Raw genomic sequence first — 111,870 nt, forward strand, 5'->3', positions numbered from 1 at the left:
AGCCGTTCGACCATGGCAATTCTCCCGTTTGGCACCGACCTTAGCCTAACTGCCGGCCTCAGGGTGGGATCCACGCCGAAATTAAGGCCGAAATCGCGTCCTATCGCCGCTGGTAACCATGACGCAGATGTAACATCTGTCCATTCAGTAATTTGCTACACATAGGGGGTGTATGCGCGTTGGTAGTTTTCCGAGATTGAGCCCCGACGATTGTTTGCGAGATCGATGACAGACGGCTCCGCCAGCATATCGCCCAAGCCGCTGCGTTCGGCCAAGCGGCGGCTGATGTTCGTTTTGATCGCAGGCGCGCTCGCCATCATCGGCGCGACGGCCGCCGGCTACTACTTCGCGGTGCGTCCGGTGACGCTGCGGATCGCAGTCGGCCCCGCCAACAGCGATGACCTCAAGGTCGTGCAGGCGCTGGCGCAGGCCTTCAACAACCAGCAGCATACCCAGGTCAAGCTGAGACCGGTGCAGACCGACGGCGCCACCGCCAGCGCGCAGACGCTGGCCGACGGCAAGGCCGATCTCGCCATCATCCGCGGCGACCTCGAGGTGCCGAAGAATGCGCAAGCGGTCGCGACCCTGCGCAAGAACGTCGTGGTGATGTGGGTGCCGCCGGCGAAGGGCAAGGTGAAGAAGTCCGCCAGGATCACCAAGATCGCGCAACTGTCCGGCCGCAAGATCGGCGTCGTCGGACGCACGCCGGCCAATGTCAATTTGCTGAAGCTGATCCTGACGCAATACGGCGTCGACCCGATGAAGGTCGAGATCGTGCAATTCCCGGCCAATGAGGCGGCCGACGCCATCAAGAACCTGAAGGCCGACGCCTATCTCGCCGTGGGACCTGCCAACAGCAAGATCACGATCGATGCGATCACGGCGTCGGTCAAGGACGGTGGCGAACCGACCTTCCTGCCGATCGACGCCTCCGAGGCGATCGCGCAGAACCATCCGGCCTATGAGGCCGCGGAGATCCCGGCCGGCTCGCTCGGCTCCGCCGACCGGCCCGACGACGAGGTCAAGACGATCAGCTTCTCGCACCACATCGTTGCGCGAAAAGGCCTGTCGGACGCCACGGTCGCGGCCTTCACGCGGCAATTGTTCGCGATCCGGCAGTCGCTCAAGAACGACTTCCCGCTCGCCGCCAAGATCGAGACCCCCGACACCGACAAGGACGCCACCATTCCGGTGCATCCGGGCGCGGCCGCCTTCGTCGACGGTGAGGAAAAGACCTTCCTCGACCGCTACAGCGATTACATCTGGTGGAGCCTGATGGCGTTCTCGGCGATGGGCTCGGCCGGTGCGTGGTTCGCCGGCTATCTCAAGCAGGACGAGCGCAACACCAACACCTCGCAGCGCGAACGCCTGCTGGAGATGCTGAAGGCCGCGCGGCAAAGCGATTCGACCGAAGAGCTCGACCAGTTGCAGGCCGAAGCCGACGACATCCTGCGCCACACGCTGGACTGCTTCGAGCACGGCGCGATCGAGGAAGGCACGCTGACCGCGTTCAACATCGCCCTCGAGCAATTCCACAACGCCGTCGCCGACCGCAAGGCGCTGCTGCTGAGCATGCCGCAGAATCTGCAGCGCACCGCGACGCAGTTCAGGGCGGCGGGCACGGCGTAGAAGCGCCATCACTCCTCTATCCGCCAACGCCTGTGAGGGACTCCCCGGCGGCAGGGTTCCCTCCCCCCTTGCGGGGGAGGGAGCCTGGCATGCGTGCTCATCTCACGAAGCGTGCCGATACGATTTGCAGCTCACCTCCCCCTGTAATCTCACCGTCATGGAATTTTTCTAGGTCTGTTCCCGCCCGCGGCGCATTGTCGCTGTGACCTGAGGAGGCCCCCCATGACGATCCGGTTCTCGCGAAATCTCACCCGCCGACGCTTTCTTTCGACTGCGGCCACGGCCGGCGCCGGCGTGATCGCGATGCCTTATCTGTCGCGCGCGGCCGATCGTCCGGTGATTACGCATGGCGTGCAGTCCGGCGACGTCGGCGTCGACGGCGGCGTGGTGTGGGCGCGGGCCGACCGGCCGTCGCAGATGATGGTCGAGGTCGCGACCACGGAATCGTTCAAGGATGCCCGCGCGCTGCCGCCGATCACGGCGCTGCCGGAGAGCGACTTCACAGCGAAGATGCTGCTGGAGAACCTGCCGTCCGGCCAGGACATCTTCTACCGCGTCCGATTCCGCGACCTCGCCCATATCGACGTGGTCGGCGAGCCGGTGGTCGGCCGCTTCCGCACCGCGCCGAGCGATCGCCGCGACGTCTCCTTCGTGTGGGGCGGCGACGTCGCCGGCCAGGGCTGGGGCATCAACCCCGACGACGGCGGCATGATCACCTTCGCCGCGATGAAGATGCACAATCCGGACTTCCTGCTGCATTCCGGCGACACCATCTATGCCGACGGCGTGATCCCGGCCGAGGTGAAGCTCCCCGACGGCAAGATCTGGAAGAACATCACCATCCCGGAGAAGGCCAAGGTCGCCGAGACGCTCGACGAATACCGCGCCGCGCACAAATATAACTTCCTCGACAACAACGTCCGTGCCTTCAATGCCGAAGTGCCGATCTTCGTGCAATGGGACGATCACGAGGTAACCAACAACTGGTCGCTGTCGAAGCAGCTGCCGGCTTCCTACAAGGAGCGCGACATCACGGTGCTCGCGGCGCGCGCGGCAAAAGCCTTCCACGAGATGTATCCGATGCGCGAGAGCATCGTCGAACCCGGCCGGGTCTATCGCACGCTGAGCTACGGCCCGCATCTCGACGTGTTCATGCTCGACGAGCGCAGCTACCGTGGCCCGAACGGTCCGAACCTGCAGGAGAGCTACGGCCCCGACGCCTATTTCATCGGACCGGATCAGATGGCCTGGCTGAAGCGCGCGCTGCTCAGCTCGCGCGCCACCTGGAAGGTGATCGCCTCCGACATGCCGCTGTCGCTGATCGTCTATGACGATGCGACCAACAAGAAGGGCTCGGAGGCCTTCGCGCAAGGCGACGGCCCGGCGCGCGGCCGCGAGCTCGAGATCGCCGACATCCTGCGCTTCATCAAGACCGCGGGCATCGTCAACACGGTGTGGCTGACCGCCGACGTGCACTATGCGGCGGCGCACTATTACAATCCGAACAAGGCCCAGTTCCAGGAGTTCGATCCGTTCTGGGAATTCGTCTCCGGCCCGCTGCATGCCGGCACGTTCGGTCCGAACGAGCTCGACAACACGTTTGGGCCCGAGGTGAAGTTCGTCAAGGCGCCGGGCGAAGCCAACCAGAACCTGCCGCCGTCGGCCGGCATGCAGTTCTTCGGCCACGTCAAGATCGACGGCAAGAGCGGGCAGATGACGGTGAGCCTGCGCGACCGCGTCGACGCCGAGCTGTGGGCGATCACGCTCGACCCGAAGCCGGTGTAGTCGCAGCGACGACGGAACCCGACACCCTGTCCTAGACGCCCTTGCCCCGAAGGCAAGGGCGCCGCGATTGACGGGGGATGGACGCGACCTGCCTCTTCCGGTACCGATATCAGAGCCGTTATGCTGGGGGCCCGGAGGGGCGGAGCATGAGGCGCTGCGAGTTCTTTCGCGTGCTCGGTGGCATCGTCGCGAGGTTTCGGCCTCGCCGCTTGATCGTGGTCGCGATCGCGGTGTTCGCGCTGCTGCCGATCGAGGCCGGCAATGCCGGCTGGCTGCCTGATCTCTTCAAGACCTCATCCAAGCAAGCCAAATCGCCAAAGCGCGCGAAGTCGGCGCGGCAGTCGACAAGGTCCGCCAAACTGGCGAAGCACCGCGCGCCGGCAAAGCCCCGCGCCACGCGGCTTGCCGCGCTTGGACCGATCGCCCTGCCGCCCTCCGCGCCCAAGCCGACCGCGGCCGCATGCGATCCCGCAACGTTCCGGATCGTGCTGGATGTGGGACATACCGCGGAATCGGAAGGCGCGATCAGCGCGCGCAATGTCGCCGAGTTCACCTTCAACCGGCGCTTGGCGCGGCTGATCGAGGGAAGGCTCAAGGCTGAAGGCTTTGCCGAGACCAGGCTGCTGCTGACCGAAGGCAAGGCGCGGCCCAGCCTGTTCAGACGGGTCGCGAGCGCCAACAATCTGCGCGCGGATCTCTTGCTGTCGATCCACCATGATTCCGTGCCCAACAAGATGCTCGAGGACTGGGAGTTCGAGGGCAAGAAGAGCCACTACAGCGACCGCTTTAGCGGTTACTCGGTGTTCGTCTCCCGGGAGAATCCGGACTTCAGGACCAGCCTCCGGTTCGCCGAACTGGTCGCCGCGGAAATGAAGGGCCAGGGGCTGCATTATGCCGAGCAATACAGCCAGCCCATCATGGGACGCTACCGGCACCCGCTGCTGAACAAAGACACCGGCATTTACAGTTACGACGAGCTGATCGTGTTGCGAAAGACCGCGATGCCCGCGGTCCTGCTCGAGGCCGGCTCGATCATCAACCGCGACGAAGAGCTCGCAATGGACTCGCCCGAGCGCCGCAACATCATCGCCGGCGGCGTCGCCTCTGCCGTGAAGGAATTCTGCGATCCGCGCTGGGCGATGCTCGGTCCGCTGTGACGTCCCGCTGATCTCATTGCGGCTTGCCGGCCTTGATCTCCGCGAATTTGGCAAGCGCCTGTTCGAACTTGGCGTTGAACAGCCACATCGCATCGAGGATCTCGCGGAAGCTCGCGGATGTTCGTCCCCTGTCGGCCCGGCCGAACGCGAACACGCTGTTGTTGCGCAGATATCCCATGATCCTCGGATCAGAAATTCTGTAACCTGTAAGATTGCCCGATCTGAGCGCGGCCCTGGTGGGCGTCGGAATGATCTGGATCAGCTCGAACAGCTTCATCTGATCGATCGGATTGGGCAGGTCTTTTGCGATCGCCGGGACCTCCGGGAAGATATCCGCGTGTGCGTTCATGAGGGCGTCCCGCACCGCGGTCCAGTGATTGAACCTGTGATCGATATTGCCGGCCCGCGCTTCTTCCTTGTCGTCACGCAGGCTCAGTGCCGGATCGATGGCCGCGATTGATTGCTTGATCGCTGCCCACTTCTTTCGACCGTTGCGATCTTCCGACGGACCGGTCTGCAAACTGCCCTTGTAGGTGTTCGACCGCGCATTTCCGGCATTCTGCTTGCCGTTGGTCTCGGCAAAGAACAGGCCGAGGCTGATACGGCCCGCGACCGCGGCGTCAGCGGCATCCAGACCCCTGGCGCGCGCGACCACCGTCGCCAGATCGACCACGTCCTTGAATGGCGTCTCGGATGTCTGCGCGCTGGCGGGCGGTGCCTCCATGACGTCGAAGAGCTTCCGGTACTCATCGAGCAGCGGCTCATTGTCGGCGTCGAAATAGGCCGGAGGAATTCCGAGTTTGTTGGGCCTTCCAATCCTGGACGGAAGCGCGTCGGTTAGATCCTTGTAGGTGCTCATCATCTCGACACGCGCAAGGTAGAGCGCCTGGCCCGGCAGATTGGGCAGCGGCTGCCTGGCATCGATCTGCGCGCGGCGCTGGCGCAGGATCGACTGGAAATTCTTCAGGGCATTGTCGTAGGTCTCGCGTACAGCCGATTGCTCGCTCGTCAGCGCGGCCGGCGCAGCGATGGCCGGCGACGCGCAACGACCGATGGCCGCTGCGAGCAGCAGCCCGAGAGAGAGCACGGCTGCATGCGCAGCGGCCGATGTCCTGATCGCCATGACGGCTTCCCGAAGCCAGTGCCGAATCCGAGCCGCTAGCATCGTAGACGACGCGCGCGCCGGCGGCGAGGCCGAAGCCCGGCAATCCGTCAGGGTCCGTTGCGCAGCGCGGCTTCGAGCGTCTCACTCGAACACGGCTTGGTCAGCCGCGGCTTGTCGGCAAGCGATGCCGGCAAGCTGATATCGGCGCCATAGCCCGTGATGAACACGAAAGGCACCTGCAACGCATCGAGCCGTTCGGCGACCGCGAACGTGTTCTCGCCTCTGACCAGACTGACGTCGAGCAGCGCAAAATCCGGACGTCGTTCGGCAATCTGCTCGAGTGCACGGGCGACGCTCGCAGCGGTACGTACTGTCTGAACGCCGAAGCCAAGGACGGTGTCCTCGAAATAAAGCGAGATGATCGGATCGTCCTCGACCACGAGGACGTCACAGGGCATGCTGGGTTTCGGAGCGGGTTTCATGCGCACCAGTGTCCATGTCTTGAATGATGGATGATGGACCGGATCAGTTCCGGCCGGATGGCCCGCGACCGGCGCCCGAAAGCACGCCGGCTGTTCCCGAGATGAAACCATCACACCGCGAGCGGCCGCGTCTGTTCACTAGTGAACATAAAAGCGGGAACTTTTTGACTATGGTCCGCGTTAGGTTCTCAGGATTTTCCTATGATTGCAAAACGGACCGATTTGGCCGGGACGAGTGACCGGCCGTTCAACAACCTCTTGCGCCGGCTCAATGCCGTCGACTACGAGCTGATCGCGCCGTATCTCGCGGTGGTCGAGGCTCAAGCCGGCGACCTGCTCTACAATCCCGGCGACGACGTGCAGATCGTGCATTTCCCGTGCGGGCCGAGCCTTGCGTCCTACATGGTGGGCAACGAAGACGGCCGCGATGTCGAGACCATCCTGGTCGGCCGCGAGGGTGCGGTCGGCGGCATCGTCAGCCAGGGCTTCCTGCCGGCCTATACCCGCATCACCGTCAAGTTCGGCGGCCCCTTCGTGCGGCTGCCGATCAGCAAGCTCGACGCCGCCAAGCTGAAGTCGATCTCGGTGCGCAACATCTTTGCGCGCTACGCCGACTGCATGCTGGCGCAGATCTTCCAGTCGACCGCCTGCAACGCGATCCACTCGATCGAGCAGCGCGCCGCGAAATGGATCATCTCGGCGATCGAGCGTACCAACGGCAACGGCATGGTGCCACTGACGCATGAGCAGCTCTCGACCCTGCTCGGCGTCGGCCGCAGCTACACCAGCCGGGTGATCCAGAACTTCAAGGCGGAGGGCGTGCTGGACACCCGGCGCGGCGCGATCGTGATCCGCGACCCCGACAAGCTCAAGCTGCGATCCTGCCTGTGCAACGAGGCGGTGAAGGATCATTTCGAGGAAGTGCTGCGCGGGGTGTATCCGAGCGAGGACAACCCGGCGAACTAGGCGGCTGGAAGTCTACCTCGCCCCGCTTGCGGGGAGCCGAGACGAACGAAGCTCGCTCTTAGGTCGGATTGCATCGCAGATGCAATCCGGGTGAGGGGGAGTCTCCGCGCGGCCACTGATTGCAGAGTGCGCGGACAGAGCCCCTCACTCCACCCTCTCCCCGTGAAGAACGGGGAGAGGGAGAAGAGGAGCGGCTATCGCGGGCCGCGAAAATCACGCTACACTCGCCTGATGAGTGGGGCTGAACTTCACGCCGCTTTCGACGTTGCAGCATGGTGCGCGGCCGCGCTCGCGATGTGGTGGCTGTCGCGGGTGCGCGGGCTGCAATTCCCGCGGCAATCCTTCGAGCTCACCTACATCGCCGCGCTGGTATTCGGCGCCGGCATCGGCGCCTACATCTTCGGCACGTTGAACCTGTGGTTCTCGGGCATGTCGGGCATCGCCCGTTCGGTCGAGGGGGCGCTCGCGGGCGGCATCGTCGCGATCGAGCTCTACAAATGGCAGCACGGAATCTCGCTGCGCACCGGCGCGCGGTTCGCGCTGCCGCTTGGGGTCGGCGTCGCGGTCGGCCGGCTCGGCTGCTATTTCGCCGGGCTCGAGGATTTCACCTATGGCACGCCGACCACGCTGCCCTGGGGCCATGATTTCGGCGACGGCATCCTGCGCCATCCGGTGCAGCTCTATGAGAGCCTGGCGATGGCGGCGTTCGCGGCCTTCTACGTCTGGGCCGTGTTGAACCGCAACGCCGCCATCATCACCAATGGATTCTACCTCGTGCTGTTCTACTACGGCCTGCAGCGCTTCGTCTGGGAATTCATCAAGCCGTATGGCGCGTTGATCGGTCCGTTCTCGCTGTTCCACCTGCTGTCGCTGTTTGTCGTGATTTATGCCGCCGTCATGCTGGCGACGGCGCCGAATGTGAGTGTGAAGCATGAACGCGCCGCTGCGTAAGTCCCGCCCCTACATCTTCTGGGGCCAGACCCAATCATTGTGCGAGACCTGCGTGGCCCTGGTGCCGACCAAGATCCAGATATCAGGCAACGAGGTCTGGTATGAGAAGCGCTGCAAGCAGCACGGCGTGCAATCGACACTGGTCTCGACCGATGCGGCCTATTGGCGGCTGTGCAAGGATTTCATCAAGCCCGGCGACCGGCCGCTCGCCTTCCAGCGTCACACCGAATTCGGCTGTCCCTATGATTGCGGGCTATGCCCGGACCACGAGCAGCACTCCTGCCTGGCGCTGATCGAGATCACCGAGCACTGCAACCTGACCTGCCCGGTGTGCTTTGCGGACTCCTCGCCGGCGCGGACCCGCTTCACCCCGCTGGCCAAGATCGAGACAATGCTCGACGCGCTGGTGGCGAGCGAGGGCGAGCCCGACCTGGTGCAGATCTCCGGCGGCGAGCCGACGCTGCATCCGGACTTCTTCGCCATTCTTGATGCGGTGCGCGCCCGCCCGATCCGCCATGTCATGATCAACACCAATGGGCTGCGAATCGCGCGCGAGCCCGATTTCGTGGCGAAGCTTGCCGAGAACAAGCGCGGGCTGGAAGTCTATCTGCAGTTCGATTCCCTGAAGCGCGACGCGCTGGTCAATCTGCGCGGCGCGGACCTGCGAAAAATCCGCCAGCAGGCGCTGGAGAATCTCGAGCGCGAGGGTGTCTCGACCACGCTGGTCGCCACCATCAAGCGCGGCGTCAACGATGCCGAGATCGGCGATATCGTCCGCCATGCGCTCACCTGGACATGCGTCCGCGGCGTCACCCTGCAGCCGGTGCAGGACGCCGGCCGCAACGAGAATTTTGACAAGAACACCGACCGCATCATGCTGTCGGAGATCCGTCAGCGCGTGATCGAGACCGGGGTGTTCGGCGCCAACGACATGATCCCGCTGCCGTGCAACCCCGAGAGCATCTCGATCGGCTACGGCCTGCGCAACGGCGCCAAGGTGCTGCCGCTGACCTCGCTGATCCCGCAGGAGCAGCTCGTCGCCGTGATGCCCAACACGATCAGCCCGGAGAAACATCCGGTGCTGCGGGAGAAGTTCGTCGACCTGTTCTCGCTGTCCTCGGGGCCGCTCAACACCTCGGAGCGGGTCTGCGAATTGCTGTGCTGCCTGCCGAGCTTCGAGGTGCCCGAGGGTCTCACCTACGCGAACGTGTTCCGCGTCACCATCGTGCAGTTTCTCGATCGCTTCAATTTCTGCGTCGGCAACGTCAAGCGAAGCTGCATCCACTTCGTCACCGAGAGCGGCGCGATCATCCCGTTCGACACCTACAATTTGTTCTATCGCAACGGGCTGATCGACGGCATCCGCGCAAGCCTGGCCGGCCAGACCTATCGCGAGGCGCGCCTGACCCACGAAGAGGTGCCAAGGTGAGCGATCCCGGCGCGCCCCCCTCGCCTCCGTCACGTCCTCCGGAGCAGCGCAGCGGCTGCGTGACGGCGCTGATGATCGTCGCTGGCGTCATTCTGCTGCTGCCCGGCCTCTGCGCGCTGGTCTTCGTATTTGCCGGCGTCGCCAAGATGGCCTCCGATGATCTTCAGTTCGTCGCCGCCTGCCTGCTGGTGGCGTGCTTCGGCGTGGCGCTGATCTGGTGGGCCATCCGCAGACCTGGCTCCTAGAGCGTTTTCGAGCGAAGTGGATACCGGTTGGCGTGAAGAAAACGCGTCAGAACAAGAATCCAGAGCCCCGTTCCGATTCAATCGGAACGGGAAAGGCGCTAGCGACGGCTCGCATCACGAACCCACTGGTGGACCAACAGCCATGAGCGAGACCAATCCCCCTCCCGTGCCGCCTGTGCCAGCGCAGCCCCCTCCGCCGCTCCCGCCGCCACGCAGCGGCTGCGCCACCGCGTTCATGGTGCTGTTCGGGCTGATCCTGCTGCTGCCCGGGCTCTGCGCCCTGCTGTTCGGGTTCGGCGTTTTGAGCGAGTCGAAAAACGATCCCTCCATCCTTTTCCTGATCCTGCTCGGGCTCGCGGTCTGCTTTGCCGGCGTGATGCTGATCCGCGCCGCGATCACAGGGCAGCGTTGAGGAGCGATGGCAAGCCATGAGCGACGCAGGCGACACGCCTCCGGAACGATCGCCAAAGCCCGCTTCGGCGGCGGAAGGCTGCTTGTCGATGCTGATGCTCGTGGCCGGCGTGCTCCTGCTGCTTCCCGCGGCCTGCGCGCTTATGGGCCTCGGGCGCGGTGGGACTTCCAACCTGTCCTTCCTCGGCTTTTGGCTCGTCGTCTTCGCGATTGGCTTCGTTGGCGCATGGCTGATCTGGTTGGCGACGCGCCCGCGAGAGCGCTAGATCGGCAAATCCCATGAGCAGTTCCGACCAGCCCCCGCAGTCCAGGCCCCGGGAACCGCAACAGCGCAGCGGCTGCGCCACCGCCTTCATGCTGATCGCGGGGGTGATCCTGCTGATCCCGGGGGTTCTGTGCGCCATTCTCAACGCCAAGATGGGCGCCGGGGCCGGCGGAGACCCCATCACCACGTTCGTGATGATGATAGCGCTTGGCGGGCTAGGCCTGATCGTGTTCGCGATTACCCGGAAGTAAGCCCGAAAAGCCCCTCAAAACCGGCCTCCGGAGCGAAAATCAGGCCCTCAAACCGCCAATAAACCGTTGTTTTTTGGCGTTTTCTGACTATATTGCGCCGCAACGCGCAAGGTGCCCGGTCCTCTGACCGGGCTTCCTTTTTGGGGTGATGCGTCCCCGTCAAATTTCTTGGGTATGAGCGTGATCCGGGCCCCGATTGGGCCACGTGAGCGAGCGGCCGGCCAAATTGGCCTGGCGAGATCGCGCATCTGACCATTGCACGACCAGAAGAAGAGCCATGAACCTTCGCAACGTCGCCATCATCGCCCACGTCGACCACGGCAAGACCACCCTCGTCGACCGTCTGCTGCAGCAATCCGGCACCTTCCGTGAGAACCAGAAGGTCACCGAACGCGCCATGGACTCCAACGATCTGGAGCGTGAGCGCGGCATCACCATCCTGGCGAAAGCCGCCTCGGTGCAGTGGAAGGACATCCGCGTCAACATCGTCGACACCCCCGGCCACGCCGATTTCGGCGGTGAGGTCGAGCGCATCCTCAACATGGTGGACGGCGCGCTGGTGCTGGTCGACGCCGCCGAGGGTCCGCTGCCGCAGACCAAGTTCGTGGTGTCGAAGGCGCTCAAGATCGGCCTGAAGCCGATCGTCGTGATCAACAAGGTCGACCGCCCCGACGCGCGTCCGACCGAAGTCATCAACGAGGTGTTCGACCTGTTCGCGGCGCTCGACGCCAGCGAGGAGCAACTCGACTTCCCGATCCTGTACGGGTCGGCCAAGCAGGGCTGGATGGCGGAGAGCCCGGAGGGTCCGAAGGACCTCGGCATGCAGCCGCTGTTCGACCTGATCGTGCGCCACGTCGAGCCGCCGAAGGTCGAGGAAGGCCCGTTCCGCATGATCGGCACCATTCTCGAGGCCAATCCCTATCTCGGCCGCATCATCACCGGCCGCATCTCCTCCGGCTCGATCAAGCCGAACCAGCAGGTCAAGGTGCTGTCCGCCGACGGCAAGCAGATCGAGACCGGCCGCCTGACCAAGATCCTCGCCTTCCGCGGCCTGGAGCGCACTCCGCTTGAAGAGGCCGAGGCCGGCGACATCGTTGCGATCGCGGGCCTCACCAAGGGCACCGTCGCCGATACCTTCTGCGACCCTAGCGTCGAGACGCCGCTGCCGGCACAGCCGATCGATCCGCCGACGGTGTCGATGTCGTTCATCGTCAACAACTCGCCGCTCGCCGGCACCGAAGGCGACAAGGTGACCTCGCGCATGATCCGCGACCGCCTGATGCGCGAGGCCGAGGGCAACGTCGCGCTGCGCGTCGTCGAGGCCGCCGACAAGGACTCGATGGAAGTTTCCGGCCGTGGCGAATTGCAGCTCGCGATCCTGATCGAGACCATGCGCCGCGAGGGCTTTGAGCTCTCGGTGTCGCGCCCGCGCGTCGTGCTGCAGAAGGACGAGGCGACCGGCGCCTGGCAGGAGCCGATCGAAGAGGTCGTGATCGACGTCGACGAGGAGCATTCCGGCGTCGTCGTGCAGAAGATGAGCGAGCGCAAGGCCGAGATGATCGAGATGCGCCCGTCCGGCGGCAACCGCCTGCGGCTGGTGTTCTACGCGCCGACCCGCGGCCTGATCGGCTACCAGGGCGAACTGCTGACCGACACCCGCGGCACCGCGATCATGAACCGCATCTTCCACGGCTATGCCGCCTACAAGGGCGAGATCCAGGGCCGCCGCAACGGCGTCCTGATCTCCAACGACCAGGGCGAAGCGGTGGCGTACGCGATGTTCAAGCTGGAAGACCGCGGCCCGATGATGATCGAGCCGGGCTGGAAGGTCTACAAGGGCATGATCGTCGGCGAGCACACCCGCGACAACGACCTCGAGATCAATGTGCTGAAGGGCAAGCAGCTCACCAACATCCGCACCACCTCGAAGGACGAAGCGGTGCGCCTGACGCCGCCGATCCGCATGACGCTGGAAAAGGCGCTCGCCTATATCGAGGACGACGAGCTCGTCGAGGTGACGCCGAAGTCGATCCGGCTGCGCAAGAAGCACCTCGATCCGAACGACCGCAAGCGGGCCGAAAAGGCCAAGGAAGCGGTGGCGTAAGCGGTCCCACATAGAAACTGTCATGCCCCGGCTCGACCGGGGCATCCAGTACGCCGCGGCCTATCGGCTCAATCATCGCTGTCTCTGGAATCCTGGATCACCCGCATGCGCGGGTGATGACAGTTATGCGCGGGGTGACTTTAGACGCCTTTCCAGACGTGCTAGAGCCGGGACATGAGTTCCCTTCCCTCCACGATCGATGTCGCCATCATCGGCGCCGGCGCCGCGGGCCTCGGCGCCGCGCATGCGCTGAAGGGCTCTGGCCTTTCCACCATCGTGCTGGAAGCCCGCGACCGGCTCGGCGGCCGCGCCCACACGATCCAGGCCGCGCCTGACGTGGTATTCGACGTCGGCTGCGGCTGGCTGCACTCGGCCGACCGGAACAGCTTTGTCGGCATCGCCGGACAACTCGGCTTCGCGCTCAACAAGGATTTGCCGCCGTGGCGCGAGCGCGCCTACGGCAAGGCGTTCCCGCAGGCCGACCGCGACGCCTTCGCGCTTGCGCTCGACGAATTCTACGATCGCATCGAGCAGGCCGCGCGCGGCAGCAAGGATGGCCCGGCCGATCGCTATCTCGAGCCCGGCAACCGCTGGAACCCGATGATCGATGCGATCTCGACCTATGTGAACGGCTGCGAGCTCGACCAGCTCTCGATCCTCGACTTCGACGCCTATGAGGACAGCAACGTCAATTGGCGGGTGCGGCGCGGCTACGGCGCACTGGTCGCGGCCTATGGCCAGCAGGTGTCTGTCGCGCTCAACTGCGAGGTCCGGCTGATCGATCACGCAGGCCCGCGTATCCGCATCGAGACATCGCGCGGCACGCTGGAGGCGGCCAAGGTGATCGTCACCGTGCCGACAAATCTGATCGCCGACGAGGCGATCCGCTTCTCGCCCGCGCTGCCCGACAAGCTCGATGCCGCGCGCGGCCTGCCGCTCGGCCTCGCCGACAAGGTGACGTTGGCACTCGCCGAGCCCGACGCGCTACCGAAGGAAGGCAATCTGCGCGGCGCCACCATGCGCACCGAGATGGGCACCTATCACATCCGCCCGTTCGGCCAGCCCTGCATCGAAGGCTTCTTCGGCGGACGTTTTGCGCAACAGCTTGAGGATGCCGGCGACGGCGCCATCGCCGCGCACAGCATCGACGAGATCGTCTCCTTCCTCGGCAATGATTTCCGCCGCAAGCTGACGCCGCTCAGCGAATCCCGCTGGGCCCACGACCCGTTCGCCCGCGGCTCCTACTCGCACGCGCTGCCCGGCCACGCCGGCAAGCGCGCCGTGCTGGCCGCCCCGGTCGACGGCCGACTGTTCTTCGCCGGCGAAGCCACCTCGCCGCATTTCTTCTCGACGGCGCATGGCGCACGGGACTCGGGCGAGCGGGCGGCGAAGGAAGTGGTGGCGGCGCTGCCAAATGCCGAGTGACCCTTTGACTGAACATACCATGAACAACTATACATTCTGGGACGAATCGCTGACAAGTTGTCCATTCCCGTCCCAGCGCAAGAGTTGCTCATGGCTCGCTCCCATCATTCGGTCGAATTCGAGGAACTCCGGCTGAAAACGGGGCTCTCGCGGGCAGAAACGGCAAATCTTCTCGGCGTCACCGAACGAACGGTCATTCGATATGAGGGCGGCGAATCACGTCCGTCCCCGATCGCGATCAAATGGTTGCAGGATTATTTGACCAGACTGCCGGAGAAACGGCAGAAGCCTGCAGCCTTCCGGTTTGTCGACCTGTTCGCAGGTATTGGCGGGCTAAGGCTGGGGTTCGACGCGATTGGAGGACAATGCGTCTTTACGTCTGAGTGGGACAAGTACAGCCAGATCACCTACCGGGAAAACTTCGGAAGCGACCATCCGATTGCGGGAGATATTCGGGAATTTTCCAAGGACCCGTCTCTGATTCCCGCGCACGATGTATTGCTCGCCGGATTTCCCTGTCAGCCATTTTCGATTGCTGGTGTTTCAAAGAAGAACGCCTTGGGAAGACCGCACGGCTTTCTCTGCGATACCCAAGGCACCCTCTTCTTTGACCTTGCACAGATCATTGCGCATCATCGACCGCACGCCTTTCTCCTGGAGAACGTCAAGAATCTTCAGCGACACGATAAGGGGCGCACGTTCGCAACGATCGAAAACGTCCTGCGTAATGAGCTAGGATATGAAGTCCATCACCGAGTGATTAGCTCAACTCCATGGGTGCCACAAAAGCGCGAACGCATCTTCATCGTCGGCTTCAAGCGAGGGAGCCGGTTTGACTTCGATCAACTCATGGTACCGGACCAAGGGCCGAAGCTTGGATCCATTCTGGATCCTAATGAGAGCGTTGATCCAAAGTACACCCTGACTGCACACCTCTGGAACTACCTGCAGTCCTACAAGGACAAGCATCAAGCCAAGGGCAATGGATTCGGGTACAGCCTGTTTGGACCGAATGATGTCGCTCGCACACTCTCGGCCCGATACTTCAAGGACGGATCCGAAGTTTTGATCGCGCAATCGAGAAAGAGACCGCGCCGCCTGACTCCTCGTGAGTGCGCACGCCTTATGGGCTTCCGTCACATTGACGGTTCAGATTATCGGATCCCCGTGTCGGATACGCAGTCCTACAGGCAATTTGGAAATGCGGTCGTTGTACCCGTCGTGGCGGCCGTAGCCGAACTCATGAAGCCGCATATTCTTGCAGCAATCGAACATCGATCAATCAGAGAACCGGCCAAGCAACCCGAACTACCGTTCGTTCGGGAAAGGGACGCGGCTTTCGTCTATGGCTGACGTCGTTTCGTCCGAGGTACGAAGCCGGATGATGGCTGGCATCCGGGGCAAGAACACGAAACCTGAGATGACTATTCGGCGCGGTCTCCATGCTAAAGGCTTTCGCTACCTGCTGCACGATAGGCGCCTGCCAGGCAAGCCGGACCTAATGTTTCCCAAATACCGGGCCGTAATCTTTGTTCATGGATGCTTCTGGCACGGACACAATTGTCACCTCTTCAAATGGCCGACGACTCGCAAGGAATTCTGGCAAAAGAAAATCAACCGCAACCGCGAAATCGACAAGAGTTCAATTGCGGCCCTTCAACAAGCTGGCTGGAGATGCTGCGTGATCTGGGAATGCTCATTGAAAGGGCCCACTCGCCTGCCCATTGCCAAAACCATCACTCATGTCGCCGGCTGGCTAAGGTCAACGAAGCATAGGCTGACCGTTCAAGGTCTGGATCCCGGAAGTTAGCGCGGATAGTGCAATGCACACCATCGGCAACGGTAGGAAGAGATGGACTTGCAATGAATCGGGACAAGAAGACCATCAGCTTATCCAAAGAAAGTGACAGTGATACCTCGGACCTTCTCGTTGCACTGCTGGAGCAGGCATCAAACGTATTTGTGAAGAAGCTCTCGAATAACGATCGCGACTGGGCGAAATTCTCAAACAAGCATCAAGCCGGAGTCTACATTCCGCCGAAACATCGTGATGGAGGCTTTTTCCCTCCGCTGACTGCCAAGGATCGCCCCAGAGGCACTCCAGAGATTCTTGAGACGTTTTTCACTACGGAGTGGCCGCAGGTCGCAGAGTCGCGGAGAACAAGGCTCGTACATTACACCAGCAAAGGCCCCGAAACTCACATGACGGGCCTTCCCAAACCAGCGTTCGCGGAGCTTTCGCCGGCCTCTTTCCTAGTGATGGCGAGGTTTGGCGAGCGTAGAAATGCCTACTATCGCTGCCTCACTGTGGACTCAACCTCCGAGGCAGCCGTGATGTTGGTTGACGCACTCGAATTGGAACCCGACTTCCTAATCGATGAGAGACAGCCGCCACTATATCGCAAGCGTGAGCGCGAGCGAATCCTTACGTTCGCAGAAGAAGTCGTCGAAGCATGGCTCGCAGGTACCATCGCGTCCTTCGCCATTGAAGAGACTGCAATGCCGGAGACGTCGGCGCTGGCTGACGAGGCACGAAAGCTCTATCTGAAGAAATATGCACTGCATCATCTAAACCCGTTTGAAATGGAGGCTCCTGGTGATGCCCTGCGCGAAATTAGTCGCGCAGTGGAATGGGATCTGTTTCGTCGATATCAATTGCGCGAACGAGCCGTGGGGCTAGTAAGAATTGTACTCGGCGACGTTCCTGGCCGCCCGACGGTTACGAGCGTCATTCGCGCGCTCGTTGATCGACTGCCCGAGATAGACCGCTACATGCTATCTGCGGGCCAACAGCGCAAGGCTCGCGCTGGAATGTCATTCGAACATCACATTGAACGCATGCTGCTCGATGGCAAAGTGCCTTTCCGAAAGCAGGTAGTCATCCAAGCACGCAAGCGTCCGGACTTCGTTCTTCCATCTTTCTCCTATCTGACCAATCCGCCAAGGCACAAGGAGAAGGGTTTGATTCTCAGCGCCAAGACAACGCTGCGTGAGCGCTGGAAGCAAGTTGAACGGGAAATGCACGGCAAAGAGCTCTTTCTTGGCACTGTCGACGAAAACATTGCGGCTAACGCAATCGAGGAGATGGCATCCATCGGGATACACCTTGTTGTCCCCGAGCATTTGAAGAAGTCAAAGGAGACCGAATACGACCGTCACCGAAACGTACTCAGTTTCAAGGCATTCTTTGAAGCGGTGGTAGGACGACGGATGAGCTCTTGGTTAGCACGCTAAGTTGCCGGAACTCGCTCTCGGTGGCGTGAGGGCACCGCGAGTCCAACACCTCCCTACTCCAGCACCCGTGCCCGCATATCTGCATCCGGCACGAAGCACGTCTCGTACTTCCCGAAGATGCGATAGCGGTTGCGGGCGATGAGGCTGTAGACAGCGTCGCGCAGCGGCTTCGGGACCGCGAACAGCGCGCTTGTCCAACGCCATCCGGGGAGATGGCTGAGCACCGTCAGCGCCGCGTCCGATTTCATGTGGATGGTGCCGGCATGGGTGACGGCGTTGGTGTCGGGATCATTGGGGTCGATGCCGAAGGTTTTGGCCAGCCGCGTGCCATAACCGGACTGGATCGGCGTGAAGCTGAAGCGCTGTTCGGGGTCGCGGTCAATGACGAAGCGGACCCAGCGCGAGCAGAAGATGCAGACGCCATCGTAGAGGATCACGTGGTCATCGGGCCAGTCTGCCATCTCGATTCCCTCAGACGCGTTTCTTCACGCGAACCGGCTCCACCGCGCTCGACAACGCTATCGATTATCCAATGTCAGCAGCGCCACCAGCATCAGCACGATCGCGGGGCCGGTCTTCACCAGCGCACCGAGCGGCTCGATCCAGAGATCCGGCGTCAGAATCGCCGATCCCGCCATGTAGCCGAGCGAAGCGACGATGCCTGCGACAAGACCGAACGCCGCGGTGCGGCGGATCGCGATCAGCACGCCGATGCTCATGTCCATCAGGCTGGTCAGCACCGTCACCGGGGCGACCAGAGCGGGCGGGAAATGATGCGCAGTCAGCATGCCGGTGGCGGCGTCATAGGAGATCACCAGCGCGATGAAGCCGGACATAACCCAGAACAGCACGAGGCTTGCGAAGATCAGCGCCTTGATCAGGAACAGCCGCGCGAACCATTTGTCCTGGATGGTCGCGGGGTGCGCTCCGACCGCTTGCGCGATCGTCTTCGGCACGATCCCGGTCGCCTGCATCCAGGCCGCGGGATCGCCGGTGACACCGCGGCGCAATTCGGCGATCGCGTTGGAGCGCAGCGGCGGCATCCAGCCGAGCCGGCTTGCGAGATCGCCGAGACGGGCGCCGAGATCAATCAGGAACGGCGGCGTCGGAATGCGGAAATCTTTCGACGTGCCGAACGACCAGCGGAACTGGGCGATGACGCCGCCGAGCGAGATCGGCTGGGGCTGCATCAAATCCCATGTCACCGATCGCACCGCTGCATCGCCGGGATCGCGCGCCGCGAGCCAGGCGATGGTGGCGGCGATATCCTCGACCGCAACCGGCTGGAACGGCGTCGCCGCCTCATCGGCCGGCAAATCGACCGGCAGCGCCGCCAGCGCGCGCAGCATGGCGCTGCCGCCATAGGCCGCCGGCGCGATGACAAAGCCGGGGCGCAGGATCGCATACGCGATGCCTGACGCCGCGATCAGCCGCTCGGCCTCGCGCTTGGTGGTGCTAAACGCGGTGCGATCCTCATCGGCGGCGCCCGGAATCGAGATGTGGACGAGACGGACGGCGCGGTGGCTGTCGCCGATCGCCTGCAGCAAGCGCGCGACGAAGTCGCGATGCACCGCGCGTGTGTCGCTGCCCGGACCGTCCTGCAGCACCCCGAGGCAATTGACGACGACGTCCACCTCGTGGCTGCGAAGCAGCTGCGCCAGCGCCGCGGCATCCGTCGCCATCACGGGCAGTTCGAGGTCGGCGGCGCCCATCTTTTGCGCAGCCGTGAAATGCCGTGCGATCCCGATCACGCGAAAACCGCGCGCGCGCAGATCGTCGGTGAGGTAGCGCCCGATCAGGCCCGATGCGCCGAGCACGAGGATGTTATGTGATGCGTCGTCACTCATGGGGGCGGGATCATGCTTCAAAATGGTTTCGCGATCATCAGCCACAGGATGATCATCACCGATCCGAAGCCGGGAATCCCGAACAGGAACCAGCGGCGAAACAGCGCAAAGTAGCGCGGCGGCAGCGGGAGACCTTTGTCAGTGGCCGCCTGCGCGAGGTTGCGCATCTCGATCTGCATGAAGATGACGGGAACCCAGAACATGCCGGCCAGCGCATAGAGCGCCAGCGACGCGAGCAGCCAGCGCTCGGTCAGGCTGGTGGCTGACAGCATCATCAGCAGGGCGCCGCTCACCGGCTGCAGCAAGACGGCGCTCAGCGTGAAGATCATGTCCGCGATCACGACGGTCGCCGCTGTGCGGGCAATGAAAGCCGCATCCTGCGTGCGATGCGCCGCCAGCATGAAGAAGGCGATGCCGGTCCCGGTGCCGAGGATCACGACGGCGCCGAGCACATGCAGATATTTGATCAGGAAATAGAGCGTCATCGCGGTCCGCTCGTGATCAGGCCGGTTTCGGTGCGCACTAATCGCGCGACTGCCATAGGCTGGACACGCGCCAAAATCCACTGCGGCGACACGGCCGCAGGGCGTGCGACGACCCCGCGCCGCGTCTGGATTCGCTCGCAGAATCGTCGCGGCGAATCAGCTCCGGAGTGTCTTTTTCCGACCTGCGGCCTTGTCATCAAGCGCTCGCGATCCAGGCTTTGCACAGGGCCGGATCGGCGATTGATGGCCCGGGCCCGGCGAGTGTCCTTTTTCGGTACAAGTTTTCACGTCACTGATGCAAAAAATCCACAGGTTAACCGATAATTAACGATGGACCTTGAAGGCGGCCCGCTGACTTGCTTTGATTAGATGCATGAGCACAACGCTGATCGAGGTCCGGCCGGCCAAAGCTGCAGACGCGGCTGCGGTGGCGTCTACCCATGACGAAGCCTGGCGCTCGGCGTATCAGGGAATCATCCCCGGCGCCGAACTCGAAAAGCTGATCAATCGCCGCGGCCCGCAGTGGTGGGACAGCGCCATCCGCAAGGGCAGCCGCGTCAGCGTGCTGGTGTTCGGCGACCGGATCGCGGGCTATGCCAATTACGGCCGCAACCGCGCCCGCAGCCTGCATTTCGAAGGCGAGATCTACGAGCTCTATCTGCGGCCGGAATTCCAGGGCCTCGGCTTCGGCCGGCGGCTGTTCGCCTCGGCCCGGCGCGACCTCTTGCAGAGCGGCCTCAAGAGCATGGTGATCTGGGCGCTCTCGGACAACGAGCCGGCGACCGAGTTCTACCGCGCCCTGGGCGGCCGGATGGTGGCGCGCTCGTCGGAGCGGTTCGGGCCCAAGTCGCTCGACAAGGTCGCTTTCGCCTGGGCGAACTGAAAATCCTGCTTCTCTCGCAGCTGCAGCAAGGCTAAACCAGCCTCAGTGCTGCGCGCGACGGCCAGCCCGGCCCCCAAGGCCGGGTGAGGTGCTGTTTTGCGGTCCGGCGGCGCCAACCAAAAAATCACATCGTTCTTAACTTCCAAAGGCCACGCGGAGCAATCCATGCGTATCGACGCCATTTCGATCGGAAAAAATCCGCCCCACGACGTCAACGTCATCATCGAGGTCGCCGTCGGCGGCGAGCCCATCAAATACGAGATGGACAAGGAGGCCGGCACGCTGGTGGTGGATCGCTTCCTCTACACGCCGATGCGCTATCCCGGCAATTACGGCTTCATCCCGCACACGCTGTCGGGCGACGGCGATCCCTGCGACGTGCTGATCGTCAACACCCGCGCGATCGTGCCGGGCGCCGTGATGAGCGTCCGCGTGGTCGGCGTGCTCTTGATGGAGGACGAGGCCGGCGGTGACGAGAAGATCATCGCGGTGCCGTCGTCGAAGCTGACCCAGCGCTACGACAAGGTGCACAACTACAGCGACCTGCCCGACATCACGCTGCAGCAGATCCAGCACTTCTTCGAGCACTACAAGGATCTCGAGAAGGGCAAATGGGTGAAGGTGCTGCGCTGGGGCGACGCCGAGGAGGCCCGCAAGCTGATCCTCGAAGGCATCGAGCGCGCGAAGAAGAAATGAGGAAGGACTGAAGTCCTTCCGTCTCCTCCGTCATTGCGAGGAGCGTAGCGACGAAGCAATCCGTGGTTCCGCGAATGCGGCGCGATGGATTGCTTCGCTTCGCTCGCAACGACAGCCTAGAGACTTTCCCGCTATCTCAAACCGCCGGCGCCGGCAGGCCGCGGATCGCGCAGGCCGCGCGCAGCGTGTTGACGAGCAGGCACGCCACCGTCATCTGCCCGACGCCGCCGGGCACCGGCGTGATGGCGCCGGCGACGCCAAGTGCCTCCTGGTATGCGACGTCGCCGACCAGCTTCGGCTTGCCGCCGGGGACCGGAATGCGGTTGATGCCGACATCGATCACGGTCGCACCCGGCTTCAGCCAGTCGCCACGCACCATCTCCGGTCGGCCGACCGCGGCATAGACCAGATCGGCCCGGGCGCAGAGCTTTGGCAGATCGCGCGAGCGCGAATGCGCGATCGTCACCGTCGCGTTCTCGTTCAGCAGCAATTGCACCAGCGGGCGGCCGACCAGATTGGAGCGGCCGATCACGATCGCGTTCATGCCCTCGAGCGAGGGGTGCACGGTCTTGGTCAGGATGATGCAGCCGAGCGGCGTGCAGGGCGACAATGCAGCGAGGCCGCCGGCGAGCCGGCCGGCATTGTTCGGATGCAGGCCATCGACGTCCTTGGCCGGGTCGATCGCGTTGATGATGGTCTCGGTGTGCAGCGCTTTCGGCAGCGGCAGCTGCACCAGGATGCCATGCACCAGCGGATCGCGGTTGAGCCGCGCGATCAGCGCCAGCAGATCGGCCTGCGACACGTCCTCCGGCAGCTTGTGCTCGAACGAGGCCATGCCGGCGGCCTGGGTCTGGGTGTGCTTGCTGCGGACATAGACCTCGCTCGCCGGATCATGGCCGACCAGGACGACGGCGAGCCCCGGCGTGAGCTGATGGTCGCGCTTGACGCGGGCAACCTCGTCGGCCACGCGGGCTCTGAGCTCGGCGGCGATGGCTTTTCCGTCGATGATACGGGCAGTCATGTCAGTCCTTCGTCTCCTGGTTCGGCCCGGTCGCGGTCAACTTCTTCAAGGTGTCGCCAAGCTGCCTCGGATCGCCGTCGACCGCCACCTGCTTCAGCCGCGAGGTGACGCCGGACAACAGCTTCACCCTGGCCTTGGGCACGCCAAGCGCCTTGGCCAACAGCTCGGTCACCGCACGGTTGGCCTCGCCGCCCTCGGCAATGGCGCGGACCCGCACCTTCACCACCGAACGGCCGTTGGCCAGTGTCTCGATCCCGTCGATGTCGTCGCGGCCGCCGCGCGGCGTCACGCGCAAGGCGATGCTGATGCCCTCGGTGGAGTAACGCCAAGGATCCATCGGCCCTCGCGCAGGATCAGATCACGTTGGGATAGATGTAATAGGCGATCACCCGCTGGATGAACATGATGATCAGGATCACGATGATCGGCGAGATATCGAGGCCGCCGAGATTCGGCATCACGTTGCGAATCGGCCGCAGCACCGGCTCGGTGATCCGGTACAGGAACTCGGCCACCGCGGAGACGAACTGGTTGCGCGTGTTGACCACATTGAAGGCCACCAGCCAGGACAGGATGGCGGAGGCGATCAAGAGCCAGACATAGAGGTCGAGGATGATGATGACGATGTCGAGAACAGCGCGCATATGATGGGGGCTCGCGGGGTGGGACGACCGATTGAAGCGCAACGAGACCGGACTGAACCGCCAGCGCGCTTTCTTGTGTGAGCAGGATCTTTTCGGAAAGCCGCCATTTTCGCTGGCGCGGCCCGCCGGGTCCGGATCATGCTCTAAATATCGGTTCATCCCCCCGCAAACAAGGGAAGTTCCCGGCGGGACAGCCCGAAAACCGCTGTTTCAGCGTTCTTGACTTGGCCTTGGGCGGGACTGTAAATGGCGCCCGACTGACGGCCGGGATACTCAGCAACACCCGGCCGCGATGGGGCCATAGCTCAGCTGGGAGAGCGCGTCGTTCGCAATGACGAGGTCGGCGGTTCGATCCCGCCTGGCTCCACCAGCCTTCGCTCGCTTCGCGAGCTTCGGCTGGGCAAGCCCGGATAGTCCCTCGTAGCGAAGTGAGCGAAGGCTGCCTCGCCATAGCCCGAAGGGCGACGGCGGGCTGGTTCGGCAAACTCCGGCCCCCCCCTCACGTCCCCGTAAACCTCGGCGGCCGCTTCTCCACAAAGCTCGCCACACCCTCCCTGAAGTCATTGCCCCTGAGCGCGATCTGCATCTCGCGGTTGGCATCAATCGTGGCCTCCGCCAGCGTCTGGAACGGCACGTCGTAGACCTGGCGCTTGATCACCGCGATCGCGCTCGGCGAGACGAAATCGGCGAGGTCGCGGGCATAGGCATAGGTCTCCTCGCGCAGCTTCTCCGGCGCAGAGAGCCGGTTGACGAGGCCGATGCGCAACGCCTCCGCGGCCGACACGCGCCGCGCCGACATCAACAGATCGAGCGCATTGGCGTGGCCGACGATGCGCGGCAGCATCCAGCTGATGCCATGCTCGGCGATCAGGCCGCGCCGCGCGAAAGCGGTGGTGAACACCGCGCTGTCGGCGGCGAAGCGCAGATCGCAATACAGCGCGTGGACCAGGCCGATGCCGGCAGTCGCGCCATTGAGCATCGCGATCACGGGCTTCTTGATCGCGGGGTAATAGGCGTAGCGGGTCTGCCAATCGGCGCGACGGTTCATGTCGAACGGAATGTTCTCGCCGCGCCTGACCTCGTTGGGATCGATGCCCTGCAACGCTTCCATGTCGGCGCCGGCGCAGAAACCGCGGCCCGCGCCGGTCAGCACGATGACGCGAACATCGTCGTCATTGGCCGCCGTCTCCATCGCGTGGCGCACGTCGCGCTCCATGATCGCGGTCCACGCATTCATGCGGTCGGGTCGATTCAGCGTGATGGTCGCGATCCGGTCGCTGACCTCATAGAGGATGTGCTGGTAGCTCACGGCGATCTCCCTGTGCCTTGTTGTTCTTGATGCGCGTGGCGATACGGCCCGCGCGCGGCAGCCGACAGTAGCACATCCATCACAATGAAAAGGCGGCGCGAAATTCCGCGCGGCGGCTATTCCGCGGCCTGCAACATCGCCGGCTGCGGCACGCGCGCGATCCAGCCGTCGATGAAATGCTTCAGCCAGGCGCGCTCGGCGGCATCGTGCACGGCGCGCTCGGCGAAATGCTGATGACGCGGCTGCGCGCCCGGTAAATCCATCCGCACGCAACCGCGCGCGGTCCAGCGATGCATCATCGCGTAGGTCACGTCGGGATGGAATTGCAGGCCGAAGGCGTTGCCGAACCGGAACGCCTGCACCGGGAAATCATCACCCGCCGCGAGCAGGTCGGCACCTGCCGGCAATTGAAAACCCTCGCCATGCCAGTGATAGACACGCGCCGGCCAGTCCGGACACAGCACGCGACCCGCCTCCGTCGGCCTGACCGGGTAGTAGCCGACCTCGACGCGACCTTGTGGATGCGGCGCGACGTCGGCGCCAAGCTGCCGCGCCAGCATCTGCGCGCCGAGGCAGATGCCCAGGAATGGGCGTTGCTCGCGCAGCGGAACCGAAATCCAGTCGATCTCGCGCCGCACGTAGTCGTCGGGATCGTTCGCGCTCATCGGCCCGCCGAAGATCACCGCGCCGGCGTGCGCGTCGAGCGTTGCGGGCAGCGCGTCGCCGAAGCGCGGGCGGCGGATGTCGAGCGGGTAGCCGAGCGCGCGCAGTGCGTTGCCGATCCGGCCGGGAGTCGATGTCTCCTGATGCAGCACGATCAGCACCGGCCGTAGCGAGGCCTGATCCTTGACTTGATCCTTGGGCGTGACCGCGGCCGGCCTTCGGCTCGCGAAGGGCACCACGACACGGCTCTGGTCAGACCGGAACGACATTGCCTCTGCTTGAAGAATTTCGCCTCTGATTAAAGTTTCGGCACGTAAGGCACGATCATAGCTAAGTGGTCGTTAACATCGTGTGAGCTTGCGCACACCCGTGCGAAGCAAATCGCGGGCCAGAAACAGCCCTAACGGCGATGGATGGGCGCTGGAATGAAGCTAGCGCTTGCGGAGCTGAAACCCGCCGACCGCGCTCAGGATGAAGGAGCGCGGAAACAGCCGGAGCAGGAACGGCACCAGCTTGATGAAGGCGCCGGGCAGCACGGCGCGCTTGTTGGCCATCAGGCCGCGATAGGCCTGGCGGGCGACCTCGGCCGGCGCGACATTGAGAATGGCCGAATCGAATCCCGGGGCAAAGCCGGCGCGATCCTGGAACTCGGACGGCACCGGACCCGGGCAAACCACGGTGACGCGGACGCCCTTCGGCGCCAGCTCACAGCGCAACGCCTCGGAGAACGACAGCACATAGGCCTTGCTGGCGTAGTACACGGCCATGCCGGGGCCCGGCAGGAAGCCGGCGATCGAGCCGAGATTGAGGATGCCGCCGCGGTTGCGGATCAGCTGATCGGCAAAGCGCAGCGTCAGGTCGGTCAGCGCGCGGATATTGACGCTGATCATGTTGAGCTGGTCGACCCGATCGCGCTCGACAGCGAGGCCGAACAGGCCGAAACCGGCATTGTTGACGAGATATTCGACCTCGACACCGGCCTCGGTCAGCGCCTGGGCGATCTTGTCGCCCGCGTCGGTCTGCTGGAGGTCGCAGGGAATCACGATCGGCGCCGCGCCGCCCTTGGCGCCGAGCTCGTCGGCGAGTGCCTTGAGGCGATCGGCGCGCCGCGCCACCAGCGCCACGCGGTGACCATTCGATGCAAACACGCGCGCCAGTTCGGTGCCTATGCCCGCCGATGCCCCGGTTATCAGCGTCACACGCTCGGTCACGTTCAAACTCTTATTGCAAATTCTAGTGAGGTCCCCAACGGGGCGACGAGAGCATAGGCATGCGGTGGGACGCAAGCCGCGTATGGGCTTGTGGACAGTGGCGGATCGCTGATTCGGCGATGAAACGCCAGATTTTCAGTCGGATCGCCCGCAATCGCGGCGGACATTAAAGTTTCTTAAAGTTTCTTCATCCGCGACGACCTCCCGCTTGCGCCGGCGACCGTGTCAGATTGCCGCGTCCGCGGTGCCCCAGGGGCCCTTTGGCAGCGCCGCCTGCTTCTCCGCGACCCGGTGCTTGAGATCGATGCGGTCGCGCGAGGAGATGCCGAGCAGATCGGCGGCGCGCCAGACCACATTGTCCTCGAACTCGCTGACCTGGCCGTCGGCATAGACCAGCTCCCACATCATCTCGACGATGCGCAGCCGTCCCTCCTCATTCACCGAGCGCATGATCACGCTGGTAAAGTGATAGAGATCCACGGCTTCGCCCTCGACGCGCATGGCGGAGGCGATCAGCTTGTCGGCCGTGCCGGGATCGAGCTGGAAACGGCTCTCGATCAGGCTGTGCAGCTTGCGCGTCTCGGCAGGCGTCGGCTCGCCGTCCAGCGAGACGACGTGCACCAGCAGCGCGGTCGCTGCGAGGCGATAGTCGCCGTCGTCGAACGCGCGGTCGGCCTGGGCATCGGGGGAGACGATATCGGCAATGAATTGGCGGAGTCCGTCGAGCATCGCTTTCTCTGTCAATGAAGCCTGTTTGATCCGAGCATGATCTGCTCTGCTGAAATCTATATGGCGTGGAAACAGAACCGGCGCAATCCGCGCGGGTTCCCGCTGCGGCATTACGTTTCGGCAAGCATTACGTTTCAGCAATATGACTACGGTATCTCATACACCACGAGCTTGTCGGCAATGCCGCGCAGCGCCGCTTCCTTCTGGATCGGCTTGATCGCGGCGCGATCGAGAATGCCGGCGACCTCGGCCGACTCCATCACCGGCTGGGTCAGATGGATTTCCTGCGACGTCGACAGGCTCTGCACCCTGGCTGCGATATTCACGGTCTGCCCGAAATAATCCTGCCGCTCGTTGAGCGTCACCGCGAGGCATGGCCCTTCGTGGATGCCGATCTTGACGACCAGATCCTCCTTGCCGCGCTCGGTGTTGAGCTGCTGCATCGCGGCCCGCATGCGCAGGCCCGCCGACAATGCGTGCTCCGGCCGGATGAAGGTCGCCATCACGGCATCGCCGATCGTCTTCACCACAGCGCCGCGCTCGGAGGCGATGATCTCGAGCAGCGCGTGGAAATGCGCACGCACCAGATCGAATGCGGCGAGATCGCCGACCCGCTCATAGAGCGCGGTCGAGCCCTTGAGATCGGTGAACAGGAAGGTCAGCGCAGTGATCTTCAGCCGCTGGTCGACGGTGAGATTGTCGGCCTTGAACACGTCACGGAAGGTCTGGTTCGACAGCATCCGCTTCGCGGTGAGGATCGGCTTGCGCTTGCCGAGCAATTTGTGCAGCGGATCGCCCGCGACCCACACCGACGGCAGCACGCGGACGTCGGCGTGATTCTCCAGCGAGAGCCGCAGCGGCCCCGGCCGCATCGTCGAGGTGCCGGTCGGCGCATGCGACTTGTTGAACGCGATCGAGAACGTCTGACGCTCGGTGGTCGGCTCGCCCTCGACGGCGAAGAAGTGCGCCGAGTGCGTCACCGGCTCGAACACGATGACGAACTGATTGGGCAGATTGAGCGACAGGATGGCCTTTTCGCCGGGCGGCAGCTCGAGCCCCTCCAGCGTCACCTCGTTGATCAGGGTCGACACCGCGCTTTCGTCGAACTCGATCCCGGAGCTCCAGAATATCTGCCGGAAATATTCCCAGATCGGCAGCGAGTGGGGATCGTGCGCGGCGATGTGGCGGACCCGCGGACTGACGGTGAAGGCGACCTCGACCAGTTCATCGACCGAGGCCTCGTAGCCGGCGGCGCACAGCGCGCAATTATAGTCGTCATGGCGCAGCGACTTCAGCGTGGTGTGGGCGTCGAGCACGCCGCCACAGCCCGGACACAGCACGTTCCAGCTCATATCGAACAGGCCGAGCCGGGAGGCATGCAGGAAACCGGAGATCACCTTCTCCTGGTCGAGCCCGGTCCGGTTGGAGAAATCCAGGACGTTGATGCGGTTGAGCTCGCGATCATGTCCATCGACGATCAGCTGCTGCATGGCATCGACGACGGCCGGATCGGTCGTCTGTCTGAGAACTGCGAAATGGGCCTGCGTATCGCTCATGGTCAGCCCTCAAGTGAGCATTGGGACACCGCCGCGCAAGGTCAGCGCGGCTTGATCGTAAACACCGGGGAACGGTTCGGCTGGGTCGTCACCACGCCGATCGGCAGCACCGGATCCTTGTCCGCCAGTGCGACGCGGAACGCGCCGACGATCTTGGCAAGCGCGAGCGTCGCCTCGACCAGCGCAAAATGCGCACCGATGCAAACCCGCGCGCCGACCCCGAACGGCAGATAGGCGAAGCGATCGGGCGGCGTCTCGGTCATGAAGCGCTGTGGTACGAACGCATTCGGATCGCGCCACAGCTTTTCATGCCGGTGCAACAGCCACGGCGCGATCAGGATCACGTCATGCTTCCTGACCGGACGGCCCGCAATGGTGTCGGGACCGCCCGCCGCCCGCGCGATCAAGAACGCCGGCGGATAGAGCCGCATGGTTTCGTCGATCACCGCGCGGGTGAATTTCAGCCGCTCGATGTCGAGCGCGCCTGATGTCGCGACGCTCCTGACTTCTGCTGCCAGCAGTTCCTGGGTGTCGGGATCGAGCGCCAGCAGATAGAGCGCCCAGAACAGCGCGGTCGCGGTCGTCTCATGACCGGCCAGGATCATGGTCGCGACCTGGTCGCCGAGCTGGGCATCGCTGAACGCCGCGCCGGTTTCGGGATCGCGCGCATCGCCCATCAGGTCGAACAGGTCGCGCGCCGGCGCGTTGTCATCCTTGCCGGCGGCGCGGCGCTCGGCCATCAGCTGGCCGACAAACGCGGTCCAGCGCTTGCGGAAGCGGGCGCGCCGGAAATCCTGCGGCGTCGGCCAGTTCAACGGCAGCACCAAATCCAGCATGTGCGGCCGCGCCAGCGTGTCGCCATACTCCATCACGAAGTCGCGCAGCGCGGCGCCATGGCGATCCATGCCGAACGAGAACATGGTGCGGCCGGCGATCTCCAGCGTCATGCGCTGCATCACCTCGCGCAGGTCGACCGCGCCGCCGCTCGCGGACTTCAGCCTGGCGATGGTCTCGTCGACCGCTGCGATCATGTAAGGCACCAGCGTCGTCACCGCGCGCGGCGTGAACGCCGGCGCCAGGGTGCGGCGCTGATGCTTCCAGGCGCGGCCTTCGGCGATCAGCAGGCCCTCGCCCAGCATCGGGCGCAGCACGCGGAGACCGGCCGGCGTGCGGTGGTAGTTCTCGTAATTGTCGACCAGCACATGGCGGATCGCATCGGGCGTGTTGAGGATGAAGCTCGAGTGGTTGAGGAAGCGGCCCTGGACGATGTCGTCCTCATAGGCGCGCTGGCCCCAGGTCTCGATCGGCGAGTTGCGCATCACCCGCATCCGCTGGAAGGCAGTCATATCTTCGGGCGCGCGTGGCGGCGCCGGCGGGACCAGGGGACGCCGCGTGACCGTGATGTCGTAGACTTCGGCTATGCTCATGGTCCTCGCTTCCTGCCTCACGCAACGGCCGATCCGGCGATGCGATCCCGGCGCCATGAAGGGGCGCGGACCCCTCTACCAGACCTAGTAAGTCAGCTCGGCGACCGCAATCCGGTTCTCCGACGCCGGCCAGGGCCGCATCACGATGCGTTCCCCGTTGAAGATCGCGGCGACCGGGCGGCCGATCTCGGCCGCAGCGAACCGCAAAGTCGTCACGGCATCGGTCGGCACGCCGGATTTGACGTCGGCCGGCTCCTTGCCGTCGAACAGCACGATGTCGCGCGGCAGGCCGAAATAGCCACGCGGCCGCGACATCAGCACGATGGCGCCCGCCCCGGAATCGGCTGGGCCGGGCGGCCGCGCCGCACGCAGATGCACGATCTCGGAGGAGCGCGGAAACGGCGAGCGGTAGATATGCGTCGTCACCGCGCCGGGCGAGGTCAGCACGAACTCGAGCGGCCAGGACGGGTCGACCTGCGCCGGCCCCCAGCGGCCGTCAGCGCCGGTCTGTGAGCTGAGCAGCGGGCCGCCTATACGCTCCCCGGTTTCCGCCGACACATGATAGATGTCGACCGTGGCGCCCGGCACCGGCCGGTTGGTCGGCACGCCGCCGGGCGTGCCCGTGACGAGGCCGCTCAGCCGCACAGCCGTCTCCGGCGCGATCTCGATCCGCGACGGCTCATGCCCTGCGATGAACTTGTAGATCTCGCGAAAGGCGCGCGGGTGATACGCGGTCTCCCGATGATCGACCGCGCCGAGCACCAGATTGGTCGCGCCTTTCAGCGCTGGACCCTCAGCGGTGACGTTGGTCGGCGTGCCGGGCTTGCCGACGAAGCGGCCGTCGGCTTGCGCATATTTATCGAGGCCGTCGCTGCGCAAGGTCAGGAACGCGGTGCCGACAGTCACCTCGCTGTCGCCGTCGTTCAGCCCGCGCAGGAACGGACCACGGCCGTTGAACTCGTTGCCGAGCCCGTCGTCCGACGCATAGACGCCGTGATTGGGCGTGCCGCACAGCACCGCGTGGCTGATGTCAGCGCTGCCACCGTTCTTCACGTAGTTGCGGATCGCATTGCCACCGCGCGAATTCCCGACCAGCGCGATCCGCGCGGCGCCGGTCTTCTGCTTCAGTTCCTTGACCGCATCGTTGAGTTCGCGGCGCTGGTCCTCGGTCGAGGAGCGGCCGGCCTGCTCGACCTTGTCGTCGGCGCGGGCCAGCGGATCGGTGAAATTGATCGCGGCCATCCGCTCGCGCGGCACGCCATTGGATTCCATCCGCCACAGCGTCGTCAGCCAGAGCGCGGCGTGATCGCCATTACCGTGCACGAACAGGATCGGCGGGATGTCGGCGGAGCCGGCGGCGGGAGGGCGCGCGGTTGCTTGCGCCAGAGCCGGCACGGACAAATTGCGCCCGAGCAGAAAGAGGGCTCCCGCGCCCGTCAGCACCGTCCGCCGCGCCACGCCCATCTTGCGATCTCCGATCGATGTAACGGATTGGAGGGTCGCGGGCGGGCTGTCAAGCGCCAACCCGGAGGCGACAGCGGCGCCGCATCGGCGCTGGAATCAAGCCGCGGTCGAGGAAAGGTCGCCTGGAACGGCCGAAATCTCCGCCGAGAGGGCCCGACGCGGCGCAAAATTGTCACGACCGCCGGCAGATGCGCCTATTGGTCCTCGCGATCCCACTCAATGGATTGAAGGACGACATAGGCAACATCCGCATCGGACTTCAATGTCAGGGATTTCGGTTGGCGCGCCAAGAACTGATATTGATGCTGATCGCTCGAAAAATTGCGGCAAGAACCGTCCAGGCATATGCGGATCGGCTGATCGCCTTCTTGCCCTGTGCCGGCGACGTTGACCGTCACCTTGTAGTTTCCGATCGGCCCCTTGAACTTGTACGAAACGCCGATCGAGTTTCCATCGCGAACGTTATCTCCCAGAAAGTTAGGGATGGCCTGGAAGGTCTCTGTGCCGCGCTTGCTTGTTAGCGACAGGGTAATTGTTCCTTCGCCGCCGCGGATGATTGCTGCGTCGGCGTGAAGATAGCTGAAGGGATCGAACTGCCTCGTCTTTTCGTAAAAGGCGTAGGGCAGGAGTGCGCGGTTGCGCATCAGTTTGGTCCCGGAAATCGATTTGTCCAGAACCTCTTCCAATGTTCGCAACGCGAATGGCACGCCGGGAGTGCTATCGATCCAGTAGCCGCCATAGGTCGTATCGATCGGACGCCAGCCTCCATCGATCAGCACCTCTGGAATGACGTGGTTCAGTCTTTGACCCTCGTCGTTGTAATAGAATTCGACGGGGCGTGCCTTCAGGTCGGCGAGCTTCAGCAATTCGATACCGACCCACGTTTGATTGCCGCAAATTCCATGCCTTGCCTCGATGCAAAGGTCAGGATTGGTGCCGGGCTCCGCAAACGCACCATTCAGATTGAGAAACTCCCGGTCAGCAGAACTGATCAGGACAGGCACGGCCGCCGCCACCTGCGTTGCATACAGATAGGAAAAACAGGCAACCTTTGGTGCCCGCAACGCATCTTCGCGCGTCACCTTCTTGATGGCTGATTGGTCGGAGACGGGATTATTTGAAATGTTCGGGCAAACGTCGGGATAGCCGACCGTCTGCCATGTGGACAAGGCGCCCTGATAAAGCAGGCAGGCTTCGTACATCACCGGTCTTGATCGCGGGCAACTAAAATCTCCGCTTGCGATCTGATCCGCCACCAGCTCTGCGACTCGCTCCGGTTCGGACGACACCGATTGCGCGGGCTCGATGTCCCCGCTCTGTGTTGCGGAGACCCAGTGAAGTCCGATCGCAGCGATCAAAACCAAAAGTATTGAACGAAGATTGTTTAGATCCATCTCATGATCTTTTGTCGCACACGCTCCATCGGCGAAGACTCTCGTCGGCACATCTAGCGGCCTCGCTCTCGCAGCGGCAATGACCCATTTGGTCTAGGCGTGAGACACAAGATGAAACACAATGAAACGAGATGCTGGAATTGCGTTCGGATTTGCGTCGCGTGGTTTGCTTGTGATGCCAAACGTGCGTTGTTTCGCGATCGAGATTGCATTGCGCATTGATCTCGACACGGCACCTGCGCGGTCGTGTTGTCGCCGCGAACGGAACAGCTTTCGCCGATCAAACGATGGTTCGCTGCGGCAGGGAGCCGCAATCTCTGCCGGCCATCCACCGGCACTTTGCTGTGCCCTGGCCCCGCAGGAGCGCGCTAACTGCTGGACAGGACACGCGTTTCACGGGCATCAGTTGATGCTGCTGGAATCATTCAACACGCCATAGCAGGCCAACCGGAATCGGATATGACCGAACCGCGTGATCGATCAGACAGTATCGCTGCACCATTGCGGCATTCAATCTTCCGGCGCATCTGGCTCGCCAGCCTGCTCTCCAATCTCGGCATCCTGATCCAGGGCGTCGGTGCCGCCTGGGCGATGACCCAGATGACCACGGAGGCGGACAAGGTCGCGCTGGTGCAGACCGCGCTGATGCTGCCGGTGATGCTGATCGCGATGCCGGCCGGCGCCATCGCCGACATGCATGACCGCCGCATCGTGGCGCTGGTGTCGCTCATGATCGCGCTCTCCGGCGCCACCACGCTGACGGTGCTGGCCTGGCTCAATCTGGTGACGCCGAACATCCTGCTCGCGCTGTGCTTCGTGGTCGGCAGCGGCATGGCGCTGTTCGGCCCGGCCTGGCAATCCTCGGTCAGCGAGCAGGTGCCGTCGGAGACGCTGCCCGCGGCGGTCGCGCTGAACGGCATCAGCTACAACATCGCGCGCAGCTTCGGTCCTGCGATCGGCGGCATCGTGGTGGCGTCGGCGGGCGCGGTGGCGGCGTTCGCCGCCAATGCGGTGCTGTATCTGCCGCTGCTGGTCGTGCTGTTCCTGTGGCGGCGCGTCAGCGAACCGTCGCGATTGCCGCGCGAGCGGCTGAACCGCGCCATCGTCTCCGGCGTGCGCTACATCACCAATTCGCCGTCGATCAGGATCGTGCTGACCCGCACCATGGTGACCGGCATCATCGGCGGTTCGGTCTCGGCGCTGATGCCGCTGGTGGCGCGCGACCTGTTGCATGGCGGCGCGCAGACCTACGGCATCATGCTCGGCGCCTTCGGCATGGGCGCGGTGATCGGTGCCCTCAACATCAGCGAGATCCGCAGCCGGCTCAGCGGCGAGGCCGCGGTGCGAACCTGCGCGATCCTGATGGGCGTTGCGATCGCGATCGTCGCCGTGAGCAAGCAGCCGGTGATCACCGCCGCCGCGCTGGTGGTCGCCGGCGCGGTGTGGATGCTCGCGATCGCGCTGTTCAATATCGGCGTGCAGCTCTCGGCGCCACGCTGGGTCGCCGGCCGCTCGCTGGCGGCCTTTCAGGCCGCGATCGCCGGCGGCATCGCAATCGGCAGCTGGTGCTGGGGCCGCATCACGGACGTGGGCGGCGTCGAGATGGCGCTGCTGATCTCGGCCGGTCTGATGCTGCTGTCGCCGGTGCTCGGCATCTGGCTCCGGATGCCGCCGGTCGGCGCGCGCAACGAGGATGCGACCGATACGCTGGCCGATCCCGAGGTGCGGCTGCAACTGACCGGGCGCAGCGGGCCCTTGGTGGTCGAGATCGAATACCGGGTGGCGCAGGACAATGCGCGCGCCTTCCACAATGTGATGCAGGACGTGCAGCTCAGCCGCCAGCGCAACGGCGCCTATGGCTGGTCGATCGCGCGCGACATCGCCGATCCCGAATTGTGGACCGAGCGCTATCACTGCCCGACCTGGCTCGACTTCCTGCGCCAGCGCAACCGCGCCACCCAGATCGAGCGCGAGCTGCATCAGAAGGCGGCCGACTTCCACATCGGCGCCGAGCCGATCCGCGTGCGCCGGATGCTGGAGCGTCCGTTCGGCTCGGTGCGCTGGAAGGACGAGACCCCGGACCGCGCCGCCAAGGAAGTAATCCCGGTGGTCGCGACCGCGGCGGGGAGTAGTACGTAATTTCTTCCGTCATTCCGGGATGGCCCGAAGGGCCAGGCCCGGAATGACGGTGGTGGGATCTACTGCCCGTTATCGGTGAGCGTCTGCTGGCAGGCCTTGCTGAGGCGGCTGCGATGCTCCTTCAGGCAGGCCAGCACGACCTGATCGCCCTCGCTGAGATGGGCGCGGCAGAACCGCGAGGCATCGCGCGAGCAGGCATCACGCCCCTGCTGCTGCGCGGAGGCGGCCGACGCCAACAGAACCAATGGTACGACGGCGAACAGAAATCGGGTCATCTCAAAGCCTCTAAAGGAATAGGAGGCCGGTTCTATAGCGTTTCCGCGCCGCGCAGAAGCTCGAAACCGCCGACCGAACCGGCCAGTTCCGGCCCGAGGTGACCATCCGCGGACGGGTCTGCGTCTCGTGGCCGCAGGTCCGCCCGATTCACTCGGCGGCGGCCCTGCGCTGGGCGGCGAGATCGCGATCCAGCACGACGCGGCAGCCGCCGCTCAGCTGGGAGCGGTTCTTGACCATGCAGGCGGTGATTTTGGGGATGTTCGGGATCTCCGCGCTGCACAGCCGGAACGCGTCGCCGGAGCACATCTGCTGCGCCTCGGCGCTGAACGCAAGGCTCGCACGCGACGACAGCGCAGACACCGTGGCCGCAACAGCCAATGCGACACCGGCCCGGCGGACTGCGCGTCCAACAACCTCGCTTCTGAAAATGGTGGTCATGATCGGCTCCCATCGGCACCGCACATCGCGGGGCCCGTTGTTTGACGGTCCGATCCTGCACGGCTGCGAGCCTGCGCACTGTGATGGCTATCACGCCGGTATGGGGCCCGCTTTTTCTTGCCGTTCCGGCGCCTTGTTGGGATCGCGTTAAGACCTTGTTGGCATTAATCGCTCGTTACGGCGGTGGCGTATCCTTGGGTTTCGAGAGAGTGTGTAGCGATGCGTAGTGCGTTGGGCCTGATGCTGGCCAGTGTTGTAGCGGCGATCGTGATCGCCGGCGTGTGGTTCTGGACCTCCTCGCCGCGTGCCGACGCGGCTCCTCCGCAGACAATGGCAGCAAGCCAGGCCGATCCGCTTCCCGCGGCGGCCAAGCAGGCCGCCAGGGACGATGTCGAGACGACCGCCGCGCTGTCGAAGCGCGCCGATGCCACCCAGGCGGCAGCCGCGGCGCCGGCGCCGGCGCCGATGCCGGCCCCCGTCGCAGCCGGGCCGAAATGCAACAATCCAGATGGGCTCGGCGTCAGCCGTACCGTCGTGGTCGACACCACAGGCGGCCCGGGCTTCGGCTTCCTGCAGTACAAGCAGTATGACTTCCTGACCGACCATGAGGTCGTGCTGACCTTCGACGACGGTCCGTGGCCGACCACGCCTGCGGTGCTCAAGGCGCTGGCGGACGAGTGCACCAAGGCGGTGTTCTTCCCGATCGGCCTGCACACCACCTATCACCCCGACATCCTGCGCCAGGTCGCCGCCGCCGGCCACACCATCGGCGCCCACACCTGGTCGCACGCGCATCTCGCCGGCAAGAAGATCACCGAGCAGCAGGCCAAGGACGAGATCGAGAAGGGTTTTAGCGCGGTGAAGCTGGCGCTGGGTGCCAACCCCGCTCCGTTCTTCCGCTTCCCGGCGCTGGCGCACACGCCGGCGACGACCGCCTATCTCGGCACTCGCAACATCGCGATGTTCTCGGTCGACGTCGATTCCAACGACTTCAAGTCGAAGAGCGCCGACGAGGTGATCAACAACGTGATGACCAAGCTCGACAAGGAGCACAAGGGCATCATCCTGATGCACGATCTGCAGAAGCACACCGCGCAGGCACTGCCGACGCTGCTGCGCAAGCTGAAGGCCGGCGGCTACAAGGTGGTCTGGATGAAGGCCAAGACCCAGATCGAGACGCTGCCGGAATACGACGCGATGATGGCGAAGACCGAGAAGCCGATCGCAACCGGCCGGCCGATCGGCAACGTCGTGCAGACCGTCGCCGAGTAACAGCCAACGCACCCTCAACGCAAAGCGCCCCTGGATCCGGTCCGGGGGCGCTTTCGCTTTCTGAGTGGCGCCCGGTGCGGCGGCTGCCACCGAAATATCGAAAACAACCCCATGCACAGTAGCCGGCGGGTGCCGTCGCACGACAAGGCAGCTTGACCCGTCGGGCAACTCAGGGGCATTCTTCTAATATTCCGAAATACTGCGCCCTCTCCCGCGCTCAGGAACGCGTGGCTACCAGTAGATCCCGTGGCGATGCAGCGCGCTGATGATGCGGTCCTCGGTCAAGCGCCGCGCATGGCGGTGACGGCTCGACCGGTGCGCAGTCATCCGCTGCTCGCCTGCCGGCCCGGCGTCGGCCGCCGCTGACGGCTGGACGTTGGCCTGTTGCACTGGCGCCTGCTGCACGGCCGGCTGGGCCTGCGGCTGCGGTGCTGGCGCAGCAACGGGCGCGGCGCGCTCGACATATTTCGGTGCCTCCGGCGGCTTCGGTGGCGCTTCGACCGCGGGCGCCGCCGGCGCAGCCGCAGCCTTGTCCGACGCAGCGACCGCATTCGACGCCGCTGCCGGCAGCGACCCGGCCCCGCCCAATGACAGGCTTCGTTCGCCGGCCTGCGCGGATGCGGACACCAAAACCATCGCCGTGATCAGGATGAGTTTGCGCATTGTTGTGCTCCCGTTGGTGGCCGGGAGACTAGCCATGTCGCACCGGAGGCAATGTGAGCTGCTTCACGCAGCCATCGCAGCCGCATTCATCTCCGTGTGATCGCTCGCCGCCCCCTCGGCGGCGTCATCGACGGGAAGTTCTGTCATCCTCGCCTTGCTGCAAATCTTGATCTGGATCAACGGCGGCTTTGCAATGGATCGCTCAATAGGATTGCAATTTCTGTTCGTCGTCCACGTCGCATTTGGGTGCCCGATCAGTCCCAGCACGGCCCGGCCATCATGAAGACCTTCGATATCACCTATCGCTACAGCAGCGACGATGCGGCGATCAGGCCGGCTCCACCGGACAGCGATGCGGCCCTGCTCCGCCTGGAACAGGGCAATAACAGCTTCGCCACGCTGCTCGACCACGACGAGGACGAGAACGTGGTCCAGCAGATCATCCCGGTCGATCTGCGCGACCTCGGCCTGCTCGCCGACAGCGCCGTGCCGAAGCAAAGACCGTTCGCAGCCGTGCTCGGCTGCTCCGACGCCCGTGTGCCCGTCGAGCTCATTTTCAATGAAGGGCCGAATGATCTCTTCGTGGTCCGCGTCGCGGGCAACGGCCTCGGCATAGAGGTGCTGGGAAGCCTCAAATACGCCGTCGAGAACCTTGGCGGCAGCCTCAAGCTCATCGTCGTGCTCGGCCACAGCGGATGCGGCGCGCTCACGACGGCCGTCGATGTGTTCCTGAATCCGCGCGAGTATCTGCCGCTCGCGACCAAGCGTTCGCTCCGCAGCATTCTCGACGGTGCGCTGGTCGTGGTGCAGGCTTCCGAAAGAAAGCTCATCGCCGCGTTCGGGCCAACTGTGGTGCAACGCGCCGGATATCGAAAAGCCCTGATCGAGACGTCTGTTGTCACCAACGCCGCGCTGGCGGCCTACTCGATCCAGGAAGAACTGAGGACCAACGCCTATACCGGGATCGCGGCGGTTTACGGCGTCTATCTGCTGGAGAGCCGCGCGATCTGGGCTCCGCACGCCGGCGACGCCGACGGAATCGGGCTCGCGGCAGCGCCGCTAGATCTTGCAGCGTTCGTCGATCTCGGCGACGCCATCGTGCAGTCGCGGCGCATTGCATCGCTGGTCAACGCGAAGGCCTGACCGGAGGCGTCTTCCGGGTCCGAAAGCCCTTGCAGGGAGACGAGCCACGTCGGGCCCACGATCTCGTGAGATGCATCACGCAAAGGACGGTGGCCGCCGACTGGTCGGCGTGGTCCAGTCGGATTGTTGGAACTCGGTCCTGTGGGTCGTCCCGCATCACTGTAGTTTTGCACCTTGAGATATGGTCTCGGCGCAACGCCGCTTGCCCGTACACGCCAGCACCCGCGGCACAAGCCCGTGTGCCGTGCCTCCGACGATGATGCGGGAATAGATTCGCCGGTCTGGCCTTCTCTTTCACGATGCCAAAACCCTGGAGAGTTCAGTGAGTGCATTCGAACAAAGTCGTGTACGGTCGGGCGACGCCGGCCTGACGAATACGGCTGCCGAAAAGCTCCGCTCGATGATCCCGGCGGCGGGAGCGCTGGCCTATCCGTTCCTGCTCGATGCATTTCATCGCGCGGTCTCTCCCGCCACTGGTGCGATGTCGTTTGGGCGGCTGGTTCTGGCCGCGCTTTGCCTGCTCGCCGCGACCGCCGCGCCGTTGCTGGGTCTTGCCTGCGCTTACTGGATGACCAAGGCCGCGGCTTCGTCATTCGAACTGCGCGCCTGGCGGTTGGCCTATCTCAGCATCGCTGCGCCGCCTTTGTTCGTGCTGACCGGCGTCGGCCTCGGACTGCTGCACATCCCCGTCAGCGACGAGCTCGTCTGGGTCGCAGGCTGGCTCGCCGCGTGTCTTTATGTCCTCTTCAGCACCAAGCAGAGCGAACGCGCGCCAAGCTCAGCCGCGGCTGATCCATCGATTACCAAATGGCGCGTCACGCATGGCGTCGCCGCAGCGGTCATCCTGATCTACGTCGCGTTCCATCTCACCAATCATCTGCTGGGCTGGCTCGGACCCGAGGTTCATGCCGCCGTGATGAAGATGGGGCGCACGGTCTATCGATCGTCCCTGATCGAGCCCCTCTTCGTCGGCCTGATGCTGCTCCAGGTCGCCGTCGGCGTGCGGCTCGCCTGGCGCTGGAGCGCGGCGCCTGCGGATGCCTACCGCGTGTTCCAGATCGGCTCCGGCGTCTACCTCGCGGCGTTCATCGTCACCCATTTGAATTCCGCGCTGGTCTCGGCGCGGGCCGTGCACCACATCGACACCAACTGGGCCTGGGCGTCGGGCGCACCTGTTGGCCTGATCCACGACGCCTGGAGCATCCGCCTGGTGCCGCACTACGCACTCGGCGTGTTCTTCGTGCTTGCGCATCTGGCGTCGGGATTACGCGGCGTCCTGATCGCGCATGGCGTCGCCACCGCGATCGTCAACCGCGTCTGGGCCACCGGGCTTGCGGCGGGCGGGCTGGTCGCGGTTGCGATCATGAGCGGGCTGTGTGGGGCACGGATCTAGGGTTCAGACGGGTGGCAAGCGCGAGCCCGTTGAGAGAAACATCGACGCCGTCAAGCTGACCTCTTCGGAGGGTGCTGTCCTACAGGTCGACGCCGAGACCGACCCGGGTGGCGCCGAAGGGGTGAGGACCTTCGGCGGAAGTCATGCCCATCGCAAAGGCGGCCTCGAAGCTGTCTCGAACGCGCCCGCCGATCGCTTTTCTGAAGAATTTCCAGTATCTTAAGATGATGCCTCGATGATCTGGCGCCAACCCTTCACTTCCATTCGGAACACGGGCTCTCGCCCTGTTGTTCACAAGGGGGCGCCGTTTGTATCAGTGTGGCGATGCAAATATCCGTGTAGGTTGTCCACCATGGCCAAGAGCGATCTTCTCATTTCACTCGTGCGAGCCGGCGCCGCCGGCGACAAGTCGATGTTGCGCTCGACCGTGGAAGCACTGGTGGCCGATGAACGTGCCAAGAGCCATCACGCAGTCGCGGACCGGCTCGAACGGGCTTTGCAGGCGGTCGCCGTTACGCCACCGAGTTTGGCCACATCTCAGCGATCCGCCCACGCGAACGGTCGTGATACGATCTTAGAAGTTACAGCGCGCATTTCGCTTGACGACTTGGTGTTGCCGCTTCCGGCGAGAGCCGAAGGACTTCAATTGATCGAAGAACACGTGCGTGCCGACGTACTTCGAGCGAACGGATACGAGCCGCGGCATCGCATTCTGCTATCTGGCCCCCCTGGAAACGGCAAGACTTCCTTTGCAGAGGCCATTGCTGAAGGTCTCGCCTTACCGTTCTTTGTTGTTCGCTACGACGCATTGGTTGGAAGCTATTTGGGCGAGACGAACGCGCGCCTTCGCGCGCTCTTCGACTACGCGCGCACTCAACCATGCGTCCTGTTTTTCGACGAGTTCGACGCGATTGGCAAGGAACGTGGCGATGATCATGAGACCGGAGAAATCAAGCGCGTTGTTTCATTCTTATTGATGCAAATCGATAAGCTTCCGAGCTACGTCGTTACTATCGCGGCAACTAACCATGCCGAATTGCTCGATAGGGCCGTCTGGCGTCGTTTCCAATTAAAACTGTCATTTCCAGCGCCGCAAATTGCGGAGATCGCTCGCTATATAGAACGCGTCATTGCGAGCTGGCCAGAGCGGCCGACGCTGACACCTAACGAACTCGCGCAAAAAATTGAAGCGACCTCATACGCGGAGATCTTGGATTTCCTCCAGAATGTCAGGCGCCGGCAAATCTTGGGTTTGGGGGAGGTCTCAATAAGCTCTGCGCTTTCTTCCGAGTTCGCCAATTGGTCATCACGAGTAAAGCCAGAGAACATTTATGGTGGGCGATCCAACGATGCCGCTGCTGCGGCTACAGCCGGGCAACCAAGAAGCAAGGCCAACAGGCAGACAACAGGCGATACCTAGGCCCACCCCTTTTTCTCCGGCCACACAGAATGCTGCATTCGGCCCTCGTTTTCGGCGGCTCGAGGAGGCATTGGCCAGAGACCCATCTGGATTGTCGCTACGTACCGATCTCGCCGCGTTAGCGCCGGAACGACTACTGGTGTTTGAAGTTCGAGGCGCCATCGCAAATTTTGCGACCGCAATTCGAAGGATACCCGGCCTCGAACTGATTGACGAAGAGGAGCTTGAGGGCGACGACAAAGACAAGTCTCCGGAAGCCTACCTGCTCGTGCCGGATACTGTGGCGCTACACAACATCCTCTCGCTTTGGAAGCGATGGACCACTGGACAGGAGCTTGGAACCGGATTTGCTCCGTGGCGCGATGTTTTCGCAACTCTCCGAGAAATCAGAGTTTGGGGACCGAGCGATCGTGTCCAAGAGGGCGATCGCGAAATTCTAGCTGAGGAGATCGAATTGATGGGAGAAGATCAATCTCTCATCATCGAAATCGAGTTGGTTTTTCGCGCGTCAGAGGAGCTAGCCTCAGACACGGAACGGGCTGTAATCGGCGAGATTGCTGCGGCTGGCGGTGCGCTTGTTTCAAGGTGCCGCATCCCCGACATCGCTTATCACGCGATCCTTGCCCGTCTACCCGTGGCCGCGATCCGACAGATCGCGGAACGCTCTTCAACTGGCATTAGTGGCTTGGATGCGGTGATGCATATTCGGCCACAGAGTGTGGCGCTGCCAGTCGAAGTAGATGACACGGTCGAACAAGCGGGCCTCATTCCGCCACCACCTGGTAACGGAGAGCCAATCCTCGCTATCTTGGACGGGGTTCCCGTTTCAGCGCATCCTTTGCTTCGTGGCCGACTGAGTGTCGACGACCAGTTCAATCTTGAGCCGCTTGCGGTCGTGGAAGAAAGAACCCATGGCACAGCGATGTCTTCGCTGGTTGTGCATGGCGACCGCAACATCGTTGAACCACCTTTGGGACGCCGAATTCATTGCGTGCCGGTGCTCGGCGAAGCTGATCAGTTCCCTCAAGATCGGCTAGTCGTTGATTTGATCTATCAGGCCGTAACGGCAATGCGTCGAGACGCCGATCCGACTGCTCCGTCCGTCCTGATAGTGAATCTCTCGCTCGGAAACGTGCGAAAGCCATTTCAGGGGCGCCTTTCGCCATGGGCCCGACTTATCGACAGATTGTCACACAGCTACGGAATTTTATTCTGTGTGAGCGCTGGCAATCATACCGAGCGGTTCAATATCGCTTCGATTGCCACGATGGGCCAGTACGAAGCGACGACACAGCCCGATCGCGCAAAGTGCACACTTGAAGCGCTATCTCAATTGGTCGCATCGCGGCGGCTGCTCTCCCCTTCCGAAACAGTCAATGGAATTACGGTTGGCGCAGCGAACATCGATGCCGTCAGCGACGGGCAACGACGCACCGCACGAAACCGCGTCGATCCGTACCACCCGATGGTGACCGCCAATCCATCTAGCAGCTTAGGTCCGGGGTTCGCGAACAGCGTTAAGCCTGACATTCTGATGCCGGGCTCTCGTGAGCATTTGACTATGGTAGCTAGTGGAGCAGGACTGAGTGTCCAGCCGGCGGCACCGGCTCGACCACACGGTCTCAAAGTGGCGGCCCCGCCCCGTGGCGGTGCCGCCAGCATGGAGCATTATACTAGCGGCACAAGTGCTGCCGCAGCGCTGGCATCTCGCACAGCTCACAGAATACATGACGCACTGGAAACAGAGTACGGTGAACAGTTTCTTGCGCTATCTCTCCATCAACGTGCCGTCATCCTTAAGGCCCTGCTCGTTCATACTGCGGCGTGGCCAGCGGATAGCGCAGAGCTCATTAGAGGCGTGCTTGGCCCCGCTGATCCTAAGCAACACGTTCGACAGAGAGACAATATTCGCCGGTTCTTAGGCTATGGCGTAGTGGACGCGAGTGACGCCATTTATTGCGCTTCCGATAGAGCGACATTCTGGGCGGCCGGATCGCTGGCCCCCGAGACCCGGCGCCCCATCGTCGTTCCGCTGCCGGCATGCATGAGCGGACAGGCTCTTCCGCACTCCGTAAGTGCGACCCTTGCTTGGTTTACGCACGTGCAGCCCGGCAGACAATCATATCGGTCGGTAAGGCTGTCACTACTGACGGCTAACGATATCGACCAGTTTCGGGTATCGCTCGCAAAATCACAGCCCAACACCCATCAGGCAAGTCGGGGCACCGTAATTTCTCGACGATGGCAGGGGAGCAAGGCTCCAGCATTAGCGGCAAATTCTTCAATAGAGTTAGTGGTTCAGCGTGAGCCCGACCGGGGCGCACGGATCGACGAGTTGGTTCCATTCGGCCTCGCCGTCACTGTGACCATGCCGAGCGTTGCTGAAGTCTATAGTCAAGCCCGGGCCAGAATTACACCGCCCGTCCGCGTCCGCGCGAGAACGCGCTGATCCTTAATTGCTAATAATTGGACAACGTCCCGAACATCGCGGGGCTCGGCTTTGATGACGCGATTGGCAGCAAATCGCGAGAAAGCATCTACCGAATGCGCGGAAGACATCGGACGCATGCGAACGTCGGCGAAGGAAAACTCGCTCTATTCTGAGGCTTCCGTCATTTTCGCGGAGGTAACGAATCAAGGGGGGTCTGAAAAATGGTGCCGCAAGAGGGACTCGAACCCCCGACCCCGTCATTACGAATGACGTGCTCTACCAACTGAGCTATTGCGGCGAACCGTTCGGCGACGGCCGGATCATTCGCGCCACCTGATATCGGGCATGACCCCGATTGGCAAGAAGATGCGGTTATTTAACCGCACGGCCGTTACCTAACCCCGAATTAGCTTCCCAAACGTGACAGAAATCCGCGCCAGCCGCCGGTCTGGGCCTTGGGCGGGCCGATTTGTTCCGCAAATTCGTCCACGGCGCCGTCCTCGTCGACCCCGGGGTCGTCGGGGGCCCGGACGATCGGGATCACGGCCGGAATCGGCGCCGGCGCGGCCTTGGGCAGGTCGGTCCTCGACCGGAACAGGGGGGCAGGCGCCGGGGCAGCCGGTTCGGCGGCCGGCGGCGGAGCGGGCTCCGGCGGGGCAGGCTCGGGCGACCCAGGGGCGGGCTCGGCCTCGATGGCTGCCGGCGCCGGGGCGTTGTCCTGCACGGGCGGCACGGCCGGCTCCAAGGGTTTCATCTCGACCGGCTTGATCTCGGCCGGCTTTGCCTCGACGGGCTCGGCCGGTTTGGCGTCCACCGGCTCGCCGGCCAGTTCCTTTGCCACCTCCTTGGGCGGCTCGACCCGGCGCGGCGCCAGCATCGCCTCCTCGAACGGCGAGGGCTCGATCGCCTGGCCCTTGTCTGATGGCAGCGCCGCCACCGGGGTCTGCCACTGGAAGGCATCGAGACGGCCGGTGACCGGCGACACCGGCCGCCAGCGGTCCGAGACATAGCCGTCGGCAGTCCACACCGGATCGTGCAGCGCGCGCACCGCGCGCAGGGTCCAGGCCCGCGCCCGGCCGCTGTCGCCATGCTCGGTGCGCTCGATCTCGGCCATCAACAGCGCGACGCGCTGCGTCGGCGCTGCCGTGAACGGCTCCAGCGCCGCACGCGCCCTGGCGAATTCGGCCGCATCGATCGCGGCGCGCGCGATCGCCAGCGCGCCTTCGATATGACCGGGTGTTTTCGCCGCCAGCGTCTCGACCCGCACCAGCCGCTGGCGCGCGGAATCGCCGAGCCGGACATGCGAATAGGCATCGGCGAGATCGGGATGCGGCTGCGCCAGCCACGCGGTCTCGACGATGCGCATCGCACGGCGCACCTGATGCGCCTCGCTCTCGAACTTGGCCGCCAGCACCGCGGCCGGGATCAAGGTCGGCGCCAGCTTGAGCGCCTCCATCGCGCTCGACCGCGACAGATCGCGATCGACGGTCTCGAACTCCAGCGCGCGCGCCGCCAGCAGCACGCCGCGCTGCCGCCGGTAGGTCGCCTTGTCGATCAGTCCGGCGGTCTGGTTGTTGTCGATGATCGACAGCGCGCCGGCCCAATCGCCCTTGGCGCAACAGAAACCGAGCACCGCATGCGAAGCCCATGACGACGACGGCGACATCTTCAGCGCCTCTTCGGCGATCATCACCGCCGCCACCGGATCGTCGGCGCGCTGCGCCTCGATGAACAGGCCGCGCAGGCCGAGCAGCCTTGTGTCGGCGCGCTCGGCCATGGCGCGGAAGGCGCGTTGCGCACCGTCGCGGTCGCCGTCGAGCTGCGCCGATTGCGCGTGCAGCAGCAGCGCCAGCGGATCGCCTCCGGCATGGCGCCGCGCGGTCTCGGCATGGGCGCGCGCCGCGGAGGAATCGCCATGCCCGATCGCGAGCAGGCCTTGCGTGATGGCGTGACGGCCGCGGGCGTGACGCCGCTCGCGCCGGCCGCGGCGGATGTGGCCCGGGATCTTCCATAAGCCGCGCAGGATCACGCCGGCGACCATCGCGACGACGATGACGAGGCCGAGCAGATACATCGGCTGCTTCGACGTGAAGCGCAGACCGCCCCAGTTCAGCACGAGATCGCCGGGCTGATCGGCCAGCCAGGCCGCACCCGCCGCGGCGAGTGCGATCAGCAGCAGGAACAGAATGATCCGGATCATCGAGAACCTACTTGCAAGGACTTACTGGTTGACCGTGGCGAGCGCCGCCATGGCGTTGTCGGCAAATTTCCGCGACGCGTCGAGCGCGGCGCGGCGCGCGTCCACCCTGGCGAGCCAGCCTTGCGCCGCGGTGCGGTCGGCCGGCGGCAGCGACTTCAATTCGCGCTCGGTCAATGCGAGGTCATTATGCACGGCCGCGGATGTCACGCGCGCGACGATGCTGCCGCGATCGGTGCCGGTGCCGTCGGTGCGCTCGATCTGGATCAGCGTGGAGGCACCGGCCTTCAGGCGATCGACCAGCCCGGCGCTGGCCGCCGCGGCTTCCGGCGGCGGCGGCGCGAGCTTCGGCACGATCTCGATCAGCTCGCGGCACAGCACGTTCGGGCTCGGCACGCCTGAGGCCGCAAACGGCTCGAGCGGCTTCAGCACCGCGGCATCGTCGGACAGCGACTTCGCGGTTTCGAGCGCGGAGGAAAAGGGATCGCCGTGCCGGACCGCGCCATCGAGCAGCGATGCCGCGACCACGCGGCGCAGCGGCACATCGTCCGCCTTCGCCTCGGCCTTGGTGTCGGCGATCTTGCCGTCCTGTCTGGCGATCGCAGCACCCTGCGCCTTCACCGCGCCCTCGACCTTGTCGATCCGCGCCGTGATGCCGGAGATGTCGGGCGCAGCCGCGCCATCGCGCGGCGCCGCCTTGGCGTCGTTGACGGCGGCAGCGAGCTTGTCGGATTGCGCCCGTGTTGCGGCGAGCTCGGTGCGCAGCGCGGCGATCGATTTGTCGAGCGCCTCGAGCCGCGCCGTTGCCGCGGGATCCGCGGCCGCAGCGAGAGGCTTGCCGGCTTTGGATTCAAGCGCGCTGACGCGGGTGCCGAGCTCGCCGACGGCATTGGATTGCGGCGCGGCGGCCTGTTGCACCGCGGGCCAGCCGAGCAGCCAGCCGACCCCGATGACCAGGGCCGCCGCGACCGCGCCAGAGATCGGCGCCACCACCCAGGGCGACACCGGCCGCGCCGGCTCGGCGTCCGGCGCCGCTGCTGCGGTCTCGGGCTGCGGCTCGGCTTGAGGTGCGGCATCGACCTGGGGCTCCACCCCGAGGGCTGCGGCGTCCACAGACGGCTTGCCGGCGTCCTTTTCAGCGTTCTTGTCAGCATTCTTGTCAGCATTCTTGCCGGGCTCTTCGGTCCCCTCCGCCTTCGAAGGCTCGCTGGCGATCTCGGTCGCCTGAAGATCGATGGTCGGCGGCGCGCGCTTGGGCCGGGAATCCGGCGAAGGTCCTTGGTCGTCGGGCCTTTCTTCAGCCATCGCGGGGGTCCTCAAAACTACTGGCCGTACATTGTAGCAGAATCGGCCCAAATTCTTAGGCACGAAGTCCTTAGAGCACGATCCTGAAAACCGAGCATTGCCTAACATCATGGTCAGACGAAAGAATTATTCGCCTCACGGCCGCATTGTGCGCACCAGCGCCTCCAGCAGGGCATTTTCGTCTGGCTGTGCCGCCACCACCACCTTGGTCGCGCCGGCGTCATGGAGCACCGCGGCGACGGCGGCCGAGATGCAGCATTGCGGCAAGGCGAGCGCCGAAATCTCCAGGCCGTCGGCCCGGATGGCCTCCAGGAATGCCTGCGCGCTGCGCCGGGAATAATGCAGCACCGCGGTGATCCGGTTGGCCAGGAAGGCGTCGCTGACCTCCCTCGGGAAGGCGGCCACCGGCGCCATCCGGTAGGTAGCGTGGGTGACGACGCTCAAGCCCTTTTCGCTGAGCTCGCCGGCGAGATCGCGCGACAGGTCGGCGCCGGCGAGATAGAGCAGCGCGGCCGAGGGCTCGAGCTCGCCGGCCTTGACCCGCGCCAGCACGAGATCGCGCAGGCTCACCGCATCGCCTTTCGCCACGATCACTCTGTCGAAGCCGGCGGCACGCGCGGCATCGGCGGTATGCGCCCCGACCGCGAACAACGGCAGGCGCAGCAGCCGGCCGGCACTGAACCCCTCCGCGCGCAGCGCATTGGCGCTGGTCAGGATGACCGCGTCATAATCCGCATCGTCGTCGTGGAACGGCAACGGTTCGAAGCGCAGCACCGGCGCCGCCAGCGCATCGAAGCCGCGCCGGCGCAGCGCCGCGAGCGTCGCGTCATTGTCCGGATGCGGTCGTGTGACAAGGACGGTCACGCCTCAGGCCTCCAGCCCGGTAAATTCGACCTTGCAAATTGGGCCTGGCCGACCGATTGCACTTTGCGACCTCGCAATGCTACCCCGGAGGGGACATTTTGATGACCATGATCTTGCCGGAAACCGGTTCCGGCCCGTCCGGATCATGCTGGTAGCACAAGGGCCGAAATTGGGACACGAACCACCGATGCTGGTGCTGGGGATCGAGACCACCTGCGATGAAACCGCAGCCGCCGTGGTCGAGCGCCAGGCTGACGGACAGGCACGGATCCTCTCCAACGTGGTGCGCTCGCAGACCGACGAGCACGCGCGGTTCGGCGGCGTAGTGCCGGAGATCGCGGCGCGCGCGCATGTCGACCTGCTCGACGGGATCGTCGACAGCGCCATGAAAGAGGCCGGCGTCGGCTACGGACAATTGTCGGCGGTCGCGGCAGCCGCCGGCCCCGGGCTGATCGGCGGCGTCATCGTCGGTCTCACCACGGCGAAGGCGATCGCGATGGTGCACGATACGCCGCTGATCGCGGTGAACCATCTCGAGGCGCACGCGCTGACGCCGCGGCTGACCTGCGCGCTGGCATTTCCCTATTGCCTGTTCCTCGCTTCCGGCGGCCACACCCAGATCGTCGCCGTGGTCGGCGTCGGTGAATATGTCCGGCTCGGCACCACGCTCGACGACGCGATGGGCGAGGCGTTCGACAAGGTGGCGAAGATGCTGTCGCTGCCCTACCCCGGCGGGCCGGAGGTCGAGCGCGCGGCCGCCGGCGGCGACCCGACGCGGTTTGCGTTTCCGCGCCCGATGCTTGGCCGCCCCGATGCGAATTTCTCGCTGTCGGGATTGAAGACCGCGGTGCGCAACGAAGCGGGCCGGCTCGAGCCGCTGGAACCGCAGGACATCAGCGATCTCTGCGCGAGCTTTCAGGCCGCAGTGCTGGAAGCGACCGCGGACCGGCTGACCGTGGGCTTGCGGTTGTTCGAGGAGCGGTTCGGTACGCCGCGCGCGCTGGTCGCGGCCGGCGGCGTCGCCGCCAACCATGCGATCCGCAGCGCGCTGCAGGACGTCGCGGCGAAAGCGCAGACCACGCTGATCATCCCGCCGCCGGCGCTCTGCACCGACAATGGCGCGATGATCGCCTGGGCCGGCGCCGAACGGATGGCGCTCGGCCTCACCGACACGATGGAAGCGCCGCCCCGCGCGCGCTGGCTGCTCGATGCAAACGCCAAGGCACCGGCCGGCCACGCCAACAGCCGCGCCGGATATTGAACTGAGGGTTTTGATGCCCGCACATAGCTCAGTCAGCGTGATCGGTGCCGGCGCCTGGGGCACCGCATTGGCCGATGTCGCCGCGCGCGCCGGGCGTGAGGTGACGCTGTATGCGCGCAATGCCGAGCATGCCGCGCAGATCCAGGCGACGCGGAGCAATCCGCGGCTGGCCGGTGTCCAGCTGCATCCCGGTATCGCGGTGACGCCGGATATCGCCGCGGCGGCGCGCGCGGACATCGTCCTCGCGGTCACCCCGGCGCAGCATCTGCGGGCGGCGGTCAGCCATCTTGCCCCCCACCTGAAGCCTGAGACGCCGGTCATCGCCTGCGCCAAGGGCATCGAGCACGGCACCCACAAATTCATGACCGAGGTGATCGCGGAAGCCGCACCGCGCGCGGTGCCGGCGATCCTGTCGGGACCGAGCTTTGCCGACGACGTCGCGCGCGGATTGCCGACCGCCGTGACGCTGGCCACCAGGGACGAGGCGCTAGCGCGCGCGCTCGTGCAGGCACTCGGCTCGGCGACGTTCCGGCCCTATCACAGCACCGACGTGCGCGGCGTCGAGATCGGCGGCGCGGCCAAGAACGTGCTGGCGATCGCCGCCGGCATCGTGGTCGGCAGGAATCTCGGCGCCTCCGCGCTGGCGGCGCTGACCACGCGCGGCTTCAGCGAGCTGGCGCGATTGGGCCGCGCCTGCGGCGCGCGCACCGAGACGCTCGCCGGCCTGTCAGGCCTGGGCGATCTGCTGCTGAGCTGCTCGACCGCGCAATCGCGCAATTTCGCGCTCGGCCTCGCGCTCGGGCGCGGCGAAGCCGCCCCGGTCGGCAAGCTCGCCGAAGGCGCATTCACCGCGCCGGTGCTGTGCGAGCTCGCCGCGGCGCAGAAGGTCGAGATGCCGGTGTCGAACGCGGTTGCGGCGATCCTGAGCGACCGGCTGACCGTCGATGCCGCGATCGAAGGCCTGCTGACGCGGCCGTTCAAGGCCGAGTAACGTCACGAAGCGGAGCTTCACGATTTGCGTGGCCCGTACTAGCGTGGCGGCGAACCGTCGGATCCCGGTCGAACAAATCGAACAACGGATCCCAAGGAAAACCCATGCGTCAACCGCATCGCGCCCTCCTTTCGATCGGCCTTCTCTCGATCAGCCTCGCCGTAGCCCACGCCCAATCCGCAACCTCCTACGACGAGCTCGCCAAGAGCGAGGCGGCCGCCAATGCCAGCGACGGCAAGCGGGTCGCGCCGCTCAAATCGATCGGCAATCCCTCCGCCGACGTCTCGGCGGAGATGCAGGCGATGATCGGCACGCCCTATCCGCCGCATTTCAACGCCGATCCGAAAACGCCTGCGGAATGGAAGGAGCTGATCGATCGCCGCGCCAAGCAGGCCATCGCGAATATCCCGGCGATGAAGGCGAAGCTCGGCGTCAAGGTCGAGGAGACAAAAATTGCCGGCGTGCATTGCTATATCGTGACGCCGAACAAGATCGCGCTGGAGAACCGGCGGCGGCTGCTGATCCATGTGCATGGCGGCGGCTACGTGTTCGGTCCCGGCGAAGCCGCGTTGCCGGAAGCGATCATGATGGCCGGCTTCGGCGGCTACAAGGTGATCTCGGTCGACTACCGGATGCCGCCGGATTTCCCTTATCCGGCCGCGATGGACGACGCGATGGCGGTGTGGAAGGAAGTGTTGAAGTCGCACGAACGCCACCGGCTGGCGATCTTCGGCACCTCGACCGGCGGCGCGATGACGCTTGCGATGGTGCTGCGCGCCAAGGACGAGAAGCTGCCGCTGCCCGCCGCGATCGCGCCGGGCACGCCGTGGTCCGACATCGACAAGATCGGCGACAGCTATGCGAGCAACGAGTGGGTCGACAATGTGCTGGTGACCTGGGACGGCTGGCTCGGCCGCGCCGCCAGGCTCTACGCCAACGGCACCAGCCTGAAGAATCCCTACATCTCGCCGATCTACGGCGACTTCAAGGGCTTTCCGCCGACCATCCTGACCTCGGGCACGCGCGATTTGTTCCTCAGCAACACGGTTCGCACCCATCGCAAACTGCGCCGCGCCGGCGTGATCGCCGATCTCAACGTCTATGAGGGGCAATCGCACGCGCAGTACCAGATGAACATCGATGCGCCCGAGACCAAGGAAGCCTTCACCGACATCGCCAAATTCTTCGATCGATACTTGAAACAGTGATGTGAGACAGATGCCCGCGCTTGTCGCGGGCATCGGCCTGGTTATAGATTGCAGCGCAATCGAACGAGGTGAGTTGCGATGAATTACTGGCTGGTGAAATCCGAGCCGTCGGTCTGGTCGTGGGATCAGCAGGTCGCCAAGGGCGCCAAGGGCGAAGCCTGGACCGGCGTGCGCAACTTCACGGCGCGGCAGAACCTCGTCAACATGAAGAAGGGCGACAAGGCGTTCTTCTATCATTCCAACGAAGGCAAGGAGATCGTCGGCATCGCCGAGATCGTCAAGGAGGCCTATCCCGACCCGACCGACAAGACCGGCAAGTTCGTCTGCGTCGACATCAAGGCCGACAAGCCGCTGAAGATTCCGGTGACGATGGCCGCGATCAAGGCCGACAAGAAGCTCGCCGAGATGGCGCTGGTGAAATATTCCAGGCTTTCGGTGCAGCCGGTGACGGCGGAAGAATGGAAGTACGTCTGCAAGATGGGCGGGCTGTAGCGCTCCCTTTACTGTCGTCCCGGCCTAGTGCGCAATTGCGCACGGGGGGGGCGGGACGACGAGTGTGCGGCGAGCTTACGCCCCCGCCGCCATCACCACCTGCGCCAGCAACTGCTCGCGCTTGGACTGGGTGCGGTAGCCGCCCATCGTCGCGGCGAAGCGTTCGAGGATGCCGTCCTCGAAGGCGGTGACGATGGTGTCGTGGACGTAGCTCTTGCGGCAGATCGCCGGCGTGTTGGAGAGCTGGTCGGCGGCGGCGCGGATCGCATCCAGCACCTGGCGCTTGCGGCCGCGCTGGCTGGCGGCCGGCGTGATCCGCGACAGCGATTCCACGACGACGGCCGAGGCCATCAGGGTGCGGAAATCCTTCAGCGAGATCTTGATGCCGGCGAGCTCGCGCAGGAACGCGTTCACCGCCGTGGTCGAGGCGGCGCGCACGACGCCGGAGCGGTCGTGATACTGGAACATGCGCTTGCCCGGGACATCGCGCAGGATGCCGATCGCGCGCACCAGCTTGGCGGCGTCGCATTCCTTGCGCACCGCCTTGCCGCCCTTGGCCTTGAAGGTCAGCACCAGCGAATCGTCTTCCAGCGTGACGTTGGATTTCAAAAGCGTGGTGGCGCCGCGGGTGCCGTTGAGGCGGGCATAGGATTCGTTGCCGGGCCGGATCGCGGTGCGCGCGATCAGCTCGATCACCGCCGACAGCGCGAACTCGCGGGTCGGCTCGTCGCCGGACAGGAACGCGGAAACCTTGCGCCGGATCTTCGGCAACGCGGCGACCAGCTTGGCCAGCCGATGCGCCTTGCGCTGCTCGCGGACCTTCTCCCAGTCGGCGTGATAACGGTATTGCAAGCGGCCCGCGGCATCGCGGCCGACCGCCTGCAGATGCGAGCTCGGATCGCTGGAGTAGCGCACCTGGCGATAGGCCGGCGGAACCGCCATCGCATGCAGCCGGCGGATCGTCCGTGCATCGCGGACGCGTGAACCGTTGGCGCGAACGAATGAATAGGTCTTGCCGCGCTTGATGCGGCGGATGGTCAGCTCGTTCTGGTCGCCGAGCCGCAGGCCGAGATCGCGCGCCAGATCCTCGACGGAGGTCTTGATGGCGGCGGGGGCGCCGAGCTTGATCTTGGGCTGCGGCTTGGGCCATTGGCCCAGCGCCTTCGCCAGGGCGACAGCGGGATCGGCGGACATGGGCCGCACAGCCGCGATGTTCTGCTGATCCATCATACTTCCAAGACGCCTTGTTCCGCTGTTCTCCCGGGTAATGCCGTTGCTTCGGGCTTCGTTCCGGTGGGCCGTCCGGCCTCGATTTCGCGATTTAGGGCGTCAGGGCCGACATTGCGAGTCGCGAATCAGTCATTGACGGTTCCTAATTACCTTTCATGGGTGCCATTCGCCCGCTAACCTTGATTTTGGCCCCTCCGGGATCGGTCAAAATAGCGGGAGCGCAGCGCCGGAACCGGATTTTGAGGCCGATCCGGGCCGGGTCGGCTTCCCGGATTACGTCAGGCACCGTGTCCTTCCGTGCACAGTTCCGCAACGGCGCATGGCCTGAGGCCGGCAGCGACCGACTGGCCGAAGCCATGGCCGACGCGCGGCGTCACGATGCAGATCTGCTCGACAAATCTGCTCAGCCTGGCCATCAGACCAGGCGGTCGGCGACGGAGCAATTGTCGACGCTGACAACGCGATGGACTCCGACCATTCACTCAACCCTGCCTGAGACCATCCATCGGAAGCCGCCTCATCGTGCTCGACATGGCTGCGGTCGCAAGCGGGACGCGCGCGGAGAGCAATACCACTACGACCAAGAGACCAGTGACCCGGCGCACGCGATGGCGCATAGGTTTCGCTCGTCAACGAGGCGCGGTAAACCGCCGATCAGATGACGAAGCCGGCGGACTATCCGGCGGCTTCGGCGCGACGAAAGTGCAGTTTCTTTTTCCCTGCCTTTTTCCTTGCCGGGCCGGAATGCGGCAACGCATAATCGCGGCAATGATCAAGACGGCTTTGAATTAAAAAGGCTTGGAATTAAAAGGCTTGCCGTCGCGTGGTTTGCGATCGGCAGTGAGTGGAGGAAAGCGATGTCCGAGAAGGTTTATGACGTATCGGCCGACTGGGCCAAGCGCGCTTATGTCAACGACGCCAAATATCGCGAGATGTACGCGCACTCGGTCAAGGACCCGAACGGCTTCTGGGGCGAGCACGGCAAGCGGATCGACTGGATCAAGCCCTTCACCAAGGTCGAGAACGTCTCCTATGCGCCAGGCAACATCTCGATCAAATGGTTCGAGGATGGCGAGCTGAACGTCGCCTGGAATTGCATCGACCGTCATCTGGAGACGCGCGGCGACCAGACCGCGATCATCTGGGAGGGCGACGATCCCTCGGAATCCAAGCACATCACCTACCGCCAGCTGCACGACGAAGTCTGCAAGATGGCCAACATCCTGCGCACGCGGAACGTCGGCAAGGGCGATCGCGTCACGATCTATCTGCCGATGATTCCGGAAGCCGCCTACGCCATGCTGGCCTGCGCGCGGATCGGCGCCATCCACTCGGTGGTGTTCGGCGGCTTCTCGCCGGACAGCCTCGCCCAGCGCATCAAGGACTGCGACTCGAAGGTGGTGATCACCGCCGACGAGGGCCTGCGCGGCGGCAAGAAGGTGCCGCTGAAGGCCAATGTCGATGCCGCGATCGAAAAAGTCGGCGGTGTCGACTGGGTCGTCGTGGTCAAGCGCACCGGCGGCAAGATCGAGATGAACCCGACGCGCGACCTCTGGTATCACGAGGCCGCCGAGATGGTGACGACGGAATGCCCGGCCGAGCACATGAACGCGGAAGACCCGCTGTTCATCCTCTACACCTCGGGCTCGACCGGCACGCCGAAGGGCGTGCTGCACACCTCGGGCGGCTACCTCGTGTTCGCGTCGATGACGCATCAATACGTGTTCGACTACCACGACGGCGACATCTACTGGTGCACCGCCGACGTCGGCTGGGTCACCGGCCACAGCTACATCCTCTACGGGCCGCTCAGTAACGGCGCGACCACGCTGATGTTCGAAGGCGTGCCGAACTATCCGGATAACTCCCGTTTCTGGAATGTCGTCGACAAGCACAAGGTCAACATCTTCTACACCGCGCCGACCGCGATCCGCGCGCTGATGCAGGGTGGCGACGAGCCGGTGAAGAAGACCTCGCGCAAATCGCTGCGGCTGCTCGGCTCGGTCGGCGAGCCGATCAATCCGGAGGCCTGGGAGTGGTACTACCGCGTGGTCGGCGACAGCCGCTGCCCGATCGTCGACACCTGGTGGCAGACCGAGACCGGCGGCATCCTGATCACGCCGCTGCCCGGCGCGACCAAGCTGAAGCCGGGATCGGCGACGCGGCCGTTCTTCGGCGTGGTGCCTGAAATCGTCGATGCCGACGGCAAGACGCTGGACGGCGAGACCTCGGGCAATCTCTGCCTGACGAGCTCATGGCCGGGCCAGATGCGTACGGTCTATGGCGATCACGCGCGGTTCGAGCAGACCTATTTCTCGACCTACAAGAACAAGTACTTCACCGGCGACGGCTGCCGGCGCGATGCCGACGGCTATTACTGGATCACCGGCCGCGTCGACGACGTCATCAACGTCTCCGGCCACCGCATGGGCACCGCCGAGGTCGAGAGCTCGCTGGTCGCGCACGAGGCGGTGTCGGAAGCCGCCGTGGTCGGCTACCCGCACGACATCAAGGGCCAGGGCATCTACGCTTACGTGACCCTGATGAAGGGCACCGAGCCGTCTGAGGCGCTGCGCAAGGAGCTGGTCGCCTGGGTCCGCAAGGACATCGGCCCGATCGCCTCGCCGGACCTGATCCAGTTCGCGCCCGGCCTGCCGAAGACCCGCTCCGGCAAGATCATGCGCCGCATCCTGCGCAAGATCGCCGAGGACGAGCCGTCCAGCCTCGGCGACACCTCGACCTTGGCCGATCCGGCCGTGGTCGACGACCTCGTGCAGAACCGGCAGAACAAGAAGTAATCCGGCAACGGCAATCTCGAGACACGTCGCAAGGGCCGCGCGCGATCCCCGCCGCGGCCCTTCGCTTTTTCTTCATGCGATCGGGCGTCGACGGCCCTTGAAACGCTATGGGGCTGGCATTTCACGGGATTGTCAGAGGCGCGGCGCCATTGCGGCGCGTTTGTGGCCAAGTGTTGTTTTCAGGTCATTTACTTTAATCCGAACTTTTCCTTTTCTGCCGGCCATCAGGACGTGTCTCGCGGCCGGTGTGAAACCACCCGGTTAAGACACGCGGTTAATATTGCGTGCGCGAGACCGGCGGGCCCGGTTTTTTCAGGGCTCTGCACCTTCGTTTTTTGGCTTCCTCATGGGAGCTGTTGGGAAGTGGAGAGGTTGATGTCGATGAAGTTTGCGGTGGCGTTCGCTGCCACCCTCGGTGCCGTTGTTGTGATGTCGCAGACGGCCGAAGCGCGGCCGGAAATGGTCGGAATTCACGCCGACAATTACGAGCCGGGCACCATCGTGGTGAAGACCAACGAACGGCGGCTCTATCTCATTCTCGATTCCGGCCACGCGATGCGTTACCCGGTCGGCGTCGGCAAGTCCGGCAAGCAGTGGGCCGGCACCACGCGGATCGACGGCAAGTACCGCAACCCGGCCTGGTCGCCGCCCGCCGAGGTCAAGCGCGACAAGCCGAGCATCCCGAACGTGATCGCCGGCGGCTCGCCGCATAATCCGATGGGCGTCGCCGCGATGACGCTGGCCGGCGGCGAATACGCGATCCACGGCACCAACGTGCCGGGCTCGGTCGGCGGCTTCGTCTCCTACGGCTGCATCCGCATGCTGAACACCGACATCACCGATCTCTATTCGCGCGTCTCGGTCGGCACGACGGTCGTCGTCACCCGCTGATCGCGCAGAGCACGTCGCCGAAAGAAAGGCCGCGCCACCGCGCGGCTTTTTGTTTAGCGCGCAAAATATCCGCACCAGCCGAAACGGTGGCCGCCATTGTAGGCGCGCGCATGACCGGCCGCGAGCAGCGCGGCCGAGACGTTGTCGGTCTTCTTGGTCGCGACGTCGGCGACGACGCGTCCCTGATATTTGTCGGGACCGATATTGTAGATCGCGACATCGCCCTGGCCGAGCAGATCGCGCAGCGCCACCGTCGCGGCCTGCGCCATCTGCAGCTCGCGCGCGCACGACGCTTTCAGCTCGGGCGCATCGATGCCGCGCAGCCGCACCCGCGTAGTGAAATCGGGACCCGGCGCGAGATGCACCCGCGCCTCGAACGTGTCGCCATCGATCGTCCTGATCACATCAACGCCGTGCCTGATGTCGGGTGCGCCGGCGCGCTGCCAGACCATGTCGCTGTCGCGCGCGCGGTTCAGCGACCAGTGCGACGGCAGGGGCATCCATTGAGGCACATATTGGCGGATCGGCAATGTGCTGCCGACGGCGATGCCGAGCACGAACACCCAGGGCAGCGCCGCCGAGACACGGCGGCCCCAAGGTGAGCGGCGGAAGGGCGGACGTCCCGTCCCACGATAAGGATTTATTCTCTCGTATGGGGACATATTCCCAGACTGGCTTGAGTCGGGCCGACAGGCAAGACTCTCAAAAGTCCGAGGCGATGCCCTTGGTCTCCCAATCGCCGTAGCGCGTCGGTTCCGGCCCCTTCGGGCCCTGGAATTCCTTCGGCCGCGCGGCCGCATCCTTCGCGGCCTGCTCTTCGGCCGCCTTGCGCCGCGCCGCGGCCTCGGCGAGCGCGCGCTGCGCGGCCGGCGTCAGCGGCTTGCGCGGTGCGGGTTCCGGTGGCGATGGCGTTGGCGATTTCTCAGACATAGCGGGCCTTCTTGGCGAACGTTTCTCGGCAAAACTTTCTGCCTGCGAATTTCGTATCTCCGTGCTGGCTCAGTGACGACATCACGATCACGAAATCCCGCAAGGCGATTCTTACATTTGGCATATTCGCATGCCAGAGGTGTTTTCGAGTTGATGGCATGAGCCGAATGTAACTCCAGCACCTTTGAGATATCTCCGCTCCATGCCTCCTTCAAGATTTGCAGTTCCTGCCGAAGTCCCCGGTCTCGCGGCGCGCCGTATCGCGGCCGACATCCTCGACGGCGTGCTGCACAAGCACCGCACGCTCGACGATCAGCTCGACGGTGCCGGCGCGCATCCCGGCCTGAAATCGCTGGCCGATCGCGACCGCGCGCTGATGCGCCGGCTGGTGTCGACGATCCTGCGCAAGCTCGGCACGCTCGGCCAACTGCTGTCGCGCCTGCTCGACCGCGGCGTCCCGACCGATGCGCCGCGCGCGCAGAGCGCGCTGCTGATCGGCGCCGCGCAGATCCTCTGGATGGACGTGCCCGATCACGCCGCGGTGGATCTGTCGGTGCGGCTCGTGCAATCCGATCGCCGCGCGGCGAAATATGCCGGGCTCGTCAACGCGGTGCTGCGGCGCTGCGCGCGCGAGGGCCAGGGCCTGATCGACGAGATCAGCGCGCAGACGCTGGACCTGCCGCCATGGATGCTGGCGCGCTGGAACGCGCATTACGGCGAAGCCACCACGCGCGAGATGGCGCTGGCGCTCGGCCACGAGCCGTCGCTCGACCTCACGGTGAAGTCGGACGCGCCGCAATGGGCGAGCCGCCTGCACGGCGAGACGCTGCCGACCGGAACCGTGCGCACGTTGCTGCAGGGTTCCGTCACCATGCTGCCCGGCTTTGCCGAAGGCCAATGGTGGGTGCAGGACGCCGCCGCAGCACTTCCGGTGCGGCTGTTCGGCGACATCAAGGACAAGCAGGTCGCCGATCTCTGCGCCGCGCCGGGCGGCAAGACCGCCCAGCTCGCGCTGGCCGGCGCCCAGGTCACCGCGGTCGACCGCTCGCCGGCGCGCGTCGCGCGGCTGCGCGATAATCTCACGCGGCTGGCGTTGCCGGCCGAGACCGTCGTCGCCGACGCCGCCGAATGGCCCGCCGAGGCTGGAAGCTTCGACGGTATCCTGGTCGACGCGCCCTGCACCTCGACGGGAACCATCCGCCGCCATCCCGACGTTGCCTGGCTGCGCCAGGAAGGCGACATCGCCGCGCTGTCGACGCTGCAGAAGCGGCTGCTGCAAAAGGCCACCCATCTGCTGAAGCCCGGCGGCACGCTGGTCTATTGCACCTGTTCGCTGGAGCCGGAGGAAGGCGAGCACGCGATTGCCGCACTGCTGGCGAGCGAATCAGGCCTGCGCCGTGCGCCGGTCGAGACCAGCGAGGTCGCCGGCCTCGACGCCATCATTACCGCCGACGGCGATCTGCGCACCTTGCCGAGCCATTTGCCCAACGCCGACCCGCGGCTGGGCGGCCTGGACGGCTTTTACGCCGCCCGGCTGGTTAAATCCTGATTTTAAACTTCAGTCTTCTAAGCTCCAGATGCTTCTTGAAGTGATTCGTGCGGTATCAAGAGGGTGTCTTGAATATCAAGAAGGTGTCTTGGCCGCGTTTCCGGATTAAATAAGGATTCGTTGAAAATTCCCTCCCCGCAAGGTTAGGCGTGTCGGTCGCTCAAAGCAGACGCATCTCGACGCTGATTGCTGGCCGCTTCGCCCGCAGCATGCTCGCACGCGCCAGCGGCAGCACGGTGGCGCTGTCGCGGCTGTGGCCCGGCCGCACCGACCGGCTGATCATCGCCCCGCATGACCTGCGGACCGCCGACGCCACCCGCGCGGCCGAGATCTATGCCGGGCGATTCGTGTTCGCCGGCAAGATCGTCACCTGCCACGGCCGCTCGATCTTCGATCTCGAGCCGCCGTCGGAGGATTGGGAAGCCGCCCTGCTCGGCTTCGGCTGGCTGCGCCATCTGCGCGCCGCCGACACCGCGCTGACCCGCGCCAACGCCCGCTCGCTGGTCGACGACTGGATCTCCAACCAGGCCCGCCGGCGGCCGCTGGAGCGCCGCGCCGACGTGCGCGCGCGGCGGGTGATCTCGCTGCTGTCGCAGGCGCCATTGGTGCTCGGCGACACCGACGGAAAGTTCTACCGCAAATATCTGCGCGGGCTGGCGCGCGAGATCCGCTACTTGCGCCATGCCACGCTCGACAATGACGGCGTGCCGCGCCTGCAGGTGTTGATCGCGCTGTGCTATGCCTCGCTGTGCCTCGCCAACCAGGCGCGCAACATCAAATCGGCGACGCGCAGGTTGTCGGACGAACTCCAGCGTCAGATCCTGCCTGACGGCGGCCACATCTCGCGCAATCCCGGCGCGCTGGTCGAATTGCTCAGCGATCTCTTGCCGCTGCGGCAGACATTCGCCGCAAGGAACATCGCGCCGCCGCCGGCGCTGCTCAACGCGATCGACCGCATGATGCCGATGCTGCGCTTCTTCCGGCACGGCGACGGCAGCTTCGCGCTGTTCAACGGCATGAGCAACGCGCCGTCCGATCTGGTCGCGACGCTGCTCGCCTATGACGACACCCGCGGCGTGCCGATGGCAAGCATGCCGCATACCGGCTTCCAGCGGCTCGATGCCGGCAGCACCGCCGTGATCATCGATACCGGGGCGCCGCCGCCGGCCAGCGTCAGCCAGGATGCGCATGCCAGCTGCCTGTCGTTCGAGCTGTCTTCCGGGGTGAGCCGCATCGTCGTCAATTGCGGCATGCCGAACACCGGGCGCGACAATTGGCGGCCGTTCGCGCGCTCCACCGCGGCGCATTCGACGCTGACCTATCGCGACACCTCGTCGTGCCAGTTCGTCGAGCTGTCGGCGATGAAGCGGCTGCTGCGCGGCGCGCCGATCACCAGCGGCCCGAGCAATGTCGAGAGCTACCGCGAAGCCGTTCCCGGCGGTGACGTGCTGACCGCCTCGCATGACGGCTATCTGTCGCGCTTCGGCGTGATCCACCGCCGCGTGCTGATGGTCTCCGAGGACGGCACCCGGCTCGAGGGCGAGGACCAGCTGTCGCCGGCGCCGGGCGGCCGCATCAAGGGCAGCGAGGCCGATTTCGCGCTGCGCTTCCATCTGCACCCCTCGGTGAAGGCGAGCCGGCTGTCGGATGCCCGCGGCGTGATGCTGGTGCTGCCGAACCGCGACGTCTGGACCTTCGAGGCGATGGACGACAAGGTCGACCTCGAGGACAGCGTGTTCCTGGCCGGCAATGACGGCCCGCGCCGCACCTCCCAGATCGTGATCCGGCAGGACGCGCGGCAGGCCGGCACCATCCGCTGGAGCTTCGTGCGCTCCTCGACCTCGGCCACCGCCACCAACGCCCGCCGCAACGCCCGCCGCGAGCCGGAACTGCCGCTGTAGGACGGGTTGTCCGCAACGCGACCGCCCCTAGACCGTCACCCTGAGGAGCCGCGAAGCGGCGTCTCGAAGGGTCGACGGCCACTAGCCGGGCCGTGCATCCTTCGAGACGCGCTGCGCTCGCACCTCAGGATGACGGGGTTAGAATCCCGGGAATCAGGCGCATGTACCGGTTTCGTACCGCACAAAACCATGCTACCGGGCTGCCTTAACAGCCAGGGATTTTCCGATATGACCGAGCAGCTTCGCCGCGTGACCCGCGCTCTGTTGTCCGTTTCCGACAAGACCGGACTGATCGATTTCGCCAAGGCGTTGTCCGACCATGGCGTCGAGCTGGTCTCGACCGGCGGCACCGCCAAGGCGATTGCGGCAGCCGGGCTCAAGGTCAAGGACGTCTCCGAGCTCACCGGTTTTCCGGAGATGATGGACGGGCGGGTCAAGACCTTGCATCCGAAGGTGCATGGCGGCCTGCTCGCGATCCGCGACAACAAGGAACATGCCTCCGCGATGGCCTCGCACGGCATCGCGCCGATCGATCTCCTGGTCGTCAACCTCTATCCGTTCGAGGCCACCGTCGATAAGGGCGCCGGCTTCGAGGAGTGCATCGAGAATATCGACATCGGCGGTCCCGCGATGATCCGCGCCGCGGCCAAGAACCATGACGACGTCGCCGTGGTGGTCGAGGCGAACGATTATCAGGCCGTGCTCGACGAGCTCGCCGCGCACAAGGGTGCGACCTCGCTTGCCCTGCGCCGGCGGCTCGCCGCCAAGGCCTATGCGCGCACTGGCGCCTATGACGCCGCGATCTCGAACTGGTTCGCGGTGCAGCTCGACACCAAGGCACCGGACTTCCGTGCCTTCGGCGGCAAACTGATCCAGTCGCTGCGCTATGGCGAGAACCCGCACCAGACCGCGGCGTTCTATGCCACGCCGGAGAAGCGGCCGGGCGTTGCGACTGCACGCCAGCTGCAGGGCAAGGAACTGTCCTACAACAACATCAACGACACCGATGCGGCCTATGAATGCGTCGGCGAGTTCGACCCGCAGCGCACCGCGGCCTGCGTGATCGTCAAGCACGCCAACCCTTGCGGCGTCGCCGAAGGTCCCGATCTCGCCACCGCCTATGCCCGTGCGCTCGCCTGCGATTCCACCTCGGCCTATGGCGGCATCATCGCGGTCAACCGCACGCTCGATGCCGACGCGGCGCGCGCCATCATCGGCATCTTCACTGAAGTCATCATCGCGCCCGATGCGACCGAGGAGGCGATTGCGATCATCGCCGGCCGGCGCAATTTGCGCCTCTTGCTCGCCGGCGGCCTGCCGAACGCGCGCGCGGTCGGGCTCACTGCCAAGACCGTGGCCGGCGGCCTCCTGGTGCAGAGCCGCGACAACGCCGTGATCGAGGACATGAACCTGAAGGTCGCGACCAAGCGTGCGCCGACCGACGCCGAGCTGCGCGACCTCAAATTCGCCTTCCGGGTCGCCAAGCACGTCAAGTCGAACACCATCATCTACGCCAAGGATCTCGCCACCGTCGGCATCGGCGCCGGCCAGATGAGCCGGGTGGATTCGGCGCGCATCGCGGCGCGCAAGGCGCTGGATGCGGCGGCCGAGCTGAAGCTCGCCGAGCCCTTGACCAGAGGCTCGGTGGTCGCCTCCGACGCGTTTTTCCCGTTCGCCGACGGCATGCTGGCCTGCATCGAAGCCGGCGCCACCGCGGTGATCCAGCCCGGCGGCTCGATGCGCGACGACGAGGTGATCAAGGCCGCCGACGAACACGGCATCGCCATGGTGTTCACCGGCGTCCGGCATTTCAGGCATTGATCCGACCGTAGCCCGGATGGAGCGGAGCGAAATCCGGGACGATCTCTCCGCGGACCAAAGACCCCGGATTGCGCTTCGCTCCATCCGGGCTACGAAGCTGTAGGCATTGATCTCTCAGCATGGTCGTCCCGGCGATGGATTATTCCCCCACCTTCGCCAGCAACGCCAGCCCCACCACGAAGAACCCCACCAGCACGGCCATGCCGTACTTCTGGCTCGCGGTCGCCGCGGTGATCGCGCCGATCAGGAGCGGGCCGATGAACGACGTCACCTTGCCGGTCAGCGCGAACAGGCCGAAATACTGCGCGATGCGATCCTTCGGCGCGAGCCGGATCAGCAGCGAGCGCGAGGCCGCCTGCAACGGTGCGCCGGTGGCGCCGATCAGGCAGCCCAGCACGATGTAGGCGCGCTCGGCCGCGCCCGCGAACAGGGGGCCACCGGGCACCGGCGGCGCCACCGCAATGAACAGGATGGAATCCTTGTTCACGGTGAGGATCACCACGATCGCAAACAGCAGGATCACGAGACTGCCGGTGATCACGCGCTTCGGCCCGAACCGATCGTCGAGCTTGCCGCCGAGCCAGCCGCCAAACGTCCCGGCGACCGCGAGGATGATGCCGAAGGTGCCGATCCGGATCGTGTCCCAGCCGAACGTGCCGGCGGCATAGATGCCGCCGAACGCGAACAGCGAGACCAGCCCGTCGGTGTAGATCATGTTGGCCAGCAGGAACCGCGCCAGCGATTTCTGCTTCGGCAGGCTCGCCAATGATTCCCTGAGCTCGCGCAGGCCTTCGCCGAGCGCCTCACGCAATGGACGCTTCGCCGGATAATCCGGCGTGAACAGGAACATCGGCGTCACGAAGATGATGAACCACAACCCGGTCAACGGCCCGGTGATGCGGTCGCCCTCATGCATCGCGGGATCAAGCCCGAACATCGGCGTGAAACCGAACAGCGTCTTGCCGGTCTCGGCATTGGCGGCGAGGAAGCCGAGCACGAGAATAAGACTGAGGATGCCGCCGACATAGCCGGTGGCCCAGCCGGTGCCGGACAGCCGCCCGATCCGTTCCGGCGGCACCAGCGTCGGCATCATCGCGTTGTTGAAGACGGTCGCGAACTCGACGCCGACGCTCGCGATCGCGTAGGCCAACAGCAGCATGGGAATGATGTCGGGATTGCCGGGCTTGCCGATCCACATCGCGCTCGATCCGACCACGAGCAGCGCGCCGAAGACCGCGATCCATGGCTTGCGCCGGCCGCTGGCATCGGCGATCGCCCCCAGCACCGGCGACAGCAACGCGATCGCCAGTCCCGCCGCGGCAGTCGCAAAGCCCCACAGCGCCTGCCCGCTTGCCGCATCGGAAGCGACGAAGCTCGCGAAATAGGGCGCGAACACGAAGGTCGTGATCAGCGTGAAGTAAGGCTGCGCGGCCCAGTCGAAGAAGATCCAGCTGATGACGGCGGCGCGGCCAGGATAAACCTTGGTGGCGGCCTTCGCCTCATCGGCGCCCGTCTGCATTGTTGCCGTCATCGCGAAAGATATTCCCCAACTCGAACCACGGGCAGGCTTTTGCCGCTTCAATCCGCTCCCATATAGCATGGGCCGGTTTGGCTGATACGGCGATGGACAGGGCAGGACATTTCGATGGCGCTGACAGCAATGATGTCGCGGCGGCTGTTTGCCGCCCTCCTGATGACCGGCATCGCGACATCAGCCTTCAGTCAGGTGCAGCGCCGCGCCTACGAACCCTCAACCACTGACACTGCTCGCAGCATTCGCGCCGAACACGGCATGGTGGTGGCGCAGGAGAAACTCGCGGCGCGGGCTGGCGCCGACATCCTGCGGCAGGGCGGCAATGCGGTCGATGCCGCGGTCGCCACCGGATTTGCGATGGCCGTGACCTATCCGCGCGCCGGCAATATCGGCGGCGGCGGTTTCATGGTGATCCATCTCGCCGACCGCAATGAAGATGTCGCGATCGACTACCGCGAGACCGCGCCGCAGGCCGCAACCCGCGACATGTTCCTCAACGCCGAGGGCAAGCCCGATCCGGACAAGTCGCGCAACTCCGCGCTCGCGATCGGCGTGCCCGGCACGGTCGCGGGCCTCGCGCTGGCGCTGGAGAAATACGGCTCCGGCAAGTTCACGCTGGCGCAGATCCTCAAGCCGGCGATCGATCTGGCGCGCGACGGCTTCATCGTCACCGACGACACATCGGACACGCTGGCGGACATGTATCGCCGGATGTCGCGCTGGCCCAATTCGGCCAGGACGTTCTCGCATGCCGACGGCACCCCGCTGCACGAGGGCGACCGCCTGATCCAGGGCGATCTCGCCGGCGTATTGTCCGCGATTGCCGAACAAGGTCCGCGCGGCTTCTACGAGGGTGCGGTCGCCGAAAAGCTCGTCAGCGGCATCAGGAATGCCGGCGGCATCTTCACGCTCGCGGACCTGAAGTCCTACCAGGCGGTGATCCGTACGCCGATCCGCGGCCTCTATCGCGGCTACGACCTCGTCTCGATGCCGCAGCCTTCCTCCGGCGGCGTCGTGCTGCTGGAGATCCTCAACATCCTCGAAGGCTTTCAGATGTCGGACATGAAGCAGGGCTCGGCGGCCTCGCTGCATGTCATGATCGAGGCGATGAAGCGCGCCTATGCCGATCGCGCCCGCTATCTCGGCGACCCCGCCTTCGTCGACGCGCCGACGCAATTGCTCATCGACAAGGACTATGCCGCCCGGCAGCGCGCCACCATCGATCTCGCCCGCGCCACGCCCTGGACCGACGTGCGCAACGCCAAGCCGCCGCATGAGGGCGACAACACCACGCATTACTCCGTCGTCGATGCCGCCGGCAACGCCGTCAGCAACACCTACACGCTGAACTTCCCCTATGGCGTCGGCCTCGTCGCCGACGGCACCGGCGTGCTGCTCAACAATGAGCTCGACGATTTCACCGCGGCGCCCGGCGCCTCCAACGCCTTCGGCCTGGTCGGCTTCGAGGCCAATCTGCCCGGCCCCGGCAAGCGCCCGCTGTCGTCGATGTCGCCGACCATCGTTTTGAAGGACGGCAAGCCGGTGCTGGTGACGGGTTCGCCCGGCGGCAGCCGCATCATCTCGGCGGTGACGCAGATCATCGTCGACGTGATCGATTACAGGATGGACATCGCGGCCGCGGTCGCGGCGCCCCGCATGCATCATCAATGGCTGCCCGACGAGGTCCGGATCGAGAAGGGCTTTCCCGACGAGGTGCTGACCGAGCTGAAGGCCAAGGGCCACAGGCTGGTCGAGCCGCTCGGCTACTCCTCCGCGAACTCGATCGTGGTCACGACCAATGGTCTGCTCGGCGCGCCAGATCCCCGCACGCGCGGCTCGGAGGCTGCGGGATACTAAAACCCGGCTTTGCCCGGCCTGCAACATCGCGATAGATTGGCGGTCCGCGCAATTCCGGCCGCGGATCGCAAACAGCCGGTGAACGATTTCTCCGGGGAACGCGCATGAGCACGGCCGAAACCAAATCAATCGAAGTCGCAGAGATCGAGGACACCAGCCTCCTCGCCTTCTATCGCGACATGAACCTGCAGGAGCGGCGCACGTTCTGGGCCTGCGCGTCGGGCTGGACGCTCGACGGCATGGATTTCATGATCTATCCGCTGGTCATCGGCACCATCATCACGCTGTGGAAGGTCGACCCCGGCACCGCCGGCCTCGCCGGCACCGTGACGCTGTTGGCCTCCGCCGTCGGCGGCTGGCTCGGCGGCTATCTCTCCGACCGGATCGGCCGGGTGAAGACGCTGCAGCTCACCATCATCTGGTTCTCGTTGTTCTCGCTGGTCTGCGCCGTGGTGCAGAATTTCGACCAGCTACTGATCGCCCGCGCGCTGCTGGGCTTGGGCTTCGGCGGCGAATGGGCGGCCGGCGCGGTGCTGATCGGCGAAGCGATCCGGCCGCAATATCGCGGCCGCGCGGTCGGCTCGGTGCAGTCGGGCTGGGCGATCGGCTGGGGCCTTGCGGTGCTGGCGCAGGCGATCCTGTTCTCGGTGCTCCCGGCGGAAAACGCCTGGCGCTGGATGTTCGTGATCGGCGCGCTGCCGGCACTGCTGGTGTTCTATCTGCGCCGCTACGTCACCGAGCCGGAAATCTCCGCCGCGACGATGGCGCAGCAGCAGGCCTCCGGCAGCGGCCCCGCCGCGCTGTGGGAGATCTTCCACGGACCGATCCTGAAGACCACGCTGCTGGCGTCGCTGGTCGGGACCGGCATGCAGGGCGGCTACTACGCCATCACCTTCTGGGTGCCGCGCTTCCTCACCACCGAGCGCAAGCTCTCGGTGGTCGGCTCGACCGGCTATCTCGCGACGCTGATCATCGGCTCCTTCATCGGCTATCTGGTCGGCGCCTGGCTCGCCGACCGGATCGGGCGGCGCAACTTGTTCCTAATCTTCTCGATCGGCGCCATCGCGGTGGTGCTGCTCTACACCCAGCTGCCGCTGTCGAACGAGGTGCTGTGGGTGCTGGGCTTCCCGCTCGGCTTCTTTGCCTCGGGCTATTTCTCCGGCATGGGCGCCTTCCTGACCGAGCTGTACCCGACCCGGCTGCGCGGCTCCGGCCAGGGCTTCTGCTACAATTTCGGCCGCGGCATCGGCGCGCTGTTCCCGTTCCTGGTCGGCGCGCTCTCGACCACGACCACGCTCGCAAATGCGATCGCGATCTTCGCGGTGGCGGCCTACGGCGTATTCTTCGTCGCCGCCTACGCGCTGCCGGAAACCCGCGGGCGTGTGCTGCATGCGGATGGGTAGGAGCCAGATGAGGTGATGCGATGACCGCGCCGCTCGCTTCGCCTCTCCCCTTGTGGGAGAGGCCGGGTTGCATCGGCAGATGCAATCCGGGTGAGGGGTCGCGGTCCATCCGCACAGTACGCCGTATGGAGAGATACCCCTCACCCCCAACCCTCTCCCACAGGGGGAGAGGGAGCCGGACATGGTGCGTCCCTAACTTCAGAGGAGTGGTCTCATGACATCGCTCAAAGGCAAGACGCTGTTCATCTCGGGTGCAAGCCGCGGCATCGGGCTTGCGATTGCGCTGCGCGCGGCGCGTGACGGCGCCAATGTCGCGATTGCGGCGAAGACCGCGGAGCCGCATCCGAAGCTGAAGGGCACGATCTACACCGCTGCCGACGAGGTCCGCGCCGCCGGCGGCAAGGCGCTGCCGGTCGTCTGCGACATCAGGGACGAAGCGCAGGTGATGGCGGCGATCGAGCGGACCGTCGCCGCGTTCGGCGGCATCGACGTCTGCGTCAACAATGCCAGCGCCATCAGCCTGACGCCCTCGCAGGCGACCGACATGAAGCGCTACGACCTGATGATGGGAATCAACACCCGCGGCACCTTCATGGTGTCGAAATACTGCATCCCTCATCTGAAGAAGGCGGAGAACCCGCACATCCTGATGCTGTCGCCGCCGCTCGACATGAAGCCGAAATGGTTCGAGCACTCGACCGCCTACACGATGGCGAAATTCGGCATGAGCATGTGCGTGCTCGGGCTGGCCGGCGAGCAGAAATCGGCCGGCATTGCCGTCAACGCGCTGTGGCCGCGCACCACGATCGCGACCGCCGCGGTCGGCAATCTGCTCGGCGGTGACGCCATGATGCGCGCGAGCCGCACGCCGGAGATCATGGGCGATGCGGCCTATGCGATCATCACGCGGCCGTCGCGCGAATTTACCGGGCACTTCTGCATCGACGACAAGGTGCTCTATGCCAATGGCGTACGCGACTTCGAGCGCTATCGCGTCGATCCCTCGGTGCCGCTGATGTCGGATTTCTTCGTGCCCGACGACGACGTGCCGCCGCCCGGCGTCACCGTGCAGGCGCTGCCGGCGCGCTAGGTTAGACCGCGGACGCGTTCAGTTGCGTGCGCCAGTGCTGCACGCGCTCCTTGAGCAGCGTATCGCGCACATAGGCGAGCTCCTCGTCCTCGATCCGCTCCAGCGTCTCGAGCGAGAGGCCGTCGGCGCCATGCGCCGACCACGCGCACTGCAGCTCGGCATTGCGATGACTGCCCATCCGCAGCGTGAACCAGATCCGGTTCTGGATTTTCTCCAGGTCGGGCGCCTGCCCGACCCAGACCTCGCCGGTCGCGCGGCAGCGGATCGCGAACACCCCGGCGACGGCAGCGCGCTTCTTGTAGTCGGCGATGGCGAGCTTGCGATCCTCGGTCTTCATGGCGGCTCCTGTCGTCACGGTGAACTATTTATATCCGGGTATTATTGACAACGCAATTATGCCCGGGTAAAAACGCCCATCAACCTCGATGGGACGACCAACATGGACACCGCCGCCTGCTATCTGGAGCCGACCTGGAACGCCGGCCGCGACTTTGCCCAGCGCGAAATCGCCGGCGAGCTGGTGATGCTGAACCTGCTGCGCTTCCGCGAGATCGCCGACTATTCGCAAAGCCCGGAGCTCGCCCCGCCACAGCCGATCACGGGAGCGGAGGCCTATAACCGCTACGTCGCGCACACGCTGCCGCATCTGCGGAAGAGCGGCGGCGACATCCTGTTCATGGCTGAAGGCGGCGCGTTCCTGGTCGGGCCGGAGGGCGAGCGCTGGGACCGCGCGATGCTGATCCGGCAGAAGAGCCGCGGCGCGTTCCTCGCCTTCGCGGTGGCGGAGGCCTACCTCGCCGGCATCGGACACCGCACCGCGGCGCTGGCGGATTCGCGGCTGCTGCCGCTGCTCGAGCTGCCGCGATGACTGCGACCTTATCGGCCGACCTGGTACGGCCCGCCCTTTTCCAGCGCCCGCGCGTAGGCCGGGCGGGCGTGAATGCGGTCCAGGAACGCCACGCACCGGGGATGGCCGTCCTCGAGCCCGCCGCGCGCGGCGGCCGCCTCGAGCGGAAAGCTCATCTGGATGTCGGCGCCGGAGAATTCGTGGCCTGCGAACCACTCGCTCTTGCCGAGCTCGCCCTCCCAATAGGCCATGTGCTGCTTGATCTGCGGATTGACCAGCGTGGACAGTGCCGTGTTGGACACCTTGCGCACCAGCGGCCGCAGCAGCGCCGGCGCGCGCTTCGGCATCAGCGTGAACAACAGCTTCAAGAGCAGCGGCGTCATCGCCGAGCCCTCGGCATAGTGCAGCCAATAGGTGTAGCGCAGCCGCTCCGGCGTATCGGCCGGCGGGATCAGGCGGCCATTGCCGTAGGTCGCGATGATGTATTCGAGGATCGCGCCGGATTCCGCGATGGTGTTGCCATTGTCGGTAACGACCGGCGACTTGCCGAGCGGATGGATCGCGCGCAGCTCCTTCGGCGCCCGCATATCGGGCTGTCGCTGATAGCGCACGATCTCGTAGGGCACGCCCAATTCCTCGAGCAGCCACAGCACGCGCTGCGAGCGGGAATTGTTGAGATGATGAACCGTCAGCATGGGCGTCCTCTGAAATGTCGGCGCAATCGGGCGGCGTTTGGTGCCAGCCGGGAACACAAAAGTCGAGGTCCAGCCGGCGCGATCGCCAAGAATGATCCGGGCAATTTGCCGTGCAATCGGAGAGGTCTACCATGAATCCTGCCTATGTCGCCTTCGAAGGCGAGCACCGCATCGGCGCAGGTGACCTCCCGGAGGTTGCGCGTGCCGCCAAGCAACACCTCGACCGGGGCAAGGACGCCGCGATCCTGGTGTTCAACGGCCGCACCTCGGCGCTGGTCGACATCGATTTCCGCGGCTCGCTCGACGACGTGCTGGCGCGGCTGCCGAAGCCCGCGTCTTCCCTCGACGGGGAGCCGGCAACACCGGCCGCGCCGCGCGGTCCCGGGCGGCCGAAGCTTGGCGTCGTCGCGCGCGAGATCACGCTGTTGCCGCGCCATTGGGACTGGCTCGCGCAGCAGAAAGGCGGCGCATCGGTTGCGATCCGCAAGCTGATCGACGACGCCCGGCGCTCGAGCGGAGACAAGGACCGCACGCGCAGCGCGCAGGATGCCGCCTATCGCTTCATGACTGTGATGGCCGGCAACCGGCCGAACTACGAGGATGCGATCCGCGCCTTGTTCGCACATGACCGGCGCCGCTTTGCGACGCTGATCGCGGACTGGCCGGCCGATATCCGCGACCACGCGATCAAGCTCGCCTATAGCGATCAAGCGGACTAATTCAGTTTGAGTAGTGTGGACGAATAACCTCGAACGGGATGTCGTCCCTGCGAAGGCAAGGACCCATAACCACTGAAGAGCGTTGCAGCGCGTCGAACTGGCCGCGTGCCCCTGGCAAGGCCGCGGAGTATGGGTCCCTGCCTTCGCAGGGACGACAGCGGTGCAGTGCTGCCTGACCTACTCACCAAGTCGCATAAGCTCGGTACCATTCCTGGAAGTTGAACGTGTCAAAGCCTCCTTCTCTACGCAAAGCCTTCCTGTCGTTCCTGGCGCCGATGCTGCTGAGCAACGTGCTGCAGTCGCTGTTCGGCACCATCAACGGCATTTATCTCGGCCAGATGATCGGCGTCGACGCGCTGGCGGCTGCGTCGGTGTTCTTCCCGGTGATGTTCTTCTTCATCTCCTTCGTGATCGGCCTAAGCGCCGGCGCCTCGGTCATGATCGGCCAGGCCTGGGGCGCCGGCGAGCCTGACCGGGTCAAGGCGGTCGCCGGCACCACCATGACCGTGACGCTGCTGCTGGCGCTGGCGATCGCGGTCCTCGGCGGCCTGTTCGCCCGGCCGCTGTTGATCGCGCTCGCCACGCCGCCTGATGTTCTCGACGCCGCGGTGTCCTATGCGCGGATCATGATGATCACGATGCCGGTGACTTTCGCTTTCCTGCTGCTCGCGGCGATGATGCGCGGCGTCGGCGACACCGTGACGCCGCTGGTGGCGCTGACGGTCTCGACCGTCGTCGGCCTCGTGGTGACGCCCGCATTGATCCGCGGCTGGCTCGGCCTGCCGATGCTCGGCGTCGCCAGTGCCGCAATCGCCTCCGCGGTCTCGGGCGTGGTGACGCTGCTCTGGCTTCACGTTCATATGTTGCGGCACAAGCATCCGCTGGCCTTCGACGCCGCGTTCCTGCGCGCGATGCGGCCGGACGGCGCGCTGCTGCGCATCGTGCTGCGGCTCGGCATTCCGACCGCAATCGGCATGGTGGTGGTCTCGCTCGCCGAACTGGTGCTGCTCGGCCTCGTCAACGGCTTCGGCTCGGACGCCACCGCCGCCTATGGCGCCGTCAACCAGGTGATCAGCTATGTGCAGTTCCCGGCGATCTCGATCGCGATATCGGTGTCGATCTTCGGCGCACAGGCGATCGGCCGCGGCGATTCCGCCCGGGTCGGCGCCATCGTCCGGACCGGAATCGAGATGAACCTCGCGCTGACCGGCGGGCTGGTCGTGCTCGGCTATCTCTTTGCGCGGCCGCTGATGGGCTTCTTCATCGTCGATGGCGCCGTGCTCGCGCTGGCGCAGCAGCTTCTCTACATCGTGCTGTGGAGCATGGTGCTGTTCGGCATGGCGACGGTGTTCTCCGGCGCGATGCGCGCCGGCGGCACGGTGTGGATGCCGCTGTTCATCTCGATCCTGGCCATGGCGCTGGTCGAGGTGCCGGTCGCGGTGGTGCTCAGCCGCGCCATCGGCGTCAGCGGCATCTGGATCGCCTATCCCGCCACCTTCACAACCATGTTCGTGCTGCAGATGGCCTATTACGCCCTGGTATGGCGCAAGCAGACCATCAAGCGGCTGATTTGACATCGCGCGCCGCGGCTCACATGATGAGTATCATATTCTACGCATAGTGCCTGCCGCAGCAGGCCCATGCTAGCGAAACACAAGCAAGCCTAAACCAGACAGGCCGAGGGAGAGACCGCCGTGAGCCCAAATCCGCAATTCCTGTTCGATTTCGGCAGCCCCAACGCGTTCCTCAGCCATGAGGCGATCCCGGCGATCGAACAGCGCACCGGCGTCAAGTTCGAATATGTTCCGGTCCTGCTCGGCGGCATCTTCAAGGCCACCAACAACAAGTCGCCGGCCGAGACGCTGGCCGGCGTCAAGAACAAGCCGGAATTCATGAAGATCGAGACCGAGCGCTTCCTCAAGCGCTTCAACGTCAAGCCCTACACCTGGAACCCGTTCTTCCCCGTCAACACGCTGAATTTGATGCGCGCGGCGGTCGCCGCCCAGCTCGAGGGCGTATACGAGAGATACATCGAGGCGGCCTTCCACCACATGTGGGTCGAGCCGAAGAAGATGGACGACCCGGAGATCGCCGGCAAAGCGCTGGCATCCTCCGGCCTTGACGCCGCAAAGCTGTTCGCCCGCGCGCAGGACGCCGACGTCAAGGGCAAGCTGATCGAATACACCCAATCGGCCGTGGAGCGCGGCGCATTCGGCTCACCGACCTTCTTCGTCGGCAAGGAGATCTTCTTCGGCAAGGAGCAGCTGCGCGAGGTCGAGGAACTGGTGTCGGGAAAGTGAGATGAGCGCGTGGCCAATAGCGGGTAGCGAATAGTCGGACAGCATCCTTATCTATTCGCCACCCTCATTCGCTATTTCGCCCCTGCTCCGGGCGACAACAAAGAAGGACAAATTCCCATGCGGGTTCTCGTGGTCGGCGCCGGTGCGATCGGCGGTTATTTCGGTGGCCGGATGCTTCAGGCCGGTCGCGACGTCACTTTCCTCGTCCGGCCTCGCCGCGCCTCCGAGCTCGCCACGGCCGGGCTCGTGATCAAGAGCCCGAACGGCGACGTCACGCTGAACAACCCGCCGACCGTGCAGGCCGACAAGCTCTCGGACAAATTCGACGTCGTGCTGCTGAGCTGCAAGGCATTCGATCTCGAGGACGCGATCAAGTCGTTTGCGCCCGCGGTCGGCGACAAGACCGCGATCATCCCGCTGCTCAACGGCATGCTGCATCTCGATGCGCTGGACAAGAGGTTCGGCGCCCAGCATGTGCTCGGCGGCCTGTGCGCGATCGCGGCGACGCTGAACGAGAAGCGCGAGGTGGTGCAGCTGCAGCCGATGCAGTCGCTGGGCTTCGGCGAGCGCGCCGGCGGCCTGTCGGACCGGGTGCGCGCGATCGCGGAAACCTTCTCCGCCATCAACGGCGCCAATGCCAGCGAGCATGTGATGCAGGACATGTGGGAGAAGTGGGTGTTCCTGGCCTCGCTCGCAGCCTCCACCAGCCTGATGCGGACCTCGGTCGGCAACATCCTGGCCGCGCCCGGCGGCCAGGATTTCCTGCTCGGCATCCTCGATGAATGCAGCGCGATCGCCGCCGACGCCGGCCATGGGCCGGGTGGACCGTTCTTCCAGCGCACCCGCGGGCTGCTGACCACCGAAGGCTCGCCGATGACCGCATCGATGTTCCGCGACATCAAGGCCGGCTTGCCGGTCGAAGCGGATCACGTGATCGGCGACCTGATCGTGCGCGCCGACGCGGCGAAGATCCCTGTGCCGAAACTGCGCACGGCCTACACGCATCTCAAGGCGTATGAGAAGCAGCGGGGGTAACTTCCACCCTCCCCTGGAGGGGGAGGGTCGGCTCACATGAAGCGAAGCGGAATGTGAGACGGGGTGGGGTGATCTCTCAACACGGGCACTGTTCGAGTGGAGAGACCGTCACCCCACCTCGTCGCTCATTTCATTCGCGCCGATCCTCCCCCTCCAGGGGAGGATAAGAAAGCGCGAGCGACTTCTCACAAATGCGCCAGATAATGCGCGAGCGCGGTGATCTCCTCGTCACTCAACGGATACGCCACATCGGCCATCGCGGCCTGGGCGCCGCCGGAGCGCTGACCCGACTTGTAGTCGTGCAGCGCCTTGACGAGATATTCCTCACGCTGGCCGGCGATGCGGGCGACCGCCTTTGTGCCGGCGAAAGTATCGCCGTGGCATGAGGCGCAGCGGCGGCCGGCGGCGGCCTGCTTGCCCTTCTCGGACAAGTCCGGATTGTCGTCCTTGCCGCCCTTGAACGGCGTCAGCGCGGCGAAATAGGCGCCGAGATTGCGGATGTCCTCGTTGCTGAGCTGCTCGACGATCGGCTGCATCTGCTCGTTCTTGCGCGCGCCGGCGCGGAAGAACACCAGCTGCCATTGGATGTACTGGTCGAGCTGGCCGGCCAGCGAGGGGATGTTCTCGGTCTGCGAGATGCCGTTGTCGCCGTGGCAACCGGCGCAGACCTCGGCCTTCTCCTTGACGGCGGCATTGTCGGCCGCCTGGGCGGACGACGCCAGCAGGATGGCCGCTGACAGAATTCCAAGCGACGCATGACGCATTATCAGTTTCTCCGGCTGTCATTGCCGGGCGCCTGTCCTCGACCCGATCGAGGACGGCCCGGCAATCCATCGCGCTTGTTGAAGGGTTTTTGTTGGGATGGAGCCCGGATCAAGTCCGGGCATGACGAGTGGTTCCGAGGCCGATCACGATTGAGGCTGCGGCCGCCCGATGGCCACCGCAGCCTCACGTCGTTTCAACCGTTACTTCTTGCTGTAGCTGATGCGATAGATCGCACCGGCCCAGTCGTCGGCGACGAGGATGGAGCCATCCTTGTCGAGCAGGATGTCGGCGGGACGGCCGAGATAGCCCTGGTCGCCCTGGATCCAGCCGTCGGCGAAGATCTCCTGCTTGGCGTTCTTGCCGTCGGGGCTCGCGGTGATCTTCACGATGCGGCCGCCCTGGTACTTATGCCGGTTCCAGGAGCCGTGCTCAGCGATCAGGATCGCGTTCTTGTACTCGGCCGGGAATTGGCTGCCGGTATAGAACTTCATGCCGAGCGGAGCGACGTGCGCACCGAGATTGTACACCGGCGGGGTGAACTCCGAGCACTTGTGACCCATCGCGAACTTGGTGTCCGGCAGATTGCCCTGGTGGCAATACGGATAGCCGAAATGCTCGCCGATCTTCGAGATCATGTTGAGCTTGTCGCTCGGCAGATCGTCGCTGATCCAGTCGCGGGCGTTCTCGGTGAACCAGTACTTGCCGGTGCGCGGATCGACGTCGCCGCCGACCGAGTTGCGCACGCCGAGCGCATAGATTTCCGCGTTGCCGGTCTTGGGATCGACGCGGCGGATCTGCGACACCGAGGTCGGCGGGATGCCGATGTTGAAGGGCGGTCCGAACGGAATGAAGAACCAGCCTTCCTTGTCGACGGCGATGTATTTCCAGCCATGCGCCGCGTAGGACGGCATGTCGTCATACACCACCTTGCCGCTGCCGAGATTGTCGAGATTGGCTTCGGCGTTGTCGTACCTGATCAGCTTGTCGACCGCGATCACGTAAAGCGCGCCGTCCTTGAAGGCGAGCCCGGTCGGCATGTTGAGGCCCTTGAGGATGGTCTTGACCTCTTTCTTGCCGTTGTTGTCCTTGATCGCATAGACGTTGCCGAGGCCGAACGAGCCGACGAACAGCGTGCCCTTGTCGCCCCAGGCCATCTGCCGCGCCGCGAGCACGTTCGAGGCATAGACCTCGATCTTGAAGCCCGGCGGCAGCTTGATCTTCTTCATCATGGTGGCGAGTTCGGCGTCGGACGCACCGGTCGGCGGACCGGACGGCGGGGCGAGGCCCTTCTGCGCCTCGGTCTCGTCGCCGAGGAACCAGTCATCCGGCGGATGGGTCCAGAATTCCTTGGTGCCCGATTCGTACTTCTTCAGTGCACGGTTCTTGTCTGTCTGTTGCTGCGCACTGGCGAAGGTCGTCCCCGCCAGCAGCGCGATCGCCGCGAACGCAAGTATTGATCGATTGAAAGCGGATTTCATCGCGTCACTCCCCTACGCAAGCCATTGCAGCTTGCCTGTTATTGATTTTGAACGCCCTGAGAGATGATGGTGGCGGTCTGTGAGGTAGGTCAGACGGCAAAATGGTAGCACATCCATCGACGCTGAAAAGCGCATGCAGCGGTGTGCGCTGCGTCAAAACTAGTTGAGACGAAATTTGAGGCGAAGTTTTCCCGCGCGAGCTGCCTGATAACAAGGCATTCTGCACTGCGGCGTAATATTCGAGCGAAGCTAACGCTCGTGATCGTGTCTATCGCGACCAGAGGCGCGAAAGCCCGATCGCCTGTGCGTTCGGCAGAGCCTGCACAACACACTGCGCTTCTGCCCGCCGAAGATCGCCGCGATCTTGAAACCGTCGTCGGCGGCGATGATGTCGCCGGTCCGCAGCGTCATGGTGTCCGCGTCGCAATCGGCGACAGTCCGATGGCCGCGGCGGCGCCGCACGCGCATGGCGCCACGATCGCGCGCCGGAATTCGGAATGCATCTGCGAGCGCCTTGTAGCTGCCGCCCGCTTCGGTTGTGGCGCTATCGATGTCGGAGCCGGAATGCAGCTTCACCGCGCCGGCGGGACAGACTGACTCGCAGGTCCTGACATCCGCCGCGTCGCTCACGCGCGGCAGCGGCCAGAAGCGGCCATCGCGGGCCGCTTCATCTTGGCCACGAGATCACAACACCGCCCGAACAACAAAAAAGCCCGCGCCAATGGCGGGGCTTCATCAGCGGGCCTTCATCAGATTGTCAGCTCGGTCAGCGAGATATTTTGGAGCGGGCGAAGGGGCTCGAACCCTCGACCCCGACCTTGGCAAGGTCGTGCTCTACCACTGAGCTACACCCGCATCCGAAATGGCGGCGATCGCTCGCCGGCAACGGCAGACCTATGCCAAAAGCTGCCTGTGAATGCAACACAAGAGCGCGGTCCGAACTTCACGAAATCGCATTGTTTCCTTAAAAATTGACCCCGAATCGGCCGAAACCAGCCGCGTCGTGGATTTCTTTTCAGGTTTTTGCCGGAACAGGCCCCAGAGCCATCTCATCCCGCAGCGATTCGAGCCAGGTCTCGAACCAGCCGGTCAGGGTCTGCGCCAGTTCGACGCGGCTGATCGCGTCGCAATCGAACACCGCCCACCATTCGATAAAGGCCCGGTCGCCGTCGACCACCGGGGTCACGCGCAGGGTGGCACGGAAATCCGTCACCGGCAGGGTCGGGCTGTCGACGAATTCGTAGGTCTGGGAGCGCTCCACATCGGACTGAGCGAGCAGCCGCTGCCGGATCCGGCGCTCCCGGTACAGCACGTTGCGCACGGCACCGACGGTGTCGCCGGATTTGCCGTCCTCGATCTCGCTGGTCCCCGCGCCATGGACCCAGACCGGGTAATTGTTGAAATCGCGGATGATTTTCCAGACTTCGCCGGCCGGCTGCTCGAATACGGTGCTGTAATAGGCCTTCGCCATGGGCGATCCCCTGCTGCCATGAAGGATCGCCAGCATCGGCCGGATCGCGGCCCGAGCCCACCCGATCTCCGATGGAACGGGAGCGGGCGGCCAGCGATTGAATTTTGCCGGCTGACTGCCATTTACGGTGCGTGATCCCGGGAAACCGGTTCCCACTTTTCCAGGATTCATGCTCTAGGCTGACAGAACGGCTGAACGCACCGTTCCGGGCGTGCTAGAACGCCACCGGATTTCCGACCTCAGAAGCAGGCGAGGACAACGTGACAATAATGGAGCAGGGCGGCCCCACGCCCCAGGCAGCGCCCGATCTGATCAAGGAGACGACGACCCAGACCTTCGTCAAGGACGTCATCGAGGAATCGCGCCGTCAGCCGGTCCTGATCGACTTCTGGGCGCCCTGGTGCGGCCCCTGCCGCCAGCTCACGCCGCTGCTGGAGAAGGCGGTCAATAACGCCAAGGGCCGGGTCAAGCTGGTCAAGATGAACATCGACGAGCATCCGCAGATCCCCGGCCAGATGGGCATCCAGTCGATCCCGGCCGTGATCGCCTTCGTCAACGGCCAGCCCGCCGATGGCTTCATGGGCGCGGTGCCGGAGAGCCAGATCAACGCCTTCATCGACAAGATCACCAAGGGCGTGCCGGCCCCCGGCGAGCCCAATCTCGCGGAGATCCTGGCCGAGGCCGACGCCGTGCTGGCCGAGGGCGACGCCGCCCAGGCCGCGCAGATCTATGCCGAGGTGCTGGCGCACGACGCCACCAACATCGCAGCGCTCGCCGGCCTCGCCAAATGCTACGTCACCTCGGGTGCGGTCGAGCAGGCCAAGCAGACGCTGGCGATGGTGCCGGAATCCAAGCGCAACGACGCCGCGGTGAAGGCGGTGCAGGCGGCGATCGATCTCGCCGAACAGGCGCAGTCGGTCGGCCCGATCGCCGAGCTGGAACAGAAAGTCGCCGCAAACCCGCTCGATCATCAGGCCCGGTTCGATCTTGCGACCGCGCTCAATGCGATGAACAGGCGCGTCGAGGCGACCGAGCAACTGCTTGCGATCGTCAAGCGTGACCGCAAGTGGAACGACGACGGCGCGCGCAAGCAGCTGGTGCAGTTCTTCGAGGCGTGGGGCGGCACCGATGAGGCAACCGTCGAGGGCCGCAAGCGGTTGTCGACCATCCTGTTCTCGTAACGCACGCCCGTCACAGCAGCGGGACCGCAGATGCCGATCAATGCCGAATATCGCGGGCCCGGCGATCTCCCCGAGATCATCCCGGTGTTCCCGCTGCCGGGCGCGCTGTTGCTGCCGCGCGGCCAGATGCCGCTCAACATCTTCGAGCCGCGCTATCTCGCGATGATCGACGATGCGTTGCGCGACGGTCATCGCCTGATCGGCATGATCCAGCCCGACGTGGCGCATTCGCACAAGGAGGCGAAGCCGGCGCTGTTCCGGATCGGCTGCGTCGGCCGCATCACCCAGCTCGCCGAATCCGGCGACGGCCGCTACATCCTCGAACTCACCGGCGTGGCGCGCTTCAAGGTGGTCGAGGAGCTGATCGTGCAGACGGCGTACCGGCAGTGCAAGGTCGACTTCTTCTCCTTCACCGGCGACTTCACCGCGCGCAAGGGCGAGGACGCCGTCGACCGCAAGGCGCTGCTCGAGGTGCTCGCCGATTTCCTGGAGGCCAACAATCTGAAGGTCGATTGGGAAGGCATCGAGTCCGCGCCCAACGAGGCGCTGGTCAATGCGCTGGCGATGATGTCGCCCTACGGTCCGGCCGAGAAGCAGGCGATGCTCGAAGCGCCCGACCTGAAGACCCGCGCCGAGATCCTGATCGCAGTCACCGAGATGGACCTCGCCAAGAAGCGCACCTCGGGCGATCCGCCGGTGCAGTAGCCTTCAGCTTTCGCGGCCCGTCATATCAGCGATTGCGAAGCTGCTTGCGTCCGGTGAACATCGCACGCACCAGGTTCTGACGCTGCAGCAATCCCACCACGATGACGCCGAGCATGTGCAGGACTATCAGGACGAGGACCGCATTGGACGCATAGACGTGGGTGTCCTCGACCCACCAGATGCCGAAGAAGGTCACGGTGACCTCCATCGCTCCCGTGATCGCCGAGACCGCGAGCAGCAGCAGCAGGACCACCAGCATCACGGTGCCCGCGGGATTGAGCCCGATATAGCGCCCGGTGATGCCGCGGCGGAGATTCCAGATGTAGCGCGGCGCGGCGCGGAGACGGACGCCGAGCCTGCCGAAACGCGCATAGCGCGTGCCGGCAAAGCCCCAGATCAGCCGGAACGCCAGCAGGGCGATCACGGCATAGCCGGCCAGCCGGTGCAGCCGGTCATGGACGTTGGGGGTCACGAAGGCGACCAGGACGAGGATGGCGAGCGCCCAGTGCCAGAGCCGCAACGGCAGGTCCCAGACCTGCACCGTGGTTGCGCCGCGGGCGCCAGGCGCCGCCTTCGTCATCGCGCAGGCTTCACTTCGCGATTCACTTCGCGATTCACCTGGCGATTCACTTGGCGATCGTATGCTTCAGGCTGAGGTCCTCCGGGCTGTAGAACAGCTCGTAGAGCTTGCCTTCCTTGACGCCGTACACCTCGTAGCAGGAGCCCTCGACCTTCGAGCGGCGCACCTCGTAACCGAGCGCCTTGGCCTTGGCTTCGGCTTCGCTTGCCGGCTTCCACGACGCCTTGTCGAGCTTGGTGCAATTCTTGTAGCCGTCGGCGAACGCCGCCGAACCGGCCAGCCCCAGAACGCCCCCAACCACGCACGCTGCAAGCGCAGCGCTCAAAATCACTCTCACGCGCATCTCCCCTCCGTTGACGATCGTGCCCACAACGCGATCGCGCAGGGCACATGCGTGAACAATGCCGAGGGGATTGCCAAGTCAAGGAAGCGCCCGAGCGGCGGGCTTTAGAGAAATTCTAACCGCCGCGAAAACCGCTTTGCGCTCCATGCGCAAACTGGTTTTGAGCGCTTGCTGCGGCCTTACGCCCCATACGCAACCGCGCCGGCCATCGATCAGGACGCGGCACCCGCCATCGCGAGACGAACCGCGGGACGTTCGGCCGCTGGCGCGGCCCGCCCGCCGATCATCTGCGCGACCTTCTCGCTCTGCACCGGCGGGCTGAAGTGGAAGCCCTGCACTTCCACGCAGGCATCCGCGCGCAGGATGTCGAGCTGCTCCCTGGTTTCGACGCCCTCGGCCGTCGTCGTCTTGCCGAGGCTGACCGCGAAGCGAACGATCGCGCGTGCGATCCGGCGCGACTCGTCCGACGCGCCCGACAGTTCGGAGACGAAGCTGCGGTCGATCTTGACCTTGTCGAACGGAAACTTCTGCAGGAAGCTCAGCGACGAATAGCCGGTGCCGAAATCGTCGAGCGCGATCCGCACCCCGAGATCGTGCAGCTGGCTGAGCGCCGCGAACACCGCCTCGCTGTCCTGGATGATCGCCGTCTCGGTGACTTCGAGTTCGAGCCTGTCGGGCGAAATTCCCGCGCTCGCCAGCGCGTGCACGATCACCGGCACCAGCTCCGGACTCCTGAACTGCACCGGCGACAGATTGATCGCGATCTTGAGGTCGTCGGGCCATTTGGCCGCCTCCGCACACGCGGTGCGCAGCACCCATTCGCCGAGCGGCACGATCAGGCCGGTCTCTTCCGCCAGCGGAATGAACTGCGCCGGCGACACCATGCCGCGTTGCGGGTGATGCCAGCGCAACAGCGCCTCGAAGCCGCAGGTCTCGCCGCTCGCGACATGGATGAACGGCTGATAGTGCAGCTCGAACTCGCCGTTGGTGAGCGCGCTGCGCATGTCGCGCTCGAGGCCGCGCCTTGCCTGCAGCAGCCGATCGAGCTCCGGCTCGAAGAAGCGGAACGAGCCGCGCCCACAGCTCTTGGCGGAGTAGAGCGCAAGATCGGCGCTGCGCAGCACCTCGTCGGAATCGGTGCCGTCGCGCGGCGCGATCGCAATGCCGATGCTGGTCGTGGTAGTGACCCGGTGATGGCCGAGATCGATCGGCTCGCTGAGCGCCTTCCTGATCTTCTCGGCGAGCAGACCCGCTTCCTCGACCGGATCGGTGACATATTCGATCACGGCGAACTCGTCGCCGCCGAGCCGTGCGACCAGCGTGGTGTCGCTGACGCATCTGCGCAGCCGCGCGGCCACCGACTTGAGCAGCGCGTCGCCCGCCGGATGCCCGAGCGTGTCATTGACGTCCTTGAAGCGATCGAGATCGAGCATCAGCACCGCAAGGCTCGGCCCGCCGCACCTTGCGCCGGAGAGTGCCTGCTCCATCCACTCCTTGAGCAGCACGCGATTCGGCAAGTCGGTCAGCGCATCGTGCTGCGCCATATGGGTGATCTTGGCCTCGGAGCGCCGCTGCTCGGTGACGTCGCGATGCGTCGCCACCCAGCCGCCGCCGGGCATCGGCTGTCGCGTCACGCAGATCAGCCGGCCGTCGAAGAGCTCGTCGACCCGGCTCGAGATCTCGCCGGCCGGCAGCGCATTCAAGGTCGCGAGCACCTGCGTCGCGGCACTGTCGCTGGTCTCGCCCTTGAGGATGCCGTTGGCGATCCGATGCCTGATGATCTCGCGATGGGCGGTGCCGGGCTGCAGCAATTCGGGCGGCAGCCGGTACATCTTGGCGTAGCGCTCGTTGCAAACCACGAGGCGCTTCTCCGCATCGAACATGCAGAGCCCCTCACCCATGTGGTTGATCGCGGTATCGAGCCGGAACCGCTGTTCCTCCAGCTCCTTCTGCGACGCCTCGACCTGCTGGCGCGCCAGCGAAAGCTGGCTGATGATTTCCTCGAAGCGGCGGGTGCGAAGCGCGAGGCGCCGGTCCGCGAGCACGCCGACCAGGCTCATCCCGAGCACCGAGAGCGCGACGCCCGCGATCACGATGGCAAGGAAGGCGGGCGACAGCGACAGGGCGGTCGGCGCCTGCAATGGATCCGGAACGATCTCGACCGCGCCCATCGCGGTGAAATGATGCGAGACGATCGCGAGCGTCAGCAACAGCGCCGCGACCAGCGACATCCAGCGATCCTGATGGCGGACCGCAACCGAGAGCGCGGCGTAACCGAACAGCATGCCGAGCACGATGGAGGCCGCCACGAGATCCAGCGACCACACCACGTGGCCCGGCACTTCCAGCGCCCACATCCCGAGATAGTGCATGCTGGCGATGCCGGCGCCGATCACCGCGCCGCCGACCGGCGCGCGCCATGGGCTGGGATCGCTGGCGGCAAGGCCGAGGCCGCCGGACGTCAGCATCATCGCCACGGCGAGCGACGACGCAGTGAGGAAGATGCCGTAGCCGGTCGGCACGCCCGGCTCGTAGGCGAGCATGGCGATGAAATGCGTGGCCCAGATTCCGTAGCCGATCGCGGCTCCCGCAATCGCGATCCAGATCAGCCGCGTCCTCGCCTGCGATGCGATCGCGCGATGGAAGATGTTGACGGCGACAATGCTGGCAACGAAGCAGACCAGTCCGGCGAGCAGAACTAGCCGCCAGTCATGCTCACCTGAAAGGCACGTCAGAACACGAAACATGCGTCGGTCCATGGTTGTCCGCGCGGACAAGCTAGGCCGATTGAATTGTCTTCTCGATAATTTTCTGCAACTTTTGGTGGCATGGTTATCCGCACGTAAGCCGATTCCACACGGAAATTGATGGCTCCATAAATTCTACACACGGCCTGTGATCACGCGTGTGCTCAGGTCTCGAGCGGGACCAGCACCGTTTCCCCGGTTGCGACCAGCGACACCTCGCCCTGTGCGTTTTCCGCGAACAATTCGGCGCGCGCGAACACCTGGCGGCGCCCGGCCCGCAATGTGGTGCCCTTGGCGACGAAGCAGCGGCCCACCGCGGGCTTCAGGCAATTCATCGAGAAATGCGATGCGGTGACGGAACCGACGATCGACGCCGCGGCAAAGCCGCAAGCCGTGTCGAGCAGGGCCGCGATCATGCCGGCGTGCAGATGGCCGGCATATTGGGTGAGATCGTCGCGCCAGGGCATGCGCAGCTCCACCTCGCCGGCGCCGGCGGACACCACCTCGAGACCGACGAGCCGATTGAAGGCCGCCGACGCATTGGTCGCAACAAGACGATCCAGATCGAATCCCGTTCCGGCGGTCATGCAAAACTCCATTGCGGCGGCCGCCGTTCGAGATTCGCCCGGACGGCCTCGATGTGATTGGGCGTACCGAGCAAGAGCGCCTGCTCGGCGGTCTCGGCCGCGAGCCCGGTCGCCGCATCGCAATCGGCCGCGAGGTTGAGCAGCCGCTTGGCGGCGCGGATCGCGTCCGGGCTGCGGTCCGCAATCGCGCGCGCCGTTTCCAGTGCCGCCTCACGCGGCTGCTCGACGAGCCGGGTCGCGAAGCCGTAACCGAGCGCTTCGTCGGCGGAGAAGACGCGCGCGGTGTAGGTCAGTTCGCGGATCACGTCGTCGCGCGCGAGATGGCGCATCAGCAGCGTGCCGGCCATGTCGGGCACCAGCCCCCATTTGGCTTCGATGATGGCAAGCCGCGTAGCCGGCGCGAGATATCTGATGTCGGCACCGAGCATCAGCTGGAAGCCGCCGCCGACCGCGATGCCGTGGACGGCCGCAATCACCGGCACCGGCAGCTCGCGCCACAGCCACACCAGATGCTGCGCGAGATTGGCAATGCCGTGGCTGCGCTGGCCGAGATCGGCGAACGGCAGGATGGATTCGCCTTCCGTCGTGGCGACCAGGCGCTCGATATCGAGGCCGGCGCAGAAGCCCTGCCCTTCGCCCGACAGCACCACGGCGCGGACCTTGCGATCGTCCGCAAGCCTGGCGCCGACGTCGGCGATCGCGGTGAACATGTCAGGATCGAGCGCATTGAGCTTGTCCGGCCGGTTGAGCCTGACGTCGGCGACGCCATTGGCGATGCTGAGGCTGACGCGATCAGTGGTCATCGCAGCACTCGCTAGTAACCGGCCGCGGCGAGCGCGACCACCGCGCTCATCGCCATCCAGCCGAAATGCCGGAAGCGGGTCGCGACGGCATTTGCGAGCGCGGCGCAGCCGAACACGACCGCAAGCGTCGCCACGATCCAATGCCGCGCGGCATCGGACGCCATCGCGGGCGCCGCGACCAGCAGCACGCCACCGCCGATCCAGGCGACCGTGCCGGCCTGATAGACCAGGCGAAGCAACAGGCGCAGCCGCGGCGGCTCGACGGTGGCGCGCGCGAATATTTTGGTCTCGCCAAGTACGCCATGGATCAGGCTGACCAGGATGGCGATCACACCGGCGCCTTGCAGCAGAACATCACGCATCGAGACACCTTCAGGACTATCCATACAGTACTGTATGGATAAGACACCGGGCGCTGGCGCCTGTCAATACACTTGTGTATGGTCGCGATGCGGACGGGGAACCATGACGGAACAGCTTTCAGCCAGGGATTGGCTCGACCAGGGTCTGAAGACGCTGGCGCGGCGCGGCTTCACGGCGCTGAAGGCCGAGCCGCTGGCCAAGGCCATGGGCGTCTCGCGCGGCAGCTTCTACTGGCATTTCGCCGACATCGCCGCCTACCGCGCCGCGATCCTCACCCATTGGCGCGAGGTCGCCGCCGAACAGGTGATCGCCGAGCTCGAGACGATTCCGCGAGGCGGCGAGGCGCTGGCGCTGTTGCTGCGCCGGGCCTTTTCGGCGCGGCTGGCGCTGGAACGCGCGGTGCGTAGCTGGGCCATCGCCGACGCAGCGGTGCGCGCCGCCGTGCTCGAGGTCGACCAGCGCCGGATCGGCTACATCGAAACCCTGCTCCGGCAGGATGGATTCGAAGACGACGTGGCGCGCGGCCGGGCGCAGATCTTCTATTGGGCGTTCATCGGCTACGCGCTGTCCGAACAGGCGCTGCCGAAGCCGCGTCAGCAGGCCGCAATCGACGAGCTGCTGCGGATTGCCAAGCGCTGACAGTTGACATTCGGATGTGCTACATCACGGCGAGCCGGAGACATCCATGAATTCGACGCCCGATCATCTCGACAGCACCGCCGACCCGAAACTGCTGGAGATCCTGGTGTGCCCGATCACCAAGGGACCGCTGGAATTCGACGCCGCGCGGCAGGAGCTGATCTCGCGCTCGGCCAAGCTCGCCTATCCGATCCGCGACGGCATTCCGATCATGCTGCCGGAAGAGGCCAGGAAGATCGATTGATGTAAGCGTAGCCCGGATGGAGCGAAGCGCAATTCGGGGAAGTCTCACCGCTGGAAGGCCGGTCCCGGATTGCGCTACGCTTCATCCGGGCTACGGCACCTATACACCCCCTACAGCGCCTCGCCCTTCAGCAGCCGCGGCACCTCGCCGGACAATCCCGCCGCCTGGCGGATGAACATGCTCTTCAGCGGCGGCGCGCGATCGACCAGGCCCAATCCGATATCGCGCAAGGTGCGCAGCAGCGTCGATTCGTTGGAGAACAGGAAGTTCAGCGAGTTGGTGGCAACCCCCATCGCCATCGTGTCGAAGCGCCGCCAGCGCTGATAGCGCTCGAGTACGTCGGCCTGTCCGAGATCGATGCCGAGCCGCGCCGCATCGACCACGACCTCGGCCAGCGCTGCGACATCCTTCAAGCCCATATTGAGCCCCTGCCCCGCGATCGGATGGATCACATGCGCGGCGTCGCCGATCAGCGCGAGGCGTTCGGCGATGAACGAGCGCGCGACGAAATAGCCGAGCGGGAACGCGCGTGGCTTGTCGAGCGCCTTGATCTCGCCGAGATGCAGGCCAAAACGCTGCTCGAGCTCGGCATGGAATTCCGCGTCACTCAGCGCCGTGATGCGCGCGGCGTCCTTGCGCGTCTCGGTCCACACCAGCGACGAGCGGTTGCCGGTCAGCGGCAGGATCGCGAACGGACCCGCGGGCAGGAAGTGCTCCTCGGCGCGGCCATGGTGCTCGCGTTCATGCCCGACCGTGACCACGATGCCGGATTGGTCATAGTCCCAGCCATGGGTCGCAATGCCGGCGCGCTCGCGCAGCTTCGAGCGGGCGCCGTCGGCAGCGACCAAGAGGCTCGCATCGATCTCGGCGCCGTCGGCCAGCGTGACGCTGACGCCGTCGGGCCGCGAGGCGAAGCTCGACACCGCGGCGGCGCGCAGCTCGACGCCCTCCGCCTCGGCGCGGGTCGCGAGCGCATCGATCAAATAGCGGTTCTCGACCATGTGGGCGAACGGCTCGCCGGGCTCGACATTGCCGGCGAAGGTCAAAAACACCGGACGCGTGGCGTCCTCCAGCTTGGAGTCGGTCACGACCATGTCGGTGATCGGCTGCGCGGTCGGCGCCACCTTGCCCCACACCCCGAGCGTCTCGAACAGCCGCCGGCAGGCCGCCACGATCGCGGTCGCGCGCGGGTCGCGGCTCGGGCGCTGGCTCAACGCCGGATCGGCCACGATGACCGGGATGTCCGGCCCAAGCCCCTGGCGCAACGCCACGGCCAGCGCCAGCCCTGCAAACGCGCCCCCGCAGATCACGATACTTCGTTGTGCCGGCATGCCATTTCCTTACGCGCCCGACGCCATCAGACTGTGCTTGCTACCTGATAATAGCTGGGCGAAACAGGGGGCAGAAACAAGAGCGGCCATTCAGCCCCATTCGTCATTCCGGGGCGCGCGCAGCGCGAGCCCGGGATCCAATGGGCCGCATGATCCGTAGATGAATGGATTCCGGGTTCTCGCTTACCCGAGCCCCGGAATGACGGAAGAGAGCAACACCGATGTCCAAAAGCCTGATCGACCTGTTGTCCATCCTCGATCTCGAGCAGCTCGAGGTGAATTTGTTCCGCGGCAACAGCCCGAAGACCAGCTGGCAGCGCGTGTTCGGCGGCCAGGTGATCGGCCAGGCGATGGTCGCGGCCTGTCGCACCGTCGAGGGCCGCCTGCCGCACTCGATCCATTGCTATTTCATCCTGCCCGGCGACCCGCAGATCCCGATCATCTACCAGGTCGAGCGGCTGCGCGACGGCAAGAGCTACTCGACCCGCCGCGTCACCGCGATCCAGCACGGCAATGCGATCTTCTCCATCATGGTCTCGTTCCATGCCGACGAAGAGACCAACTTCAATCACCAGGAGAAGATGCCCGACGTGCCGCCGCCGGAGAAGCTGACCGCGGAGGAAGTGTCGAAGCAGCCGATGTTCAAGGAGATGCCGGAGTTCATCCGCCGCTACTACGAGAGCGACCGGCCGATCGAGCTGCGTCCGGTCGAGCTCGGCCGCTATTTCGGCCAGCAGATCGACGACGGCCGCATCCATGTCTGGATCCGCACCGCGGCGAAATTGCCCGACGATCCGGCGCTGCATCTGTGCGCGCTGGCCTATGCGTCGGATTTCTCGCTGCTCGATGCCGTGATGGCGCGCTACGGCCGCACACTGTTCGACCGTCGCATGATGCCGGCGAGCCTCGATCACGCGATGTGGTTTCACCGCCCGTTCCGCGCCGACGAATGGCTGCTCTACGCGCAGGATTCGCCGAGCGCGCAGTCCGGCCGCGGCCTGACCCGCGGCCTGATCTTCAAGCCCGACGGCACGCTGGTGGCGTCCGTCGCGCAAGAAGGTTCGGTGCGCGAACGCAAGTAACCAAGCGTTTTCGAGCGAAGCCTGTCCCGCACTTGATGCGGGATGGGCCCCGGTTCGCGTGAAGAAAACGCGTCAAACAAGAAGTAGAACTTCAGCTCTGATTCATTCAGAGCCGAAGTGATCTAGCTTTCGGCGTAGGCGCCGCGCTCGGTCAACGCGAATTGCGAGATGAACCAGTTGGCGTACCAGCGCAGCACCCATGGGATCGGGATCAGGAAGGCGCAGCCGATCGAGAACACGATGGTACGCCACAGCACCTCGAGCCCGGAGGCGTTGAAGGTGACCTCGCGGCGGGTGCCGTCGATGTTGCGGCAGATCCAGCGCACCCAAGCGGTCATCACCCAGGCCCAGCCGATGATGGTGATGGCCGAGATCACCATCGCGACGTACCAGCCGACATAGGCGACCGGGCTGCCCTTGAACGAGATCGGCAGCTCGCGTCCGCTCGAGCTGAGATTGCCGAGAATCCAGCGAACGATCATCCAGCTCAGGAAGCCCTGCAGCAGCAGCGAGAGCAGTGTGACAATGTTGCTGTTGGCCGCGCCGGCATAGGTCAAGAGACCGAGCACGATGAAGACGTACCAGATGTCGAGCGGCTGGCCGTTGAAGGCGAGATGCGGCCGGCCCGGCACGCGGATATAGGGAATCGCAAAGCGGTACAGGCCGGTCGCGGTCCACGGCGCCGGGATCACGAAAATCTGGCCGATGAACATCAGCAGGCTGCGTCCGAACAGGCCCCAGATCGGGAAGTCGGCCGACAGCGTGCCTCCGCTGTAGCTGCCGGATGCCGCTACCGGCGGCGGTCCGCCGGCCTGCGGAAATGCCGGCGGCGCGCCCGCGGCGCTCGGCACCAGGCCCGGAATCTCGCCGGCCTTCTGCCAGCCGGCCATGCCCTCGGTCCACACCAGGGTATCGGCGCCCACCATGCCTCGGGTGATCAGGTCGCGGAGCTGGGCTTCGGGAAGGGGCCCCTTTTGCTGGCCTTCGGATGCATAAAACCAGTTTCGGTCCGACATTTTTTGTGTCCTCAGGGCGCGCGCACGCACACGCGGTAGCAAATCGAGCCAGCGGGACCGCTGCTCGGGGCGGGAAAGCCATATTCTGGCCGACGGTTGTCGTCCCGTACAGTGACGGAGTTCACGCGCTGCGCACGTTTTCCCCTTCAACCTGCAAGTTTTTTGTGCCATTTGCCCAGAAAGCTGCCAGATTTGGCGGACGCGAAATGCTGGCCGGGGATGGCAAATTGCCGCTTCGGAAGGCGGCCGGTGCCGCTCCGGGGACGGCAAGTGCCGCTCCGGGGACGGGCGCACACGGAAAACCTCTAGGGAATGAAGGCCTGAACCATGAAACTCGTCGTCGCGATCATCAAACCGTTCAAGCTCGATGAGGTGCGCCAGGCGCTGACCGCGATCGGCGTCCACGGCATGACGGTGACCGAGGTGAAGGGCTATGGCCGCCAGAAGGGCCATACCGAGATCTATCGCGGCGCCGAGTATGTCGTGAACTTCCTGCCCAAGCTCAGGATCGAGATCGCCGTCGACACCGAGCTCGCCGAGAAGGCGGTCAGCGTCATCACCCAGCACGCCCGCACCGGCCAGATCGGCGACGGCAAGATCTTCGTGACGCCGATCGACCACGCCTTGCGCATCCGCACCGGCGAGACCGACAACGACGCGCTCTGAAACTTCATCGCCGGCAACCACGCCGGCGCACGCCAAAACCACACACCAAGAAACGACGACACGCCGGGGAATGATGATGGGGGCACGAGCTCTTCGTGCAGCGATATCAGCTGCGCCGATCACTGCTGCAATCCTGTGGGCATCGGGCACGCCGGCCTTCGCGCAAGACCAGGCAGCAGCCAACTCCGGCATCAACGCCGCCGACACCGCCTGGATGATCGTCGCCACCGCGCTGGTGCTGATGATGACGATCCCCGGGCTTGCGCTGTTCTACTCCGGCATGGTGCGCAAGAAGAACGTGCTGGCGACGATGGCGCAGAGCCTCACGGCCGTTGCGCTGGTCTCGATCCTCTGGGTCACTTTCGGCTATTCGCTGAGCTTCGTCGGCGACGGTCCGTGGCTCGGCTCGCTCGACCGCTGGTTCCTGGCTGGTATCACGATGGACAGCGTCAATCCGGCGGCAAAGACCATCCCCGAAGCGCTGTTCATGCTCTACCAGATGACCTTTGCGATCATCACGGTGGCGCTGGTCGCAGGCTCGGTCGCCGACCGCATGCGGTTCTCCGCCTATGTGCTGTTCTCGGTCGGCTGGTTCATCTTCGCCTATGTGCCGCTGGCGCATTGGGTGTGGGGCGGCGGCTTCCTCGCCTCGATGGGCGTGCTGGATTTCGCCGGCGGCCTCGTCGTGCATCTGTCCGCGGGCATCAGCGGTCTGGTCGCGGCCAAGGTGATGGGCAACCGGCACGGCTATGGCCACGACAATCTGTCGCCGTTCGACCTGTCGCTCGCCGTGATGGGCACCGGCCTGCTCTGGGTCGGCTGGTTCGGCTTCAACGGCGGCTCGGCGCTGGCGGCCAATTCGCGCGCGGTGCTGGCGATCACCGCCACGCATCTTGCAGCCTGCGCCGGCGCGCTGACTTGGGGCGCGATCGAATGGGCGACGCGGCGCAAGCCGTCGGTGCTCGGCATGATCTCGGGCGCGGTCGCGGGGCTCGGCACCATCACCCCGGCATCCGGTTTCGTCGCGCCGTGGCACGGCGTCATCATCGGCATCATCGCCGGCCTGGTCTGCTTCTGGGCCTGCACCTGGCTGAAGCATCGCTTCCAATATGACGATTCGCTCGACGTGTTCGGCGTGCACGGCATCGGCGGCCTGACCGGCACGCTGCTCGCGGGCATTTTCGCGGTCGCGGCGATCGGCGGCACCTCCGGCCTGCTCGAGGGCAATCCGAAGCAGCTCCTGATCCAGCTCTACGGCGTCGCGGTCACCTTCGTCTGGTGCGGCGGCGTCACCTTCGTGCTGCTCAAGCTGGTCAGCGCGTTCGTGCCGTTGCGGGTCTCGATGCAGCAGGAGCTCGAGGGTCTCGACATTTCCCAGCACGGCGAGGCGCTGCAGTAGCAGCCGGGCTCGCATCGCCGGGACGAGATCGGCGCTGCGGGGCAAATTCGCAAAACAACCCCATGCAAAGTACCCGAGCGCCGCGTCACGCTGCGCGGGACAAGTTCAGGCTTGCACGACACATAAGTATATGCTTATGTGTTGGCATGATCGACACCGACATCTTCAAGGCGCTGGCCGATCCGACCCGCCGCAAGGTCTTCGAGAAGCTGGCCGGGGGCAGCCTGAACGCCAGCGCCCTGCGCGACGGGCTTGAGATCAGCCAGCCGGCGATGTCGCAGCATCTGGCGGTGCTGCGCGCCGCCGGCCTCGTGCGCGAGCAGCGGCAGGGCCGCTTCGTGAACTATGAAGTCGATCCGGACGGGATCGCCAGCATCGGGACCTGGCTCGCCCGCTACCGCGCCTACTGGCCGAAGCGCATCGAAGCGCTTTCCGATCTGCTGAAGGACATGGATCAATGAGCGACACAGCCGAGCCTGACGCGGATGCAGCCCTGGTGCTCGAATACGAGCTCGACGCGCCGCCCGAAAAGGTCTGGCGCGCGGTGACCATTCCGGCGCTGCGCGAACGCTGGCTTCCGGACTGCGATCTCGCCGGCGCCGAGCCCCTGTCGTCGGTCACCGGCGAAGAGGTGCGTTACCGGCTCCGCGAGTCCGAGCCGCCGTTTCGCGAAAGCCACGTCATCTTCCGGATCGAGCCGAACGATGCCGGCGGCACCCGGTTTCGCATCATCCAGCAAGCCTGCGACGTCAGGGCAAGACAGCCGCGAGCGGCCAACAGCAACAGCCGCACCATGATGCGCGCGGCCTGATCGCAGGCTTTATCACCCGCTGAGACTTTATCACCTGCAGACATGGAGGTCGCCGATGCGCGACATGATGCAACTCGTCCCGATGGTCGTTGAGCAGTCGAGCCGCGGCGAACGGTCGTTCGACATCTATTCGAGGCTGCTGCGCGAGCGCATCATCTTCCTCAACGGCGAGGTCAACGACGCGATGTCCGGGCTGGTCTGCGCCCAGCTGCTGTTCCTCGAGGCCGACAATCCGAACAAGCCGATCAACCTCTACATCAACTCCTATGGCGGCGTGGTCACCAGCGGGCTGGCGATGTACGACACCATGCAGTTCATCAAGGCGCCGGTGCATACGCTGTGCATGGGTACGGCGCGCTCGATGGGCTCGTTCCTGCTGATGGCCGGCGAACCCGGCCACCGCGCCGCGCTGCCCAATGCCAGCCTCCACGTGCATCAGCCGCTCGGCGGCTTCCAGGGCCAGGCCACCGACATCCAGATCCATGCCGCCGAGATGCAGGCGACCAAGCGGCGCATCATCCGGCTTTACGCCCAGCACTGCCGGCGCACCGAGGCCGACGTCGAACGGACGCTGGACCGCGATCACTTCATGTCCGCTGAGCAGGCGCTCGAATGGGGGCTGATCGACAAGGTTTTTGCAGCGCGGGACGCCGCCTAATGGCCCGGCATCACATTATCTGAATACCTATCGCTGCCCCGCCGCTGGGCAGAATTGTGTCCAGACCCTGACCTGCTTCCGAATTAGACAGGCCTGATGATATTTTAGGCGCGACGGAATGGCGCAGGCGCACCGTCCTCCCGCAAAGCGGGAAAATATCCGGATTCATAATCCATTAGCGAAGTCCGGCCGACTGGCACGGCATTTGATTCTAAGGGTCCCGGCTGTGCCCGCGTAGTGGATGTCCTCCGCGTGGTGAACCTCAGTCGAAACTCCCGGTGTTCATTCGCACCGGGCCCAAGCGGGGATAGGACTCATGAAAATTGTTATGGCGATCATTAAGCCATTCAAGCTGGAAGAGGTCCGTGACGCCCTGACCGCCATTGGCGTTCACGGTCTCACGGTGACGGAGGTCAAGGGGTACGGCCGTCAGAAGGGTCACACGGAAATCTATCGCGGCGCCGAATATGCCGTGAGCTTCCTGCCCAAGATCAAGATCGAGGTCGCAGTCAACTCCGATCAGGTCGACAAGACCATCGACGCCATCACCTCCGCCGCCAAGACCGGACAGATCGGCGACGGCAAGATCTTCGTCATCAGCCTCGAGCACGCCGTGCGCATCCGCACCGGCGAGGCCGATGCCGCGGCCCTCTGATTTTCGCGCTCAAACCTTAAGACCTCAGGAGTGAAATAACATGACGTTCAAGCGTCCCTATGGCGCGGGACTGGCGGCCCTCGCAGTCGGCCTGTTCGCCGCGACCGCCGCCTACGCCGAGCCGACCGTCAACAAGGGCGACAACGCCTGGATGCTGACCTCGACGGTGCTGGTGCTGTTGATGACCATCCCAGGCCTCGCGCTGTTCTATGGCGGTCTGGTCCGCTCCAAGAACATGCTCTCGGTGCTGGCGCAGGTGTTCTACACCGTCTGCATCGTCACCGTGCTCTGGGCCCTCTACGGCTACAGCCTCGCCTTCACCGGCGGTTCCGACTTCATCGGCGGCTTCTCGAAGGCCTTCCTGATGGGCGTCACGCCGGACTCCAAGGCTGCGACCTTCTCGGTCGACGCCAACATCTCGGAGCTCGTCTATATGTGCTTCCAGATGACCTTCGCGGCGATCACGCCGGCCCTCATCGTCGGCGCCTTCGCCGAGCGCATGAAGTTCTCGGCGATCGCGCTGTTCATCCCGATCTGGGTGACCGTGATCTACTTCCCGATCGCGCACATGGTCTGGTACTGGCCGGGCCCGGACGCGATCCAGGATGCCGCCAAGGCGCTCGCCGCCGCGGCTGACGGCGCGGCCAAGACCGCGGCGCAGGCCAAGCTCGACGAGATCAACGCCGACGCCGGCTGGATCTTCAAGAAGGGTGCGATCGACTTCGCCGGCGGCACCGTCGTGCACATCAACGCCGGCATCGCCGGCCTGGTCGGCGCGCTGCTGATCGGCAAGCGTACCGGCTACGGCAAGGAGCTGATGGCTCCGCACTCGCTGACCATGACCATGATCGGTGCCTCGCTGCTGTGGGTCGGCTGGTTCGGCTTCAACGCTGGTTCGAACCTCGAAGCCAACGGCGGCGCTGCGCTCGCCATGACCAACTCCTTCGTGGCGACCGCCGCGGCGGCGTTGTCCTGGATGTTCGCGGAATGGATCATCAAGGGCCATCCCTCGCTGCTCGGCGCGCTCTCGGGCGCGGTCGCGGGTCTCGTCGCGGTGACGCCGGCGGCCGGCTATGCCGGTCCGATGGGCGCCATCGTGCTCGGTCTCGTGGTCGGCGTGGTCTGCCTGTTCTTCTGCACGGTCGTGAAGAACGCGCTCGGCTATGACGACTCGCTCGACGTGTTCGGCGTCCACTGCGTCGGCGGCATCATCGGCGCGCTCGGCACCGGCATCCTGGTCAACCCGGCGCTCGGTGGCGCCGGCATCATCGACTACACCGCGATCCCGCCGAAGGTCGCCGATTACGACTTCGCGGCGCAGATGATCTCGCAGTGCTGGGGCGTCTGCACCACGCTGGTGTGGTCGGGCATCGGTTCGGCGATCCTCTACAAGATCGTCGACGTGATCGTCGGCCTGCGTGCCAACGTCGAGACCGAGCGTGAAGGCCTCGACATCACCGAGCACACGGAGCGCGCCTACAACATGTAAGAGTTCTCCCGGGGCGCGACCTCCCCAAGCGGTCGTTCCCAGAACTACGGTCCGGACACATACCCGGCAATGTCCGGACCGTTGAGGGGCTCCAGCGCAAGTTGGAGCCCCTTTCTTTTTTCCGCGGGAGCGGCCAGCCCACGAGATTGCCGCTCGCAGTTATCGGGCGAGCTCATCGCCTCGGCTCAATGCGGAAAGGCAATCGCCGGCAGCCGCGCCATCCAGGGCTGCGCGCGCTCCAGTTGATATGCAAGTTGCAGGAGCAGAGCTTCGTTGCCGAACGCCGCAATGAACTGCACGCCGAGCGGCAGGCCGTTGTCCGTCCAATACAGCGGTACGCTCATGGCAGGCGTCCCCGTCAGATTGGCGAGCTGCGTAAAGGGCGTGAGAGTCAAGTTCTGACGCGACAGCTCGGCAAGCGCGCCTTGCATGAGGCCGAGGCGGGCCATCATGCCCAGCAAGCCGGTCTTGAGGAGAAACCCGAGAACGCTCCGCTGCGCTGCAGGCATGACCGTGGCCGCGTGGTCGACAGGCGGAAAGGCGATCGTCGGCGTCAGAAACACGTCGTAGCGCCGGTGAAACTCGCCAAGGGCACGCGCGAACTCGTTCCAGCGCCGGTGATTGCGCACATAGGTGCCTGCACTGAGGGCTTTGCCGAGCGCTTCGAGGAGCAGAGTTGCAAGCTCGAAATCTTCGCTCCTGGCGCCGGCCTCGCGCGCGTCGGCGAGCGTTGCCGCGACTTGCCCGAAATACATTTCAAGGTAGCAGCGCGCGAGCGCCAGCCCATCGTATTTGGGGCGCTCCTCGACGACGTCGTGTCCGAGCGCGCTGAGCAATTTTGCTGCGTGGTTGACGGCCTTCACTGCTTCCGGATGCACGTCGGTGTCCAGAGGGGACGCCGCGCTGAAGGCCACGCGCAGCCGTCCCGGTTCGCGGGCAGCCATCTCGACGAACGTGCCGGCAGGCGGAGCAATGACGAACGGATCGCCTCGCTCGGGTCCAGCAAGAACGTCGAGCGCCAGCGCCGAGTCCCGCACGCTGCGAGTCAGCACGTGGTCGCTCGAGGCACCCTCCCAGATTTCGCCGACGGCCGGGCCGGGCGGAACGCGGCCACGCGAGGGCCGCAGGCCAAACAGGCCGCAGCAGGCCGCCGGAATTCGGATGGAGCCGCCGCCGTCGTTGGCTCCCGCCATTGGCACGATGCCGGCTGCGACGGCCGCAGCCGAGCCGCCACTGGAGCCGCCGGACGTGCGCGAGAGATCCCACGGATTTCGCGTGACGCCAAACGCCTTGGGGTCGGTGACGCCCTTCAGCGCCAGCTCCGGGGTGTTCGATTTGCCGATGATGACCGCGCCCGCATCGAGCAGCCGCTGCACGAATGTAGAATGCCGCCCGGGCACGATGCGGCAGTACGCACGGCTACCGTTGGAGGTCGGCAGTCCGGCGTAGTCCTGGATCGCATCCTTGATGAGCATGGGAACGCCAGCCAATAGCCCGGCGAGCGGCTGCTGGACCCGCGCCTGCGCCTCAGCCAGCATCGGCCGATTGACGGCATTGAGCGCCGGGTTCAGGCGCACGAGCTGGGCTTCGGCGAGCTCCAGCAGCTCCGTGGCCGCAACCTCGCCGGTGTTGACGAGGCGGGCGAGTTCCGTTGCGTCCGACCGGATATAGTCGTCGATCCCGAGCACCATCACATGACGGCCCTCAGTAGAGGTGCTTCAGATCGTGCTTGACCACCGCATCGACGACCAGTGTCGTCGCCTTGCCGAGTAACCCCCGGCCGTTCATATGCTCGGCCAGCATCCTGGAGAAGGACGGAATATCGCTGTCGCGAAGATGCGTCGCCTTGGACCATAGCCCTGCCTCGACCAATGCCGGGCTGTGCTGGAAGCGAAATTCGTCGACCTGCAGCACCATGCCCAGTTTGGGCGTTTTGCCCTGCACCGTGGCCGGCCTCAGCATTTCCTGTTCGGTGCTCAACCAACAGCGGCCATTGACCACGAGCACGTCGGCCGAACCGGGAATCAGGAAGACCACCGTCATCGCGTCGTGGACAAGGATGTTGGTGAGCGTGCAAGCGACCTTGTTGCCGGGGCGCTCGGGGATCAGCAGGGTGCTGCGGTCGAGCGCCAACACAAAGCCATCGGGATCACCACGCGGCGATAGCTCCGTCTTGCCGGCGGCATCCTGTGTCAGGATCAGCAAATAGGGAGAGCGAGCGACGAACGCGAGGGCTGCCTCGGACAGCGTTGCTCCGCCGGCCACGTCGGAACGCAGCACCTCGTCCGCCCGAGCCTCCCAGAACCTGGCGCGCACCTTGGCCCGCGAGCAGTGGAGAAAGAACGCGTCGGCCCGGAAGGTCAGCCGTGTCGCGCTGCCTTCGACCTGCTCCGCCAACAAGCGGCCGTTGGCCCGCAGGGCGAAGCCGATGCCCGGCATGATGAAATAGAGGCTGCCGTTGATCGCTTCCCCCCGGGCCAGACTTGGCGGCAATTCGACGCCCGCCGGCCAGACCAGATCGACGCGCTCCGCCTCGGCCTTGACCACCGGCGTGGCGCGAAGATTGACGAACACGACGCCCGCCCGGTCGGCAAATCCGACCACGCAGACCGACGCACTCCGGATCACCGTCAGACAGTAATCGTCGATCTGCCGCTGCAAACGCCTGTGCATCATGGCGGGCGGCTCCGCAATCAGGTTGCGCAAGTCAGCCAGCGTCTTTATCCTGCCAGGTTGCGTAGCATCCAGCATTGGAGCGCCCCTTCCATGGTTGCCGTGCGCCAAACACTAGGGTGGGCAGCGCGCGCGAAACATGGCTCCGGGGATCAATCGCATGGCAATTGGTTGCAATCTTGCAGCCGCCGGCTGTTGCGCCGCCTCAGCCCTGCTGTATCGTTGGCCGACTGGCGATCAGGGAATGCCGAACGATGCGTCCACGCACGACCGTATCCGCCATGGCAGTGCTCGATCTCTACGATTTCCTGCGAGACCAGGGCATCGCGACAGACGGCCAACTGCTCGAAGCCGGCCTCAACCGCGCAGTCTTGATTGACGGCAGCAGCGAGGCTTTGCCCCCGCAGGAGCAACGCCTTCCCGAAGAACAGCTGCTGGCACTGTGGCGGATCGCCGCGAGCAATACGGAAGTGCCTCAGATCGGCCTTCTTGCCGGGCAGACCTACAATCCATCGACGCGCGGTGTGCTCGCGAGCTTACTGTGCCACTGCAGCAATGTGGGAGAAGCATTGCAGGTTTTTCAGCACCACATCGCGCTGATGAACCCTTCCGAGCGCTGGGAAACCAGTGTCAGCGACGATTCGCTCATGCTGACCATCTCGTTCGCACCGGACAAGGATTACCCCCGGCCGGCCATCGAACGCAGCATGGGCGCACTTGTGACATGGATGGCGGAGCTGACCGGCATTTCGGCCGCACCGACCGCCTGCACATTCGCCTTTCCGCGCCCGCGCTATCATTGGCAATATGCCGCCGTCTTCGGCAAGGCCGTGAGTTTCGGCGGCGACGTCACCTGCATGCGCCTGCCGCGGGTCGTCCTGGATCGACCTATCCGCACTGCCAATTCCTACCTCAAGACAATCCTGCAGGAGCGCGCGCACCAGGCGCTGCAGAAAATCGAGAGCGAAAGCCTGTTGGTCAACAAGGTTCGGCAACGCATTGGCGCCAGCCTCGATCGTGGCTTGGGCATCGACGAAGTCTGCAGGTCGCTCCATCTCAGCCGGCCGACACTCTATCGCCGCCTGAAGCGCGAGGGCACCAGCTACAGGGAGTTGCTCGCCGCTGTCAGAAAAGAGTTGGCGTACCGGCAAATCCGGCAAGGCCAGCCGGTGGCATGCGTCAGCGACAATCTCGGGTTCAAGGATGTCAGCACCTTCCATCGCGCGTTCCGCCGATGGTTCAAGCAATCGCCCGGCGCGTTGCGCGCGCAAACGCGCGCCATGCCCTGACAATTGAGCCCCTCCGCGATCTGCCGTCACAAAAAACCATTTGCCAGCATGGCCCGGCACCGTCGACACTGCGGCCCGTCCGCGCCAGATGCGGAACGGCGCTTCACACGAAGATTGCCAAGAAGAATGCATGAAAAGGGAGGACGTCATGAAGGTGCAAGGCAGGTGCTATTGCGGCAACGTGCGCTACGAGGCCGAGGGCGAACCGATGATGGCGGCGCAATGCCTGTGCCGCGAATGCCAGTACATCACGGGCGGCGGACCGAACATGTTCATGGCGATGCCGACCACCGGCTTCAAATACACCGCGAGCCAGCCGAAGCAGTTCACGCGCAAGGACCTCGAGCGTGCCGTGACGCGGGAATTCTGCCCGGAATGCGGGACACATCTCGTCACCAAGGTGCCGGGCCTGCCGGCCACGATCCTGAAGGTCGGCACGTTCGACGACCCCAGCGTGTTCACCCCGCAGATGACGATCTACACCTGCGACAAGCAGACCTTCCACCATCTCCCCGAAGGCAAGCCGTCGTTCGAGAAGCTGCCGGCGCGATAGTCGTCAGAGATCGCCTGCGTAGCCCGGATGGAGCGAAGCGCAATCCGGGAACGGTGCGTATGCCGAGAGGCTGTTCCCGGATTTCGCTTCGCTCCATCCGGGCTACGAGCCTCTTCTCCTTCCCCCTGAAAGGGGGAAGGTCGGGATGGGGGTCAGCCGCGCGAATCGCTGCTCGTGGAGAGACCGGATCCCCACCCGCTTTGCTCTGACGAGCAAAGCGACCTCCCCTTTTCAAGGGGAGGTCGGAGCAAGGCTCACGCCGCGTCGCGGGCGTGCTCGACGCGATCGCGGCCGTGGCGCTTGGCGGCGTAGAGCGCCTGGTCGGCGGTTCGCATCAGGCTGCCGAGATCGAAGCTTGCTTCCTTCACGGTGAAGCCGATGCTGATCGTCACCGGCAGCTGGGTCACATCGTCGAGGATGGTCCGATCAGCGCAATCGCGGCGGATTTCCTCGGCGCCCTGCGCGGCCTGCTCGTGGCTCAGGCCCGTCAGCACCGCGGCGAACTCCTCGCCGCCGTAACGGGCGACCAGCGCGCCGTGCCGGATCGCGAACTGGCGCAGCACATCGGCGATCTCGACCAGCACCTTGTCGCCGATTTCATGGCCGTAGCGGTCGTTGATCGACTTGAAATAGTCGATGTCGCACATCAGCACCGACACTGACGCGCCATCCGCCTGCGCCTGATCGAGTGCGGCGGCCGCCTCGGCATCGAAGCCGCGCCGGTTCAACAGGCCGGTCAGCTGATCGGTCTGCGAGATCTGGGCGAGCTCGCGGCGGGTCCGCGCGAGCGCCAGCATCAGCATGCCCGCGCGATAAGACATGGCGCCGCTGAGCGCGACCGCGATGAAGACACCGGCGGTGAGCCCGAACAGCTGCATCTGGCCGACCGTGATCGGCGCGGCGAGATCACGGCCGAACACCAGCATGCCGATCGTGAACGACATCACGGCGGTCAGGCAGGCGGCAATGACCATGACCTTGCCGGTGCGGCGCAAGACATCGCTGCGTGTCTCGATCTTGATCGGCATGTCCGTCTGCAAATCCTCGCAATGTGGACGGATCATTCGGCCGTGCTGTGTTGCGAATTGCTGAAGGAACCCGTAACGCGCGCGCTGACCTTAATGGCGGGTAAAGCAGATCGCTCGAATGCGCCGCGATGACCGCCAAGCGCTGTCAGTCGACCAGGACTTCCTCGTCCGGCAGCGCGCCCGGTGCGCCGTCGCGCAGATAGCGTTCGAGGATGTCGGCAAGCGACAGCGGCGTAAGGCGCTCTTCAGCGCCCGCGAGATCAGCGATCGGCCACCAGCGGAAGCAATCGAGCACCTTGGCCTCGGCCTCGTCGGCCATCACTGGCGCGAATCGATCGGCGTGAACGATGCGGTATTCTTCCTTCTGGGAGATCCGCCGGCCGCCCCAGTTGAAAGTGTGGTGACGCCGCCAGACAGCCGGGCCGTGCTCGAAATCGACCAGCCCCACTTCCTCGGCCAGTTCCCGCCGCAACGTCGCTTCCGGCGTCTCTTCACCCTCGACGCCGCCGCCAGGCGCGATCCAGAAACAGTCGCCGCCGTGCGGCGGGCGAATCCGCAGCAGCAGGACTTCGCGCTCGCGCGTAACGATGAGCGCCCTGATGGCGCGGCGGTGGATCATGTCTCGGAGCAATTTCGGAGCAATTTCCGCTGCGACTTCCCTGATCAGCGCTGATATCACGCGCCGGCCAATCGCGCCGCGCCGCCGATGGTTAATCGCGTTTTAACCTCGCCCTATCTATGGTGATTTGATCGGTTTACGGTCGGCGCCCCACCCCTCCGACCGCAGTGAAAGTGCTGGCATTTCAACCATGGCAATGATCGCCTCATCCGGCCTGGCGCAGGGCGCCGCCGATGCATCCGCCGGCCAGGCCGAGCGCTCCCCGTTCGTGCGAACCACCGAATTGCTGGCGCCCTACCAACCGGCTAAGCCCTTGATTACACTGTCGGTCGGCGAGCCGCAGCATCCCGTGCCCGATTTCGTCGGACCGGTGCTGGCGAAGCACACCGCCGAGTTCGGCCGCTACCCGATGGCCAAGGGCATCGAGCCGTTCCGCCGCGCGGTCGCGACCTGGCTCGGAAGCCGGTTCCAGTTGCCGCGCCCGGTCGATCCGGAGAGCGAGGTGCTGGTGCTGAACGGCAGCCGCGAGGGGCTGTTCTTCGCGGCGATCACGGCCGCGCGCTACGTCGCCCCGCGCAAAGGCCGGCCGGCGGTCCTGATGCCGAATCCGTTCTATCCGGCCTATGGCGCCGGCGCCCGCGCGGCCGGCTGCGAGCAGATATATCTGCCGACCACGCTCGCCAACGGCTTCCTGCCCGACCTCGATGCAATCGACGAGGCGACTTGGGCGCGCACCGTCGCGTTCTTCATCGCCTCGCCGGCGAACCCGCAGGGCTCGGTCGCCTCGCGCGCCTATTTCACCCGGCTGAAGCAGCTCGCCGACCGGTTCGGCTTCATCATCCTCTCCGACGAGTGCTACTCGGAGATCTACACCCGCGAGGCGCCGGGCAGCATGCTGGAATGCGCCGGGCCCGACTTCAGCAATGTGGTCGCATTCCAGTCGCTGTCGAAGCGCTCGAACTTGCCGGGCATGCGGGTCGGCTTCGCCGCCGGCGACCGCAAGTTTCTCGCCGCATTCCTCGAGCTGCGCAATGTCGCCGCGCCGCAGGTGCCGGTGCCGCTGCAACATGTAGCGGTCGCCGCCTATGGCGACGAGGCGCATGTCGAGGAGAACCGCAGGCTCTATCGCATCAAGTTCGATTTCGCCGACCAGATCCTCGGCAACCGCTACGGCTACAAGCGTCCCGCCGGCGGTTTCTGCGTCTGGCTCGACGTCGCCGACCGCGGCGGCGACGAGGAGACGACGGTCAGGCTGTATCGCGACGCCGGCGTGCGGGTGATTCCGGGCAGCTATCTGGCGCGCCCGCAGAACGACGGTTCCAATCCCGGCGCGGGCTACATCCGCCTTGCGCTGGTCTCCGACAGTGAATCCACCGCCGAGGCGATGCATCGCCTGGTCGAAACCCTGGGTTAATCGCGAAGCGCGAAGATTGAGTATGCCAGCGATCGAACGTGTCATCCCCCTGGTCGGCCATCTGCCGCTCTCGCTGCGCGAGGCGCTGGCGCGGCGGCTGCGCGAGCTCACCGGGCTCGGCCTGATCGCGCTGTCAGGCGCCATCACGGCCGCGCTGATGACCTGGTCGGTGCAGGATCCGTCGCTGAGTCACGCCACCTCGCGCGCGATCCGCAACGTGCTCGGCTATCCCGGCGCGATCGGCGCCGATCTCCTGATGCAGATCCTCGGCCTCGGCGCCATCATGCTGCTGCTGCCGGTCGCGGTCTGGGGCTGGCGGATGCTGACGCATCGCCCGTTCGACCGCGAGGCGCTGCGGCTCGGCTGCTGGATCCTGTGCACGGTGATCGCGGCGGGCTTTGCCAGCTGCTGGCCGCACAACACCTCATGGCCGCTGCCGACCGGGCTCGGCGGCGTGGTCGGCGACGCGCTGCTGCGCGCGCCCGCCGTGGTGTTCGGGCCGCCCGGCTTCATCTACCGCGTCGTGCTCGGCCTGATCCTGTTTGTCGCAATGGCGGCATGCTTCCTGTTCGCCTGCGGCTGGGGCGCCAAGGAGCAGGACGAAGAGCTGACGCCGATCACCGATGACGACGAGCCGTTCGTCGAGGACGAAGACAATGACCGCAGCTCGGTCTCGCTGGGCTGGCTGTTCCACGCGCTGATGAGCGCGAAGGCGCGGCTCGGCTGGCTGTTCGGCACCGCCTACAAATCGCTGGTCTCGAGCGGAGCGCAGGGCCGCAGCGCCGCGTTCGAACGCCAGGAGCCGAATATCGGCGGCGGCCGTTCGGCGCCCTCGATCGCACCGGCGCACGACGATCACGACGAGGACGAAGACGAGGTTGAGGCTTTCGACGACGAGGAAGAAGAGGACGACGAGGAGGAAGCTCCCGCCGCCCGCGCCCCGCGCAAGAAGGCCGAGCCGAAGCCGAAGAAGAAGAATTCCGACAAGTTCGAGCTGCCGTCGGTCTCCGTGCTCAGTGCGCCGAAGGCGAGCGATCGCCAGCCGCTGAGCAAGGCCGAGCTGGAGGCCAATTCGCGCTCGCTGGAAGGCGTGCTGCAGGACTTCGGCGTGCGCGGCGAGATCGTCAAGGCCAACCCGGGTCCGGTGGTCACGCTGTACGAGCTGGAGCCCGCACCCGGCATCAAGTCGTCGCGCGTGATCGGGCTGTCCGACGACATCGCCCGCTCGATGAGCGCGCTGTCGGCCCGCGTCGCCGTGGTCGCCGGCCGCAACGCGATCGGCATCGAGTTGCCGAACGCGCATCGCGAGAAGGTCTATCTGCGCGAGCTCCTGGTCGCCAAGGAAAGCGTCGATTCGGTTGCCAAGCTGCCGCTGTGCCTCGGCAAGACGATCGGCGGCGATCCCGTGATCATCGACCTCGCGCGCACGCCGCACATGCTGATCGCCGGCACCACCGGCTCCGGCAAATCGGTCGCGATCAACACCATGATCCTGAGCCTGGTCTACCGGCTGCGGCCGGATCAGTGCCGCCTGATCATGGTCGATCCGAAGATGCTCGAGCTCTCGGTCTATGACGGCATCCCGCATCTGTTGACGCCCGTCGTCACCGATCCGAAGAAAGCCGTCGTCGCGCTGAAATGGGCCGTGCGCGAGATGGAAGAGCGCTACAAGCGGATGGCCAAGCTCGGCGTGCGCAACATCGACGGCTACAATGCGCGGCTCGTCGAAGCCAAGGGCAAGGGCGAAGAGCTGACCCGCACCGTGCACACCGGCTTCGACAAGGAGAGCGGCAAGGCGATCTACGAGGAAGAGAAGCTCGACCTCGAGCCGCTGCCCTACATCGTCATCATCGTCGACGAAATGGCCGACCTGATGATGGTCGCCGGCAAGGACATCGAAGGCGCGGTGCAGCGCCTCGCGCAGATGGCGCGCGCCGCCGGCCTGCATGTGATCCTGGCGACGCAGCGCCCGTCGGTCGACGTCATCACCGGCACGATCAAGGCGAACTTCCCGACCCGCATCGCCTTCCAGGTGACGTCGAAGATCGACAGCCGCACCATTTTGGGCGAAATGGGCGCCGAGCAGCTGCTCGGCCAGGGCGACATGCTCTACATGGCGGGCGGCGGCCGCATCAGCCGCGTGCACGGCCCGTTCGCATCGGACGAGGAAGTCGAGAAGGTGGTGCGTCACCTCAAGACGCAGGGCCAGCCGGAATATCTCGAAGCGGTCACCGCGGAAGAGCCGACCGACGAGGACGGCGCCGTATTCGATGCCACCGGCATGGGTGGCGACGGCGGCGGCGATCTGTTCACGCAGGCGGTTGCGATCGTCAAGCGCGACCGCAAGGCGTCGACCTCCTACATCCAGCGCCGGCTGCAGATCGGCTATAACCGCGCCGCCTCGCTGATGGAGCGGATGGAACTTGAGGGCATCGTGGGACCGGCGAATCACGCCGGAAAGCGCGAAATCCTGGTCGGGGAGGAAGAGGGACAGTTCTGATCGGGGACGATCATCACGGAAAAACCATATCTCCCTCGGAAGAGGCGGGATAAAATCCGGCAAGCGGGACGAGCGTCGAACAGAGACCTGACATATCTGATGGCAAAATACCTCATTGACCGCGGCGCGCGCACTGCGCTGGCTCTTCTCGTCACCGCCGCGATCGCCGGCGGCGCGACTGCGCAGAATGCGCCGACGACGCCGAAACCCGCGCCCAAGGCCGCTGCGCCGAAGGCCAAGGACGCCGGTGCGCAGAGCAATGCGGACAAGGGTCCGACCACCACGGGCGCCACCCAGCCGCCGCCGGACCCGGTGATCCCCGATCCACGCCGCAACGTGCCGGCCAACATCTTCCAGACCTTCGATGCCAACCAGAAGGCGCAGGCCGCAAAGGTCTCGGCCTATTTGTCGTCGCTGCAGACGCTGGTCGGGAATTTCGTCCAGGTCGGCCCCGACGGCACCAAGACCAAGGGCGATTTCTACATCCAGAAGCCCGGCAAGCTGCGCTTCGAGTATGACAATCCGAGCACCATCGAGGTGATTGCCGACGGCTCGTCGGTTGCGGTGCGCGACCGCAGGCTCGCCACCCAGGACGTCTATCCGCTGTCGCAGACCCCGCTGCGCTATCTGCTGTCGGACCGTATCGACCTGATGAAGGACACCAACGTCGTCAGCGTCACCGCCGACGACGTGTTCGTCAGCATCACGATCGAGGAGAAGCAGGCGCTGGTCGGCACCAGCCGCTTCCTGCTGATGATCGGCGCCAAGGACGGCAAGCTCAAGCAGTGGACCGTCACCGATCCGCAGGGCTACGACACCACGGTTGCGGTCTACAATCTCGACGCGACGCAGAAGCCGGATCCCGGGCTGTTCAAGATCGACTTCACGACCTATCCGGGGTCTTCGCCGGGATAGGCGGGCTGCTTAGGATGGGTTAGCCCACCGGGTCCTTGCTTGTGGACAACGCGCCAATGCGCCGCGAGAACCGTGCTAAGACGCACCTCTCATGCGGTTCTCCGTCACCACCTGGAACATCAACTCGGTGCGCCTGCGCATCGACATCGTCGCCAAATTCCTGAAGAGCGCGCGGCCCGATGTGCTGTGCCTGCAGGAGACCAAATGCATCGACGATGCGTTTCCGCTGAAGCGCTTCAAGCGGCTCGGCTACGAGCACGTCGCGCTGAACGGGCAGAAGGGCTATCACGGCGTCGCCATCGTCTCGCGGCTGCCGTTCGAGACGACCGACATCAGAACGTTCTGCGACAAGATCGACTCACGGCACATTTCAGTGTCCTTCGGCGAGAAGGCGCAGCTGTCGAAGCCGCTGGTGCTGCATAATTTCTACGTGCCGGCCGGCGGCGACATTCCCGATCCCGCGCTCAACCCGAAGTTCGAGCACAAGCTGCAATTCCTCGACGAGATGAAGGCGTGCGAGCCGCTGCATCCGCGCGGCGACGACCGTCATATCCTGGTCGGCGACCTCAACGTCGCGCCGCATGAGAACGACGTGTGGTCGCACAAGCAGCTGTTGAAGGTGGTCTCGCACACCCCGGTCGAGACCGAGAAGCTGCTCGCCGCGCAAGCGCATGGCGAATGGTTCGACATCGCGCGCGAGCGGATCCCGATGTCGGAAAAGGTCTACACCTGGTGGAGCTATCGGGCCGCGGACTGGACCGTCGGCGACCGCGGCCGCCGGCTCGACCACATCTGGGTCTCGCGCGCGCTGAAGGATCACGTCAGCGACTTCAGGATCACCCGCGACGCCCGCAGCTGGGAACGGCCGTCGGATCATGTGCCGGTGACGGCGGTGATGGAGGTTTAGTTCTCAATCAAAGGAGCAACTGTGCTCCGTCATCCGGAGGAGCGCGGAACGCGCGTCTCGAAGGATGAATCGGCCCGGCTGGTGGCCGTCGACCCTTCGAGGCTCGCTGCGCTCGCACCTCAGGGTGACGGGTCAATGACGTTGCGGAACGATTACGTGCTCAGCTTCCCGCCCGCCATCAGGATATCGCTCGCCAGCTGGCTCGTCCGCAGCGCGAGTTCGTCGCGCAGGCGGCGTGCGGCGGCGGGGTCGCTTTCCAGCACGCGCTGGAACAGGCTGCGCGCGACGCGGATCACCGAGCCGCGCTCCAGCGCTGTGGCGGTCGACGGCCGCTTCATCGCGACGATCAATGCGAGTTCGCCGATCAGCGCACCGGGGCCGGCGATGATCTCGGCGCCGCCCTCTTCGACCCGGAAGGTGCCGCGCTGCACGACATAGCCGGCGTCCGCGGTGTCGCCGGTCTTGAACAGCACTTCGCCTGCGTTGAAGTCGCGTTGCTCGGAGCCGATCGCCAGCATGCGCAAGGAGCTGTCGCCCAACAGACGCATCGTCGGGACCCGCTCGAGCAGGGCTACGTCATCATCGATCGACATTCAGGTCCGGTAACCGCGGTGCGCCTCGATTTCACGAATCGTTGAGCGCGAAGCGTATCACGGCACCAGCTTGTAGCCACCGGCTTCCGTGACCAGGATTTCCGGGTTGGCGGCGTCCTTCTCGATCTTCTGGCGGAGGCGGTAGATGTGGGTTTCCAGCGTGTGGGTGGTGACGCCGGAATTGTAGCCCCAGACTTCCTGGAGCAGGGTCTCGCGCGACACCGGCATCTGGCCGGCGCGGTAGAGGAAGCGCAGGATCGCGGTTTCCTTCTCGGTCAGCCGCACCTTGCGGGCATTGGCGCCGGTGAGCATCTTCGAGCCGGGCCGGAATGAATACGGGCCGACCGAGAACACCGCGTCCTCGCTGGCCTCGTGCTGCCGCAGCTGCGCGCGGATCCGGGCCAGCAGCACCGCGAAACGGAACGGCTTGGCCACGTAGTCGTTGGCGCCGCTTTCGAGGCCCAGGATGGTGTCGGAATCGGTGTCGTGCCCGGTCAGCATGATGATCGGGGCCTTGAAGCCGCCCTTGCGCAGGCTGCGCACCACCTCACGGCCGTCGGTATCAGGCAGGCCGACATCCATCAGGACCAGATCGGGGGAATTGGCTTTGGCGGCAGTGGCGCCCTTGGCGCCGGTGTCGACTGCGGAGGCTTCGAATTCCTCGTGCAGGGACAGCTGCTCGACCAGCGTATCGCGCAGATCGGTATCGTCATCCACGATCAAGATCTTGCGGGCATTGGCCATAGGTACAATCCTTTGGGGGCGGGGCGGTCAGAAGCGGAAGGCGCTTATGGCCGTAGCATCGGCTAGATATCGTCACAGGTAGGCGATTGTTACCGATTCACAAGGCAACGCAGTCTACCCCAAATCCGGCGGGGCAGGACGTGAATGTCCTGTAATGCCGGGAGATAGAATGTTTGGGGCTCACAAGGCAAGTTCAGTTTGGAATGATTCTTAGGGGAAGATCAGCTATTTCAATCACTTATATGACAGCGAAATGTGATCGTCCGCTCTCCGCCATCGAGGTCCGCGCGGCTGCCGGCGACCCGCGCCGGGGCTGGCTGACGGCCGACGGCTGGACCGTTCCGGTGGCGCTCGGACGCGGCGGAATCCTCGCCAACAAGCGCGAGGGCGACGGCGGCACGCCGCGCGGCATCTTCCATCCGCGGCAGCTCTGGTGGCGCGCCGACCGCCACCGGCGCCCGGTGACGTTGCTGCCGGCCCGGCCGATCCGGCGCGAGGACGCCTGGTGCGAGGATCCCGCGGACCGCCATTACAACCAGCCGATCCGGCTCGAGCGGGCGCAGGCCGGCGACCGCCTCACCCGCGAGGACCATCTCTACGATTTCATTATCGAGATCGACCACAACGCCGCCCCGCGCATCGCGGGCCGCGGCAGCGCCGTGTTCCTGCATCTGGCGCGGCCGAATTTCGCGCCGACCGCCGGCTGCGTCTCGATGACGAAGGCATCGATGCTGCGGCTGTTGCGGCGGATGTCGCCGCGGACCAGGATCATCATCGGGTAAAGTTGTCGAATAGCAGAGCATCGGTTTCCCCACGCGACAAGCGCGACGCGTTTGTGCTGAGATCGCGCACAACACAAAATAATTCCCGGGGAGCGAAAGCATGCTCGACAACAACCAGATCGCCGCCGCCGCAAAGGTCCTGCACGAGCACTGGCTCGCCGGCACAAAACTCGGCGCACTCGATGGCGCGATGCGGCCGCGCGATCGCGCCGAGGGCTATGCGGTGCAGGCTCAACTGGAAAAGACGTCGCGCGAAAAACTGTTCGGCTGGAAGATCGCGGCGACCAGCGCGGCCGGCCAGAAGCACATCAATGTCGCCGGACCGCTGGCCGGGCGCATCCTCGCGGAGACGTTGATACCCGGCGGCGGCACCGCGTCGATGAAGGGCAACGAGATGCGCGTCGGTGAGCCGGAGTACGCCTTCCGCATGGCACGCGATCTCGCGCCGCGCAGCACGCCCTACAGCGTGCAGGAGGTGCTCGATGCCGTCGGCACGCTGCATCCGGCGATCGAGATTCCGGATTCGCGTTTCGCCGATTTCGTCTCCGCCGGCGAAGCACAGCTGATCGCCGACAATGCCTGCGCCCATCTGTTCGTGCTCGGGCCTGCGACATCGGCCGACTGGCGCGCGATCGATCTGGTCGAGGAGCGCCCGACCATCACGCTGCGCGGCGAGCGCTACACCGGCCACGGCAAGAACGTGCTCGGCGATCCCCGCGCCGCGCTCGCCTGGTGCGCCAACGAGCTGCGCGCGCTCGGGCTGACATTGCGGGCAGGGCAAGTCGTCACCACCGGCACCTGCCATCCGCCGCTGCCGATCCAGGCCGGCGATGTGTTCGCTGCCGATTTCGGCGCGATCGGGAAGGTGTCGGTGAAATTCGCCTAGGCGCTGCAGTCACCGCACACACCAGTGTCGTCCCGGCGAAGGCCGGGACCCATAACCACCGCTGTCGATTGCAAGATGAATGTCTCGCCGCGTGCCCTTTGCGATGGCCGCGGAGTATGGGTCCTGGCTTTCGCCAGGACGACGACGACGGTCAGTTATGCACCACCGTCCGCGTGCCGAAGATCGCCGAGCCCACCCGCACATGGGTCGCGCCCATCTGGATCGCCACCGCGAAATCCGCGCTCATGCCCATCGAGAGATTTTTCAGCCCGTTGCGCGCGGCGATCTTTGCGCAGAGGGCGAAATGCGGCGCCGGCGCCTGGTCGACCGGCGGGATGCACATCAGTCCTGAAATCTGCAGGCCATAAGTCTCGCGGCACGCCGCGATGAAGGCATCGGCGTCCTGCGGCGCGACGCCGGCCTTCTGCGGCTCCTCGCCGGTATTGATCTGGACGAACAGTTCCGGGGCCTTCCCCTGATTTTTGATTTCCTTGGCTAACGCTTCGCAAATGCTGGTGCGATCGACCGAATGGATCGCGTCGAACAACGCGACCGCCTCCTTGGCCTTGTTCGACTGCAGCGGCCCGATCAGATGCAGCTTTAGCCCGGGATGAGCCTCGGTCAGCGTAGGCCACTTGCCCTTGGCCTCCTGCACGCGATTTTCGCCAAATACGCGCTGTCCGGCGCCGATAATCGGCAAAATTGCGTCGGCCGCGAATGTCTTCGACACCGCGATCAGCGTCACCGAGGCGCGGTCGCGCCGTGCCTCCTTGCAGGCGTGCGCGATCTCCCGCTCCACGGCGGCAAGGCCGGAGGCAGGATCATGTGGTGAATCAGCCGATAACGGCGCGGTCGGGCTTTGTGTCATGCTTGTGCCGTTCTCTGACAGGTGCGGGGGTTGGCTCGAATTTTACCAAATTCGGGAAAGGCTTTTTGAAGCCCTTCATTTTACCCTGCGCACGGGCAAGGGAATAGAATGTCGGGCGTCACTTTCAACCGCAACCGGGTCAGACTCAAGAAGGTTCTGGGAATTCGTGCCCGGTTGGCCTTGCTTGCGCTGATGCTGGTCGCCCCCCTGATGCTCGACCGCGTC

109 protein-coding genes and 3 tRNA genes (2 of these 112 cut by a window edge) are annotated in these 111,870 nt (G+C 64.9%); 62 read left to right on the forward strand and 50 right to left on the reverse strand.

The annotated features are described in order from the left end of the window. On the reverse strand, positions 1-14 hold the 5' portion of the coding sequence (locus tag BRSPCE3_RS24230) for a 4a-hydroxytetrahydrobiopterin dehydratase (protein ID WP_244068800.1). It extends 292 nt beyond the left edge of the window; the window shows 14 of its 306 coding nt (coding positions 1-14); it begins with the start codon at positions 12-14; its stop codon lies beyond the left edge, outside the window. A 211-nt stretch (positions 15-225) separates the two neighbouring features. On the opposite strand from BRSPCE3_RS24230, the gene BRSPCE3_RS24235 reads away from it, so the two are divergent. The 3 genes from BRSPCE3_RS24235 (at position 226) to BRSPCE3_RS24245 (ending at position 4,571) form a co-directional block, all read left to right on the forward strand. Further along, on the forward strand, positions 226-1,629 hold the full coding sequence (locus BRSPCE3_RS24235; protein ID WP_244068801.1) for a TAXI family TRAP transporter solute-binding subunit: 1,404 nt from the start codon (positions 226-228) through the stop codon (positions 1,627-1,629). A gap of 222 nt (positions 1,630-1,851) precedes the next feature. Further along, on the forward strand, positions 1,852-3,414 hold the full coding sequence (locus BRSPCE3_RS24240; protein ID WP_244068802.1) for an alkaline phosphatase: 1,563 nt from the start codon (positions 1,852-1,854) through the stop codon (positions 3,412-3,414). A gap of 146 nt (positions 3,415-3,560) precedes the next feature. Then, positions 3,561-4,571 carry an N-acetylmuramoyl-L-alanine amidase gene (locus BRSPCE3_RS24245; protein ID WP_244068803.1) on the forward strand — a complete coding sequence of 337 codons (1,011 nt, stop codon included), beginning with the start codon at positions 3,561-3,563 and terminating at the stop codon, positions 4,569-4,571. Between the two features lie 13 nt (positions 4,572-4,584). Here BRSPCE3_RS24245 and BRSPCE3_RS24250 read toward each other — a convergent pair whose 3' ends face one another. After that, a complete protein-coding gene (locus BRSPCE3_RS24250) occupies positions 4,585-5,694 on the reverse strand; it encodes a hypothetical protein (protein ID WP_244068804.1) in 1,110 nt (369 codons plus the stop codon). 89 nt (positions 5,695-5,783) lie between these two features. Next, on the reverse strand, positions 5,784-6,134 hold the full coding sequence (locus BRSPCE3_RS24255) for a response regulator (RefSeq protein ID WP_309296335.1): 351 nt from the start codon (positions 6,132-6,134) through the stop codon (positions 5,784-5,786). Between the two features lie 225 nt (positions 6,135-6,359). Between BRSPCE3_RS24255 and BRSPCE3_RS24260 the strand changes: the two genes are divergently transcribed. The 12 genes from BRSPCE3_RS24260 (at position 6,360) to BRSPCE3_RS24315 (ending at position 17,439) form a co-directional block, all read left to right on the forward strand. Beyond that, complete coding sequence (locus BRSPCE3_RS24260) at positions 6,360-7,124, forward strand: Crp/Fnr family transcriptional regulator (RefSeq protein ID WP_244068806.1); 765 nt, start codon at positions 6,360-6,362, stop codon at positions 7,122-7,124. Between the two features lie 231 nt (positions 7,125-7,355). Further along, positions 7,356-8,075, forward strand: a complete 720-nt coding sequence (locus BRSPCE3_RS24265) for a prolipoprotein diacylglyceryl transferase (protein WP_244068807.1) — start codon at positions 7,356-7,358, stop codon at positions 8,073-8,075. Next, complete coding sequence (locus BRSPCE3_RS24270; protein WP_244068808.1) at positions 8,056-9,504, forward strand: radical SAM protein; 1,449 nt, start codon at positions 8,056-8,058, stop codon at positions 9,502-9,504. The genes BRSPCE3_RS24265 and BRSPCE3_RS24270 overlap by 20 nt, the downstream gene beginning before the upstream one ends. After that, on the forward strand, positions 9,501-9,749 hold the full coding sequence (locus tag BRSPCE3_RS24275) for a hypothetical protein (RefSeq protein ID WP_244068809.1): 249 nt from the start codon (positions 9,501-9,503) through the stop codon (positions 9,747-9,749). Before BRSPCE3_RS24270 ends, BRSPCE3_RS24275 begins: the two co-directional genes overlap by 4 nt. 142 nt (positions 9,750-9,891) lie before the next feature. Beyond that, entirely contained in the window at positions 9,892-10,161 is a 270-nt protein-coding gene (locus BRSPCE3_RS24280) for a hypothetical protein (protein WP_244068810.1), read from the forward strand. Positions 10,162-10,177: 16 nt separating this feature from the next. Continuing rightward, on the forward strand, positions 10,178-10,426 hold the full coding sequence (locus BRSPCE3_RS24285) for a hypothetical protein (RefSeq protein ID WP_244068811.1): 249 nt from the start codon (positions 10,178-10,180) through the stop codon (positions 10,424-10,426). A gap of 13 nt (positions 10,427-10,439) precedes the next feature. Next, positions 10,440-10,676, forward strand: a complete 237-nt coding sequence (locus BRSPCE3_RS24290) for a hypothetical protein (RefSeq protein ID WP_244068812.1) — start codon at positions 10,440-10,442, stop codon at positions 10,674-10,676. Positions 10,677-10,953: 277 nt separating this feature from the next. Beyond that, positions 10,954-12,780 (forward strand): translational GTPase TypA, encoded by a 1,827-nt coding sequence (typA, locus tag BRSPCE3_RS24295; protein WP_244068813.1) that lies wholly within the window; start codon positions 10,954-10,956, stop codon positions 12,778-12,780. 174 nt (positions 12,781-12,954) lie between these two features. Beyond that, positions 12,955-14,205, forward strand: coding sequence for an NAD(P)/FAD-dependent oxidoreductase (locus BRSPCE3_RS24300; protein ID WP_244068815.1), 1,251 nt, complete (start codon positions 12,955-12,957; stop codon positions 14,203-14,205). A gap of 90 nt (positions 14,206-14,295) precedes the next feature. Then, a complete protein-coding gene (gene dcm / locus BRSPCE3_RS24305) occupies positions 14,296-15,558 on the forward strand; it encodes a DNA (cytosine-5-)-methyltransferase (RefSeq protein WP_283843166.1) in 1,263 nt (420 codons plus the stop codon). Continuing rightward, positions 15,551-16,015: a very short patch repair endonuclease gene (locus tag BRSPCE3_RS24310; RefSeq protein WP_244068816.1), complete on the forward strand. Its 465-nt coding sequence runs from the start codon at positions 15,551-15,553 to the stop codon at positions 16,013-16,015. Before dcm ends, BRSPCE3_RS24310 begins: the two co-directional genes overlap by 8 nt. A gap of 53 nt (positions 16,016-16,068) precedes the next feature. Further along, positions 16,069-17,439, forward strand: a complete 1,371-nt coding sequence (locus BRSPCE3_RS24315; protein ID WP_244068817.1) for a type II restriction endonuclease — start codon at positions 16,069-16,071, stop codon at positions 17,437-17,439. 53 nt (positions 17,440-17,492) lie between these two features. Here BRSPCE3_RS24315 and BRSPCE3_RS24320 read toward each other — a convergent pair whose 3' ends face one another. Genes BRSPCE3_RS24320 through BRSPCE3_RS24330 form a run of 3 tightly spaced genes read right to left on the reverse strand, consistent with a single transcriptional unit; the run spans position 17,493 to position 19,771 of the window. After that, entirely contained in the window at positions 17,493-17,900 is a 408-nt protein-coding gene (locus tag BRSPCE3_RS24320) for a thiol-disulfide oxidoreductase DCC family protein (protein WP_244068818.1), read from the reverse strand. A gap of 57 nt (positions 17,901-17,957) precedes the next feature. Continuing rightward, positions 17,958-19,286 (reverse strand): SDR family oxidoreductase, encoded by a 1,329-nt coding sequence (locus tag BRSPCE3_RS24325; RefSeq protein ID WP_244068819.1) that lies wholly within the window; start codon positions 19,284-19,286, stop codon positions 17,958-17,960. A 17-nt stretch (positions 19,287-19,303) separates the two neighbouring features. Next, the gene (locus BRSPCE3_RS24330; protein ID WP_244068820.1) at positions 19,304-19,771 is read right to left on the reverse strand and encodes a DUF2269 domain-containing protein; all 468 of its coding nucleotides are present in this window, start codon (positions 19,769-19,771) and stop codon (positions 19,304-19,306) included. A gap of 373 nt (positions 19,772-20,144) precedes the next feature. Between BRSPCE3_RS24330 and BRSPCE3_RS24335 the strand changes: the two genes are divergently transcribed. Together BRSPCE3_RS24335 and ppa are read left to right on the forward strand one after the other, a co-directional pair. Beyond that, on the forward strand, positions 20,145-20,654 hold the full coding sequence (locus tag BRSPCE3_RS24335; RefSeq protein WP_106326641.1) for a GNAT family N-acetyltransferase: 510 nt from the start codon (positions 20,145-20,147) through the stop codon (positions 20,652-20,654). Positions 20,655-20,819: 165 nt separating this feature from the next. After that, positions 20,820-21,350: an inorganic diphosphatase gene (ppa, locus tag BRSPCE3_RS24340; RefSeq protein WP_024583161.1), complete on the forward strand. Its 531-nt coding sequence runs from the start codon at positions 20,820-20,822 to the stop codon at positions 21,348-21,350. A 136-nt stretch (positions 21,351-21,486) separates the two neighbouring features. On the opposite strand, the gene BRSPCE3_RS24345 is transcribed toward ppa, so the two are convergent. The 3 genes from BRSPCE3_RS24345 to BRSPCE3_RS24355 are packed head-to-tail and all read right to left on the reverse strand — an operon-like array spanning position 21,487 to position 23,015. Beyond that, positions 21,487-22,371, reverse strand: a complete 885-nt coding sequence (locus BRSPCE3_RS24345) for a bifunctional methylenetetrahydrofolate dehydrogenase/methenyltetrahydrofolate cyclohydrolase (RefSeq protein WP_244068821.1) — start codon at positions 22,369-22,371, stop codon at positions 21,487-21,489. 1 nt (position 22,372) lies between these two features. Further along, positions 22,373-22,708 carry a DUF167 domain-containing protein gene (locus BRSPCE3_RS24350; protein WP_244068822.1) on the reverse strand — a complete coding sequence of 112 codons (336 nt, stop codon included), beginning with the start codon at positions 22,706-22,708 and terminating at the stop codon, positions 22,373-22,375. A gap of 16 nt (positions 22,709-22,724) precedes the next feature. Then, the gene (locus tag BRSPCE3_RS24355) at positions 22,725-23,015 is read right to left on the reverse strand and encodes a YggT family protein (protein ID WP_016847252.1); all 291 of its coding nucleotides are present in this window, start codon (positions 23,013-23,015) and stop codon (positions 22,725-22,727) included. A gap of 294 nt (positions 23,016-23,309) precedes the next feature. On the opposite strand from BRSPCE3_RS24355, the gene BRSPCE3_RS24360 reads away from it, so the two are divergent. Further along, a tRNA-Ala gene (locus tag BRSPCE3_RS24360) sits at positions 23,310-23,385 on the forward strand. Between the two features lie 129 nt (positions 23,386-23,514). Here BRSPCE3_RS24360 and BRSPCE3_RS24365 read toward each other — a convergent pair. The 8 genes from BRSPCE3_RS24365 to BRSPCE3_RS24400 form a co-directional block, all read right to left on the reverse strand. Beyond that, the gene (locus tag BRSPCE3_RS24365; protein WP_244068823.1) at positions 23,515-24,324 is read right to left on the reverse strand and encodes an enoyl-CoA hydratase; all 810 of its coding nucleotides are present in this window, start codon (positions 24,322-24,324) and stop codon (positions 23,515-23,517) included. Positions 24,325-24,440: 116 nt separating this feature from the next. Next, positions 24,441-25,256, reverse strand: a complete 816-nt coding sequence (locus BRSPCE3_RS24370) for a glutamine amidotransferase (protein WP_244068825.1) — start codon at positions 25,254-25,256, stop codon at positions 24,441-24,443. A gap of 162 nt (positions 25,257-25,418) precedes the next feature. Further along, positions 25,419-26,198: an SDR family oxidoreductase gene (locus tag BRSPCE3_RS24375; RefSeq protein WP_244068826.1), complete on the reverse strand. Its 780-nt coding sequence runs from the start codon at positions 26,196-26,198 to the stop codon at positions 25,419-25,421. A gap of 225 nt (positions 26,199-26,423) precedes the next feature. Further along, positions 26,424-26,927 carry a TerB family tellurite resistance protein gene (locus tag BRSPCE3_RS24380; protein ID WP_106326630.1) on the reverse strand — a complete coding sequence of 168 codons (504 nt, stop codon included), beginning with the start codon at positions 26,925-26,927 and terminating at the stop codon, positions 26,424-26,426. A 146-nt stretch (positions 26,928-27,073) separates the two neighbouring features. After that, positions 27,074-28,483: an adenylate/guanylate cyclase domain-containing protein gene (locus BRSPCE3_RS24385; protein WP_244068827.1), complete on the reverse strand. Its 1,410-nt coding sequence runs from the start codon at positions 28,481-28,483 to the stop codon at positions 27,074-27,076. Positions 28,484-28,524: 41 nt separating this feature from the next. Then, on the reverse strand, positions 28,525-29,910 hold the full coding sequence (locus BRSPCE3_RS24390) for a cytochrome P450 (protein WP_244068828.1): 1,386 nt from the start codon (positions 29,908-29,910) through the stop codon (positions 28,525-28,527). 84 nt (positions 29,911-29,994) lie between these two features. Then, positions 29,995-31,374, reverse strand: a complete 1,380-nt coding sequence (locus tag BRSPCE3_RS24395; protein ID WP_244068829.1) for a hydrolase — start codon at positions 31,372-31,374, stop codon at positions 29,995-29,997. A 194-nt stretch (positions 31,375-31,568) separates the two neighbouring features. Beyond that, on the reverse strand, positions 31,569-32,768 hold the full coding sequence (locus tag BRSPCE3_RS24400) for a transglutaminase domain-containing protein (RefSeq protein WP_244068830.1): 1,200 nt from the start codon (positions 32,766-32,768) through the stop codon (positions 31,569-31,571). 459 nt (positions 32,769-33,227) lie between these two features. On the opposite strand from BRSPCE3_RS24400, the gene BRSPCE3_RS24405 reads away from it, so the two are divergent. After that, on the forward strand, positions 33,228-34,907 hold the full coding sequence (locus BRSPCE3_RS24405) for an MFS transporter (protein ID WP_244068831.1): 1,680 nt from the start codon (positions 33,228-33,230) through the stop codon (positions 34,905-34,907). A gap of 59 nt (positions 34,908-34,966) precedes the next feature. Here BRSPCE3_RS24405 and BRSPCE3_RS24410 read toward each other — a convergent pair whose 3' ends face one another. Continuing rightward, entirely contained in the window at positions 34,967-35,182 is a 216-nt protein-coding gene (locus BRSPCE3_RS24410) for a cysteine rich repeat-containing protein (RefSeq protein WP_244068832.1), read from the reverse strand. Between the two features lie 148 nt (positions 35,183-35,330). Further along, positions 35,331-35,621: a hypothetical protein gene (locus BRSPCE3_RS24415; RefSeq protein WP_244068833.1), complete on the reverse strand. Its 291-nt coding sequence runs from the start codon at positions 35,619-35,621 to the stop codon at positions 35,331-35,333. Between the two features lie 219 nt (positions 35,622-35,840). Between BRSPCE3_RS24415 and BRSPCE3_RS24420 the strand changes: the two genes are divergently transcribed. Beyond that, positions 35,841-36,893, forward strand: coding sequence for a polysaccharide deacetylase family protein (locus tag BRSPCE3_RS24420; protein WP_244068834.1), 1,053 nt, complete (start codon positions 35,841-35,843; stop codon positions 36,891-36,893). A gap of 231 nt (positions 36,894-37,124) precedes the next feature. On the opposite strand, the gene BRSPCE3_RS24425 is transcribed toward BRSPCE3_RS24420, so the two are convergent. Beyond that, positions 37,125-37,556, reverse strand: a complete 432-nt coding sequence (locus BRSPCE3_RS24425) for a hypothetical protein (RefSeq protein ID WP_244068836.1) — start codon at positions 37,554-37,556, stop codon at positions 37,125-37,127. A gap of 96 nt (positions 37,557-37,652) precedes the next feature. On the opposite strand from BRSPCE3_RS24425, the gene BRSPCE3_RS24430 reads away from it, so the two are divergent. The 4 genes from BRSPCE3_RS24430 (at position 37,653) to BRSPCE3_RS24445 (ending at position 43,961) form a co-directional block, all read left to right on the forward strand. Then, the gene (locus tag BRSPCE3_RS24430) at positions 37,653-38,699 is read left to right on the forward strand and encodes a carbonic anhydrase (protein WP_244068838.1); all 1,047 of its coding nucleotides are present in this window, start codon (positions 37,653-37,655) and stop codon (positions 38,697-38,699) included. 322 nt (positions 38,700-39,021) lie between these two features. Then, positions 39,022-40,092 carry a hypothetical protein gene (locus BRSPCE3_RS24435; protein ID WP_244068840.1) on the forward strand — a complete coding sequence of 357 codons (1,071 nt, stop codon included), beginning with the start codon at positions 39,022-39,024 and terminating at the stop codon, positions 40,090-40,092. Positions 40,093-40,444: 352 nt separating this feature from the next. Continuing rightward, the gene (locus BRSPCE3_RS24440; protein WP_244068841.1) at positions 40,445-41,512 is read left to right on the forward strand and encodes an AAA family ATPase; all 1,068 of its coding nucleotides are present in this window, start codon (positions 40,445-40,447) and stop codon (positions 41,510-41,512) included. After that, a complete protein-coding gene (locus BRSPCE3_RS24445) occupies positions 41,424-43,961 on the forward strand; it encodes a S8 family peptidase (RefSeq protein ID WP_244068842.1) in 2,538 nt (845 codons plus the stop codon). Before BRSPCE3_RS24440 ends, BRSPCE3_RS24445 begins: the two co-directional genes overlap by 89 nt. Positions 43,962-44,165: 204 nt before the next feature. On the opposite strand, the gene BRSPCE3_RS24450 is transcribed toward BRSPCE3_RS24445, so the two are convergent. The 4 genes from BRSPCE3_RS24450 to BRSPCE3_RS24465 all read right to left on the reverse strand — a co-directional run bounded on the left by BRSPCE3_RS24450 (position 44,166) and on the right by BRSPCE3_RS24465 (position 48,309). Beyond that, positions 44,166-44,241, reverse strand: a tRNA-Thr gene (locus BRSPCE3_RS24450). A gap of 108 nt (positions 44,242-44,349) precedes the next feature. Beyond that, entirely contained in the window at positions 44,350-46,143 is a 1,794-nt protein-coding gene (locus tag BRSPCE3_RS24455; RefSeq protein ID WP_244068843.1) for a heme biosynthesis protein HemY, read from the reverse strand. Between the two features lie 21 nt (positions 46,144-46,164). Then, complete coding sequence (locus BRSPCE3_RS24460; RefSeq protein ID WP_244068844.1) at positions 46,165-47,445, reverse strand: COG4223 family protein; 1,281 nt, start codon at positions 47,443-47,445, stop codon at positions 46,165-46,167. Between the two features lie 135 nt (positions 47,446-47,580). Then, positions 47,581-48,309: a uroporphyrinogen-III synthase gene (locus BRSPCE3_RS24465; RefSeq protein WP_244068845.1), complete on the reverse strand. Its 729-nt coding sequence runs from the start codon at positions 48,307-48,309 to the stop codon at positions 47,581-47,583. A 187-nt stretch (positions 48,310-48,496) separates the two neighbouring features. Here BRSPCE3_RS24465 and tsaD point away from each other — a divergent pair, with 187 nt between their 5' ends. The 4 genes from tsaD to BRSPCE3_RS24485 all read left to right on the forward strand — a co-directional run bounded on the left by tsaD (position 48,497) and on the right by BRSPCE3_RS24485 (position 52,261). Further along, positions 48,497-49,570 carry a tRNA (adenosine(37)-N6)-threonylcarbamoyltransferase complex transferase subunit TsaD gene (gene tsaD / locus BRSPCE3_RS24470; RefSeq protein ID WP_244068846.1) on the forward strand — a complete coding sequence of 358 codons (1,074 nt, stop codon included), beginning with the start codon at positions 48,497-48,499 and terminating at the stop codon, positions 49,568-49,570. 13 nt (positions 49,571-49,583) lie between these two features. After that, positions 49,584-50,561, forward strand: coding sequence for an NAD(P)H-dependent glycerol-3-phosphate dehydrogenase (locus BRSPCE3_RS24475; protein ID WP_244068848.1), 978 nt, complete (start codon positions 49,584-49,586; stop codon positions 50,559-50,561). Between the two features lie 104 nt (positions 50,562-50,665). Then, positions 50,666-51,769, forward strand: coding sequence for an alpha/beta hydrolase (locus tag BRSPCE3_RS24480; protein ID WP_244068849.1), 1,104 nt, complete (start codon positions 50,666-50,668; stop codon positions 51,767-51,769). A gap of 78 nt (positions 51,770-51,847) precedes the next feature. Further along, the gene (locus tag BRSPCE3_RS24485) at positions 51,848-52,261 is read left to right on the forward strand and encodes an EVE domain-containing protein (protein WP_244068851.1); all 414 of its coding nucleotides are present in this window, start codon (positions 51,848-51,850) and stop codon (positions 52,259-52,261) included. A 75-nt stretch (positions 52,262-52,336) separates the two neighbouring features. Here the strand turns inward: BRSPCE3_RS24485 and BRSPCE3_RS24490 are convergent, their stop codons facing one another. Then, positions 52,337-53,491, reverse strand: a complete 1,155-nt coding sequence (locus tag BRSPCE3_RS24490) for a DNA topoisomerase IB (protein WP_244068852.1) — start codon at positions 53,489-53,491, stop codon at positions 52,337-52,339. Positions 53,492-54,348: 857 nt separating this feature from the next. On the opposite strand from BRSPCE3_RS24490, the gene acs reads away from it, so the two are divergent. Together acs and BRSPCE3_RS24500 are read left to right on the forward strand one after the other, a co-directional pair. Continuing rightward, entirely contained in the window at positions 54,349-56,289 is a 1,941-nt protein-coding gene (acs, locus tag BRSPCE3_RS24495; protein ID WP_244068853.1) for an acetate--CoA ligase, read from the forward strand. A 375-nt stretch (positions 56,290-56,664) separates the two neighbouring features. After that, positions 56,665-57,180: a L,D-transpeptidase gene (locus tag BRSPCE3_RS24500; RefSeq protein WP_244068854.1), complete on the forward strand. Its 516-nt coding sequence runs from the start codon at positions 56,665-56,667 to the stop codon at positions 57,178-57,180. A 53-nt stretch (positions 57,181-57,233) separates the two neighbouring features. On the opposite strand, the gene BRSPCE3_RS24505 is transcribed toward BRSPCE3_RS24500, so the two are convergent. Together BRSPCE3_RS24505 and BRSPCE3_RS24510 are read right to left on the reverse strand one after the other, a co-directional pair. Next, positions 57,234-57,842 carry a thermonuclease family protein gene (locus BRSPCE3_RS24505; protein WP_244068855.1) on the reverse strand — a complete coding sequence of 203 codons (609 nt, stop codon included), beginning with the start codon at positions 57,840-57,842 and terminating at the stop codon, positions 57,234-57,236. 40 nt (positions 57,843-57,882) lie between these two features. Continuing rightward, positions 57,883-58,110, reverse strand: a complete 228-nt coding sequence (locus BRSPCE3_RS24510; protein WP_244068856.1) for a DUF1674 domain-containing protein — start codon at positions 58,108-58,110, stop codon at positions 57,883-57,885. A 202-nt stretch (positions 58,111-58,312) separates the two neighbouring features. On the opposite strand from BRSPCE3_RS24510, the gene BRSPCE3_RS24515 reads away from it, so the two are divergent. The 3 genes from BRSPCE3_RS24515 to purH all read left to right on the forward strand — a co-directional run bounded on the left by BRSPCE3_RS24515 (position 58,313) and on the right by purH (position 63,381). Further along, entirely contained in the window at positions 58,313-59,659 is a 1,347-nt protein-coding gene (locus tag BRSPCE3_RS24515) for an RsmB/NOP family class I SAM-dependent RNA methyltransferase (protein ID WP_244068857.1), read from the forward strand. Between the two features lie 149 nt (positions 59,660-59,808). Then, positions 59,809-61,560, forward strand: coding sequence for a heparinase II/III family protein (locus BRSPCE3_RS24520; protein WP_244068858.1), 1,752 nt, complete (start codon positions 59,809-59,811; stop codon positions 61,558-61,560). A 228-nt stretch (positions 61,561-61,788) separates the two neighbouring features. Then, positions 61,789-63,381: a bifunctional phosphoribosylaminoimidazolecarboxamide formyltransferase/IMP cyclohydrolase gene (gene purH, locus BRSPCE3_RS24525; RefSeq protein WP_244068859.1), complete on the forward strand. Its 1,593-nt coding sequence runs from the start codon at positions 61,789-61,791 to the stop codon at positions 63,379-63,381. A gap of 139 nt (positions 63,382-63,520) precedes the next feature. Here purH and BRSPCE3_RS24530 read toward each other — a convergent pair whose 3' ends face one another. Continuing rightward, positions 63,521-64,900 (reverse strand): MFS transporter, encoded by a 1,380-nt coding sequence (locus tag BRSPCE3_RS24530; protein ID WP_244068860.1) that lies wholly within the window; start codon positions 64,898-64,900, stop codon positions 63,521-63,523. A 126-nt stretch (positions 64,901-65,026) separates the two neighbouring features. Here BRSPCE3_RS24530 and ggt point away from each other — a divergent pair, with 126 nt between their 5' ends. From ggt to BRSPCE3_RS24545, 3 genes are all read left to right on the forward strand, one after another. Then, a complete protein-coding gene (gene ggt / locus BRSPCE3_RS24535) occupies positions 65,027-66,772 on the forward strand; it encodes a gamma-glutamyltransferase (RefSeq protein ID WP_244068861.1) in 1,746 nt (581 codons plus the stop codon). A gap of 104 nt (positions 66,773-66,876) precedes the next feature. Beyond that, positions 66,877-68,175, forward strand: a complete 1,299-nt coding sequence (locus BRSPCE3_RS24540) for an MFS transporter (RefSeq protein ID WP_244068862.1) — start codon at positions 66,877-66,879, stop codon at positions 68,173-68,175. A gap of 214 nt (positions 68,176-68,389) precedes the next feature. Further along, positions 68,390-69,265, forward strand: coding sequence for an NAD(P)-dependent oxidoreductase (locus BRSPCE3_RS24545; RefSeq protein WP_244068864.1), 876 nt, complete (start codon positions 68,390-68,392; stop codon positions 69,263-69,265). A 1-nt stretch (position 69,266) separates the two neighbouring features. Here the strand turns inward: BRSPCE3_RS24545 and BRSPCE3_RS24550 are convergent, their stop codons facing one another. Continuing rightward, positions 69,267-69,602, reverse strand: a complete 336-nt coding sequence (locus tag BRSPCE3_RS24550; RefSeq protein ID WP_244068866.1) for a GIY-YIG nuclease family protein — start codon at positions 69,600-69,602, stop codon at positions 69,267-69,269. Between the two features lie 102 nt (positions 69,603-69,704). Here BRSPCE3_RS24550 and BRSPCE3_RS24555 point away from each other — a divergent pair, with 102 nt between their 5' ends. Next, complete coding sequence (locus BRSPCE3_RS24555; RefSeq protein WP_244068867.1) at positions 69,705-70,133, forward strand: DUF1330 domain-containing protein; 429 nt, start codon at positions 69,705-69,707, stop codon at positions 70,131-70,133. Between the two features lie 8 nt (positions 70,134-70,141). On the opposite strand, the gene BRSPCE3_RS24560 is transcribed toward BRSPCE3_RS24555, so the two are convergent. Beyond that, on the reverse strand, positions 70,142-70,807 hold the full coding sequence (locus tag BRSPCE3_RS24560) for a glutathione S-transferase family protein (protein WP_244068868.1): 666 nt from the start codon (positions 70,805-70,807) through the stop codon (positions 70,142-70,144). 131 nt (positions 70,808-70,938) lie between these two features. On the opposite strand from BRSPCE3_RS24560, the gene BRSPCE3_RS24565 reads away from it, so the two are divergent. The 4 genes from BRSPCE3_RS24565 (at position 70,939) to panE (ending at position 74,861) form a co-directional block, all read left to right on the forward strand. Then, positions 70,939-71,526, forward strand: a complete 588-nt coding sequence (locus BRSPCE3_RS24565) for a DUF2239 family protein (RefSeq protein WP_244068869.1) — start codon at positions 70,939-70,941, stop codon at positions 71,524-71,526. Positions 71,527-71,801: 275 nt separating this feature from the next. Further along, complete coding sequence (locus tag BRSPCE3_RS24570; protein WP_375709961.1) at positions 71,802-73,100, forward strand: MATE family efflux transporter; 1,299 nt, start codon at positions 71,802-71,804, stop codon at positions 73,098-73,100. A 120-nt stretch (positions 73,101-73,220) separates the two neighbouring features. After that, entirely contained in the window at positions 73,221-73,826 is a 606-nt protein-coding gene (locus tag BRSPCE3_RS24575; protein WP_244068871.1) for a 2-hydroxychromene-2-carboxylate isomerase, read from the forward strand. A 117-nt stretch (positions 73,827-73,943) separates the two neighbouring features. Next, positions 73,944-74,861 carry a 2-dehydropantoate 2-reductase gene (gene panE, locus BRSPCE3_RS24580; RefSeq protein WP_244068872.1) on the forward strand — a complete coding sequence of 306 codons (918 nt, stop codon included), beginning with the start codon at positions 73,944-73,946 and terminating at the stop codon, positions 74,859-74,861. A 185-nt stretch (positions 74,862-75,046) separates the two neighbouring features. Here the strand turns inward: panE and BRSPCE3_RS24585 are convergent, their stop codons facing one another. From BRSPCE3_RS24585 to BRSPCE3_RS24605, 5 genes are all read right to left on the reverse strand, one after another. Further along, positions 75,047-75,625, reverse strand: a complete 579-nt coding sequence (locus tag BRSPCE3_RS24585; protein ID WP_244068873.1) for a cytochrome c — start codon at positions 75,623-75,625, stop codon at positions 75,047-75,049. A 201-nt stretch (positions 75,626-75,826) separates the two neighbouring features. Beyond that, on the reverse strand, positions 75,827-77,104 hold the full coding sequence (locus BRSPCE3_RS24590) for a sorbosone dehydrogenase family protein (RefSeq protein WP_244068874.1): 1,278 nt from the start codon (positions 77,102-77,104) through the stop codon (positions 75,827-75,829). A 249-nt stretch (positions 77,105-77,353) separates the two neighbouring features. Further along, positions 77,354-77,734 carry a DUF2865 domain-containing protein gene (locus BRSPCE3_RS24595; RefSeq protein WP_244068875.1) on the reverse strand — a complete coding sequence of 127 codons (381 nt, stop codon included), beginning with the start codon at positions 77,732-77,734 and terminating at the stop codon, positions 77,354-77,356. 150 nt (positions 77,735-77,884) lie between these two features. Then, positions 77,885-77,959: transfer RNA gene (locus tag BRSPCE3_RS24600), tRNA-Gly, on the reverse strand. A 160-nt stretch (positions 77,960-78,119) separates the two neighbouring features. Continuing rightward, positions 78,120-78,575 (reverse strand): SRPBCC family protein, encoded by a 456-nt coding sequence (locus BRSPCE3_RS24605; RefSeq protein WP_244068876.1) that lies wholly within the window; start codon positions 78,573-78,575, stop codon positions 78,120-78,122. A gap of 260 nt (positions 78,576-78,835) precedes the next feature. On the opposite strand from BRSPCE3_RS24605, the gene trxA reads away from it, so the two are divergent. Further along, positions 78,836-79,756 (forward strand): thioredoxin, encoded by a 921-nt coding sequence (gene trxA, locus BRSPCE3_RS24610; protein WP_244068877.1) that lies wholly within the window; start codon positions 78,836-78,838, stop codon positions 79,754-79,756. A 30-nt stretch (positions 79,757-79,786) separates the two neighbouring features. Further along, entirely contained in the window at positions 79,787-80,461 is a 675-nt protein-coding gene (locus tag BRSPCE3_RS24615) for an LON peptidase substrate-binding domain-containing protein (protein ID WP_244068878.1), read from the forward strand. A gap of 25 nt (positions 80,462-80,486) precedes the next feature. On the opposite strand, the gene BRSPCE3_RS24620 is transcribed toward BRSPCE3_RS24615, so the two are convergent. The 6 genes from BRSPCE3_RS24620 to BRSPCE3_RS24645 form a co-directional block, all read right to left on the reverse strand. Continuing rightward, positions 80,487-81,041 (reverse strand): cytochrome b/b6 domain-containing protein, encoded by a 555-nt coding sequence (locus BRSPCE3_RS24620; RefSeq protein ID WP_244068879.1) that lies wholly within the window; start codon positions 81,039-81,041, stop codon positions 80,487-80,489. Between the two features lie 46 nt (positions 81,042-81,087). Next, positions 81,088-81,384: a PepSY domain-containing protein gene (locus BRSPCE3_RS24625; protein ID WP_375709954.1), complete on the reverse strand. Its 297-nt coding sequence runs from the start codon at positions 81,382-81,384 to the stop codon at positions 81,088-81,090. A gap of 212 nt (positions 81,385-81,596) precedes the next feature. Beyond that, a complete protein-coding gene (locus tag BRSPCE3_RS24630) occupies positions 81,597-84,131 on the reverse strand; it encodes an EAL domain-containing protein (RefSeq protein WP_244068881.1) in 2,535 nt (844 codons plus the stop codon). A gap of 164 nt (positions 84,132-84,295) precedes the next feature. After that, on the reverse strand, positions 84,296-84,718 hold the full coding sequence (locus BRSPCE3_RS24635; RefSeq protein ID WP_244068882.1) for a PaaI family thioesterase: 423 nt from the start codon (positions 84,716-84,718) through the stop codon (positions 84,296-84,298). Continuing rightward, the gene (locus BRSPCE3_RS24640) at positions 84,715-85,521 is read right to left on the reverse strand and encodes a crotonase/enoyl-CoA hydratase family protein (RefSeq protein WP_244068884.1); all 807 of its coding nucleotides are present in this window, start codon (positions 85,519-85,521) and stop codon (positions 84,715-84,717) included. The genes BRSPCE3_RS24635 and BRSPCE3_RS24640 overlap by 4 nt, the downstream gene beginning before the upstream one ends. A gap of 11 nt (positions 85,522-85,532) precedes the next feature. After that, positions 85,533-85,883 (reverse strand): hypothetical protein, encoded by a 351-nt coding sequence (locus BRSPCE3_RS24645; RefSeq protein WP_244068885.1) that lies wholly within the window; start codon positions 85,881-85,883, stop codon positions 85,533-85,535. A 103-nt stretch (positions 85,884-85,986) separates the two neighbouring features. On the opposite strand from BRSPCE3_RS24645, the gene BRSPCE3_RS24650 reads away from it, so the two are divergent. Both BRSPCE3_RS24650 and BRSPCE3_RS24655 read left to right on the forward strand, forming a co-directional pair. Then, a complete protein-coding gene (locus tag BRSPCE3_RS24650) occupies positions 85,987-86,523 on the forward strand; it encodes a TetR/AcrR family transcriptional regulator (RefSeq protein ID WP_244068886.1) in 537 nt (178 codons plus the stop codon). 46 nt (positions 86,524-86,569) lie between these two features. Beyond that, the gene (locus BRSPCE3_RS24655) at positions 86,570-86,767 is read left to right on the forward strand and encodes a Trm112 family protein (protein ID WP_244068887.1); all 198 of its coding nucleotides are present in this window, start codon (positions 86,570-86,572) and stop codon (positions 86,765-86,767) included. Positions 86,768-86,877: 110 nt separating this feature from the next. Here BRSPCE3_RS24655 and BRSPCE3_RS24660 read toward each other — a convergent pair whose 3' ends face one another. Continuing rightward, positions 86,878-88,098 carry a ubiquinone biosynthesis hydroxylase gene (locus BRSPCE3_RS24660; protein ID WP_244068889.1) on the reverse strand — a complete coding sequence of 407 codons (1,221 nt, stop codon included), beginning with the start codon at positions 88,096-88,098 and terminating at the stop codon, positions 86,878-86,880. A gap of 221 nt (positions 88,099-88,319) precedes the next feature. Here BRSPCE3_RS24660 and tesB point away from each other — a divergent pair, with 221 nt between their 5' ends. Continuing rightward, positions 88,320-89,180 carry an acyl-CoA thioesterase II gene (gene tesB / locus BRSPCE3_RS24665; protein ID WP_244068890.1) on the forward strand — a complete coding sequence of 287 codons (861 nt, stop codon included), beginning with the start codon at positions 88,320-88,322 and terminating at the stop codon, positions 89,178-89,180. 122 nt (positions 89,181-89,302) lie between these two features. On the opposite strand, the gene BRSPCE3_RS24670 is transcribed toward tesB, so the two are convergent. Continuing rightward, on the reverse strand, positions 89,303-90,196 hold the full coding sequence (locus tag BRSPCE3_RS24670; protein WP_244068892.1) for a DUF4339 domain-containing protein: 894 nt from the start codon (positions 90,194-90,196) through the stop codon (positions 89,303-89,305). Between the two features lie 327 nt (positions 90,197-90,523). Between BRSPCE3_RS24670 and BRSPCE3_RS24675 the strand changes: the two genes are divergently transcribed. The 7 genes from BRSPCE3_RS24675 (at position 90,524) to BRSPCE3_RS24705 (ending at position 95,874) form a co-directional block, all read left to right on the forward strand. Continuing rightward, positions 90,524-90,862 (forward strand): P-II family nitrogen regulator, encoded by a 339-nt coding sequence (locus tag BRSPCE3_RS24675; protein WP_244068893.1) that lies wholly within the window; start codon positions 90,524-90,526, stop codon positions 90,860-90,862. Between the two features lie 76 nt (positions 90,863-90,938). Continuing rightward, positions 90,939-92,261, forward strand: coding sequence for an ammonium transporter (locus BRSPCE3_RS24680; protein ID WP_244068895.1), 1,323 nt, complete (start codon positions 90,939-90,941; stop codon positions 92,259-92,261). 146 nt (positions 92,262-92,407) lie between these two features. Then, positions 92,408-92,722: a helix-turn-helix transcriptional regulator gene (locus tag BRSPCE3_RS24685; RefSeq protein WP_244068896.1), complete on the forward strand. Its 315-nt coding sequence runs from the start codon at positions 92,408-92,410 to the stop codon at positions 92,720-92,722. Next, positions 92,719-93,072 (forward strand): SRPBCC domain-containing protein, encoded by a 354-nt coding sequence (locus tag BRSPCE3_RS24690; RefSeq protein ID WP_244068897.1) that lies wholly within the window; start codon positions 92,719-92,721, stop codon positions 93,070-93,072. Before BRSPCE3_RS24685 ends, BRSPCE3_RS24690 begins: the two co-directional genes overlap by 4 nt. A gap of 55 nt (positions 93,073-93,127) precedes the next feature. Further along, positions 93,128-93,730, forward strand: a complete 603-nt coding sequence (locus BRSPCE3_RS24695; protein WP_244068898.1) for an ATP-dependent Clp protease proteolytic subunit — start codon at positions 93,128-93,130, stop codon at positions 93,728-93,730. Between the two features lie 316 nt (positions 93,731-94,046). Next, a complete protein-coding gene (locus tag BRSPCE3_RS24700; RefSeq protein ID WP_024583097.1) occupies positions 94,047-94,385 on the forward strand; it encodes a P-II family nitrogen regulator in 339 nt (112 codons plus the stop codon). A 40-nt stretch (positions 94,386-94,425) separates the two neighbouring features. Next, complete coding sequence (locus BRSPCE3_RS24705) at positions 94,426-95,874, forward strand: ammonium transporter (RefSeq protein ID WP_244068899.1); 1,449 nt, start codon at positions 94,426-94,428, stop codon at positions 95,872-95,874. Between the two features lie 185 nt (positions 95,875-96,059). Here the strand turns inward: BRSPCE3_RS24705 and BRSPCE3_RS24710 are convergent, their stop codons facing one another. After that, positions 96,060-97,565: an amidase gene (locus BRSPCE3_RS24710; RefSeq protein ID WP_244068900.1), complete on the reverse strand. Its 1,506-nt coding sequence runs from the start codon at positions 97,563-97,565 to the stop codon at positions 96,060-96,062. 13 nt (positions 97,566-97,578) lie between these two features. After that, positions 97,579-98,625, reverse strand: coding sequence for a hypothetical protein (locus tag BRSPCE3_RS24715; protein ID WP_244068901.1), 1,047 nt, complete (start codon positions 98,623-98,625; stop codon positions 97,579-97,581). A gap of 203 nt (positions 98,626-98,828) precedes the next feature. Here BRSPCE3_RS24715 and BRSPCE3_RS24720 point away from each other — a divergent pair, with 203 nt between their 5' ends. After that, complete coding sequence (locus BRSPCE3_RS24720; protein ID WP_244068902.1) at positions 98,829-99,836, forward strand: AraC family transcriptional regulator; 1,008 nt, start codon at positions 98,829-98,831, stop codon at positions 99,834-99,836. Positions 99,837-99,984: 148 nt separating this feature from the next. Next, a complete protein-coding gene (locus BRSPCE3_RS24725) occupies positions 99,985-100,389 on the forward strand; it encodes a GFA family protein (RefSeq protein ID WP_244068903.1) in 405 nt (134 codons plus the stop codon). Positions 100,390-100,643: 254 nt separating this feature from the next. Here the strand turns inward: BRSPCE3_RS24725 and BRSPCE3_RS24730 are convergent, their stop codons facing one another. Both BRSPCE3_RS24730 and BRSPCE3_RS24735 read right to left on the reverse strand, forming a co-directional pair. Then, entirely contained in the window at positions 100,644-101,417 is a 774-nt protein-coding gene (locus tag BRSPCE3_RS24730) for a GGDEF domain-containing protein (RefSeq protein WP_244068905.1), read from the reverse strand. Between the two features lie 145 nt (positions 101,418-101,562). Beyond that, positions 101,563-102,036, reverse strand: a complete 474-nt coding sequence (locus tag BRSPCE3_RS24735; protein ID WP_244068906.1) for an NUDIX hydrolase — start codon at positions 102,034-102,036, stop codon at positions 101,563-101,565. 190 nt (positions 102,037-102,226) lie between these two features. Between BRSPCE3_RS24735 and BRSPCE3_RS24740 the strand changes: the two genes are divergently transcribed. The 4 genes from BRSPCE3_RS24740 (at position 102,227) to BRSPCE3_RS24755 (ending at position 107,772) form a co-directional block, all read left to right on the forward strand. Further along, positions 102,227-103,450, forward strand: coding sequence for an aminotransferase class I/II-fold pyridoxal phosphate-dependent enzyme (locus BRSPCE3_RS24740; RefSeq protein ID WP_244068907.1), 1,224 nt, complete (start codon positions 102,227-102,229; stop codon positions 103,448-103,450). Between the two features lie 16 nt (positions 103,451-103,466). Next, positions 103,467-105,950, forward strand: a complete 2,484-nt coding sequence (locus BRSPCE3_RS24745; RefSeq protein WP_244068908.1) for a DNA translocase FtsK — start codon at positions 103,467-103,469, stop codon at positions 105,948-105,950. A 99-nt stretch (positions 105,951-106,049) separates the two neighbouring features. Further along, positions 106,050-106,865: an outer membrane lipoprotein carrier protein LolA gene (locus tag BRSPCE3_RS24750; protein WP_244068909.1), complete on the forward strand. Its 816-nt coding sequence runs from the start codon at positions 106,050-106,052 to the stop codon at positions 106,863-106,865. A gap of 91 nt (positions 106,866-106,956) precedes the next feature. Continuing rightward, positions 106,957-107,772 (forward strand): exodeoxyribonuclease III, encoded by an 816-nt coding sequence (locus BRSPCE3_RS24755; protein WP_244068910.1) that lies wholly within the window; start codon positions 106,957-106,959, stop codon positions 107,770-107,772. Positions 107,773-107,924: 152 nt separating this feature from the next. On the opposite strand, the gene BRSPCE3_RS24760 is transcribed toward BRSPCE3_RS24755, so the two are convergent. Next, positions 107,925-108,365 (reverse strand): Crp/Fnr family transcriptional regulator, encoded by a 441-nt coding sequence (locus BRSPCE3_RS24760; RefSeq protein ID WP_050627983.1) that lies wholly within the window; start codon positions 108,363-108,365, stop codon positions 107,925-107,927. A gap of 57 nt (positions 108,366-108,422) precedes the next feature. Then, positions 108,423-109,109, reverse strand: coding sequence for a response regulator transcription factor (locus tag BRSPCE3_RS24765; protein ID WP_016841446.1), 687 nt, complete (start codon positions 109,107-109,109; stop codon positions 108,423-108,425). 242 nt (positions 109,110-109,351) lie between these two features. On the opposite strand from BRSPCE3_RS24765, the gene BRSPCE3_RS24770 reads away from it, so the two are divergent. After that, a complete protein-coding gene (locus tag BRSPCE3_RS24770) occupies positions 109,352-109,891 on the forward strand; it encodes a L,D-transpeptidase (RefSeq protein WP_244068911.1) in 540 nt (179 codons plus the stop codon). 100 nt (positions 109,892-109,991) lie between these two features. Then, positions 109,992-110,777, forward strand: coding sequence for a 2-keto-4-pentenoate hydratase (locus BRSPCE3_RS24775; RefSeq protein WP_244068912.1), 786 nt, complete (start codon positions 109,992-109,994; stop codon positions 110,775-110,777). Positions 110,778-110,928: 151 nt separating this feature from the next. On the opposite strand, the gene BRSPCE3_RS24780 is transcribed toward BRSPCE3_RS24775, so the two are convergent. Further along, entirely contained in the window at positions 110,929-111,645 is a 717-nt protein-coding gene (locus BRSPCE3_RS24780; RefSeq protein ID WP_244068914.1) for a YggS family pyridoxal phosphate-dependent enzyme, read from the reverse strand. A 108-nt stretch (positions 111,646-111,753) separates the two neighbouring features. On the opposite strand from BRSPCE3_RS24780, the gene BRSPCE3_RS24785 reads away from it, so the two are divergent. After that, positions 111,754-111,870: the start of a diguanylate cyclase domain-containing protein gene (locus tag BRSPCE3_RS24785; protein WP_244068915.1), read on the forward strand. 1,575 nt of this gene lie beyond the right edge of the window; only the first 117 of its 1,692 coding nucleotides appear in the window; the start codon lies at positions 111,754-111,756; its stop codon lies beyond the right edge, outside the window.

This window comes from Bradyrhizobium sp. Ce-3, assembly GCF_022835695.1.
Taxonomy (GTDB): Bacteria; Pseudomonadota; Alphaproteobacteria; order Rhizobiales; family Xanthobacteraceae; genus Bradyrhizobium.

Bases quoted from the DNA above. Each gene is read 5' to 3' on its own strand.
- BRSPCE3_RS24510 (WP_244068856.1), bottom strand. From the start codon at position 58,110: ATGTCTGAGAAATCGCCAACGCCATCGCCACCGGAACCCGCACCGCGC.
- BRSPCE3_RS24530 (WP_244068860.1), bottom strand. From the start codon at position 64,900: ATGCAGACGGGCGCCGATGAGGCGAAGGCCGCCACCAAGGTTTATCCT.
- BRSPCE3_RS24690 (WP_244068897.1), top strand. From the start codon at position 92,719: ATGAGCGACACAGCCGAGCCTGACGCGGATGCAGCCCTGGTGCTCGAA.
- BRSPCE3_RS24570 (WP_375709961.1), top strand. From the start codon at position 71,802: ATGCTGCTGAGCAACGTGCTGCAGTCGCTGTTCGGCACCATCAACGGC.
- BRSPCE3_RS24560 (WP_244068868.1), bottom strand. From the start codon at position 70,807: ATGCTGACGGTTCATCATCTCAACAATTCCCGCTCGCAGCGCGTGCTG.
- BRSPCE3_RS24250 (WP_244068804.1), bottom strand. From the start codon at position 5,694: ATGGCGATCAGGACATCGGCCGCTGCGCATGCAGCCGTGCTCTCTCTC.
- BRSPCE3_RS24245 (WP_244068803.1), top strand. From the start codon at position 3,561: ATGAGGCGCTGCGAGTTCTTTCGCGTGCTCGGTGGCATCGTCGCGAGG.
- BRSPCE3_RS24590 (WP_244068874.1), bottom strand. From the start codon at position 77,104: ATGAAATCCGCTTTCAATCGATCAATACTTGCGTTCGCGGCGATCGCG.
- BRSPCE3_RS24625 (WP_375709954.1), bottom strand. From the start codon at position 81,384: ATGCGCGTGAGAGTGATTTTGAGCGCTGCGCTTGCAGCGTGCGTGGTT.
- BRSPCE3_RS24370 (WP_244068825.1), bottom strand. From the start codon at position 25,256: ATGTCGTTCCGGTCTGACCAGAGCCGTGTCGTGGTGCCCTTCGCGAGC.
- BRSPCE3_RS24635 (WP_244068882.1), bottom strand. From the start codon at position 84,718: ATGACCGCCGGAACGGGATTCGATCTGGATCGTCTTGTTGCGACCAAT.
- BRSPCE3_RS24650 (WP_244068886.1), top strand. From the start codon at position 85,987: ATGACGGAACAGCTTTCAGCCAGGGATTGGCTCGACCAGGGTCTGAAG.
- BRSPCE3_RS24300 (WP_244068815.1), top strand. From the start codon at position 12,955: ATGAGTTCCCTTCCCTCCACGATCGATGTCGCCATCATCGGCGCCGGC.
- BRSPCE3_RS24540 (WP_244068862.1), top strand. From the start codon at position 66,877: ATGAGCACGGCCGAAACCAAATCAATCGAAGTCGCAGAGATCGAGGAC.
- BRSPCE3_RS24240 (WP_244068802.1), top strand. From the start codon at position 1,852: ATGACGATCCGGTTCTCGCGAAATCTCACCCGCCGACGCTTTCTTTCG.
- BRSPCE3_RS24700 (WP_024583097.1), top strand. From the start codon at position 94,047: ATGAAAATTGTTATGGCGATCATTAAGCCATTCAAGCTGGAAGAGGTC.
- tesB (WP_244068890.1), top strand. From the start codon at position 88,320: ATGTCCAAAAGCCTGATCGACCTGTTGTCCATCCTCGATCTCGAGCAG.
- BRSPCE3_RS24750 (WP_244068909.1), top strand. From the start codon at position 106,050: ATGGCAAAATACCTCATTGACCGCGGCGCGCGCACTGCGCTGGCTCTT.
- BRSPCE3_RS24655 (WP_244068887.1), top strand. From the start codon at position 86,570: ATGAATTCGACGCCCGATCATCTCGACAGCACCGCCGACCCGAAACTG.
- BRSPCE3_RS24755 (WP_244068910.1), top strand. From the start codon at position 106,957: ATGCGGTTCTCCGTCACCACCTGGAACATCAACTCGGTGCGCCTGCGC.
- BRSPCE3_RS24620 (WP_244068879.1), bottom strand. From the start codon at position 81,041: ATGACGAAGGCGGCGCCTGGCGCCCGCGGCGCAACCACGGTGCAGGTC.
- BRSPCE3_RS24705 (WP_244068899.1), top strand. From the start codon at position 94,426: ATGACGTTCAAGCGTCCCTATGGCGCGGGACTGGCGGCCCTCGCAGTC.
- BRSPCE3_RS24440 (WP_244068841.1), top strand. From the start codon at position 40,445: ATGGCCAAGAGCGATCTTCTCATTTCACTCGTGCGAGCCGGCGCCGCC.
- BRSPCE3_RS24505 (WP_244068855.1), bottom strand. From the start codon at position 57,842: ATGTCCCCATACGAGAGAATAAATCCTTATCGTGGGACGGGACGTCCG.
- purH (WP_244068859.1), top strand. From the start codon at position 61,789: ATGACCGAGCAGCTTCGCCGCGTGACCCGCGCTCTGTTGTCCGTTTCC.
- BRSPCE3_RS24695 (WP_244068898.1), top strand. From the start codon at position 93,128: ATGCGCGACATGATGCAACTCGTCCCGATGGTCGTTGAGCAGTCGAGC.
- BRSPCE3_RS24730 (WP_244068905.1), bottom strand. From the start codon at position 101,417: ATGCCGATCAAGATCGAGACACGCAGCGATGTCTTGCGCCGCACCGGC.
- BRSPCE3_RS24335 (WP_106326641.1), top strand. From the start codon at position 20,145: ATGAGCACAACGCTGATCGAGGTCCGGCCGGCCAAAGCTGCAGACGCG.
- BRSPCE3_RS24410 (WP_244068832.1), bottom strand. From the start codon at position 35,182: ATGACCCGATTTCTGTTCGCCGTCGTACCATTGGTTCTGTTGGCGTCG.
- BRSPCE3_RS24765 (WP_016841446.1), bottom strand. From the start codon at position 109,109: ATGGCCAATGCCCGCAAGATCTTGATCGTGGATGACGATACCGATCTG.
- BRSPCE3_RS24355 (WP_016847252.1), bottom strand. From the start codon at position 23,015: ATGCGCGCTGTTCTCGACATCGTCATCATCATCCTCGACCTCTATGTC.
- BRSPCE3_RS24255 (WP_309296335.1), bottom strand. From the start codon at position 6,134: ATGCCCTGTGACGTCCTCGTGGTCGAGGACGATCCGATCATCTCGCTT.
- BRSPCE3_RS24710 (WP_244068900.1), bottom strand. From the start codon at position 97,565: ATGGTGCTCGGGATCGACGACTATATCCGGTCGGACGCAACGGAACTC.
- BRSPCE3_RS24645 (WP_244068885.1), bottom strand. From the start codon at position 85,883: ATGCGTGATGTTCTGCTGCAAGGCGCCGGTGTGATCGCCATCCTGGTC.
- BRSPCE3_RS24550 (WP_244068866.1), bottom strand. From the start codon at position 69,602: ATGAAGACCGAGGATCGCAAGCTCGCCATCGCCGACTACAAGAAGCGC.
- BRSPCE3_RS24740 (WP_244068907.1), top strand. From the start codon at position 102,227: ATGGCAATGATCGCCTCATCCGGCCTGGCGCAGGGCGCCGCCGATGCA.
- BRSPCE3_RS24265 (WP_244068807.1), top strand. From the start codon at position 7,356: ATGAGTGGGGCTGAACTTCACGCCGCTTTCGACGTTGCAGCATGGTGC.
- BRSPCE3_RS24545 (WP_244068864.1), top strand. From the start codon at position 68,390: ATGACATCGCTCAAAGGCAAGACGCTGTTCATCTCGGGTGCAAGCCGC.
- BRSPCE3_RS24380 (WP_106326630.1), bottom strand. From the start codon at position 26,927: ATGCTCGACGGACTCCGCCAATTCATTGCCGATATCGTCTCCCCCGAT.
- BRSPCE3_RS24685 (WP_244068896.1), top strand. From the start codon at position 92,408: ATGATCGACACCGACATCTTCAAGGCGCTGGCCGATCCGACCCGCCGC.
- BRSPCE3_RS24585 (WP_244068873.1), bottom strand. From the start codon at position 75,625: ATGCGTCATGCGTCGCTTGGAATTCTGTCAGCGGCCATCCTGCTGGCG.
- BRSPCE3_RS24445 (WP_244068842.1), top strand. From the start codon at position 41,424: ATGGTGGGCGATCCAACGATGCCGCTGCTGCGGCTACAGCCGGGCAAC.
- BRSPCE3_RS24385 (WP_244068827.1), bottom strand. From the start codon at position 28,483: ATGAGCGATACGCAGGCCCATTTCGCAGTTCTCAGACAGACGACCGAT.
- BRSPCE3_RS24415 (WP_244068833.1), bottom strand. From the start codon at position 35,621: ATGACCACCATTTTCAGAAGCGAGGTTGTTGGACGCGCAGTCCGCCGG.
- BRSPCE3_RS24285 (WP_244068811.1), top strand. From the start codon at position 10,178: ATGAGCGACGCAGGCGACACGCCTCCGGAACGATCGCCAAAGCCCGCT.
- BRSPCE3_RS24555 (WP_244068867.1), top strand. From the start codon at position 69,705: ATGGACACCGCCGCCTGCTATCTGGAGCCGACCTGGAACGCCGGCCGC.
- acs (WP_244068853.1), top strand. From the start codon at position 54,349: ATGTCCGAGAAGGTTTATGACGTATCGGCCGACTGGGCCAAGCGCGCT.
- BRSPCE3_RS24390 (WP_244068828.1), bottom strand. From the start codon at position 29,910: ATGAGCATAGCCGAAGTCTACGACATCACGGTCACGCGGCGTCCCCTG.
- BRSPCE3_RS24330 (WP_244068820.1), bottom strand. From the start codon at position 19,771: ATGACGCTCTATTTCCTGATCAAATATCTGCATGTGCTCGGCGCCGTC.
- BRSPCE3_RS24310 (WP_244068816.1), top strand. From the start codon at position 15,551: ATGGCTGACGTCGTTTCGTCCGAGGTACGAAGCCGGATGATGGCTGGC.
- BRSPCE3_RS24760 (WP_050627983.1), bottom strand. From the start codon at position 108,365: ATGTCGATCGATGATGACGTAGCCCTGCTCGAGCGGGTCCCGACGATG.
- BRSPCE3_RS24420 (WP_244068834.1), top strand. From the start codon at position 35,841: ATGCGTAGTGCGTTGGGCCTGATGCTGGCCAGTGTTGTAGCGGCGATC.
- BRSPCE3_RS24425 (WP_244068836.1), bottom strand. From the start codon at position 37,556: ATGCGCAAACTCATCCTGATCACGGCGATGGTTTTGGTGTCCGCATCC.
- ppa (WP_024583161.1), top strand. From the start codon at position 20,820: ATGCGTATCGACGCCATTTCGATCGGAAAAAATCCGCCCCACGACGTC.
- BRSPCE3_RS24515 (WP_244068857.1), top strand. From the start codon at position 58,313: ATGCCTCCTTCAAGATTTGCAGTTCCTGCCGAAGTCCCCGGTCTCGCG.
- BRSPCE3_RS24640 (WP_244068884.1), bottom strand. From the start codon at position 85,521: ATGACCACTGATCGCGTCAGCCTCAGCATCGCCAATGGCGTCGCCGAC.
- BRSPCE3_RS24770 (WP_244068911.1), top strand. From the start codon at position 109,352: ATGACAGCGAAATGTGATCGTCCGCTCTCCGCCATCGAGGTCCGCGCG.
- BRSPCE3_RS24500 (WP_244068854.1), top strand. From the start codon at position 56,665: ATGTCGATGAAGTTTGCGGTGGCGTTCGCTGCCACCCTCGGTGCCGTT.
- BRSPCE3_RS24320 (WP_244068818.1), bottom strand. From the start codon at position 17,900: ATGGCAGACTGGCCCGATGACCACGTGATCCTCTACGATGGCGTCTGC.
- BRSPCE3_RS24325 (WP_244068819.1), bottom strand. From the start codon at position 19,286: ATGAGTGACGACGCATCACATAACATCCTCGTGCTCGGCGCATCGGGC.
- BRSPCE3_RS24405 (WP_244068831.1), top strand. From the start codon at position 33,228: ATGACCGAACCGCGTGATCGATCAGACAGTATCGCTGCACCATTGCGG.
- dcm (WP_283843166.1), top strand. From the start codon at position 14,296: ATGGCTCGCTCCCATCATTCGGTCGAATTCGAGGAACTCCGGCTGAAA.
- BRSPCE3_RS24490 (WP_244068852.1), bottom strand. From the start codon at position 53,491: ATGATGGATCAGCAGAACATCGCGGCTGTGCGGCCCATGTCCGCCGAT.
- BRSPCE3_RS24480 (WP_244068849.1), top strand. From the start codon at position 50,666: ATGCGTCAACCGCATCGCGCCCTCCTTTCGATCGGCCTTCTCTCGATC.
- BRSPCE3_RS24475 (WP_244068848.1), top strand. From the start codon at position 49,584: ATGCCCGCACATAGCTCAGTCAGCGTGATCGGTGCCGGCGCCTGGGGC.
- BRSPCE3_RS24235 (WP_244068801.1), top strand. From the start codon at position 226: ATGACAGACGGCTCCGCCAGCATATCGCCCAAGCCGCTGCGTTCGGCC.
- BRSPCE3_RS24485 (WP_244068851.1), top strand. From the start codon at position 51,848: ATGAATTACTGGCTGGTGAAATCCGAGCCGTCGGTCTGGTCGTGGGAT.
- BRSPCE3_RS24565 (WP_244068869.1), top strand. From the start codon at position 70,939: ATGAATCCTGCCTATGTCGCCTTCGAAGGCGAGCACCGCATCGGCGCA.
- BRSPCE3_RS24775 (WP_244068912.1), top strand. From the start codon at position 109,992: ATGCTCGACAACAACCAGATCGCCGCCGCCGCAAAGGTCCTGCACGAG.
- panE (WP_244068872.1), top strand. From the start codon at position 73,944: ATGCGGGTTCTCGTGGTCGGCGCCGGTGCGATCGGCGGTTATTTCGGT.
- BRSPCE3_RS24280 (WP_244068810.1), top strand. From the start codon at position 9,892: ATGAGCGAGACCAATCCCCCTCCCGTGCCGCCTGTGCCAGCGCAGCCC.
- BRSPCE3_RS24660 (WP_244068889.1), bottom strand. From the start codon at position 88,098: ATGCCGGCACAACGAAGTATCGTGATCTGCGGGGGCGCGTTTGCAGGG.
- BRSPCE3_RS24615 (WP_244068878.1), top strand. From the start codon at position 79,787: ATGCCGATCAATGCCGAATATCGCGGGCCCGGCGATCTCCCCGAGATC.
- BRSPCE3_RS24780 (WP_244068914.1), bottom strand. From the start codon at position 111,645: ATGACACAAAGCCCGACCGCGCCGTTATCGGCTGATTCACCACATGAT.
- BRSPCE3_RS24725 (WP_244068903.1), top strand. From the start codon at position 99,985: ATGAAGGTGCAAGGCAGGTGCTATTGCGGCAACGTGCGCTACGAGGCC.
- BRSPCE3_RS24270 (WP_244068808.1), top strand. From the start codon at position 8,056: ATGAACGCGCCGCTGCGTAAGTCCCGCCCCTACATCTTCTGGGGCCAG.
- BRSPCE3_RS24720 (WP_244068902.1), top strand. From the start codon at position 98,829: ATGGCAGTGCTCGATCTCTACGATTTCCTGCGAGACCAGGGCATCGCG.
- BRSPCE3_RS24715 (WP_244068901.1), bottom strand. From the start codon at position 98,625: ATGCTGGATGCTACGCAACCTGGCAGGATAAAGACGCTGGCTGACTTG.
- BRSPCE3_RS24680 (WP_244068895.1), top strand. From the start codon at position 90,939: ATGGGGGCACGAGCTCTTCGTGCAGCGATATCAGCTGCGCCGATCACT.
- BRSPCE3_RS24260 (WP_244068806.1), top strand. From the start codon at position 6,360: ATGATTGCAAAACGGACCGATTTGGCCGGGACGAGTGACCGGCCGTTC.
- typA (WP_244068813.1), top strand. From the start codon at position 10,954: ATGAACCTTCGCAACGTCGCCATCATCGCCCACGTCGACCACGGCAAG.
- BRSPCE3_RS24670 (WP_244068892.1), bottom strand. From the start codon at position 90,196: ATGTCGGACCGAAACTGGTTTTATGCATCCGAAGGCCAGCAAAAGGGG.
- BRSPCE3_RS24675 (WP_244068893.1), top strand. From the start codon at position 90,524: ATGAAACTCGTCGTCGCGATCATCAAACCGTTCAAGCTCGATGAGGTG.
- BRSPCE3_RS24345 (WP_244068821.1), bottom strand. From the start codon at position 22,371: ATGACTGCCCGTATCATCGACGGAAAAGCCATCGCCGCCGAGCTCAGA.
- BRSPCE3_RS24605 (WP_244068876.1), bottom strand. From the start codon at position 78,575: ATGGCGAAGGCCTATTACAGCACCGTATTCGAGCAGCCGGCCGGCGAA.
- BRSPCE3_RS24400 (WP_244068830.1), bottom strand. From the start codon at position 32,768: ATGGATCTAAACAATCTTCGTTCAATACTTTTGGTTTTGATCGCTGCG.
- ggt (WP_244068861.1), top strand. From the start codon at position 65,027: ATGGCGCTGACAGCAATGATGTCGCGGCGGCTGTTTGCCGCCCTCCTG.
- BRSPCE3_RS24350 (WP_244068822.1), bottom strand. From the start codon at position 22,708: ATGGATCCTTGGCGTTACTCCACCGAGGGCATCAGCATCGCCTTGCGC.
- BRSPCE3_RS24630 (WP_244068881.1), bottom strand. From the start codon at position 84,131: ATGTTTCGTGTTCTGACGTGCCTTTCAGGTGAGCATGACTGGCGGCTA.
- BRSPCE3_RS24290 (WP_244068812.1), top strand. From the start codon at position 10,440: ATGAGCAGTTCCGACCAGCCCCCGCAGTCCAGGCCCCGGGAACCGCAA.
- BRSPCE3_RS24735 (WP_244068906.1), bottom strand. From the start codon at position 102,036: ATGATCCACCGCCGCGCCATCAGGGCGCTCATCGTTACGCGCGAGCGC.
- tsaD (WP_244068846.1), top strand. From the start codon at position 48,497: ATGCTGGTGCTGGGGATCGAGACCACCTGCGATGAAACCGCAGCCGCC.
- BRSPCE3_RS24315 (WP_244068817.1), top strand. From the start codon at position 16,069: ATGAATCGGGACAAGAAGACCATCAGCTTATCCAAAGAAAGTGACAGT.
- BRSPCE3_RS24395 (WP_244068829.1), bottom strand. From the start codon at position 31,374: ATGGGCGTGGCGCGGCGGACGGTGCTGACGGGCGCGGGAGCCCTCTTT.
- BRSPCE3_RS24455 (WP_244068843.1), bottom strand. From the start codon at position 46,143: ATGATCCGGATCATTCTGTTCCTGCTGCTGATCGCACTCGCCGCGGCG.
- BRSPCE3_RS24460 (WP_244068844.1), bottom strand. From the start codon at position 47,445: ATGGCTGAAGAAAGGCCCGACGACCAAGGACCTTCGCCGGATTCCCGG.